The 114191-nt window shown below is 38.9% G+C and carries 121 protein-coding genes, 1 tRNA gene and 1 riboswitch (2 of these 123 only partly in view); of the genes, 56 read left to right on the plus strand and 66 right to left on the minus strand.

What is annotated here, in order from left to right; genetic code table 11:
- Positions 1–263: the start of an RsmB/NOP family class I SAM-dependent RNA methyltransferase gene (locus G529_RS0113415; RefSeq protein ID WP_026916014.1), read on the minus strand. It extends 952 nt beyond the left edge of the window; 263 of the gene's 1215 nt are visible here — the first part of the coding sequence; the start codon lies at positions 261–263; the stop codon falls past the left edge of the window.
- A 72-nt stretch (positions 264–335) separates the two neighbouring features.
- Between G529_RS0113415 and G529_RS0113420 the strand changes: the two genes are divergently transcribed.
- Positions 336–1403 carry a sialidase family protein gene (locus tag G529_RS0113420; protein ID WP_026916015.1) on the plus strand — a complete coding sequence of 356 codons (1068 nt, stop codon included), beginning with the start codon at positions 336–338 and terminating at the stop codon, positions 1401–1403.
- Between the two features lie 52 nt (positions 1404–1455).
- Here G529_RS0113420 and G529_RS0113425 read toward each other — a convergent pair whose 3' ends face one another.
- The 7 genes from G529_RS0113425 to G529_RS0113455 form a co-directional block, all read right to left on the minus strand.
- Positions 1456–1914: a hypothetical protein gene (locus tag G529_RS0113425; protein WP_026916016.1), complete on the minus strand. Its 459-nt coding sequence runs from the start codon at positions 1912–1914 to the stop codon at positions 1456–1458.
- A 2-nt stretch (positions 1915–1916) separates the two neighbouring features.
- Entirely contained in the window at positions 1917–2438 is a 522-nt protein-coding gene (locus G529_RS0113430) for a hypothetical protein (RefSeq protein ID WP_026916017.1), read from the minus strand.
- Positions 2439–2469: 31 nt separating this feature from the next.
- Positions 2470–3024, minus strand: a complete 555-nt coding sequence (locus tag G529_RS0113435) for an RNA polymerase sigma factor (protein WP_035696139.1) — start codon at positions 3022–3024, stop codon at positions 2470–2472.
- 318 nt (positions 3025–3342) lie between these two features.
- The gene (locus G529_RS0113440) at positions 3343–5166 is read right to left on the minus strand and encodes an ABC transporter ATP-binding protein (RefSeq protein ID WP_026916019.1); all 1824 of its coding nucleotides are present in this window, start codon (positions 5164–5166) and stop codon (positions 3343–3345) included.
- A gap of 10 nt (positions 5167–5176) precedes the next feature.
- Positions 5177–6907 carry a phospho-sugar mutase gene (locus G529_RS0113445; protein WP_026916020.1) on the minus strand — a complete coding sequence of 577 codons (1731 nt, stop codon included), beginning with the start codon at positions 6905–6907 and terminating at the stop codon, positions 5177–5179.
- A gap of 49 nt (positions 6908–6956) precedes the next feature.
- Complete coding sequence (locus G529_RS0113450) at positions 6957–7916, minus strand: glycosyltransferase family 2 protein (RefSeq protein WP_026916021.1); 960 nt, start codon at positions 7914–7916, stop codon at positions 6957–6959.
- Positions 7917–7919: 3 nt separating this feature from the next.
- The gene (locus G529_RS0113455) at positions 7920–8450 is read right to left on the minus strand and encodes a DUF4199 domain-containing protein (RefSeq protein WP_026916022.1); all 531 of its coding nucleotides are present in this window, start codon (positions 8448–8450) and stop codon (positions 7920–7922) included.
- 149 nt (positions 8451–8599) lie between these two features.
- Here G529_RS0113455 and G529_RS0113460 point away from each other — a divergent pair, with 149 nt between their 5' ends.
- From G529_RS0113460 to mtaB, 3 genes are all read left to right on the plus strand, one after another.
- A complete protein-coding gene (locus G529_RS0113460; protein ID WP_026916023.1) occupies positions 8600–8854 on the plus strand; it encodes a type B 50S ribosomal protein L31 in 255 nt (84 codons plus the stop codon).
- Positions 8855–8959: 105 nt separating this feature from the next.
- Entirely contained in the window at positions 8960–10132 is a 1173-nt protein-coding gene (locus G529_RS0113465) for a GlmU family protein (protein WP_026916024.1), read from the plus strand.
- A 111-nt stretch (positions 10133–10243) separates the two neighbouring features.
- Positions 10244–11572 (plus strand): tRNA (N(6)-L-threonylcarbamoyladenosine(37)-C(2))-methylthiotransferase MtaB, encoded by a 1329-nt coding sequence (mtaB, locus tag G529_RS0113470; protein WP_035696140.1) that lies wholly within the window; start codon positions 10244–10246, stop codon positions 11570–11572.
- Here mtaB and G529_RS0113475 read toward each other — a convergent pair.
- Both G529_RS0113475 and G529_RS0113480 read right to left on the minus strand, forming a co-directional pair.
- On the minus strand, positions 11569–11865 hold the full coding sequence (locus G529_RS0113475) for a GNAT family N-acetyltransferase (protein WP_026916026.1): 297 nt from the start codon (positions 11863–11865) through the stop codon (positions 11569–11571). The two genes, mtaB and G529_RS0113475, sit on opposite strands and share 4 nt — an antisense overlap.
- A gap of 10 nt (positions 11866–11875) precedes the next feature.
- On the minus strand, positions 11876–12589 hold the full coding sequence (locus G529_RS0113480; protein ID WP_026916027.1) for a pirin family protein: 714 nt from the start codon (positions 12587–12589) through the stop codon (positions 11876–11878).
- A gap of 110 nt (positions 12590–12699) precedes the next feature.
- Between G529_RS0113480 and G529_RS0113485 the strand changes: the two genes are divergently transcribed.
- Both G529_RS0113485 and G529_RS0113490 read left to right on the plus strand, forming a co-directional pair.
- Positions 12700–13380: an alpha/beta fold hydrolase gene (locus tag G529_RS0113485; RefSeq protein WP_026916028.1), complete on the plus strand. Its 681-nt coding sequence runs from the start codon at positions 12700–12702 to the stop codon at positions 13378–13380.
- A gap of 10 nt (positions 13381–13390) precedes the next feature.
- A complete protein-coding gene (locus G529_RS0113490) occupies positions 13391–14353 on the plus strand; it encodes a lytic transglycosylase domain-containing protein (protein ID WP_026916029.1) in 963 nt (320 codons plus the stop codon).
- On the opposite strand, the gene G529_RS0113495 is transcribed toward G529_RS0113490, so the two are convergent.
- Together G529_RS0113495 and G529_RS0113500 are read right to left on the minus strand one after the other, a co-directional pair.
- Positions 14350–15057, minus strand: a complete 708-nt coding sequence (locus tag G529_RS0113495; protein WP_035696143.1) for a TlpA family protein disulfide reductase — start codon at positions 15055–15057, stop codon at positions 14350–14352. The two genes, G529_RS0113490 and G529_RS0113495, sit on opposite strands and share 4 nt — an antisense overlap.
- 116 nt (positions 15058–15173) lie before the next feature.
- The gene (locus G529_RS0113500) at positions 15174–15689 is read right to left on the minus strand and encodes a hypothetical protein (protein ID WP_026916031.1); all 516 of its coding nucleotides are present in this window, start codon (positions 15687–15689) and stop codon (positions 15174–15176) included.
- 146 nt (positions 15690–15835) lie between these two features.
- Between G529_RS0113500 and rpmH the strand changes: the two genes are divergently transcribed.
- From rpmH to G529_RS0113515, 3 genes are all read left to right on the plus strand, one after another.
- Positions 15836–15994: a 50S ribosomal protein L34 gene (gene rpmH / locus G529_RS0113505; protein WP_011708966.1), complete on the plus strand. Its 159-nt coding sequence runs from the start codon at positions 15836–15838 to the stop codon at positions 15992–15994.
- A 115-nt stretch (positions 15995–16109) separates the two neighbouring features.
- Positions 16110–18962: a carbamoyl-phosphate synthase large subunit gene (gene carB / locus G529_RS0113510; RefSeq protein WP_026916032.1), complete on the plus strand. Its 2853-nt coding sequence runs from the start codon at positions 16110–16112 to the stop codon at positions 18960–18962.
- Between the two features lie 69 nt (positions 18963–19031).
- Positions 19032–19430 carry a DUF423 domain-containing protein gene (locus tag G529_RS0113515; RefSeq protein ID WP_026916033.1) on the plus strand — a complete coding sequence of 133 codons (399 nt, stop codon included), beginning with the start codon at positions 19032–19034 and terminating at the stop codon, positions 19428–19430.
- On the opposite strand, the gene G529_RS16295 is transcribed toward G529_RS0113515, so the two are convergent.
- Genes G529_RS16295 through G529_RS0113560 form a run of 9 tightly spaced genes read right to left on the minus strand, consistent with a single transcriptional unit; the run spans position 19431 to position 27370 of the window.
- On the minus strand, positions 19431–19910 hold the full coding sequence (locus tag G529_RS16295; RefSeq protein WP_051201461.1) for a hypothetical protein: 480 nt from the start codon (positions 19908–19910) through the stop codon (positions 19431–19433).
- Positions 19911–19933: 23 nt separating this feature from the next.
- Positions 19934–20890: a bile acid:sodium symporter family protein gene (locus tag G529_RS0113525; protein WP_026916034.1), complete on the minus strand. Its 957-nt coding sequence runs from the start codon at positions 20888–20890 to the stop codon at positions 19934–19936.
- Entirely contained in the window at positions 20887–21438 is a 552-nt protein-coding gene (locus G529_RS0113530) for an acyl-CoA thioesterase (RefSeq protein ID WP_026916035.1), read from the minus strand. Before G529_RS0113530 ends, G529_RS0113525 begins: the two co-directional genes overlap by 4 nt.
- A gap of 1 nt (position 21439) precedes the next feature.
- Positions 21440–21805, minus strand: a complete 366-nt coding sequence (locus G529_RS0113535) for a hypothetical protein (protein ID WP_026916036.1) — start codon at positions 21803–21805, stop codon at positions 21440–21442.
- Between the two features lie 5 nt (positions 21806–21810).
- The gene (locus tag G529_RS0113540; protein WP_026916037.1) at positions 21811–22941 is read right to left on the minus strand and encodes a serine hydrolase domain-containing protein; all 1131 of its coding nucleotides are present in this window, start codon (positions 22939–22941) and stop codon (positions 21811–21813) included.
- 13 nt (positions 22942–22954) lie between these two features.
- Complete coding sequence (locus G529_RS0113545) at positions 22955–24352, minus strand: DNA recombination protein RmuC (protein WP_026916038.1); 1398 nt, start codon at positions 24350–24352, stop codon at positions 22955–22957.
- Between the two features lie 59 nt (positions 24353–24411).
- Positions 24412–25206 (minus strand): ABC transporter ATP-binding protein, encoded by a 795-nt coding sequence (locus tag G529_RS0113550; protein WP_026916039.1) that lies wholly within the window; start codon positions 25204–25206, stop codon positions 24412–24414.
- Positions 25206–26237, minus strand: a complete 1032-nt coding sequence (locus G529_RS0113555; protein WP_026916040.1) for an iron ABC transporter permease — start codon at positions 26235–26237, stop codon at positions 25206–25208. The genes G529_RS0113550 and G529_RS0113555 overlap by 1 nt, the downstream gene beginning before the upstream one ends.
- The gene (locus G529_RS0113560) at positions 26237–27370 is read right to left on the minus strand and encodes an ABC transporter substrate-binding protein (protein WP_026916041.1); all 1134 of its coding nucleotides are present in this window, start codon (positions 27368–27370) and stop codon (positions 26237–26239) included. The genes G529_RS0113555 and G529_RS0113560 overlap by 1 nt, the downstream gene beginning before the upstream one ends.
- A gap of 69 nt (positions 27371–27439) precedes the next feature.
- A riboswitch (cobalamin riboswitch) is annotated at positions 27440–27684 on the plus strand.
- 32 nt (positions 27685–27716) lie between these two features.
- Between G529_RS0113560 and G529_RS0113565 the strand changes: the two genes are divergently transcribed.
- Together G529_RS0113565 and G529_RS0113570 are read left to right on the plus strand one after the other, a co-directional pair.
- Entirely contained in the window at positions 27717–29546 is a 1830-nt protein-coding gene (locus tag G529_RS0113565; protein ID WP_026916042.1) for a TonB-dependent receptor, read from the plus strand.
- 2 nt (positions 29547–29548) lie between these two features.
- On the plus strand, positions 29549–30625 hold the full coding sequence (locus G529_RS0113570; protein WP_026916043.1) for a YncE family protein: 1077 nt from the start codon (positions 29549–29551) through the stop codon (positions 30623–30625).
- Between the two features lie 69 nt (positions 30626–30694).
- Here G529_RS0113570 and G529_RS15975 read toward each other — a convergent pair whose 3' ends face one another.
- Positions 30695–32200, minus strand: coding sequence for a S41 family peptidase (locus G529_RS15975; RefSeq protein WP_051201462.1), 1506 nt, complete (start codon positions 32198–32200; stop codon positions 30695–30697).
- Between the two features lie 136 nt (positions 32201–32336).
- Here G529_RS15975 and G529_RS0113580 point away from each other — a divergent pair, with 136 nt between their 5' ends.
- From G529_RS0113580 to G529_RS15980, 4 genes are read left to right on the plus strand one after another with little or no spacing between them, the layout of a single operon-like run.
- Positions 32337–32846, plus strand: a complete 510-nt coding sequence (locus G529_RS0113580; protein ID WP_026916044.1) for an RNA polymerase sigma factor — start codon at positions 32337–32339, stop codon at positions 32844–32846.
- Positions 32833–33285 carry a hypothetical protein gene (locus G529_RS0113585; RefSeq protein ID WP_026916045.1) on the plus strand — a complete coding sequence of 151 codons (453 nt, stop codon included), beginning with the start codon at positions 32833–32835 and terminating at the stop codon, positions 33283–33285. Before G529_RS0113580 ends, G529_RS0113585 begins: the two co-directional genes overlap by 14 nt.
- A gap of 11 nt (positions 33286–33296) precedes the next feature.
- A complete protein-coding gene (locus G529_RS0113590) occupies positions 33297–33824 on the plus strand; it encodes a DUF4252 domain-containing protein (protein WP_026916046.1) in 528 nt (175 codons plus the stop codon).
- Positions 33825–33828: 4 nt separating this feature from the next.
- Positions 33829–34422, plus strand: coding sequence for a DUF4252 domain-containing protein (locus G529_RS15980; RefSeq protein WP_035696145.1), 594 nt, complete (start codon positions 33829–33831; stop codon positions 34420–34422).
- A gap of 84 nt (positions 34423–34506) precedes the next feature.
- On the opposite strand, the gene purB is transcribed toward G529_RS15980, so the two are convergent.
- The 3 genes from purB to G529_RS0113610 form a co-directional block, all read right to left on the minus strand.
- Positions 34507–35844, minus strand: a complete 1338-nt coding sequence (gene purB, locus G529_RS0113600; protein ID WP_026916047.1) for an adenylosuccinate lyase — start codon at positions 35842–35844, stop codon at positions 34507–34509.
- Positions 35845–35906: 62 nt separating this feature from the next.
- Complete coding sequence (locus G529_RS0113605; protein WP_026916048.1) at positions 35907–36443, minus strand: hypothetical protein; 537 nt, start codon at positions 36441–36443, stop codon at positions 35907–35909.
- Positions 36440–37120: an SIR2 family NAD-dependent protein deacylase gene (locus G529_RS0113610; RefSeq protein ID WP_026916049.1), complete on the minus strand. Its 681-nt coding sequence runs from the start codon at positions 37118–37120 to the stop codon at positions 36440–36442. Before G529_RS0113610 ends, G529_RS0113605 begins: the two co-directional genes overlap by 4 nt.
- 209 nt (positions 37121–37329) lie before the next feature.
- On the opposite strand from G529_RS0113610, the gene G529_RS0113615 reads away from it, so the two are divergent.
- Positions 37330–37983 carry a TrmH family RNA methyltransferase gene (locus tag G529_RS0113615; protein ID WP_026916050.1) on the plus strand — a complete coding sequence of 218 codons (654 nt, stop codon included), beginning with the start codon at positions 37330–37332 and terminating at the stop codon, positions 37981–37983.
- A gap of 114 nt (positions 37984–38097) precedes the next feature.
- On the plus strand, positions 38098–38547 hold the full coding sequence (locus G529_RS0113620; RefSeq protein ID WP_245566933.1) for an SRPBCC family protein: 450 nt from the start codon (positions 38098–38100) through the stop codon (positions 38545–38547).
- Here G529_RS0113620 and G529_RS0113625 read toward each other — a convergent pair.
- From G529_RS0113625 to rlmH, 4 genes are all read right to left on the minus strand, one after another.
- Entirely contained in the window at positions 38544–39302 is a 759-nt protein-coding gene (locus G529_RS0113625) for a carboxypeptidase-like regulatory domain-containing protein (RefSeq protein WP_026916052.1), read from the minus strand. The genes G529_RS0113620 and G529_RS0113625 overlap by 4 nt on opposite strands.
- Before the next feature lie 75 nt (positions 39303–39377).
- Positions 39378–41165 (minus strand): DEAD/DEAH box helicase, encoded by a 1788-nt coding sequence (locus G529_RS0113630; RefSeq protein WP_026916053.1) that lies wholly within the window; start codon positions 41163–41165, stop codon positions 39378–39380.
- A 173-nt stretch (positions 41166–41338) separates the two neighbouring features.
- Positions 41339–41911: a non-canonical purine NTP diphosphatase gene (locus tag G529_RS0113635; RefSeq protein ID WP_026916054.1), complete on the minus strand. Its 573-nt coding sequence runs from the start codon at positions 41909–41911 to the stop codon at positions 41339–41341.
- A gap of 8 nt (positions 41912–41919) precedes the next feature.
- Positions 41920–42393 (minus strand): 23S rRNA (pseudouridine(1915)-N(3))-methyltransferase RlmH, encoded by a 474-nt coding sequence (gene rlmH / locus G529_RS0113640; protein WP_026916055.1) that lies wholly within the window; start codon positions 42391–42393, stop codon positions 41920–41922.
- A 51-nt stretch (positions 42394–42444) separates the two neighbouring features.
- Here rlmH and nadC point away from each other — a divergent pair, with 51 nt between their 5' ends.
- The 5 genes from nadC to priA all read left to right on the plus strand — a co-directional run bounded on the left by nadC (position 42445) and on the right by priA (position 47825).
- Positions 42445–43302 (plus strand): carboxylating nicotinate-nucleotide diphosphorylase, encoded by an 858-nt coding sequence (nadC, locus tag G529_RS0113645; protein ID WP_026916056.1) that lies wholly within the window; start codon positions 42445–42447, stop codon positions 43300–43302.
- Positions 43303–43304: 2 nt separating this feature from the next.
- Positions 43305–44228: a YihY/virulence factor BrkB family protein gene (locus tag G529_RS0113650; RefSeq protein ID WP_051201463.1), complete on the plus strand. Its 924-nt coding sequence runs from the start codon at positions 43305–43307 to the stop codon at positions 44226–44228.
- 26 nt (positions 44229–44254) lie between these two features.
- On the plus strand, positions 44255–44815 hold the full coding sequence (locus G529_RS0113655; RefSeq protein WP_026916058.1) for a chalcone isomerase family protein: 561 nt from the start codon (positions 44255–44257) through the stop codon (positions 44813–44815).
- 1 nt (position 44816) lies between these two features.
- A complete protein-coding gene (locus tag G529_RS0113660; RefSeq protein ID WP_026916059.1) occupies positions 44817–45242 on the plus strand; it encodes a DUF2147 domain-containing protein in 426 nt (141 codons plus the stop codon).
- 129 nt (positions 45243–45371) lie between these two features.
- The gene (gene priA / locus G529_RS0113665; protein WP_026916060.1) at positions 45372–47825 is read left to right on the plus strand and encodes a replication restart helicase PriA; all 2454 of its coding nucleotides are present in this window, start codon (positions 45372–45374) and stop codon (positions 47823–47825) included.
- A gap of 51 nt (positions 47826–47876) precedes the next feature.
- Here the strand turns inward: priA and G529_RS0113670 are convergent, their stop codons facing one another.
- Positions 47877–48605: a LytR/AlgR family response regulator transcription factor gene (locus G529_RS0113670; protein ID WP_245566934.1), complete on the minus strand. Its 729-nt coding sequence runs from the start codon at positions 48603–48605 to the stop codon at positions 47877–47879.
- A 145-nt stretch (positions 48606–48750) separates the two neighbouring features.
- Here G529_RS0113670 and rpsF point away from each other — a divergent pair, with 145 nt between their 5' ends.
- From rpsF to G529_RS0113690, 4 genes are all read left to right on the plus strand, one after another.
- Positions 48751–49089, plus strand: coding sequence for a 30S ribosomal protein S6 (rpsF, locus tag G529_RS0113675; protein ID WP_026916062.1), 339 nt, complete (start codon positions 48751–48753; stop codon positions 49087–49089).
- A 2-nt stretch (positions 49090–49091) separates the two neighbouring features.
- Positions 49092–49391, plus strand: coding sequence for a 30S ribosomal protein S18 (gene rpsR / locus G529_RS0113680; RefSeq protein ID WP_026916063.1), 300 nt, complete (start codon positions 49092–49094; stop codon positions 49389–49391).
- A gap of 12 nt (positions 49392–49403) precedes the next feature.
- Complete coding sequence (gene rplI / locus G529_RS0113685; RefSeq protein ID WP_026916064.1) at positions 49404–49853, plus strand: 50S ribosomal protein L9; 450 nt, start codon at positions 49404–49406, stop codon at positions 49851–49853.
- 63 nt (positions 49854–49916) lie between these two features.
- Positions 49917–50396 carry a DUF6495 family protein gene (locus G529_RS0113690; protein WP_026916065.1) on the plus strand — a complete coding sequence of 160 codons (480 nt, stop codon included), beginning with the start codon at positions 49917–49919 and terminating at the stop codon, positions 50394–50396.
- Between the two features lie 2 nt (positions 50397–50398).
- Here G529_RS0113690 and G529_RS0113695 read toward each other — a convergent pair whose 3' ends face one another.
- The gene (locus G529_RS0113695) at positions 50399–51634 is read right to left on the minus strand and encodes an ABC transporter permease (RefSeq protein ID WP_026916066.1); all 1236 of its coding nucleotides are present in this window, start codon (positions 51632–51634) and stop codon (positions 50399–50401) included.
- A gap of 135 nt (positions 51635–51769) precedes the next feature.
- Here G529_RS0113695 and hisS point away from each other — a divergent pair, with 135 nt between their 5' ends.
- Complete coding sequence (hisS, locus tag G529_RS0113700; RefSeq protein WP_026916067.1) at positions 51770–53146, plus strand: histidine--tRNA ligase; 1377 nt, start codon at positions 51770–51772, stop codon at positions 53144–53146.
- Here hisS and G529_RS0113705 read toward each other — a convergent pair.
- Together G529_RS0113705 and G529_RS0113710 are read right to left on the minus strand one after the other, a co-directional pair.
- Complete coding sequence (locus tag G529_RS0113705) at positions 53143–54096, minus strand: aldo/keto reductase (protein WP_026916068.1); 954 nt, start codon at positions 54094–54096, stop codon at positions 53143–53145. The genes hisS and G529_RS0113705 overlap by 4 nt on opposite strands.
- A 3-nt stretch (positions 54097–54099) precedes the next feature.
- Positions 54100–55092 carry a TerC family protein gene (locus G529_RS0113710; protein WP_084509793.1) on the minus strand — a complete coding sequence of 331 codons (993 nt, stop codon included), beginning with the start codon at positions 55090–55092 and terminating at the stop codon, positions 54100–54102.
- 263 nt (positions 55093–55355) lie between these two features.
- Here G529_RS0113710 and G529_RS0113715 point away from each other — a divergent pair, with 263 nt between their 5' ends.
- Genes G529_RS0113715 through G529_RS0113725 form a run of 3 tightly spaced genes read left to right on the plus strand, consistent with a single transcriptional unit; the run spans position 55356 to position 59073 of the window.
- The gene (locus G529_RS0113715) at positions 55356–55868 is read left to right on the plus strand and encodes a (2Fe-2S)-binding protein (RefSeq protein WP_026916070.1); all 513 of its coding nucleotides are present in this window, start codon (positions 55356–55358) and stop codon (positions 55866–55868) included.
- A gap of 3 nt (positions 55869–55871) precedes the next feature.
- Complete coding sequence (locus G529_RS0113720) at positions 55872–56858, plus strand: FAD binding domain-containing protein (protein ID WP_026916071.1); 987 nt, start codon at positions 55872–55874, stop codon at positions 56856–56858.
- Between the two features lies 1 nt (position 56859).
- A complete protein-coding gene (locus tag G529_RS0113725) occupies positions 56860–59073 on the plus strand; it encodes a xanthine dehydrogenase family protein molybdopterin-binding subunit (RefSeq protein ID WP_157514683.1) in 2214 nt (737 codons plus the stop codon).
- 65 nt (positions 59074–59138) lie between these two features.
- Here the strand turns inward: G529_RS0113725 and G529_RS0113730 are convergent.
- A tRNA-Met gene (locus tag G529_RS0113730) sits at positions 59139–59212 on the minus strand.
- 190 nt (positions 59213–59402) lie between these two features.
- Here G529_RS0113730 and G529_RS0113735 point away from each other — a divergent pair.
- Both G529_RS0113735 and G529_RS0113740 read left to right on the plus strand, forming a co-directional pair.
- Complete coding sequence (locus G529_RS0113735; RefSeq protein WP_026916073.1) at positions 59403–59789, plus strand: START-like domain-containing protein; 387 nt, start codon at positions 59403–59405, stop codon at positions 59787–59789.
- A gap of 51 nt (positions 59790–59840) precedes the next feature.
- Positions 59841–60686, plus strand: a complete 846-nt coding sequence (locus G529_RS0113740; RefSeq protein WP_026916074.1) for an aminotransferase class IV — start codon at positions 59841–59843, stop codon at positions 60684–60686.
- Here the strand turns inward: G529_RS0113740 and G529_RS0113745 are convergent, their stop codons facing one another.
- From G529_RS0113745 to G529_RS0113765, 5 genes are all read right to left on the minus strand, one after another.
- Positions 60687–61247, minus strand: a complete 561-nt coding sequence (locus G529_RS0113745; RefSeq protein ID WP_026916075.1) for a YqgE/AlgH family protein — start codon at positions 61245–61247, stop codon at positions 60687–60689. It lies immediately after the preceding gene.
- Positions 61248–61367: 120 nt separating this feature from the next.
- On the minus strand, positions 61368–61640 hold the full coding sequence (locus tag G529_RS0113750; RefSeq protein WP_006990442.1) for an HU family DNA-binding protein: 273 nt from the start codon (positions 61638–61640) through the stop codon (positions 61368–61370).
- Between the two features lie 185 nt (positions 61641–61825).
- Positions 61826–62776, minus strand: a complete 951-nt coding sequence (gene fmt / locus G529_RS0113755; protein WP_026916076.1) for a methionyl-tRNA formyltransferase — start codon at positions 62774–62776, stop codon at positions 61826–61828.
- Positions 62769–64673: a RecQ family ATP-dependent DNA helicase gene (locus G529_RS0113760; RefSeq protein WP_026916077.1), complete on the minus strand. Its 1905-nt coding sequence runs from the start codon at positions 64671–64673 to the stop codon at positions 62769–62771. Before G529_RS0113760 ends, fmt begins: the two co-directional genes overlap by 8 nt.
- Before the next feature lie 4 nt (positions 64674–64677).
- Complete coding sequence (locus tag G529_RS0113765; RefSeq protein WP_026916078.1) at positions 64678–65211, minus strand: AAA family ATPase; 534 nt, start codon at positions 65209–65211, stop codon at positions 64678–64680.
- A gap of 79 nt (positions 65212–65290) precedes the next feature.
- On the opposite strand from G529_RS0113765, the gene G529_RS0113770 reads away from it, so the two are divergent.
- The 3 genes from G529_RS0113770 to murA all read left to right on the plus strand — a co-directional run bounded on the left by G529_RS0113770 (position 65291) and on the right by murA (position 67659).
- On the plus strand, positions 65291–65584 hold the full coding sequence (locus G529_RS0113770) for a DUF493 family protein (protein WP_026916079.1): 294 nt from the start codon (positions 65291–65293) through the stop codon (positions 65582–65584).
- Positions 65585–65685: 101 nt separating this feature from the next.
- Entirely contained in the window at positions 65686–66333 is a 648-nt protein-coding gene (locus G529_RS0113775) for a DUF4290 domain-containing protein (protein ID WP_026916080.1), read from the plus strand.
- A 12-nt stretch (positions 66334–66345) separates the two neighbouring features.
- Positions 66346–67659 (plus strand): UDP-N-acetylglucosamine 1-carboxyvinyltransferase, encoded by a 1314-nt coding sequence (murA, locus tag G529_RS0113780; RefSeq protein ID WP_026916081.1) that lies wholly within the window; start codon positions 66346–66348, stop codon positions 67657–67659.
- 74 nt (positions 67660–67733) lie between these two features.
- Here the strand turns inward: murA and G529_RS0113785 are convergent, their stop codons facing one another.
- Positions 67734–69194 (minus strand): hypothetical protein, encoded by a 1461-nt coding sequence (locus G529_RS0113785; protein WP_026916082.1) that lies wholly within the window; start codon positions 69192–69194, stop codon positions 67734–67736.
- 104 nt (positions 69195–69298) lie between these two features.
- Here G529_RS0113785 and G529_RS0113790 point away from each other — a divergent pair, with 104 nt between their 5' ends.
- Both G529_RS0113790 and G529_RS0113795 read left to right on the plus strand, forming a co-directional pair.
- Positions 69299–70060, plus strand: a complete 762-nt coding sequence (locus tag G529_RS0113790) for an MBL fold metallo-hydrolase (protein ID WP_026916083.1) — start codon at positions 69299–69301, stop codon at positions 70058–70060.
- A gap of 1 nt (position 70061) precedes the next feature.
- Positions 70062–70556: a hypothetical protein gene (locus tag G529_RS0113795; RefSeq protein ID WP_026916084.1), complete on the plus strand. Its 495-nt coding sequence runs from the start codon at positions 70062–70064 to the stop codon at positions 70554–70556.
- Here the strand turns inward: G529_RS0113795 and G529_RS0113800 are convergent.
- The 9 genes from G529_RS0113800 to G529_RS0113840 form a co-directional block, all read right to left on the minus strand.
- A complete protein-coding gene (locus G529_RS0113800) occupies positions 70553–71209 on the minus strand; it encodes an alpha/beta hydrolase (RefSeq protein ID WP_026916085.1) in 657 nt (218 codons plus the stop codon). The genes G529_RS0113795 and G529_RS0113800 overlap by 4 nt on opposite strands.
- Positions 71209–71532: a membrane protein gene (locus tag G529_RS0113805; RefSeq protein ID WP_026916086.1), complete on the minus strand. Its 324-nt coding sequence runs from the start codon at positions 71530–71532 to the stop codon at positions 71209–71211. Before G529_RS0113805 ends, G529_RS0113800 begins: the two co-directional genes overlap by 1 nt.
- Positions 71533–71534: 2 nt before the next feature.
- Positions 71535–72788 carry a dihydroorotase gene (locus tag G529_RS0113810; RefSeq protein ID WP_026916087.1) on the minus strand — a complete coding sequence of 418 codons (1254 nt, stop codon included), beginning with the start codon at positions 72786–72788 and terminating at the stop codon, positions 71535–71537.
- Positions 72785–74686: a BatA domain-containing protein gene (locus tag G529_RS0113815; protein WP_026916088.1), complete on the minus strand. Its 1902-nt coding sequence runs from the start codon at positions 74684–74686 to the stop codon at positions 72785–72787. Before G529_RS0113815 ends, G529_RS0113810 begins: the two co-directional genes overlap by 4 nt.
- A gap of 45 nt (positions 74687–74731) precedes the next feature.
- Positions 74732–75934 carry a GAF domain-containing sensor histidine kinase gene (locus tag G529_RS0113820; RefSeq protein WP_026916089.1) on the minus strand — a complete coding sequence of 401 codons (1203 nt, stop codon included), beginning with the start codon at positions 75932–75934 and terminating at the stop codon, positions 74732–74734.
- Positions 75935–75995: 61 nt separating this feature from the next.
- On the minus strand, positions 75996–77213 hold the full coding sequence (locus G529_RS0113825; RefSeq protein WP_026916090.1) for a GAF domain-containing sensor histidine kinase: 1218 nt from the start codon (positions 77211–77213) through the stop codon (positions 75996–75998).
- A gap of 55 nt (positions 77214–77268) precedes the next feature.
- The gene (locus tag G529_RS0113830) at positions 77269–78039 is read right to left on the minus strand and encodes a TIGR02757 family protein (protein WP_026916091.1); all 771 of its coding nucleotides are present in this window, start codon (positions 78037–78039) and stop codon (positions 77269–77271) included.
- Positions 78036–78716 (minus strand): ABC transporter ATP-binding protein, encoded by a 681-nt coding sequence (locus tag G529_RS0113835; RefSeq protein WP_026916092.1) that lies wholly within the window; start codon positions 78714–78716, stop codon positions 78036–78038. The genes G529_RS0113830 and G529_RS0113835 overlap by 4 nt, the downstream gene beginning before the upstream one ends.
- A 51-nt stretch (positions 78717–78767) precedes the next feature.
- A complete protein-coding gene (locus G529_RS0113840; protein ID WP_026916093.1) occupies positions 78768–81203 on the minus strand; it encodes a DUF5916 domain-containing protein in 2436 nt (811 codons plus the stop codon).
- 146 nt (positions 81204–81349) lie between these two features.
- Between G529_RS0113840 and msrA the strand changes: the two genes are divergently transcribed.
- Genes msrA through G529_RS0113855 form a run of 3 tightly spaced genes read left to right on the plus strand, consistent with a single transcriptional unit; the run spans position 81350 to position 82848 of the window.
- On the plus strand, positions 81350–81913 hold the full coding sequence (gene msrA / locus G529_RS0113845; RefSeq protein WP_026916094.1) for a peptide-methionine (S)-S-oxide reductase MsrA: 564 nt from the start codon (positions 81350–81352) through the stop codon (positions 81911–81913).
- Complete coding sequence (folE, locus tag G529_RS0113850; protein ID WP_026916095.1) at positions 81903–82499, plus strand: GTP cyclohydrolase I FolE; 597 nt, start codon at positions 81903–81905, stop codon at positions 82497–82499. The genes msrA and folE overlap by 11 nt, the downstream gene beginning before the upstream one ends.
- 43 nt (positions 82500–82542) lie before the next feature.
- A complete protein-coding gene (locus tag G529_RS0113855; RefSeq protein WP_026916096.1) occupies positions 82543–82848 on the plus strand; it encodes a hypothetical protein in 306 nt (101 codons plus the stop codon).
- 57 nt (positions 82849–82905) lie between these two features.
- On the opposite strand, the gene G529_RS0113860 is transcribed toward G529_RS0113855, so the two are convergent.
- The 8 genes from G529_RS0113860 to G529_RS0113890 all read right to left on the minus strand — a co-directional run bounded on the left by G529_RS0113860 (position 82906) and on the right by G529_RS0113890 (position 90103).
- Positions 82906–85230: a TonB-dependent receptor gene (locus G529_RS0113860; RefSeq protein ID WP_026916097.1), complete on the minus strand. Its 2325-nt coding sequence runs from the start codon at positions 85228–85230 to the stop codon at positions 82906–82908.
- Positions 85231–85257: 27 nt separating this feature from the next.
- The gene (locus tag G529_RS16565) at positions 85258–85584 is read right to left on the minus strand and encodes a hypothetical protein (RefSeq protein WP_157514685.1); all 327 of its coding nucleotides are present in this window, start codon (positions 85582–85584) and stop codon (positions 85258–85260) included.
- Between the two features lies 1 nt (position 85585).
- Positions 85586–85891: a DUF6787 family protein gene (locus G529_RS0113865; protein ID WP_026916098.1), complete on the minus strand. Its 306-nt coding sequence runs from the start codon at positions 85889–85891 to the stop codon at positions 85586–85588.
- A 29-nt stretch (positions 85892–85920) separates the two neighbouring features.
- Positions 85921–86340: a DUF6146 family protein gene (locus G529_RS0113870; protein WP_026916099.1), complete on the minus strand. Its 420-nt coding sequence runs from the start codon at positions 86338–86340 to the stop codon at positions 85921–85923.
- 30 nt (positions 86341–86370) lie between these two features.
- Entirely contained in the window at positions 86371–86919 is a 549-nt protein-coding gene (locus tag G529_RS0113875) for a hypothetical protein (RefSeq protein ID WP_026916100.1), read from the minus strand.
- A gap of 6 nt (positions 86920–86925) precedes the next feature.
- Positions 86926–87879 (minus strand): D-2-hydroxyacid dehydrogenase, encoded by a 954-nt coding sequence (locus G529_RS0113880; protein ID WP_026916101.1) that lies wholly within the window; start codon positions 87877–87879, stop codon positions 86926–86928.
- A 17-nt stretch (positions 87880–87896) separates the two neighbouring features.
- Positions 87897–88964 carry a 3-phosphoserine/phosphohydroxythreonine transaminase gene (gene serC, locus G529_RS0113885; RefSeq protein WP_026916102.1) on the minus strand — a complete coding sequence of 356 codons (1068 nt, stop codon included), beginning with the start codon at positions 88962–88964 and terminating at the stop codon, positions 87897–87899.
- Positions 88965–89038: 74 nt separating this feature from the next.
- Complete coding sequence (locus tag G529_RS0113890; RefSeq protein WP_422678730.1) at positions 89039–90103, minus strand: acyl-CoA reductase; 1065 nt, start codon at positions 90101–90103, stop codon at positions 89039–89041.
- 134 nt (positions 90104–90237) lie between these two features.
- Here G529_RS0113890 and G529_RS0113895 point away from each other — a divergent pair, with 134 nt between their 5' ends.
- Positions 90238–90588, plus strand: a complete 351-nt coding sequence (locus G529_RS0113895) for a 4Fe-4S dicluster domain-containing protein (protein ID WP_026916104.1) — start codon at positions 90238–90240, stop codon at positions 90586–90588.
- A gap of 43 nt (positions 90589–90631) precedes the next feature.
- On the opposite strand, the gene G529_RS0113900 is transcribed toward G529_RS0113895, so the two are convergent.
- The gene (locus G529_RS0113900) at positions 90632–91510 is read right to left on the minus strand and encodes an AraC family transcriptional regulator (protein WP_026916105.1); all 879 of its coding nucleotides are present in this window, start codon (positions 91508–91510) and stop codon (positions 90632–90634) included.
- 212 nt (positions 91511–91722) lie between these two features.
- Here G529_RS0113900 and G529_RS0113905 point away from each other — a divergent pair, with 212 nt between their 5' ends.
- Positions 91723–92304, plus strand: coding sequence for a T9SS type A sorting domain-containing protein (locus G529_RS0113905; protein ID WP_026916106.1), 582 nt, complete (start codon positions 91723–91725; stop codon positions 92302–92304).
- 70 nt (positions 92305–92374) lie between these two features.
- Here G529_RS0113905 and G529_RS0113910 read toward each other — a convergent pair whose 3' ends face one another.
- The gene (locus G529_RS0113910) at positions 92375–93655 is read right to left on the minus strand and encodes a carboxypeptidase-like regulatory domain-containing protein (protein ID WP_245566935.1); all 1281 of its coding nucleotides are present in this window, start codon (positions 93653–93655) and stop codon (positions 92375–92377) included.
- Between the two features lie 261 nt (positions 93656–93916).
- Between G529_RS0113910 and G529_RS0113920 the strand changes: the two genes are divergently transcribed.
- The 6 genes from G529_RS0113920 to mscL all read left to right on the plus strand — a co-directional run bounded on the left by G529_RS0113920 (position 93917) and on the right by mscL (position 101953).
- Complete coding sequence (locus G529_RS0113920) at positions 93917–95113, plus strand: coiled-coil domain-containing protein (protein WP_026916108.1); 1197 nt, start codon at positions 93917–93919, stop codon at positions 95111–95113.
- A 146-nt stretch (positions 95114–95259) separates the two neighbouring features.
- Positions 95260–96354, plus strand: a complete 1095-nt coding sequence (gene ychF, locus G529_RS0113925; RefSeq protein ID WP_026916109.1) for a redox-regulated ATPase YchF — start codon at positions 95260–95262, stop codon at positions 96352–96354.
- 157 nt (positions 96355–96511) lie between these two features.
- Complete coding sequence (locus G529_RS0113935; RefSeq protein WP_026916110.1) at positions 96512–98374, plus strand: DNA topoisomerase IV subunit B; 1863 nt, start codon at positions 96512–96514, stop codon at positions 98372–98374.
- The gene (locus G529_RS0113940; RefSeq protein WP_026916111.1) at positions 98371–98862 is read left to right on the plus strand and encodes a hypothetical protein; all 492 of its coding nucleotides are present in this window, start codon (positions 98371–98373) and stop codon (positions 98860–98862) included. The genes G529_RS0113935 and G529_RS0113940 overlap by 4 nt, the downstream gene beginning before the upstream one ends.
- Positions 98862–101507: a DNA gyrase/topoisomerase IV subunit A gene (locus tag G529_RS0113945; RefSeq protein ID WP_026916112.1), complete on the plus strand. Its 2646-nt coding sequence runs from the start codon at positions 98862–98864 to the stop codon at positions 101505–101507. Before G529_RS0113940 ends, G529_RS0113945 begins: the two co-directional genes overlap by 1 nt.
- Positions 101507–101953 (plus strand): large conductance mechanosensitive channel protein MscL, encoded by a 447-nt coding sequence (gene mscL, locus G529_RS0113950; protein ID WP_026916113.1) that lies wholly within the window; start codon positions 101507–101509, stop codon positions 101951–101953. The genes G529_RS0113945 and mscL overlap by 1 nt, the downstream gene beginning before the upstream one ends.
- 1 nt (position 101954) lies before the next feature.
- On the opposite strand, the gene G529_RS0113955 is transcribed toward mscL, so the two are convergent.
- Together G529_RS0113955 and G529_RS0113960 are read right to left on the minus strand one after the other, a co-directional pair.
- Positions 101955–102335 carry a hypothetical protein gene (locus G529_RS0113955; RefSeq protein WP_026916114.1) on the minus strand — a complete coding sequence of 127 codons (381 nt, stop codon included), beginning with the start codon at positions 102333–102335 and terminating at the stop codon, positions 101955–101957.
- Positions 102336–102365: 30 nt separating this feature from the next.
- On the minus strand, positions 102366–102785 hold the full coding sequence (locus G529_RS0113960) for a helix-turn-helix transcriptional regulator (protein WP_026916115.1): 420 nt from the start codon (positions 102783–102785) through the stop codon (positions 102366–102368).
- A 280-nt stretch (positions 102786–103065) separates the two neighbouring features.
- Here G529_RS0113960 and G529_RS0113965 point away from each other — a divergent pair, with 280 nt between their 5' ends.
- The 6 genes from G529_RS0113965 (at position 103066) to G529_RS0113990 (ending at position 109602) form a co-directional block, all read left to right on the plus strand.
- Positions 103066–104223 (plus strand): DUF2817 domain-containing protein, encoded by a 1158-nt coding sequence (locus G529_RS0113965; RefSeq protein ID WP_051201464.1) that lies wholly within the window; start codon positions 103066–103068, stop codon positions 104221–104223.
- 73 nt (positions 104224–104296) lie between these two features.
- Positions 104297–104776: an Lrp/AsnC family transcriptional regulator gene (locus G529_RS0113970; protein ID WP_026916117.1), complete on the plus strand. Its 480-nt coding sequence runs from the start codon at positions 104297–104299 to the stop codon at positions 104774–104776.
- Positions 104777–104867: 91 nt separating this feature from the next.
- A complete protein-coding gene (locus G529_RS0113975; RefSeq protein ID WP_026916118.1) occupies positions 104868–107441 on the plus strand; it encodes a phosphoenolpyruvate carboxylase in 2574 nt (857 codons plus the stop codon).
- On the plus strand, positions 107441–107959 hold the full coding sequence (locus G529_RS0113980; protein ID WP_026916119.1) for a DinB family protein: 519 nt from the start codon (positions 107441–107443) through the stop codon (positions 107957–107959). The genes G529_RS0113975 and G529_RS0113980 overlap by 1 nt, the downstream gene beginning before the upstream one ends.
- Positions 107959–108951, plus strand: a complete 993-nt coding sequence (locus G529_RS0113985; RefSeq protein ID WP_026916120.1) for a YihY/virulence factor BrkB family protein — start codon at positions 107959–107961, stop codon at positions 108949–108951. Before G529_RS0113980 ends, G529_RS0113985 begins: the two co-directional genes overlap by 1 nt.
- Positions 108952–109053: 102 nt before the next feature.
- Positions 109054–109602, plus strand: coding sequence for a type 1 glutamine amidotransferase domain-containing protein (locus tag G529_RS0113990; protein WP_026916121.1), 549 nt, complete (start codon positions 109054–109056; stop codon positions 109600–109602).
- 58 nt (positions 109603–109660) lie between these two features.
- Here the strand turns inward: G529_RS0113990 and G529_RS0113995 are convergent, their stop codons facing one another.
- A complete protein-coding gene (locus G529_RS0113995; RefSeq protein WP_026916122.1) occupies positions 109661–109960 on the minus strand; it encodes a hypothetical protein in 300 nt (99 codons plus the stop codon).
- A 74-nt stretch (positions 109961–110034) separates the two neighbouring features.
- Entirely contained in the window at positions 110035–111120 is a 1086-nt protein-coding gene (gene aroB / locus G529_RS0114000; RefSeq protein ID WP_026916123.1) for a 3-dehydroquinate synthase, read from the minus strand.
- An 89-nt stretch (positions 111121–111209) separates the two neighbouring features.
- On the opposite strand from aroB, the gene G529_RS0114005 reads away from it, so the two are divergent.
- Positions 111210–112409, plus strand: coding sequence for a proline dehydrogenase family protein (locus G529_RS0114005; RefSeq protein ID WP_026916124.1), 1200 nt, complete (start codon positions 111210–111212; stop codon positions 112407–112409).
- A gap of 3 nt (positions 112410–112412) precedes the next feature.
- Positions 112413–112952, plus strand: a complete 540-nt coding sequence (locus G529_RS0114010; RefSeq protein WP_026916125.1) for a 1-acyl-sn-glycerol-3-phosphate acyltransferase — start codon at positions 112413–112415, stop codon at positions 112950–112952.
- On the opposite strand, the gene G529_RS0114015 is transcribed toward G529_RS0114010, so the two are convergent.
- The 3 genes from G529_RS0114015 to G529_RS0114025 all read right to left on the minus strand — a co-directional run.
- On the minus strand, positions 112953–113675 hold the full coding sequence (locus G529_RS0114015; protein WP_026916126.1) for a YebC/PmpR family DNA-binding transcriptional regulator: 723 nt from the start codon (positions 113673–113675) through the stop codon (positions 112953–112955).
- 90 nt (positions 113676–113765) lie between these two features.
- Positions 113766–114056 (minus strand): 4a-hydroxytetrahydrobiopterin dehydratase, encoded by a 291-nt coding sequence (locus tag G529_RS0114020; protein WP_026916127.1) that lies wholly within the window; start codon positions 114054–114056, stop codon positions 113766–113768.
- An 84-nt stretch (positions 114057–114140) separates the two neighbouring features.
- Positions 114141–114191: the end of a sugar nucleotide-binding protein gene (locus G529_RS0114025; protein ID WP_026916128.1), read on the minus strand. It continues 765 nt past the right edge of the window; 51 of the gene's 816 nt are visible here — the last part of the coding sequence; the start codon falls outside the window, past its right edge; the stop codon is at positions 114141–114143.

A 114191-nucleotide genomic window follows, 5' to 3' on the forward strand; every position in this document is an offset into this window, starting at 1 on the left:
CCTCGCAGCACACACCAGACTGCAAAAATCCTGAATAGATCTTCTCTGGAAAATGGTTCTTTTACTTCAGCGATCTCAGCATATAATCTTTTCCAGCGAACAATATCATAAGTGGTTTCAGCAATAAAACTGCGATCTCTGGATCCCCATCTTTTATCACGTTTCAGCGTTTTCTCGATAACTTTATCAGCATATTTCCCATCGTTGAAAATTTCAGCAAGAGCATCGATAGTTGCAAAAACGAGATTTCTGTGTAAGCGCATAATTCTTCTTTAAGCCGGCAAAGTTACGTTTTTTTGATTCGGAAAAATCTATATTTGAATCAAATCTATTTTATGAAAAAACTGGTACTTCTTCTATTAGTCCTTTCTACAGGTTGCAAAAACAACGATTCGTCTGAAGCTGAAGATTCAGCTTCCAAAAGTAACAGGACAACTTTCAGTGAAGTTCATGTTGAAAACATACTGGAGGACGACTCTTTGAGTATTAGAGCAATCGAGGTGATTGGGGAAAACCTGGCTATTGCCGCTAATAAGGGAACGTATGGTCTGTACAATGCAACTACGAATTCCTGGAAAACCAATACCCAGGCTTACGACAGCATCTATCCAGAGTTTCGATCCATTGCCAGCACTTCCAACGATTTTTTCATGCTGAGTGTGGGAAGTCCGGCATTATTGTATAAAACCGGAAACAATGGCAAGTTGGAACTTGTTTATAAGGAAGATGATGCCAAAGCTTTCTATGATTCCATGACTTTCTGGAATGACACGGAAGGTATTGCCATGGGCGATCCTACCAAAACCTGTATTTCCATCATTGTTACAAGAGACGCAGGTAAAACCTGGAAGAAAATTGACTGTGAAAAGCTTCCGGCAGCTGCAGAGGGAGAAGCCGCTTATGCCGCCAGTAATTCAAACATAGCGACATATAAAGATGAAACCTGGATCATTACAGGAGGAATGAAATCCAGAATTTTATATTCTCCAGACAAGGGGAGTAGCTGGGAGGTATTCGATACGCCACTTATTCAGGGAACTGCTACCACTGGAGGTTACAGTATTGACTTTCTTGACTCCGAAACCGGTTTTGTAATAGGAGGTGATTATACCAAATCCAGGGATAATCAAGCAAATAAAGCAATTACTACAGATGGTGGCAGAACCTGGAAACTGGTAGCTCAAGGGCAGGAGCCTGGTTACAGGAGTTCAGTTCGATTTGTTCCCGGTAGTGCAGGGCAGGAACTCATTGCGGTGGGATTCGAAGGCATTGATTATAGTGAGAACAGGGGAGAAACCTGGTCAAAGTTGAGCGATGAAGGATTTTTTACGATTCGATTCATCAACGATTCGACTGCTTACGCGGCAGGAAGTGGAAGAGTGGCGAAACTTAGGTTTAAATAAAAAAGCCCGACTTCTACAGCCGGGCTTAATCAAACTAAATACTTAACCAATCTTAATCGTCACTTGAGTTGTTATTTCCCTTTTTCGCTCGGTATTCACGTATGAGCTTTTTATGAAATTCATCCTCCAGCTTATGTAATTTTATAATGTCTTTAGCAGTTATGATCTGTTTTAAATCCCTGAAAAGTTGCTTTTTGATTTTATACTCTTCATTTTCTACAGCAAGAAATTCATTTAAAAGTTCATCGGCCTGCTCCTCATTATAGCAGCTAACATCCTCCAGTTCTATATGTTCACGTTCGTGTAACTTGCGTTTTTTTATTTCATACTCATTGTAAATAGGCCAGAATTGCTGCGCAAGTTTATCTGTAAGCTCAAGCTCCTGGGTAATAAAAGCCACTTTCAATGCTTTTATTCGTTTGTGTTGCGCTTCCCGATCTTCGTTTTTTTCCTGTGCCAGGACAATATTGGCTGGCAGTAGAAACAATATTATTAGTAGGTATCTTTTCATAATTAGTCCATTATATAAGATGGATCTTCAACATTCTCATCGATATATTCAAAAGCCGCTTCAGTATCAATCTCGGTAAAGTCGGCTTCCAGATCACCATCTGTTATCAAATCTGAATATTCAACACTATTCAGGTCGATACTTCCCATTTCATAACTATCATAGAGGTAGTTTTCCAGGGCAGTAACCTCGATATCTTCCCATCCCAGTTCGTTCGTTTGAGTGGAAGGAAAAAAATTACCCAGCATAATAACCAAAATTGCAGCAATGGCTGAAGCGTACAACCAGTACTCTTTCTTAAACAATTGTACAACCTTAGTTTCAGGATTAGCGGTCTTTGCCAGGATGCTATCTTCCAGCTCGTCGAAGTATTTATCGGGCGTAGTAAATCCAGGCTTTCCCGAATCTGGCAATTCATTATGTATAAAAATTTTATCCATAAGACTATTTTCCAGATCCTGGAAATAGGTTTCCGGGACTTTGAATCCGGAGTTATTCTTATGTCTAAAATGTTCAGTTTTCATCGTGTTTATGACTTCCTATTTGGATAAAGGTTTAATGTGACTTTAAAAATTCTTCGATCTTTTTGGTCGCAATATGATACGAAGCTTTCAAAGCTCCTTCACTGGTACTCAAAATTTCTGCCATTTCTCTGTATTTGAGTTCCTCGAAATATTTCATATTGAAGACCTGTTGCTGTTTCTGCGGAAGTGTGGCGATCGCTTTTTGCAACTTCAACTGGATCTCACTTCCTTCGAAATAAACGTCACTCTCGAGATTGTCAATAATCTGGTCCTGCAATTCTTCCGAAGTAATTTTTAATCGGCGCGCTTTCTTATTGATAAAGGTGATCGCCTCATTTGTTGCGATACGGTACATCCAGCTGTATAGTTTACTATCACCTTTAAATTTGTCAATATTTCTAAAGATCTTTATAAAGGTGTTTTGCAAAATATCATCAGTATCATCATGACTTTTTGCAATATTCCTTATATGCCAGTATAATCGCTCCTTGTAAAGCGTGATCAATTCCCTGAAAGCCTCCTGGGAAGTTGATTGCTTCTGCAATCTTAGGATAAGATCTTGTTCAGCTTCTTGTATTTTGGACATAGTTGGACGTTCCATACAAAGATATTCAATTCAACGATCGGTCAAAACAGAGAATAAAATTATAGATGGTAAGTAATAACCTACAAAAAATAAAAAATCACGGTTGAAAGTTAAAAATATCAGATAAAATGCAATTTTAATTTGGACAAACGGTTTTTAAACGTATATTTACGACAGTTAAAAGATTTAATCCTTTTTTTGCCCCTTAAAAATTGAATTATTTCTAAATATTCTTACTGCCCCAAGTGAGAATATTCATTAAAAAAAGGATGATATCTATGTAGTCATCCTTTTTTTTATGCCTGAATTTTTTCAGGATCATTCGAATGACTGCATCGCTACCAGTTTCTTATAAGTCCCATTGGCATCAATCAATTCCTGGTGTTTGCCCTGCTCAACAATTTCGCCTTTTTGCATCACCACAATCTTATCGGCATTTTGAATTGTAGATAATCTGTGGGCGATCACTATGGAAGTACGGTTTTTCATCATGTTCTCCAGTGCCTTCTGAACCAGTTTTTCACTTTCAGTATCCAGGGCAGAGGTCGCTTCATCCAAGATCATCACCGGTGGATTTTTTAATACTGCTCTCGCAATGGATAAGCGTTGCTTCTGGCCACCACTCAGTTTATTACCACTATCCCCAATATTAGTGTCCAGTTGTTTGGGTAGATCCTGTACGAATTCCCAGGCATTAGCAATCTTCAGAGCATCAATAATTTCCTCATCTGTAGCACCCACTTTGCCCAGGGCTATGTTGTTACGAATGCTATCATTGAATAAAATGGAATCCTGAGTCACTAGTCCAAGAAGATCACGGAGATCAGATTTCTTTATTTTCCTGATATCGATGCCGTCAATTTTAATGGTTCCCGCGTTTACATCATAGAACCTGGTGATCAAATTGGCAATCGTGGATTTTCCTGAACCCGATTGACCTACCAGCGCAACCGTTTCACCTTTTTGCACATTGATGGAAAATTGCTTCAGAACCATTTCTTCTTCATAAGCGAAGTCTACCTTCGAAATCTCAATACCAGATTCAAAATTCTTTTTATTCACTGCTTCCGGATGATCGGTGATCGTTGATGGAGTTTCAAGTACCTGCAGGATTCTCTCTGCTGCCGCGTCACCTTTTTTAACGCTATAGGTGGCTTTTGAAATTTGTTTGGCTGGTGTCAGGATATTATAAGCTAAACCAAGAAATGCTATAAAAGTCGCGGCGTCCAGAGATTCTTCAACCAGGACCATATTTCCACCAAACCACAGAATGACCACAATCACAAAGATCCCCAGGAATTCACTGGTAGGCGAAGCCAGGTTCTGCCTGTTTATAAGGCTATTTAGAATTTCTTTGAGTCTGTTAGTACTCTGCTGGAACCTGTTGTAGAATTTACCTTCAGCATTAAAACCTTTGACGATTTTTAAACTGGAGAGTGTTTCTTCAACAATACTTAAAAAATGACCATTTTCTTCCTGTGCAAGATTGGATTTCCTTTTGAGCTGTTTTCCAATCAAACTAATAATAAAACCAGCGATTGGCAGAAATATAAATACAAAAAGTGTCAATTGCGCGCTCATCACCAACATGGCCATGATCGTAAATAATATTGTGAGCGGTTCCCGTACAATAAGTTCCAGAATAGAAAGGAACGAGGTTTGAACCTCGTTTACATCAGCCGTAATTCGTGATATAGTATCACCTTTTCTTTTTTCTGAAAAGTAGGCAACAGGTAAAGCAAGAATCTTTTTGTACATCGCATCACGAAGATCTCGAAGTACACCATTCCGAAGAAATGTTAGAAAGAAAGAACTTAGATAACCGAATAGGTTTTTCAGAAAGAAAAGAAGTACCACGATACCGCAGATGAAAACAAGAGCAGCGACTTCATCCTTATTCACTCTCTGCGTGACCTCGTAATTGAAATAATCTGTTACATAATCCTTTGCATTGGAAATCCCATTATAAACCGGTTTCTCTGTAACTCTTTTGGTTTTATCAAAGAGTACCTGTATTACTGGTATAAGCGCGATAAATGATAAAGTGCTGAATATCGCGTAAAAGACATTGCAAATAATATTGAGGATCGCAAACTTCCTGTACGGCATTGCGAACATCATGATCTTCTTAAAATAGGTCATCTAAAGAAATTTAGCCCAGTTTTAGTTCTTCTTTGATACGGGCAATCTTATCACTTAATTTCTGATCTTCAGCATCATAATTCTGAATGTCATTCAATTCAGAATTCACGCTGATGTAGAACTTGATCTTTGGTTCTGTACCGCTTGGCCTTGCCGCGATCTTCGTTCCGTTTTCAGTATAGTAAATGAGTACATTTGATTTAGGAATGTTAATGACAGATTCATTATGTTCCAAAGTGTTCTTAGCAGTAGAACTGTGGTAATCCTCGATAAGTACAACTTTTTCCCCGTCAATCTCCTGCCATGGGTTTTCTCTAAGATCAATTAGCATTCGTTTGATCTCCTGTTCACCCTGTATTCCTTTCTTGACCAGCGAAATAAGTTCCTCTCGAAAAAGACCATGCTCTACATAAAGCTCCAGTAGTTTTTCATAAAAAGACTTTCCGTCTGCCTTCATTTTTGCTGCGATTTCACAGGCGAGTAGGGTAGCGGTTACGGCATCTTTGTCTCTAACAAAATCACCAACCATATAACCGAAACTTTCTTCTCCACCTCCAATGAAATTCATCTCAGGATGGTCTTTGATCAATTTTGCGATCCATTTAAATCCTGTTAGAACTTCTTTGTATTCTACTCCGTACGATTCGGTTAAATTCTTCATCATTGGAGTAGATACAATGGTAGAAGCAACGAATTCTGATCCTTTGATCCTATCCTGCTTTTTCCATTCCTCGAGTAGAAACCAGGTCATCACCAGCATGGTTTGATTTCCATTTAGAAGTACCATCTTACCGCTTAAATCACGAACGGCAACTCCCAGCCTGTCGCAATCGGGATCTGTGCCAATTACAATATCGGCATTGATTTCTTCAGCCTTTTCCAAAGCCATTTTTAGCGCTTCTGGTTCTTCCGGGTTTGGCGATTTCACGGTTGGAAAATTGCCATCCGGCTGGCGCTGTTCCTCTACGATATGGACATTACTAAAGCCTGCCTTATCCAGAACTTCAGGAACCATGGTGATCGAAGTTCCGTGCAGGGAAGTAAATACAACTTTGAGATCACTCTTAGCGGTAGCTGAAGTATCAAAACTCCCATTTTCTACGGAAGCTTTTGCAAAGGATTCATCAACTTTTTTATCAATCTTTTCGATCAGCGATTCGTTCGCTTCGAATTTAACTTCTGTGTAGTCTAGATTATTAATGGTTTGAATTACTTCCTTATCCTGTGGCGGAACTAACTGGCCACCATCCTGCCAGTAAACCTTGTAGCCATTATATTCTGGTGGATTATGACTTGCCGTAAGCACGATCCCGCAATGACAATCCAATTCCTTAACTGCGAAGGATAATTCAGGAGTAGGTCTTAATTCAGAAAATAAATAAACTTTGATGTCATTTGCTGAAAATACATCTGCCACTACTTTAGCAAGGGTATCACTGTTATTTCTACAATCATAGGCAATGGCCACCTTGATCTGTTCTCCAGGAAAAGATTTCTTTAAATAATCTGAAAGTCCCTGGGTGTTTTTCCCTAAGGTGTATTTGTTGATGCGGTTTGTACCAACTCCCATGACACCCCGCATTCCACCGGTACCAAATTCAGCATTCTTATAAAAGCTTTCTTCCAGTTCGCCGGGATCATCGCTTATGAGTCGGTTGATCTCAGCTTTAGTGTCTGCATCAAATATATCAGTTAGCCACGCCTGTGCTTTCTGAAGAATTTCAGGTTTATTAGTTGCCATAATTAGTTGGTTTTGCTAAACAAAAATAATGATTAATAACAGAAAGGTACTAAATATTACTGGTGGTTTTTCGAATTAGGTAGCGCTCTTTCTCTCGCTTTGAACGAAGAATAAGTTCTCCCAGAAATCCTGCAAGAAAAAATTGAGTTCCTATGATCATTACCGCAAGTGAAATATAGAACCAGGGATTTTGAGTTACCAGCACATTTGGTAAGCCATGATAAAGTTTATAAAGCTTGGAGACACCAATAAGGAAGGCTGAAATAAAGCCAATGATAAACATTAGAACTCCCAAAGCACCAAAAAGATGCATGGGTCTTCGTCCAAATTTGGATAAAAACCAGATGCTGATAAGATCTAGAAACCCGTTGATAAACCTACTGGCACCAAATTTTGTCTTGCCGTACTTCCTGACCTGGTGCTTCACTTCTTTTTCGGTGATTTTGTTAAAGCCAGCATTTTTTGCAAGAACAGGGATGTAACGATGCATTTCTCCGTACACATCGATATTTTTAATCACCTCTTTTCTGTAAGCCTTGAGTCCGCAGTTAAAATCATTCAGTTTGACCCCTGAAGTTTTCCTTGCCGCGGCATTAAACAATTTGGAAGGAAGGTTTTTGGTGATCACATTATCGTAGCGTTTCTTCTTCCATCCTGAAACCAGGTCATATTTCTGCTCCTTGATAAGGGCATATAATTCAGGAATTTCATCTGGATTATCCTGAAGGTCGGCATCCATGGTAATGATCACGTCACCCTGAGCTTCTATAAAGCCTGCATGCAAGGCCTGGGATTTCCCGTAATTTCTATTAAAACGTATTCCTTTTACACGATCATCGGCTTCAGAAAGTGATTCGATGGTTTTCCATGAACCATCTGTGCTGCCATCATCAATAAAAATGATCTCGTAAGAAAAGGAATTGGATCGCAATACTTTTGCGATCCAATTATATAATTCAGCCAAAGATTGCTCTTCGTTGAGTAATGGTATAACTACCGATATCTGCATGTATTATGCGTTTGTCTTATCTTTTTCTCTAAAGATCAAAGCTACGATTAATCCTATAATTGAAAAGAAAATCAATTGTCCTCCAAAACTAATAGCAATATTTTTGAGCGAAAAGTTGTCCTGCTTTGCAGCTTCAGCCATTCCTGCATTGATCTGCTCTTCCGTCATTCCGAAGCCTTCCAGCATTTCAACTTGCTTTTCCAGAGATAATTCTTTTACTGTTTCTGCAGCTTCCGGGTCTATGACATTGAATAGAAGCAGAGTAAACACGGTAGCCAGGAGCATACCAATAAAAACAGTTAGAAAATAAGGAGTAAATGCCTCTTTAAAGGTGAATAGTGAGGTACTGGCCGCTTTGGATTTTTTGACAGCCATGGTCGCAAGAGTCACGATCAAAATTAAATTTACGAAAAACATATACCATTCGGTCATCAAAGAGACATCGAAGGCATAGATAAGTACAGTAATTAAGATTAAGGCGATCCCAAGATACATTCCGTAACTGGTTCCTAACTTTTTAGTTGATTGTTCCATTGTAAGTTGTAGATTGATTAATTTAGCAGTTAGTTAACAAATATAAGCAAACGTTACACTCGATAATAAATAAAAACTTTTTCCGATTTTATTTGTTGGTAAGTTGTAATTAGTTAAATTTGCACCTCGAAAATTAAAAGATCAAAGCGATGAAGCAGGGAATCCATCCGGAAAATTATAGATTAGTTGCATTTAAAGATATGTCTAACGAAGACGTATTTTTGACTAAATCTACAGCAAAAACAAAAGAAACTATTGAAGTTGACGGAACTGAATACCCGTTGGTAAAACTGGAAATCTCCAGAACTTCTCATCCATACTACACTGGACAAACCAAATTACTGGATACTGCAGGTAGAATTGATAAGTTCAAAAACAAATACTCTAAGTTCAAGAAGAAGTAATTCTCTTGAGTTTTCGATATACAAAGCCGCTTTTAGCGGCTTTTTTCATTTTACCACCAATCGTTTCCAGGGAAATTTTATTTTTGCTGAATCAATGCAAACGCCATGAACTATATTCTTTTTGACGGAGCTTTCCGTAATAACCTATTGCCATTTACATTCACCAGGCCAGTAGCCGATCTACGGATTGGAATACTCACTATTCGTGAAAAATGGGAGCAGCGATTAAATGCTACTACGTCAACTAAAACTGAAGACTATCTTTCCGAAAAATGGCCTTTAGAATTAGAGACGTCCAATATATTTATAAATGCTTCGGTACTGCCGAGTGATACACTGGTTGAGGAAATTTCAGCACTTCAGCATGGCGAAAAATTAGTTTTTAAAGACATCTTAATAGCTTATAAATTTGAAGGGAATGCTGAACCGTCTCCTGAAGATCTACAGCTTAAAGAATCGTCCAGAAAACCTTTTGTCGTTGCCCATACCTGGGATATATTTTCTAAAAATGCAGAGGCTATCCAGATAGACTTTGATCTTCTAACCAAGGAAAGAACTTCTCAAAAAATAGATTCTTCTAATTATGTCAAGGCTCAGGACAATATTTTTATTGAGGAAGGTGCAAGCGTAGAGAACTGCTCACTTAATGCCAGCGAGGGACCAATTTATATTGGGAAAAATGCAACAGTTATGGAAGGATCCCTGATCAAAGGCCCTTTCGCACTTGGAGATTCTGCCACGATAAAAATGGGAGCTAAGATATATGGTGCAACAACCATTGGACCTTCCTGCAAAGCCGGAGGTGAGATAAGCAACTCGGTGATGTTTCAGAATTCCAATAAAGGACATGACGGATTTTTAGGGAATTCTGTCCTTGGGGAATGGTGTAACATAGGGGCCGACTCCAATAACAGCAACTTAAAGAATAATTATGCTGCCGTTCGTTTATGGGATTATGAGCAGGAGCGTTTTGCCGATACCGGGTTACAATTTTGCGGCCTAATCATGGGCGATCACAGTAAATGTGGGATTAATACCATGTTCAATACCGGAACCGTAGTAGGAGTGAGTGCTAATATTTTTGGAAGTGGTTTCCCTAGGAATTTCATTCCATCATTTAGCTGGGGCGGCAGTGCAGGAACTACAACTTACAAGCTAACTAAGGTTTTTGAGACTGCCAGGCTGGTTATGCAGCGCAGGGGAGTAGAGCTGACTTCAGCCGATGAGAAAATCATGGAATATATTTATGATTATTCTGCGAAATGGAGGAGGGATTAAATTCCAGAAAGCAGGGTTGATCATTTGATTTTCAGCCTAATAATTGATTTTTTTACAAGACTTTAAGTTGGTATCTTTGCAGCCCGAATTACAGGATTAGACGAATTGATCATGAGCGCAAAAAAAGTAGCATTTTATACCCTTGGCTGTAAGCTGAATTTTTCTGAAACTTCCACGATCGCAAGATCTTTTGAAAATGAAGGATTCCAGAGGGTGGAGTTCGAGGAAGCGGCAGATATCTACGTGATCAATACCTGTTCTGTCACTGAAAATGCCGATAAGCGATTTAAAACGATCGTGAAACAGGCGCAGAGGGCAAATGAGGATGCGTTTCTTATAGCTGTAGGCTGTTACGCTCAATTAAAACCCGAGGAACTGGCTGCGGTAGAAGGTGTGGACCTGGTGCTGGGTGCCACTGAAAAATTTAAAATCACAGACTATTTGAACGATCTCACCAAGAACGATCATGGAGAAGTTCATAGTTGTGAGATCAACGAAGCAGATTTCTATGTGGGTTCTTATTCTATAGGCGATCGTACCCGGGCATTTTTAAAAGTCCAGGATGGTTGTGATTATAAATGTACCTACTGTACAATTCCCCTGGCCAGAGGGATTTCTAGAAGTGATCGCTTGGAAAATGTCCTTCAGAATGCTTCTGAAATTTCAGAACAGGGAATTAAAGAGATCGTTCTTACGGGAGTAAATATTGGTGATTACGGAAAAGGTGAGTTCGGCAATAAAAAACATGAGCATACTTTTCTTGAGCTTGTACAGGCACTAGACGAAGTTGAAGGTATTGAAAGACTCAGAATATCCTCAATAGAGCCAAATCTACTGAAAAATGAAACGATCGATTTTGTTGCATCCAGTAAAACTTTTGTGCCGCATTTCCATATTCCATTACAAAGTGGAAGCGATGATATGCTGAAGCGTATGCGCCGGCGATATCTTAGCGATCTTTATGTAGATCGTGTGAATAAGATTAAAGCTGTGATGCCCAATGCGTGTATTGGTGTGGATGTCATTGTTGGATTCCCGGGTGAAACTGATGAGCATTTTCTGGAAACTTATAATTTTCTTCAGGAGCTGGATATTTCCTACCTGCATGTATTCACTTATTCAGAAAGAGATAATACACCGGCAGCAGAGATGGACGGTGTGGTAGCTCTGAAAGTTAGAAAGAAAAGGAGTAAAATGCTAAGAGGTTTATCTGCCAAAAAACGCCGGGCATTTTATGAAAGTCAGATGGGAAATACCGCAACGGTTCTTTTTGAAGGGGAGAACAAATCAGGATATATTCATGGATTCACCGAAAACTATGTAAAGGTGAAGGCGCCATGGAATCCAAAATTGGTAAATACCCTGAAAAAAGTGAATCTTACCAAGATCGATGAAGATGGCCTGGTAAGATTCGAAATGCTTCAGGAAGAACTGGTTTAAATGTTCATGCCCACAGGGAGCAGATCTTTATATTTTCTTCTGTTTTTGCGCATAAAGCCAGCGATCGCCGGGTTTGTTGGAACCACTCTCATATTCGTTTCGCTTATTCTGGAAAGCACTGCCTCTATAAAATCGCTTTGTTTATCTGAAACAGCTTCCGGAACTTTGATTTTTGTTAGAAAAATCTTTCGATCCTGTTGAGAGTATTCTATAATCCAGAGTTCGCCGTCCATTTCAGTTTCAAACTGTCTTAAAAATTCATTGTCTGTGATCTTCATTTCTTCTACATTCATATTTTAAGTTTTAATTCATAGGCACTTCAATAAAAAGAACCGTGGATTTATTTTCAACTTCAAGATTCAACTTGGTGGTATTCCAGATACCTACCGCATCACGTCTGGATAACTTCGTGCCATCTATTTCTGCTTGACCGTCAATCAGAAATACATAAACACCATTAGCAGTATCATTTAGATTATACTCAATATTCCTGCCAGTTTCTAACTTTTGTATCGACAGGAAGGCATTCTGATGAATCTTCAATGCATTATCGTCCTCATGATTCATCGGTGCTACCACGGTTACCAGTTCACCAGTTTCTAACTGTTTGCTGTAATTCTTTTGATCATACCTGGGTTCGTGCCCATTTTTATCGGGGAAGATCCATATCTGTAGCATGTTCAGCTCCTCGGTAGAGGAATTGAACTCACTATGTTCTACACCTGTGCCTGCACTCATCACCTGCACTTCGCCTTTCTCAATGACGGCGGTGTGATCCATCGAGTCTTTATGTCTTATGGCTCCTTGCAGAGGAATGGATATGATTTCCATGTCTTTGTGTGGGTGCGTGCCAAACCCCATTCCAGATTTCACGTAATCATCATTGAGTACTCGAAGGAGTCCGAAATTAGTTTTATTGGGATCAAAATAGTTGGCAAAGCTAAAGGAGAAGTTGGCATTTAACCAACCATGATTTGCGGTACCACGAGATGCGGCCGGGTGAAAAATTTTATCCATTATTTATGAGTTATAAGATTTGAAAGTCTAAGATTAAAGGCTAATTTTGATTGTTCAATTTACGATTTTGTGAGGGTATTCCATGTTACTCACCTGTTAAATAGATTAGTTTGCAGAAGCTTACACACGTTTACTTCATGCCAGGTATGGCTGCAGCCCCAACGATTTTTGAAAACCTGATTTTACCTGCAGAAAAGTATGAAACGCATTTGCTCGAATGGGTAATTCCTGAAGTCAATGAATCGCTTGAAGATTATGCGAAAAGGATGCTTCAATTTATCGAGCATGAAAACATAGTTTTGATTGGAGTTTCTTTTGGAGGGGTTATTGTACAGGAAATGGCGAAGTTTCTGGATCTTCAAAGATTAATTATCATATCTAGTGTGAAGTGTACGAACGAGTTGCCGCCACGTATGAAATTTGCCGCCAAGACAGGATTGTTTAAAATTGTTCCTACCAGCCTGGCTAATTACGTGGATCAGTTTGAGAAGTATGCTATTGGACCTTTTTTAAAAAAGCGTGCGAAATTATATAAGCAGTACATCAGTATTACAGACAAGCAGTATCTGGATTGGGCTATCAAACAAATGGTGAACTGGAAGTGCGAAAAGCCAGATGAAAAGGTGATTCATATTCACGGAGATCAGGATGAAGTCTTTCCTGTAAAGAATATTGAGCATGCAATCATTGTAAAAGGTGGGACGCATATTATGATCGTAAACAGGTTCAGGTGGTTCAATGAAAATCTGCCTGGTATTATTGAAAATGGTAAAATGAAAAAAAGAACTTAAATTATAGATTATGAATTTATTGAAAAGCGCATTGGTATTTGTAGGAATTCTGACGGTTCTGGGAGTAAGCATCAATGCCTATGTACAGGATGGCGAATTAAATTCAAATAACTCCAGAAATTCCTCGAAGGATACCATCAGGGATCGTAGTGTAGCTAATAATTACCGAATCAAGGCCCTGCCTGTTCCTGAAAATCTTGACTTTGCGGGGGAGCCTGTGCCACTGGAAGATCCAGATGTTTATGAAAGAATGGACAGGGAACTGCTGGTGAATACTTACTGGCAGTCGAATGCTTTGCTGCTTATAAAACGTGCCAACAAGTTTTTCCCTATTATCGAGCCTGTTTTGAGGGAAGAAGGAATTCCTGAAGATTTTAAATACCTTGCCGTGATTGAAAGTGGTTTGACCCAGGCTGTATCACCTGCCAAGGCCGTAGGTTTCTGGCAAATTCTTGAAGGCACTGGGAAAGAGTATGGTTTGGAGATCAATTCTAATGTTGATGAACGTTACAATATTGAAAAGTCCACACGGGTAGCAGCAAATTACCTTAAAAAAGCGAAAGCACGTTTTGGATCCTGGACTCTTGCTGCAGCCTCCTACAACGCCGGGCAGTACGGAGTGGATAAGCAACTGGATAGACAGAAGGTCGATGAGTATTATGAGTTGTTGTTAGGAGAGGAAACCGGCAGATATGTATTTCGAATTCTGGCTCTAAAAGAGATTATGAATAATCCCGCGAAATATGGATTTGATTATGAAGAAGCAGATCTATATGCACCAATACAGCTGAAAAAAGTAAAGGTTGATACAGCCGTAGCAGATTTCCCAGATTTTGCCAGGAACTTCGGTATTAACTACAAAACCCTGAAGATTCACAATCCATGGTTAAGAGATGATCATCTTAACAATGCTTCCCGAAAAACCTATTTTATAGATATTCCTGAAGAAGGAGAGTATCCTAAATTGGATTAATCCAGACTTACATTATCTGCATAAACTTCATCGTACTCGGGAACCAGGTTTTTTGAAATCGAGGTTTCCAGTGCGATGTAATTTTTTTGATAGGCTGTTTCGAGGTCTGTCGCTGGTCCAGAGAATACACTTCTGCGAATGGAAGTGATCCGTTTGTCTTCGGAAAGTAAGAAGCATGTAGGAAGCCCTAATGAATGCTTTAGCTGTTTTACTACGAAACCAGCATTATTTTCAGATTCATCTACAAAAACGACGGAAATTTCAGAATTAAACTGATCTGAAAGCTCCTTGACAGTCTTTCGCTTATCCCAAAACAAAATAACGAAATCGACTTTATCAGAATATTCCTTCGCCAGTTTATTGATTGCCGGGATCTCCCCTTTAGCAGGAATACACCAGCTGGCGTAGGTAATTAAAAAAGTAGGTTTATTAAAATCGTACAGCTCTACTTCACGATTACGCAGATTTCTGAATTTAAAGTTATTCATGTAAGATCCTGCAAGTTTTTCCGAAGTGAAACTTTCGAAAAGCTGCTTAGCCTTCTCATATTCATTGGCTTTGAACGCAGCATCTGCTTTTTTATTATAGTCAGATAAATGTTCAAATAATGCCTCAGTAAAATAATATTTCTCGTCCAGATCTTGCTGGGAAAATAGGAGGGAAGTTGTAAAAAGAAGCGTTAACGATAGTAACAGTCTTTTCATAATCAAATTTTGGGGCTGGTTCCCTAAAAGTATTATGAATAAAGGCGGTTTAGAAAAATACTCGTTTAAATACCCATTTAATTGTTGAAAGAAATAATTAGTGAATAAAAACTTAATTAGATCTTTTTCATTTGCTCCTTCATCATTCGAATCTGGTCATTCATCATCCCGTGCTTGTCCAGTTTTTTAGCTTCACTAAGCAGGGTCGTTGCTTCTCTTTTTCTCCTTTTTGTCATCGCGATTCCAGCCAGGTTCAATTTGGCCATGGCCAGATCATGATCCATGGATAGTCCAAGTTTTATTGCGCGTCTAAAGAATTTTTCAGCCTGCGTCATGTTGGTTTGAGAAACCATTAGACCATGAAGATACCAGTAATATCCTTGCTGCTTTGGCACCAGGGCCTGCTCAGGATCCTTAATTTTGTCAAGCCATTTCTTAGCACCTGCAAAATCCTGCTTTCTTAGCTTCAGAAATGCCAGAAGAATCATCTCATTCTTAAAATATAGAAAAATGAATATTCCGGAAAGCAGAATCAAAGCAATTCCATTTCCAATTTCACCCTCAATAAATTGCCATATTGCAACGGCGATTAGCAATCCTGCGATAATTAACTTGATATTTTTATTGAACATAGATAAAATTGTTTTGCGGCGGCAAAGGTAGTAAAAACTATTAAAAATTTTTATGTTTAGTATTTGCAGTACATAAAAAGCTTTGTATATTTGCACGCAGTTTTTAAGACAGATAAACGAATTTTAGAAGATAAAAGATATTCACAATGAAAAGAACGTTTCAACCATCCAAAAGAAAAAGAAAAAACAAGCATGGCTTTAGGGAGCGTATGGCTAGCGCCAACGGTAGAAAAGTCCTTGCTAGAAGAAGAGCTAAAGGAAGAAAGAAACTATCTGTATCTTCTGAAAACAGACATAAGCATTAATGATTTTTATTCATTGAAATATTAAAGGTGTTACTTTTTGAGTAACGCCTTTTTTTATACCCTTACGCTTCTTAATTTTATAGAACACAACTATCAACACGATCAAATCTTAATCATGCCTAAAAACAACAACATCAAGTGCGTTTTAATCATTGGTTCTGGTCCAATTATCATTGGACAGGCCTGTGAGTTCGATTACTCAGGTACTCAATCTCTTAGATCTCTTCGAGAAGACGGTATCAAGACTATTTTAATCAATTCCAATCCTGCAACGATCATGACCGATCCTTCCATGGCCGATCATGTTTACTTAAAACCGCTTACCACTAAGTCCATCATAGAAATTCTTAAGGATCATCCTGAGATTGACGCTGTGCTGCCAACTATGGGAGGCCAGACGGCTTTGAACTTATGTATTGAAGCAGACGAAAAGGGAATTTGGAGTGATTTTAATGTAAAGCTTATTGGTGTTGATATAGATGCGATCAATATTTGTGAAGATCGTGAGCAGTTTAAACAATTAATGGGAAGACTTGGAGTGCCTGTGGCTCCGGCAAAAACTGTTACTTCCTACCTTCAGGGTAAGGAAGTTGCACAGGAATTTGGTTTTCCTCTGGTAATACGAGCCTCATTCACACTTGGTGGAGGTGGAGCCAGTTTTGTGCACAGAGCTGAGGATTTTGACGAAATGCTTTCCAGGGGTCTTGAAGCGTCTCCAATTCATGAGGTGTTGATCGATAAGGCTTTGTTGGGCTGGAAAGAATACGAGCTCGAGCTTTTGAGAGACAAAAATGATAACGTAGTAATCATCTGTGCTATTGAGAATATGGATCCAATGGGGATCCATACCGGTGATTCGATCACTGTTGCACCTGCCATGACCTTGAGCGATAAAACGTATCAGAGAATGCGTGATCTTGCTATAAAGATGATGCGAAGTATCGGTGATTTTGCTGGAGGTTGTAATGTTCAGTTTGCGGTGAGCCCTGATGAAAAGGAAGATATTGTAGCTATTGAAATTAATCCGAGGGTGTCGAGATCTTCGGCCCTGGCTTCTAAAGCTACGGGGTACCCGATCGCAAAAGTAGCTACCAAGCTAGCTTTGGGTTATAACCTTGATGAACTTGAAAATCAGATCACCAAATCAACGTCAGCCTTATTCGAACCTTCTCTGGACTATGTGATCGTTAAGATCCCACGCTGGAACTTCGATAAATTTGAAGGATCAGATCGCACCTTAGGTCTTCAGATGAAATCTGTAGGTGAGGTGATGGGAATAGGACGCTCATTTCAGGAGGCGTTGCACAAAGCGACTCAATCACTGGAAATTAAGCGTAACGGACTTGGAGCTGATGGGAAGGGTTATAAGGATTATGACCAGATCATCGATAAATTAACCAACCCTAGCTGGGATCGCGTATTCGTGATCTACGATGCCATACAGATGGGGATTCCGTTAAGCAGAATTCATGAAATCACCAAGATCGATATGTGGTTCCTGAAACAATATGAGGAGCTGCATGCGCTGGAAGTGGAGATCACTAAGTACGATAAGGATAACCTTCCAAAAGACCTTCTGCTTGAAGCTAAACAAAAGGGTTTTGCAGACAGGCAGATTGCCCATATGCTCGACTGCCTGGAAAGCGAAGTTTATAAAAAGAGGGAAGAATTACAGATCAATAGGGTTTATAAACTCGTAGACACCTGTGCCGCAGAATTCAAAGCCTTGACTCCATATTATTATTCAACATTCGAAGAAGGAATTCGTTCGAAAGAAGGAGAATACTATACAGATAATGAGAGCAAGGTTTCAGACAAAAAGAAAATTATTGTTCTTGGTTCTGGTCCTAACAGGATTGGACAGGGGATAGAATTTGATTACAGCTGTGTTCACGGGGTCCTTGCCGCTGCAGAATGTGGTTATGAAACCATCATGATTAACTGTAATCCTGAAACCGTTTCTACAGATTTCGATACGGCAGATAAACTTTATTTTGAACCTGTATTCTGGGAACATATATATGATATCATTCAGCATGAAAAACCTGAAGGAGTCATCGTGCAACTTGGTGGACAAACCGCTCTTAAACTTGCGGAAAAGCTGGATCGTTATGGCGTCAAAATCATGGGAACAAGTTTTGAAGCTTTAGACCTGGCTGAAGACAGAGGAAGTTTTTCAACGTTATTGCAAAAAAATGATATTCCTTATCCAGATTTTGGAACTGCAGAAAATGCAGACGAAGCCCTGAAACTTGCTGAAGAACTTGATTTTCCTATTCTGGTAAGACCATCCTATGTTCTTGGTGGACAGGGAATGAAGATCGTTATTAATAAGGATGAACTGGAGGCTCACGTAGTAGACCTGCTAAGAAAAATTCCGAATAACAAGTTATTGCTGGATCATTACCTGGATGGGGCGATAGAGGCAGAAGCAGATGCGATCTGTGATGGCGAAGATGTATATATAATCGGGATCATGGAGCATATTGAGCCGTGTGGTATTCATTCCGGTGATTCTCACGCTTTGTTACCGCCTTTCAACCTTGGAGATCTGGTGATGCAGCAAATAAAGGATCATACCCGTAAAATTGCCCTGGCACTCAATACTGTTGGTCTCATCAATATACAGTTCGCGATCAAGGACGATAAAGTCTTTATCATTGAAGCCAATCCAAGGGCCTCGAGAACGGTGCCTTTCATTGCAAAAGCTTACAAGGAACCTTATGTGAATTATGCGACCAAAGTAATGCTGGGAGAGAAAAAAGTGAAGGATTTTAATTTTGATCCACAGCTGGAAGGTTATGCTATCAAGCAGCCTGTGTTCTCTTTCAATAAATTTTACAATGTGAACAAGCAACTTGGGCCAGAAATGAAGAGTACCGGTGAAAGCATCCTGTTTATTGATAGTTTGAAGGATGATGAGTTCTACGATCTGTATTCCAGAAGAAAAATGTACTTAAGTAAGTAATTGTAAAATTATAGACGAAAGGTCATTCTGAATGCATTGTTCAGAATGGCCTTTTTTTAATTATTGAGAATGAAAGAACTGGTGTTGATTTTTGGAGGAGTAATGGGCACGCTTGCCGTAATTCTGGGTGCCTTTGGTGCACATGCCCTGAAAAAATGGTTTAGTGAAGACCAATTAAAAAGTTTTGAAACCGGTGTTAAATATCAAATGTACCATGCGATCATATTGATCATTTCCGGGACCGTGTTTCCATTCACACAAACCGGTCAGCAGCTTGCTGCCTGGTTCTTTATGATTGGTATTGTGCTGTTCTCCTTTAGTATTTATGGCCTATCCTATACCAGTTCGATTGGGAAGAAAATGAAATTTCTAGGTCCTGTGACGCCACTGGGCGGCTTGTTTTTAATCTTGGGATGGATATTTTTCACAGTTAATATTGCTGATATTGCTTTATGTTTAAATAACTGATTATCTGCAATCTGTACGTTTTAATATAAAGCGATCATTAAGCTTAAAATTTGTATTGCTGAAATTTGTTTTACCATTGGATTCTTCAGTGTCTGTAAAACCTTCAACAAAACCATCAGAGCTTTTTAAAAAGAAAACTTCTCTTTCTGAACTTTTCCCTTCTGAAGTAAATTGGTAGCTGGCAAACAAAGAATCATTAGATATTCTTCCTCTTATACTGCCTTTGTTCTGGTCTTTTTCGTAAAGTGAATATGCGAGATCACCTTCAACAATAGAATCATCTTTAATTCTTAAAGCCATGTAGATCGTATCCCTGTTTTCAAGATATGTATAGCATTCGATCTTCTGAATACTTTCGGTCTGTGGAGCCGCAACTTCCTGTTTTTCTACTGAAGCCTCCTCAACTTTTTCAGATACTTCAGATTTACAGCCGGATAAAAAGATGCTGATAAGCAGCAAAATGTGAATGTAGTTTTTCATAATTCAGCTTAAAAATAGAATAATTATTCAAGATCTGATTTTCTGGTTCTGTATTTTTCAGCAAACCATGCGATCAAAATGAGCTGGGTGGAATGGTAGAGCATGATAGGAAGTAGAATTAATCCGGAATTCGCAGTGCTTCCGAAGATCACCCGTACCATGACAGAGCCATGAACCAGGGATTTTTTTGTTCCGCAGAACTGGGCGGTAATAGTGTCGCGGGTATTTAATCTCAGTGCCTTACTGGCTAGCAGTGTACCGTAATATACCAGAAAAAAAAGATTGATCACGATCATGGCCATTTTTAAGATCTCTCCCCAGCTTATCGTTGCGAAAATGTTGGATGAAAAAGAATTGCTGAAACTTGTGTAAATGATGAGAATGATCGTAGCCTTATCAAAATTGCTTAGTTTTTTACTGTGTTTACTCGCCCAGGTTCCTAGAAATTTTTGAAGAAACAATCCAGTTAGTAAGGGAGCTACAATCTGGAGCATTAATTTTTGTAACACACTTAAAAAGTCAAAATCTGTTGAGCTTTCCAACACCATTCCGAGCCATAAAGGTGTTGCGAAGATCCCTAAAAGTCCGGATAAACTGGCATTGAAGATCGCTGCCGGCAAATTTCCCCTGGCCACCGCAACCATCACTACAGATGATGATACGGTTGAAGGTAAGGTTCCAAGGAAAAATAGTGCAATCCATGATTCAGATTGGAGACCTTGATCGAACAGCGGCAGGCAGGCGATACACAACATCGGGAATATTAGAAATGTGGTAAGATGGATGATGATATGAATTTTGTAATTCATCAAACCCTGTTTAAACTCTGCCGGTGATAATTTAAGTCCGTAGAAAAAAAAAATCAATCCTATACCTACATCAGTAATCAATTTTAATCGCAATAGTTCCGGACCCTGCGGTAAGAAATACGCAATGGCGATCGCGACGAATATGGCGATAATGAACCAGTTCGATCTCACGAATCCAACTCTATTTTAGCCTTGTGATCTTCCAGGATATGCAAATACTTCTCAGAAGCAAAATCGGTTTCATGAAATTCTTTTATCCTGTGATCTTTCATGTTCTTCCGTTTGATGCTTTTGGCAAAACGCCGAATTTCATCATTAGAATTCAAAATTAAGCCAGGAACTTCTATAGAGCTGCCATCTTTCTCCTTTGCAACCATGGTGAAATACGAACTATTGCAATGTTTGATATCGCCGGTTTGAATATTTTCAGACTCTACTCGAATACCAATCACCATGGAACTTCGTCCTACATAGTTCACAGAAGCCTTCATAGTCACGAGCTCACCAATTTCAATGGGTTTAAGGAAATCTACAGTGTCTACACTGGCAGTCACACAATAAGCTCCAGAATGTTTGGAGGCACAAGCGAATGCGATCTGATCCAGAAGGGACAATATATATCCTCCATGAATTTTTCCGTTGAAATTTGAATGAGAGGGCAGCATCAATTCTGAAATAACTACCTGACTAGCTTCAACGCGTTTGAAATTTTGTTGCATATTATCTTCGGAAATGTGGGCTTTGTGATTGTTCTACTCCAGTTATGAAATATTTACTATCTCCCCAGAAAAAGAAGGTGGAATAGCGTTCTACATAAGTAAGCTTTACATAATCTCCTTCGTATTCCTGAAGGTTTTTGATCACTTCATCATTTTTATCAAGAACAGAAAAACTGAAAATCTGTGCTCCGCTAATCCCCTGGCTAATTTCACCTTCCCAGGTTTTTGTGATCACTCCTTTGCGGCTGAATTTGATAAGTTCACCGCTTCTGGTTCCTTCGCTGTATGGTACAAAATATACAAAGGCATAATAAAGAAGCCAGAGTATGAATATACCGCCAAGTATAGAGAATAATGTTTTTTTCATATTATTTATTTTTTATAAATAAGATTGAGGAATTCTTCCAGTTTTGAAGGTTCCAGCCATCGGGTTACGATCATCAGTTTTTGCTTCTGGTCGATAATGATAAAATTACCACCAAATCCCGCGGCATAGAACAAATCTTTATCGATATTTTCCATGTGTCGGTCTCCCTTAGCGTTCAGCCACCACATATATCCGTAATTTGGATTTGTAAGAGAAGGTAGGACAGCTTCTGAAATTAGATCTTGTTCGATCAATCTCTGATCATTCCAGACGCCATTGTTCATAAATAGCAAACCAAATCTGGCCATATCTTCAGTATTGATGAACATCCCGCCACCTGAGTGACCGCCTCCACTAACAGATTGCATTTTGTATCCATCAATGTTTGTCCAGGAATTGTCGTACCCAAACCAGCGCCAGGAATTAGATGCGTTTATGGGATCCATGATCTTCTCTTTCAAGACAGACGGTAAGGGCTTCCTTAAAACCTGCAGTAAACTGTAAGCAAGTACGTTGACTCGTACATCATTATATTTAAAAAATGTACCCGGTTTGTTCAACTTGCGGTTTCTCCAGGTGTCCAGGTTTCCGTCATTTGCTGGTCTGTCTGCCCAGTCATAGCTATCCCATAATTCACCGCTCCAGTCAGAATTTTGCTGAAGCAGTTGTTTCCAGGTGATTTGTGAATTATGCGGCCCTCTAAAAGTATCATCCCAGATATAGGAGGAAACAGAGTGGTTGACATTTTGAATTGCATTTTCCTGCAGGGCGATGAGTGCGGTTGTGGAAAGAAAACTCTTGGTCACGCTAAAGGTCATATCAACTCTTTTTACGTCTCCCCATTCGGCGATCTTATATCCATTTTTCAGGATCAGGCCTGCGGGTCCACCGCGATGCTTTACAGGTCCCATGATCTTATGGAAAGGTTCTCGTTCAAAACCTTTTAGAATGGCCTGTTCGAGGTCTCGGGATCCGGAATATTCATTATTTTTTGCAAAGTCTATTGCTGCATCCAGGTTAAGCTCAAAAGTTTCAGGAAGCCTTTCCTCCCACAAGGTATCAGATGGGAAATAAACCTCCTGTGCCTGGCTGGCGTAGAAGAAGAGAGATAAAATTGATGTTATCCAGAATTTCATGCCTGCAAGATATTTAATTATCGTTCAAAGTTTCTGAATTTGATTTCTGAATTAGTTTTGGGTCGATCTGTTTCGAAGCTTTGGCTCCTAGTTTTTTCAAACGCTCCACTTTTCTAATGAGATTCCCTTTACCGGTTAGTTTTTTCATGGCTCCATCATACGAATTTTGCACTGTCCCGATCTGCCTACCTATTTTTTCCAGTTCAATGGTGAGATTTGTGAACGAGTCGTACAACGCACCGGCCTGATTAGCGATCTCTATAGCATTTTGCTTTTGCTTTTCATTCTGCCACATACTTTCGATGGTTCTCAAAACCGCAAGCAGGGTGGTGGGAGTTACTAAAATGATATTCTGTTCAAAGGCTTCGTTATATAGATTAGGGTTTTCATTGCTGGCCACCGCGAATGCCGCTTCAATGGGAATGAATAATAATACAAAGTCCGGACTGGCTTCTTGGTGAAGCTTCTGGTAATTCTTCCTGCTTAATTCCTGTACTCTTTGCTTTAATGCTAATAAATGATCTTTAAGCTGAACAGATTGCTCGGTAAGATCTTCCGCATTTACATATCTTTCATAAGCATTCAGGGAAACTTTTGAATCCACGATCATCTTTTTATTTCCGGGCAGGTTGATCACCACATCGGGGATCACACGCTTGCCTTCAGCGGTCGTATAACTTTGCTGTACATCGTATTCACTGCCTTTGGTGAGTCCGCTTTTCTCAAGGACACGCTCCAGGATCATCTCACCCCAGTTTCCCTGCATTTTGGTGTTCCCTTTAAGAGCTTTGGTGAGATTGTTAGCTTCTTCACTTATTTTAATGTTCTGCTCATTCAGGAATCGCAATTTTTCTCCGAGTTCTGCGTGTCTTTTGACTGAAGCGAGATTGGTGTCATTAATTTTATCTTCGAATTCTTTTAATTTTTTATCTAACGGACTCAAAATTGCAGAAATATTCTTCTGATTTAGATCGGTGAATTTTTCAGATTTTTGCTCAAAAATTCGATTAGCGAGATTCTCGAATTGCTCATTGAACTTTTCATGCAGCCTCTCAATTTCCAGTTTCAGGGTCTTACTTTTCTCTAATAAATATTCATTTTCAGCTTCTTTTTGAGTCAGTCGAATTTGAATCTCAGAACGCTCCAGTCTCAGATTCTCTAATTGCACTTCTTTCTTCTGAAGGCTTTCCGTACTTTCGATTTTGAGCTGTGAAAAATGTGAATTGTATTCTTCTAACTGTCTGTTATAATACTGTTTGTCATTATCTATCTGAAGTTTTAATTGATTGATTTGCTGAGTAGCATTCTTTAAATTTTCATTCGATTTGAAGGCTTTGAGAAAATAAGCAAACGCCAAAAGAATAATTAAAATGGACAGAGAAAGAATAATCAGATAGACCGGTTCAGGCATAAAACGATATTTTGCTAAATATAATTAAATCGGAAATTTTTAAGGACCATCAACTGGTTTTAGCTGCTAATTCTGAAGCTGGCCGATTGCCTGTCGAAGGTAATAAGTTCAGAAGGAAATAACGAATCGAATACACCTGAAGCCATCAATTCCTTCGGAGTACCAGTAAAGGCTTTCCCGTCCTTTAAGATGATTAGCTTATCACACAACTGAATGGCGAGATTGATTTCATGAGTAGCGAAAATGATCCCTTTGCCCGTAGTTTCTGTGAGTTGTTTCAGTAATTTCAGCATAAATGCTTTATGGTAAATATCAAGATGGGTGGTGGGTTCATCTAAGATGATTAAAGAAGTGTCCTGGGCAATCGCTCTGGCTATTAAGACCTTCTGAAATTGTCCGTCACTAAGCTCGTAACATTTTCTATTTGCGAGTCCTTCAATATGAACGAGCTCTATCGCATTGTGTACAGCTTCTTTATCCTTCTGGTGAAGTTTCCCGATCCAGTTCGTGTAAGGTTGCCGCCCCAAAGCGATCAATTCCCTGACGCTCAAATTTCTTGAAACATGCTGTTCAGTAAGCACCAGGCTAAGTTGTTTTGAAAGTTCTTCTGAGCTGATGTTCTGAACATTTTTTGAATTTATAATAATCTCACCCTGAAGAGGTTCTAAAGATCTACTTAAAGTTTTTAGTAAGGTTGATTTCCCGGCACCATTTACACCAATGACTGCCGTTAGTTCGTGTTCATTGACTTCAAAATCGACCTTTTCAACAATGATCTTATTCGTAGACTTTTCAGAATAACCTATGGAGAGTCCGCTTGTTTTTAAAATGCTATTTGAACTTTTGTTCTTCATTAGAAGTTAAATCTACGTTTTCTTACCAGGAGCCAGATGACCACAGGTGCTCCAATAATAGAAGTTATGGCATTTATTGGCAAACTAAACTCACTGCCTGGTAACTGAGAAACAATATCACATAATAACATTAAGATCGCCCCACCAAAGATAATCGCTGGAAACAATATGATATGATTGGCGGAAGGTATGATCTGCCTAACCAGGTGTGGGACGGCCAGGCCAATAAAGGCTATGGGACCGGCAAATGCGGTGATACTACCCGCGAGTAGGCTGGTGGCCAGAATGACCAAAAATCGATTTCTTTTAATATTTGTACCCATACTTCTGGCATATTGCTCGCCAAGCAGTAAAGAGTTGAGATTCTTTATGGATGCAAGTGTGATGAGAACACCAGTAGTCCAGAAAACAGCTAGAATTCCTACTTCTTCCCAACTCAGGTTGCCCAGGCTGCCGTAGGACCAGAATATATACTGCTGAAGATCTGCAGCGGGACTAAAGTAGGCCAGGACACTTACGATCGCAGCGGTAAAACTTGCGAACATAAGACCTATGATCAATATCGCCATAGTGTCTTTTAATTTGAGTGAGGCAACTATTACAGCTAACAGAACCAGCAAGCTTCCCAGACTCGATGCTATGACCAGACTCCATTTTGATAATAATATTGCGGCAAAACCAGCACCGAATAGTGCAGATCCCATAAATGCGATAGCAACTCCAAGGCTGGCACCACTGCTCAATCCCAGTACATACGGTCCTGCCAGCGGATTCCTGAATAAAGTCTGCATGAGCAAACCACTAACCGCCAGGCCAGATCCTGTGATCATCGCCGTTATCGCCTTGGGTAATCGGAACTCCAGAATGATATATCTCCAGGTATCCTTCTCTACCGGGAAACCTGAGAGAGAAGCAAAGACTTCAGAAAAAGGAATATTAACCGATCCCAGGCTGATATTGAGCAACAGGCAGAATAGAAGCGCCGCTCCCAGGAAAATGATGGTTAAACTATACTTTTTCCGGCTCCACATTAGTTGAGGGGTTTGAAAAACACGTTTTTATGCTCCGGAAGCAGATCAGGATGAAAGATGCTGATGAGGTCTTTCAGGATAAGGTCTGGGCGTTGTGGTCCCAGTTCATAAAAAAGAACTCCTCCGGTCGCACCTTTGGACAAGCTCACAGTATATGCCTCTTTTTGCTGTACCGCCCTGAATTTTTCATAATGTCCCGAACTCTCAGCTAACTGCGCGTAGCTTTCGAATTGTCCTGAACTAATCCAGAAATCGGCATTACCGGCTTTATCCAGAACACTTTCAAATGAAAGTGCCAGGCTGCCTTCTCCTTCAGTATCTGCATACAGGTAATTTGCATTCGCATCTTCAATAAATTGCGCCTGCCAGCTGTTTCCAAAAGGAACGTACCATTTATCATTGTACATGGAACCGGCTATGACCACTGGTTTTTCTTTAGATTCTGCTGCTAATTTTTTAGCCTGTAGATACGAAGTTTCAATACCTTCGAAAATTTCTTCAGCATCTTCATTTTTGTCAAACAGCACGCCAAAAAACCTGATCCATTCCGCTTTGCCCAACGGGGTTTTTTCAGTCCAGTCTCCGTTATAAAGTACGGGAATGCCAGTTTTCTTAATAGTTTCAAGGCTTTTATTGGATGCATCTATCGCAAATCCAACAACTACATCGGGCGATAGGTCGATCAGGATCTCTGTATTAATATTCTCGTTTTGACCAAGTTCCTGTACTCTCCCTGAGTCGATCAGTTTTCTTGTCTTTTCTGAAGAGATATAACGCGTGCCGGGGAAGCCAGTCAATTTATTTTCCAGACCCAAAGCTTCGAGCGCCGGAATATGGGTTGTGGAGGTGACTACGATATTTCTTACGGGAATTTCCAGTTTTTCATCAAAGTCGATGCTGTCTGGGATAGTAGCACCGGACTGGTGAAGTACATACCTGAAAGCTTCATTCGCTCCTGGCCACGGGGTGGCAACTTCCAGGATCTTATAATTATCATAGGATTTTATGCTAAAGCCCTCTGCATATTTAATGGAGGTGGTTTCAGGTGACTGATTTATAGTCTCCTGCCGGGATGAATTGTCCTTGCAGGAAATTAAAACGATACAAAGAATTATAAAAATAAACTGCTTCACGAACGTAATTTGGTCACCAAAAGTAAGATTATTTAAATTTTTGAAAGACTTACCAAACTTAATTGTTTATTTTCGCCTCGAAATTTTGGTTTGACGTCGATGTATTTCTGCGTTAATTAAAAGGGAATCAGGAGAAATTTGAACTTTTAAATTTCTATAGAAATAGTAATATTTCGTTTATGCCTGAGCTGTTCCCGCAACTGTAAGCTTAGCCCGTTAGGGTGGCTGCAATTATTCTTCAAACCACTGCCAGCAGGCGGGAAGGTAAATTGTAGTACGCGAGCCAGGAGACCTGCCCGAATTTCAACGAGTATCGAGTGACTTTCGGGATAAAGGTCGGCAGATTATGAACAGAACGAACTACATTTTTTTAATCTTTATTGGCATTTGCTGTATATCAGCTCGTGCTCAAAGTGATTCCATTCGCTGGTTACAGGAGGTTGAACTCAGCGACAGTAAACTTAAGAGTAACTCTTCAGGGCAGCATTTGCAATCTGTTTCAGATTCCATCGTACAATACAGTGATCCAGCACTAACGAACGTGCTTAAGTTTAATTCCCCGTTTTTCTTTAGAGAAAATGGTTTTGGAATGGTTTCTTCAGCATCTGTGCGAGGTACCGGTGCTTCTCAAACTGCTGTAGTTTGGAATGGGATTAATATAAATTCTCAATTCACCGGGCAAACCGATTTCAATACCATCAATTCCAAAACATTTGATGATATAAGTCTACGGCCTGGCGGTGGCAGTGTTCTCTACGGAAGTGGCGCCATAGGAGGAACTATTCATCTCAATAATTCTTTGAGATTCAACAATGCGAATTCAGTTTTTGTTTATGCCGGCGCAGGTAGCTTTGATACATACCAGGCAAGCGGAAACTTCCAGGCCTCGAATGAAACAACAGCACTAAATATTTCTCTTTCCGGAATACGATCAGCTAATGACTATGCTTATCCAGTGGATGGTTTTAAAAACGAAAACGCAGACTTTGATAATATAGCTCTGAATACTTCCATAGGTCACTGGCTGGCAGAAGACCACCTATTAAAATTTTATTCCAGTCTATATCAGGGCAATCGCGGCTTTTCAGGAACTGTTTTTATAGATTCCAATAGTAAATATGAAGACAGAAATTCTCGGAATTTACTGGAGTACAAGGCTTTCTTCGGAAAATTTACGAGTAGCCTAAAGTTTGCGTTGCTAAGTGAGGAGTTCAAATATTATGAGAATAGAAATTCCATGGATCATTCTTTTGGTTCGGCTGAAACAGGAATTATAAAGTATGACCTGAAATATGGGATATTTGATGACGCTTATCTCAATTTGATTGCCGATTATATTAAAATTGATGCTGAAGGCTCAGGCATTGAAAATCAGCAACGAGAGTCTTCAGGAGTGGCGCTTCTATATAATCAATCCTTAAAAGATTTTCAGTATGATCTGAGTCTTCGTATCGAAGAAACTTCAGATTTTAAATCACCGCTACTATTCTCTGTAGGATCCAAATATCAACTGACAAATAATTACCTGCTAAGATTTAACATTTCGAAAAATTATCGTATTCCAACTTTTAATGATTTGTTCTGGTTACAGGGAGGAAACCAGGATCTGCAACCAGAAAATTCGCTGCAATCTGAAATTGGAGTGGATTTCAGAAATAAAAAGTTGGAAATCAATGCGACCGTTTTCTATATAGATCTCGAAAACCTTATACGCTGGATCCCTGATGAAAACGGAGTATGGCAACCTGTAAATACGAAATCTGCTTATAATTATGGTCTGGAGCTCTTTGCCAGTTGGAAGCAGGATTTTGATCATTCTACCTTAAAAATTGATGGTACTTATGCCTTTACCAGATCTATAGATAGATCCAATGGAAATCAAATGATCTATACTCCTTTTCACAAGGCCACTACGCAAGCTTCGTACACAATCTCCAATTGGAATCTTTTTACTAGAAGTCTTTATAACGGGAAGATCTTTACTTCAGCGGATAACAATTACGAGCTTGATTCTTATGCGATAGCTGACTTCGGAATTTCCCATCAATTATCAGCGAAACCTGAACTTCGCATTGGTGCCGAGGTCAATAACCTTTTTAATAAAGACTACCAGAGTCTCCCGGGCAGATATATGCCAGGTAGATCATTTAAAACTTTTCTAACTATTAAATTTTAACCATGAATTTTAAACATTATTTCGGCCTATTGGCGTTAATTTTTTTATTGAACTCCTGTAGCGACGATGAGGATTGCTGTGTAATTCCGCCAGATGAGGAGAAGGAAGCGTTTGAAGATGGCATTTTTGTGTTGAATGAAGGCAACTTTGGTTCTGGAAATTCTTCGGTATCTTTTATTGATGAAGAAACCGGAGAAGTTCAATCCCAAATATTCAATTCAGTAAACGGCACTTCACTGGGGGACACTGCGCAAAGTATATATCTTTCCGAAGAACTGGCATTTATCATCTTGAATGTTTCGAATACGATCGAGATTGTAGATCGAAATACTTTCGAGACTATTGGTCGGATTTCAGGTAATTTACAGAATCCACGATTTGCGACGGTTTCAGGAAATTCTTTATACGTGAGTAACTGGGGAGACGCGACCAATCCCGATGATGATTATATTGCTGTCTTTGATCTAAATGACTATTCGTTGACTTCTTCCATTGCCGTTGCAGAAGGGCCTGAGAAAATAGTAGCTAATAATGGTTCGGTGTATACTGCTCATAAAGGCGGTTATAATTTTAACGATATCATTTCTGTAATCAATACTTCTACAAATGAGGTATCTACTGAAATTGAAGTAGGGGATGTGCCGACTTCCATGATCGTAGATGGTTCAAATCTAATTGTACTTTCTGCAGGGAAACCATCTTATGCAGATGTAGAGACCGCGGGAAGTTTAAGCGTAGTAGATTTGAACATGAATACCGTATTGAGTACTGCGGAATTTCCAACCTCCAGTATACATCCCGGGGACCTTATTAAAAGTGATGAAAGCTATTACTTTACAGTGGGTAAGGCTGTTTACGAATACCAAAGTGGCGGAGATCTTCCTTCCGGACCAAAATTCAGAATGGAGGAGGTAGCGTCTCTTTATGGCTTCAATGCAAAGGATGGGATGTTATATGCTGCATCTGCAAATGCAAGTTTTACCGGGAACGGTCAGGTTTTTGTTTATGACGCTTCTAATGGAAGTCTTTTAAATACTTATGAAGCCGGAATTAACCCCAACGGCGTTTATTTTAATTAATGCTGAAAAGTATTTTAATAAAAAAACCCAGCTCAATGAGCTGGGTTTTTTTATTATATAAATTCTCAATTATTTAGAGAATTCTAATCTTTTATTCTGCCCTGGAATTTCAGGTAATTCGTCAATATACATTTTCTGATACGTCGCTTTTTGAACTCCAGATTCGCTGAATTCGTTATACCAGTACTCTTTCTGAGTGGAAATCATACCTCTGTTTCCAGCGATAACATTTAGAGCAGCATTAAGCAAAGGGTCTGAAGCTTCTCCAAGAACTCCAAGATCTGATATGCTCTCTACAATTTCAGTATCTGGTGTAATTCCGTCAAACGGCACTCCTACGTTATTAGAGTTTACAGATTCATACACTAATGGTTGAATAGCGTACGTATGATCTGGATTCACACCATTTCTACCATAATTGCTGGAATCGTATAAAGTCACAGATGCCTGGGACTTACCAACAGTTTGATCTCCTACAGTAACCACATCGATATATGGAGCAAGTCCATTAACTACAAGCTCACTGGCAGAAGCTGTAGAACTTGATACAATCGCATATAACCTGGTAAGATTAAGACTGTTGATCGCTTCTCCACCTTCCAGAGTTGTAGTAAATCTATTGAATAACCTGTCTGGATCATTATTCAGGAAGTAGTTTTGATAATCTGCGTTCCATTGTTGTTTAGCAAAAACTTCGCCTGTAAACTGTCCTGTGATCATACTGGCCAATCTGGTAGCAGAACTTACGCGACCTCCGCCATTATATCTTAGATCCAGGATCAACTCTGTAATTCCTTCCGCCTGGAAGTCTGCAAAAGCTGCATTTAACTCATCGTCAAAGTCGGCAACAAAACTGTTGTATAGCAAATAACCAACCTTCGTTCCATTCACGTCGAGAACATTTGTCACCAGAATCGGGTTTTCTGTCAATACCTGAGTATCGATGGTTACCTCTTCTCCAGTAGATGTTACGGTATTATCTTCAATAGTGGCGAGACCAAAAGTAAGGGTAGATTCTTCCAGTAGTCCGCGGTAATTGGCCACGGTCAGGGTCTGACCATTTAAAGTAGTGAACAAATCCCCTCTTTCAATATCAGCATTCTCAGCGTTTGAACCTGGAATGATATAACGTACAACACCAAAGAGATCATCACTACCAGAAAATCTGTAAAGTCTAAAGTCTACACCGGTTGTTTCAGAAATACCAGCGAAACTATTTTCAAGAGCTATATAATCATCTGTTATAAAACTGAATCGATCCTGATCTATCACCAAACCATCGTAAAAAAGATTTTCAGGAGAATCAAAGCCCATTAAATATTCATTTAGATCATCCTGAGTAGCGAAGAAATTATCTCCAAGTTCAGGAACCTGACTCTTATAAACATAGATCTCATTCATTCCTTTCCATACGAAATCCTTGATTTCCAGTTCAAGATTTTCTTCCGGAGTTTCACCAGTCACTGGCGGCTCTACGGGTTTCTCAGTTACTCCAGATCCATCATCATCACTGGAACAACCGGTAAGTAAACTTCCTGCAACGGCAAAAAGCATTAAGTATTTACTTATTTTCATAATATAATTAGGGTTTAATTTTTCTAAATTTTTTTCTAAAAATACTTACATATCGACAAATAAAAAATTTATTGTAACAAATCTATTGTCTATTCGTCGTAAGTATAACAAGGCAGTACAAACTAACCATCTATCAATGCAAGAGCGCATCTTTTTGAGCCATATAAATCCTGTAAAGGATAAAATATATCGACTGGCGTTGAGGCTACTCACATCAAGAGATGCGGCCGAAGATGCTACTCAGGAAGTGATTCTAAAACTATGGAGCCGGAAGGATAAGTTCAAGTATTATGCCAATATAGAAGCTTTTGCAATGACGATCACTAAAAATTACTGTTTAGATCAGTTAAAACTTAAGCAGAACAATAACCTGAGAATTATACACCAAAGTTATGAGAGCAAACAAACGCCATTACAAACAGAAATCGAAGTAAATGATGAAATGCAGTGGTTAGGCAGGATTGTTGACAGACTGCCAGAACAACAAAAAATGATCTTTCAGCTTAGAGATATAGAGCAGTACGATTATGATGAGATTGCTGAGATCATGAACATGAATCAAACGGCTATACGCGTTGCACTTTCGAGAGCAAGGAAAGCGATACGGGAAAAGCTGGTAAAAAAACACAATTATGGAATCAAATAGAATTGAATATTTGCTGGGTCGTTATGAGGAAGGAGAAACGACTCTTGCTGAGGAAAAAGAGTTAAGAGAATATTTTAGTCAGAAGGAAATTCCGGAACACCTGGAAGCTTATGCATTGCTTTTTAAGTTTCAGGCCCACGAAAGCAAAGCAGTTTATACTGAAGACAAGGTTCTCAAACTTGAAAGCAAAAATTACCGGTTTGCATGGACTTCTATAGCGGCAGTTATCATTGTTGCACTAGGGATCTTTTATTTCAACCAGTCACAGCCTTCATTAACCACTTCAGAAATGAGTGCTGTAAACGACCAGGAGCAAGCTCTCGAAAAAACGAAACAAACCTTAAAAATGGTTTCTGCAATGATGAATGAGGGAACTGCAGATCTCGTTTACCTACAGGAATTTAATAAAACCAAGAATCAAATAATTGAATTAAACTAAATCTATAAATCATGAATAAATTTGTAATTGCCCTGCTGTTAGCCGCAGCTCCAATGTTTACTCAGGCTCAGAACTTCGAGAAATATGAGAATATGAAAGAAGTCGATGCGATGGTGATGACCAGTAAAATGTTCAAAATGCTCGCCAAAGTGGATCTGAGTGAAAATGATCCGGAATCGCAACAATATATGAAGCTCATTGAGAATCTGGAAAGAATTCAGATCTATAAATCTTCCAACCCAAAGGTAATGTCACAGATGTCAAGCGATGTTAAATCATACCTGGCCAAAGGAAGTCTTGAAGAGTTAATGCGAGTGAATGAGAATGGTAAGAACATAAAATTCTATTCTCTGCCGGGTAAGAATGATAATTATGTAAGCGAACTGTTTATGTTTCTGGAAGGAACTGATGGATCGGAACCTATGAATATCATTCTTAGCATTACTGGACAGATCGACCTTTCACAACTGTCGAAGTTAACTGCAGACCTGAAAGTTCCTGGAGCCGAAGAATTAAAGAAAGCCAACAAAAAATCTTAATTATATGAAATCAATCAAATTAGTAGTCTTAAGCATCTTTACCTTAATTGCGGTATCCTGTAGTAACGAAAAATCTTTACAGAAGTATTATGTAGAGAATCAGCAGGACAGTGATTTCCTGGCGGTAGACGTTCCTACCAGCTTATTTACCAATGCAGAAGCACTTGATGAAGAGCAAAAATCTACGATGGAAACTATCAAGAAAATCAATGTACTTGCTCTGGAGAAGAATGAGAATCCTGAGAAATATGAGCAGGAGAAACTTAAACTTGACGAGATCTTCCAGGATGAGAAATACCAGCTTTTAATGCGTTACGGCGGTAGTGACCGTAAAGCGGCTCTTTATTTTACTGGTGAAGAAGATGCAATCGATGAGTTGATCGTTTATGGATATGATAACGAAAAAGGTCTTGGGGTAGCTCGCGTGTTGGGTGAGAACATGGATCCTGAAAAGATCATGGAAATGATGCAGTCTTTAAAGTCTGAAGATATTAATACTGGAGGCATCAAAGGAGTGATCGATATCTTTGGCAATTCCAATGAGAAGAAGACAGATTCCACTGAAGTTGATATGGAAAAAACGGCAGATACCTTATAAATTACTAAATGTAATTTTTTAATTAGTTGAAAGAAAAAGCCTCCGGACATTTCGGAGGCTTTTTTATCATTAGTGAATCAGTAATTAAATTCCAGTATAATTCTGAGGCGTTATCCTGTGAAGCTCATTTCGAACTTCTTCAGTCACATCCAGCTCATCAATAAACCTGGAAATACTTTCTTTAGTAATTCTCTCATTGGTTCTGGTAAGACCTTTTAAAGCTTCATACGGATTTTTAAAACCTTCTCTTCTAAGGATCGTTTGAATAGCTTCCGCAGCAACAGCCCAATTATTTTCGAGATCTGCATGCAATTTGTCCTCGTTTAAAAGTAATTTGTCAAGCCCTTTCAACGTAGATTTAAATGCTATGAGGGTATGCCCCATGGGTACGCCAATATTTCTAAGCACTGTACTATCGGTAAGGTCACGCTGTAATCTGCTTACTGGTAATTTAGCTGAAAGATGCTCGAATATCGCGTTGGCAATTCCAAGATTTCCTTCTGAATTTTCAAAATCAATAGGATTTACTTTATGTGGCATAGCTGAAGACCCTATTTCCCCTTTCTTGATCTTCTGTTTAAAGTAATCCATGGAAATATAAGTCCAGATGTCGCGATCCAAATCAAGCAGAATATTATTGATTCTTTTGAAAGCATCAAATAATGACGCTACATGGTCGTAATGCTCTATTTGTGTAGTAGGGAAGGAGTGATGGAGTTTTAAAGTTCCTTCGACAAAATTCTTTCCAAAAGCTTTCCAGTCGGTTTCAGGATAAGCCACTTTGTGAGCGTTGAAATTACCGGTCGCGCCTCCAAATTTCGCTGCGTGTGGAATATCCTTTAAAAATGTCAACTGCTCTTTTATTCGAACGATAAATACCTGAATTTCCTTTCCAAGTCTGGTAGGTGAGGCAGGTTGACCATGCGTTCGGGCCAGTAGTGGAATATCTTTCCATTCTTCAGCAAGTGTTTCCAGCTTATTGATTATTTGCTCTAGTTCTGGAAGATAAACTGCTTCCGTAGCTTCTTTTAAACTAAGGGGAATAGCGGTGTTGTTTATATCCTGTGAGGTAAGACCAAAATGGATGAATTCTTTAGAATCCTGCATTCCAAGCTTTTCAAATTCTTCTTTTAAAAAGTATTCTACTGCTTTTACATCATGATTCGTGACTTTTTCGATCTTTTTAATGGCTTTCGCATCAATAGAAGTGAAATTTTCATATAATTCTCTAAGCTTGGTAAAATTTGAGGAATCTACATCCTGAAGTTGTGGCAAACCCTGTTCATATAGCGCTATGAAATATTCTACTTCGACCAGGATTCGATAGCGTATCAATGCTTCTTCACTAAAATATGCTGAAAGTTGCTTTGTTTTGGATCTATACCTTCCATCTATTGGAGATACTGCAGAGAGGGATGTCATTTCTTTATTTTAAAAAATTAAAGCATAAAGATACTTCTTCCTGATCGACTATAAAACAGAAGTTATAATTTCCTAAGGATCCTGGAGGCACGAGATCTGTATCCGGCAGATGAGGTTTCAATATCTTTTGCGAGCAGCGCTTTAAGCTCAGGTCTAATCCAGGTTTCGTGATCGCTAAGCTCATATATGTTCTGCATCGCGAAAACCTTTACTGCAGTTTTCTCATTGTTTAGTAGAAAATGAAATGAAAGCTGAATTATTTCCTCGATATCTGATTGATCCATGCAAACAGTAGCTTTAGCACTTCCAAAATCCTCAACCAGGAAGTTGAATATTTTCATGATAAACCTCTTGGATGAACCGCATTCATGTAATTTACCACTACTTATGATCATAGATGCAAACGGTGCTATTAACTCGCAATGCTCGCGCCCAATGATTTCGAGGACCATCCACGCTTTTCCAGATAATTCCTGGGGTTGGCTAATAAATTGAATGATGTGTGATATAAGTTTCTCTGATACGATCAGGTCTGCAGCCTGTTTTCGGGATGCAAGCGCCATCCCGGTCATTTCCAGAACTTTCTCCACCTGAATCATTGTGACAATAATCGTTCTACCACTTGTGGAACACCTTCTGCAGCCTTCTTGCTTATAATGTGCAAAGACGAATGTTCTCGAATATTTGGTTTTGGATCAATAAAGTACATGGGACATCCTTGCGGAACGAAATCTACCAGTCCGGCGGCAGGGTATACCTGCATGGAAGTGCCAACAATTATAAGAACATCTGCCATTGCACAATGTTCAGCTGCAGGCTGAAACATAGGGACCGCCTCACCAAACCAGACGATATGCGGTCTTAACTGCATATGATGTTCACAGAAATCACCACTTTTAATGTCATTTCTCCAGTCCATCACCAGGTTTTCATCAAAGGTACTTCGAGCTTTCAGTAATTCACCATGAAGATGTAAAACATTTGAACTGCCGGCGCGTTCATGAAGATCATCTACATTTTGAGTGATGATCTGTACTTCATATTTTTCTTCAAGGGCTACCAGTGCACGGTGAGCAGCATTGGGTTCTACCTCCAGTAATTGTCTTCTTCTTTGGTTATAAAATTCCAGTACTAATTCGCGGTTATTTTCCCAGGCTATGGGTGAAGCCACTTCCATTACATTATGACCTTCCCATAAACCGTTGTCATCTCTAAAAGTTTTCAGACCGCTTTCAGCGCTAATTCCAGCTCCGCTTAGTACAACTATTTTTTTCATTCGAATAAGATTTCTGATTGATGTTGACAGTTTGAAAGCTTAAAATACGAACTAATTTTGAGCCTGACCTTGTTATAATTGCTCCGTGAACAGTATTAGAGGCACAATTCTTTTTATTAGTTATTGAATATCAGGTTATATGAGAAATATCAACAAGTCTTCAAAGAAATAGCTAAAAAAGAAGACAGAATTTATAAATTAGTCCGGCCATGACCGACCAAATTTTATTAGAACATTTACAAGGTTTTCTCACTGACCGAAGAATTCATCTTTTCGAAAAGGTGCTTGCTCAAAGAACAGATCATTTTACCGTGGTCGCACAGGATGTTTACCAATTGCACAATACCAGTGCGGTGGTGCGTAGTTGTGATGTTTTTGGAATCCAGAACCTGCATATCATCGAAGAAAATCTACCCAGGAGAATAGATAAGGAAATTGCAATGGGCGCCCAGAAATGGGTAGACGTACATCGATACAATACTTCCAGGGAATGCCTTCATGAATTGCGGCAAAAGGGATATCAAATTGTGGCAACAACACCTCATGATGAATCTACCATGCTGGCAGATTTTGATATTACAAAACCTTCTGCCATATTTTTTGGAACTGAGCAGAATGGTTTGTCTGAAGAAATTCTGAGAGAAGCAGATTCCAGTATTAAAATTCCTATGTATGGCTTTACTGAAAGTCTGAATATTTCTGTTTCAGCAGCCATCATACTTCAGTCTTTAAGGGAAAAGCTCGAAAGATCTCAAGTGAACTGGCAGTTTTCTGAAGAAAGAAGACAGGAAGTTCGTCTGGCATGGACCAGGAAAACTATTAAAAATTCCGAAGAGATTATACAACGCTTTCTTAATCAGTAAATATTCGTAACTTTTAAAATCTAAAGCTGAGCAATGACCCTGTTTTTCTACTTAATTATTGCCTTAATAACTTTTTTTGCTTTTCTGCACGCATGGGCTAAAAAAGACTTTGATGTGAGCAGGACGGTAGTGATCAACAAATCCAGGGAAGAAGTCTATGGGTTTGTTCGCCAATTAAAAAATCAGCCTTTATGGAATCCTTTGTTTCAGCGTGATCCTAACGCAGTTTTAAAATATAAAGGTCCCGATGGCATGGTGGGTGCCTCTTTTTACTGGAAAGGCAACAGTAAAGTAGGTGAGGGCATCCAGAAAATCGTAAAAACCAAGCAGGGACGGGTTTTTGAAACTAAAATATTATTCGTTAAACCAGTTAAGGTTAATGCGCTTACGTATATAGGTGTTAAAGATCTGGATAGCGAAAAAACCAAGATGGTTTGGGGAACCAGAGGAAACCTGGCGTTTCCACTCACCATTATTAGCATTTTTTATTCTCCTGAAAAAGCTATGGGATACAATCTGGATGAAGGCTTAAAAGAATTGAAACAAATTCTGGAAAATCGCTAATTCTTCTGAAGTACTTTATACTCCTCATAACAGCCATTAATGGCGTTTAATATCTGTAGATCATTGGCAGTACGCATAAAATCTTCAGAGTAGTTACAATTATTCAGGATCTCATCAATTTCAGCGCGATTAACCTGTAATAAGGCCATAAGGGTTTCACGGTCGAACTTATTCCGAAGGAGGTCTTTAATATCTTCATCCTTCTTCATCTCTCTGAGTTTCCGCATCTGCCTGGGTCTTGCTCCAAAAATGTTATTTACAAGATCTGCGGGATTTGAAAGAGAGCGTAATGCCTTGGTAACGGCATTTGGAGATTTGTCACCACCTTCGTATCCAGAGTTTAATCCTGAAATACTATAGCGATAATTGTCATAGATCGGAATGTTCTTAGCGTCTATTTCAAGATATCCGGTAAGATTATTGGAAGTAACCGTTACTTCCTCAAGATCGAAACCAAGCTCGGTCATCTTCACTTTGACATTACCATATTTTAACCAGTCATTTGTTACGCGGACTCTAATGGATCTAAAGCCCAGATAGGAGAAATACAACGTATCATTTACTGTAGCCTGAAGTTTAAAATCACCCTCTTCTCCGGTAGTGGATCCTTTTACCTGGTTGAGATTGACGATATGAACGTTTTCAATAGGTTTGTCATTAGCCGCATTCATCACCGTACCGGCAACGATATCTACTTCCTGAGCAGATAAGATACCTGTGAGTAGAAACAATAAAAGGGGGAAATAAGTCTTCATAGCAATTGAACCTAAAAATAGAAAATCTTCATAAAAAACAGTGCCAAACTTAAACTAAGTTTGGCACCTTTTATTTTATGCTTTCGATCTTCTTCTTTTTATGGAACTCTCAACATTCTTGTTTCGACTTCCTTTGCGGTGACCTTTTTTGTCTCCTCGATCTGAACCGCTTCTTCGTTTGCCAAAGCTTCCTTTGTCGTTAAAACTTTTTCCACCGCCTTTACGACCGCCTCCGCTTCTTTCTCTGCGTTTTCTACCGCCTCCTTCAGATTTCTGATCTTTTGTAATTTCTACATTAACGTATCTACCGTTCTGCTGATAGTCTGTAAAAGTTTTCAAAATTAGGTCTGCATGCTTCTCATCTGTATTGAAGAATGAAAAACTCGCTTTACAGTCTACTTTAAAAATATCATCTCTGTCCAGGTTTAGTTCGCCTGTAAGAAAGTCTTTAAGACTTTTCCAGTCATATCCATCTTTAGAACCAACATTGATGAAATATCTTGTATTTCCTTCTGAAACTTCTGGTCTGCCTCCTGCAGATTCTGCAGTAAGATCTGGAGCTTTCTGGTAATAATTAAAAAAACGAGTGAATTCAACTGAAAAGAATTTTTTGATCAACTCTTCTTTAGTGAAATCCTCCAGAGCTTCATTGATATTTGGAAGATAAGGATCAATATCATGATTGATCTCAGTTTTCTTGATATCATTTGCTAGATGGAAAAGCTGGATCTTGCAGATCTCTTTTCCATCAGGGATTTGTTTCTCTTCAAATTTTTGCTGAATGATCTTTTCTATCGTACGAATCTTGCGAACCTCACTTTTGGAAATGATCACCATGGATACACCGCTCTTGCCAGCTCTACCTGTTCTACCACTACGGTGAGTATAAGTTTCAATCTCATCTGGCAACTGGTAGTTGATCACGTGAGTAATATCATCCACATCGATACCACGAGCAGCAACATCTGTAGCAACCAGCATCTGGATCTGCCTGCTTCTGAAGCTTTTCATCACCAGATCACGTTGATTCTGGCTAAGATCGCCGTGCAATGCAGCGGCGTTATAACCATCTTCAATCAGTTTTTCAGCGACCTTCTGCGTATCTCTTTTTGTTCTACAAAAAATTACAGAGAAGATATCAGGATTAGCATCTGCTAGTCTCTTTAAAGCATCATATCTATTCCTGTGATTTACCAGGTAGTATTCATGAGTCACGTTAGAAGTACCCATATTCTTTGATCCTACCGTGATCTCAACCGGATCCTTCATGAATTTCTTGGCGATCTTGGCAACTTCCTTAGGCATGGTTGCTGAAAATAACCATGTCTTCTTATGCTTTGGAGTATGCGAAAGTATGCTTTTGATATCTTCATAGAATCCCATGTTCAGCATTTCATCTGCCTCATCAAGAACACAATAGTTAATAGTTGAGATATCTGCAAGATTTCTTCGAATCATATCCTGCATTCTCCCGGGAGTTGCAACGATGATCTGCGCCCCTCTCTCAATTGCTCTTGCCTGATCTGTTATGCTGGCACCACCGTATACAGCAACTACATTCAAAGATTTTTTGTATTTACTGTAGTTCTTTAACTCATTGGTGATCTGTAAACATAATTCACGAGTTGGCGATAAAATTAAGGCCTGAGTTTTTTTTGAGTTGGAATCTATTTTCTGAATAAGTGGAAAACCAAATGCTGCGGTTTTTCCTGTTCCAGTTTGTGCCAGAGAAACCAGGTCGGTTTCCTGAGATAGTAGAATAGGAATTGATTTTTCCTGTACTTCACTAGGGGTTTCAAAGCCCATGTCGTTAATGGCCTGTAGCAAATCTGCGTCCAGTCCAAGTGCTTGGAATGCGTTCATTCTTTTTTGTAAGTATTCGATTATCGTATGTAAGTGTTACATAAGAAGCGAATCGACATACTTAAACCTAAACTTCCAGTAACACATCCTCACCCTGAGGAATTTCAAGCCGCAAAGATACGTTTAAATCTGACGCAAACTAATTTAAATTAAAATAATTAGTTAGCTGTGAATTAAGTAGATAGGTAATCGATGAGTTCCTTAAATGCTTTAGCCCGATGACTTATCTTCGATTTCTCCTGCAAATCCATCTCGGCAAAGGTTTTATCAAACCCTTTAGGTTGAAAGACCGGATCATATCCAAAACCATTTTGACCGCGCTCTTCCTTGGTGATTGATCCTTCGCAAATGCCGGTAAAAAGATTTTCATTCTCTTTTAAACTAAGTGCGATCACGGTCTTAAATCGTGCGTTACGATCATCACGCTCTTCCAGTTGATTTAAAAGTTTTGCCCGGTTTGCAGCATCGTCTTTTATATCGCCAGCATACCTGGCCGAGTAAACTCCCGGAGCTCCGGCAAGTGATTCCACTTCCAGTCCTGTGTCGTCAGCAAAACAATCGTAACCGTACCTGCTACGCACATATTCTGCTTTTATGATTGCATTGGCATCGATCGTATCTCCTGTTTCCTCGATATCTTCATCACAACCAATATCCTGCAGACTTAGTAATTCTATATGATCTGGCACCAGCGCCTGGATCTCCTTGAATTTATTCTCATTATGAGTAGCAAAAACTAATTTGATCGTATTCATTATCTATGATGGTAAGGTTCGTTTTTAAGAATGGTAAAGGCGCGGTACAATTGCTCAGTTGCAAATAAACGTACCATTTGATGTGAGAAAGTCATTTTAGACAGCGATATCCTGCCATTAGTCCTTGCATAGAGAGTTTCTGAAAAGCCATATGGTCCACCAATAATAAAGATCAAGCGTTTTAATCCAGCGTTCATTCTCTTCTGTATGTATTCTGAAAAGGCTACGGAATCATATTGTTTACCGTTTTCGTCAAGCAGTACAATGAAATCTGAATTCTGAATGCCATTTAATATGAGATCGCCTTCCCTGGACTTCTGCTGATTCTCATCAAGATTCTTCGTTTTCTTAAGATCAGGGATCACTTCAAGCTCAAATTTTATATAGTGCTGAAGTCTTTCAGAATAAATGTTTATTAGAGCTTCCAGTTCTCGTTTATCGGTTTTCCCGACGCAGACTAATTTTATGGTCATCCCGTGATTTTAGTACAGACTTTACTACATTTACAAAAATAAGCAGAGAAAATGATCTCAAAGGAACAATTCGAAAAAGAAATAGAATTTATCATAGAAAACTCCATTCGTGAAGATGTAGGAGATGGAGATCACAGCTCCCTGGCCTGTATTCCCAAAGCTGCAACCGGTAAGGCCAAACTGCTTGTGAAGGATCAGGGGCTTATCGCCGGAGTCGCTTTTGCTGAAAAAGTATTTCAATATGTGGATCCAGATCTGTCTATTGATGTAAGGATCCAGGATGGAAAAAAAATTCAGAAAGGTGATGTAGCATTTTACGTAGAAGGTTCCTCTCAGTCTATATTGAAAGCTGAAAGACTTGTGCTGAATGCCATGCAGCGAATGAGCGCGATCGCTACCAAAACTGCAACTTTCGTAGAAAAGCTGGAAGGAACTCGTACAAAGATCCTGGATACTCGAAAAACCACTCCGGGGATAAGAGCTCTTGAAAAATGGGCCGTTAAAATTGGAGGTGGAGAGAATCACAGGTTTGCTTTGTATGATATGATCATGCTGAAGGATAATCATATAGATTTTGCCGGCGGTATTACCAGGGCAATAGACAAAACTAAAGAGTATCTTGCCAGTAAAGATCTTGACCTGATGATCATTGTAGAGGCGAGAGATTTGAACGAGATAAAAGAGATCTTGCAATCTGATGGAATTTATCGCATTCTAATAGATAATTTCAACTACGAAGATACCAGGAAAGCGGTAGACCTTATCAATGGAAAATGTCTGACAGAAAGTAGCGGGGGAATCACTTTGGAGACTGCACGCGCTTATGCTGAATGTGGAGTCGATTATATAAGTAGTGGTGCGCTAACTCACTCTGTTCACAATTTAGATCTGAGTTTAAAAGCCGTTTAAAAATGGCACCAAAGAAAGCGCTCAATTCCAAATTGCAGGAACTATCAGCCTGGTGGAAAAGCTGGTCAAAAGGGGTGAAGCTTCCTGGTCTTGATGGCTTGACGCTTTATAATTTATGGATCATTTACTGGGGTGGAATTGTTAAGGGAACTTTTTCTACCCGGGCAAGTAGCATTGCGTTCAGCTTTTTTATGGCCATTTTCCCATTCTTGCTGTTTGTACTGAATTTGATTCCGTATATCACATTTATCGATGATTTCCAGATTGAATTCCTGGTATTTATGGACTCTTTGCTGCCTCCGGAAACTTCAGATTTTTTTGGGACTATTTTTGAAGATATTGCAAGTACTCCCAGAGGTGGACTATTATCTGTTGCCTTTATCCTTTCAGTATTTCTAATGACCAACGGTGTAAATGCAATCTTTACAGGTTTTGAATTCAGCTACCACACTAAAAAGAACAGATCGATCCCCCGGCAGTATGCTGTTGCACTGGGTGTTGCGCTCATATTGGCACTGTTGTTGCTAATATCTGTAATAGGTGCTGTATATACCACCTACGCCATAGCAGACCTAACAGATCTGGGGTTGGTTAGCGAAGAAGGTACTGGAGCACATCTATTAAAGTATATTGGATTTGTTATTTTAATATATACATCTGTGGCGATACTTTATTATTTTGGAACCAAGGAAGCAAGACAGGCAAGATTCTTTTCTGTAGGCGCAACCTTTACAACCATACTTATAATAATTGCCACCTTTTTATTTAGTTTATACATAACAAATTTTTCAAATTACAATGAATTGTATGGTTCGATTGGGGCTTTGTTGATACTTATGTTCTATATATGGCTCAATTCCAATCTTTTATTACTCGGTTTCGAACTAAATGCGTCTTTAATCAAATTAAAAAAGAATTTTAAATAACTTTAAACCAAACTAAACTTACAAACATGAAAAAACTAGCAGTTTTATTTATTGCAATGATGAGCTTCGGCCTGACTTCAGCTCAAACAGAAGTAGGCGGTGTTAAACTACCAAAGTCTGAAACCTATCAGGGGAAAACACTTCAGCTAAATGGGGCAGGAGTGAGAGAAAAATTATGGATAGATCTTTACGCAGGTGGATTATATCTTGCCGAAAAATCTTCCAGTGCTGAGGCAATTATGTCTTCAGATAAACCAATGAGCATCAAACTACATATTGTTAGTAAATTGATTAGTAGTGATAAGATGGTTGATGCTGTGAACGATGGTTTTGAAAGTTCCATGAATGGTAACACAAAACCATTGGCCTCTGAAATTAAAAAGTTCAAAAGTTTCTTTATGGATGAGATCACTAAAAATGATGTTTTTGACATCGTTTATCTTCCGGGCTCTGGCGTGACCGCATATAAGAATGACAAGGAACTGGGTTCTATCCAGGGAATGGAATTTAAAAAGGCACTTTTTGGAATCTGGTTATCTAAAAACTCGGTTGATGATGATCTTAAAGAAGCGATGCTAGGAAAATAAGATGAAAAAATTATTGATAGCTCTTTTAATTCTTTCTCTAGGTTCAAATGAGTTGCTCGCACAGGGTGTTTTTGGAAAATGGGAAAATAGAAATGAACAAGGCGTGGTGAACAGCATCATCAGCGTTTATGAAAAAGATGGCAAAGTCTATGGAAAAGTAGATCGAATCATGCGGGAAAAGGACAGAGATAGGCTCTGTACTGCATGTGAAGGTGATCTTAAAAATAAACCAGTTGAAGGTATGGAAATCATGCAGGGCCTGGTAAAAGATGGTGAGGAATATAGTGATGGGACGATTGTTGACCCTAAAACAGGTAAAGAATATCGTTGCAAGATTTGGATTGATGAGGAAGAGCCAGACGTATTGAACATTCGTGGATATATCGCCCTGTTCTATCAAACCCGTACCTGGCAAAGAGCAGAATAATTTATTGTAAGCATAAAGCTGCCTGGAAAGTCAGACTTATTTCATAGAACTAAAGTTTCTTAATACTTTTGAGTTCTTGAAAAAGGTCACTGTTCAGGCAGCTTCTTATTTGTTATAATCCATATTTTTATGTCCCACTTTGTAGATCTTATTTTACCCTTGCCACTGGACAACAGGTTTACGTATACTGTCACAAATGAAGAGGCAGAATTTATCCAGGAAGGAATGAGGCTCGCTGTTCCTTTTGGCAAGAACAGGATTTACACTGGGATTGTGGCAAAGATGCATGGAACTCCCCCATTGAACTATGAGGCAAAACCCATTCATCAGATTCTCGATGAAACTCCGCTGCTAACCAGAAACCAGTTAAAATTCTGGAACTGGATAGCTTCCTATTATTTATGTACGGAAGGCGATGTGATGAGGGCAGCCTTACCCGGGGCATTTTTACTGGAAAGCGAAAGTATTCTTAAGCTTGCTTCTGAAGTCAAAATTGAAGATGAAACGCTTACTGATGATGAATATCTTGTGACTGAAGCCTTGCAGAGACAATCTTCCATGAAGATCCAGGAGATCGAGCAGCTGCTTGAGAGGAAAAAAGTATTGCCTATCATTAACAGGCTTGTTTCAAAAAATCTTGTAGAACTTCATCAGGAAATTTACGAGCAATTCAAGCCAAAGGAAGTTCGATATGTCATTCTGAATCCTATGTATGAAGCAGAAGCAGAAATGCATGCCTTGCTGGATGAACTCTCCAAGGCACCGAAACAGCGGGAAGCTTTGTTCAGCTATTTCAGTTTGACGGCGAAATCTCGAAAAGCCTTAAAATTGAAGGAGCTCTCAAATAAATCTGGTGTTTCTGCAGCGGTCATCAAAGGCCTTATTCAGAAGAAAATATTGATAGAAGAATATCGATCTACAGACAGGATTGAGTTCAATTCAGAAATTAGTCATCACGAAATAAATTTTAGCAGCGAACAGGAAAGAGCTTTTACAGAAATTTCCAATCATTTTGCAGAAGAAAGTGTTTGTTTATTACATGGGGTCACATCTTCCGGGAAAACAGAGATCTACATTAAACTTATTGAAGCGGCACTTGATGAAGGAAAACAATGTTTGTATCTATTGCCGGAGATTGCGCTTACAACGCAATTGATCAAAAGACTACAGAATTATTTTGGTGATAAAGTGCTGGTATATCACAGTAAATATTCTGTTAACGAACGCGTGGAGATTTACAAGCATGTAAAAGAGAATAAAGATAAAGGTAAGATTGTGATTGGAGCAAGATCTTGTATTTTCCTTCCTTTTCAGGACCTTGGTCTTATCGTAGTAGACGAGGAGCATGAAGCTACTTTTAAGCAATATGATCCTGCGCCCAGGTATCACGCGCGCGATGCTGCGGTAGTACTGGCCAATCTTTTCAATGCAAATATTATTCTTGGTTCTGCCACACCTTCAATAGAATCTTATTTCAACGCTGTTCATAGTAAGTATGCGCTGGTGGAACTTCATAGCAGATTTGGGAATGTCATGATGCCTGAAGTCGAGGTGATTGATATTAAAACGGCGCATAAAAAGAAAAAAATGACCGGCCATTTTTCAGAAAGATTAATCGAAGAGATCAAATCAAGTCTGAATGAAAATGAGCAGGTGATTCTCTTCCAGAACAGAAGAGGTTTTTCACCTATATTGGAATGTAATACTTGCGGGCATTCACCGCAATGTCCAAATTGTGATGTTAGTTTAACCTATCACTCACATAATAACCAGTTGCGTTGTCATTATTGCGGTTATCATATTGCGATGCAACATCAATGTATGGCCTGTGGCAGCAACGAAATTACTACCAAAGGTTTTGGAACAGAGCAGGTGGAAACTGAATTAAAAGCACTTTTTCCCAAGCATAAGATTGGTAGAATGGACCAGGACACTACCCGAGGTAAATATGCTTATGAAAAAATCATTGAAGCTTTTGAAAATCATGAAACTGATATTCTCATCGGAACTCAAATGTTAAGCAAGGGACTGGATTTCAGGAAGGTGAGCCTTGTGGGAATCATGAATGCAGACAATCTCCTGAATTTCCCAGATTTCAGGGCACATGAGCGTAGTTTCCAGTTGATGCTGCAGGTAGCAGGAAGATCTGGCAGAACAAAGAAAAGAGGCAAGGTCTTGATACAGAGCTATAATCCATACCATCAGATTATTCAGCAGGTGTCTACAGGTGCTTACAAAGAGATGTATGCTGAACAATTGGAGGATAGATATCAATATCAATATCCGCCTTATTTTCGTCTCGTACGGTTGACACTAAAAAGCAGGGATTTTTCCAGAACGAATGAAGCAGCAGAATGGCTCGCCAGAGCATTGCAGAATGTTTTCGACAGGTATGTTCTCGGTCCGGAATTTCCACCGGTTGCGAGAATACGTAATGAATATTATAAGAATATACTCATCAAGATACCGCAAAAACAAAACCTTGGTAAAACGAAATCCATGATTAGCAGGATTCTAAAGTCTTATCATGCTATAGGTGCATTCAGATCAGTTAGAGTGATTACTAATGTGGATCCACAATAAAAAAACCACCTGTATTTGGTGGCTTTATTAATATATCAATTATGGAATTTGTTACTGTATGGCACTTAGCGCTTCCACAAGGTTCGCTTTTTTATGTCTGCTTAATGGCAGTAACTCTTTATCGATCTCAATATTCTTGCTATTGTATCGCTCAATCTTGTCCAGATTTACAATATAAGATTTGTGAGTACGTAGAAATCGTTCACTCGGTAATTCTTTTTCGAAGGATTTCATGGTAGCCAGCACGACAAAATTGTCTTTCTCGGTGACAAATTTTACGTAATCTCCTAATGCCTGTATATACTTCAACTTACTTAAAAATACTTTACGATTTTTAAGGTTGCTCTTTACAAATATAAAATCATCGTCTTCCTGTATTGGAGCCTGATGTTTCAGTTTATATAAATTTACCGCTTTATTTACAGCGTTGTTGAATCGATCTTTGGTGACCGGTTTATGAATATAATCGACAGCATCATAATCAAAAGCTTTGAAAGCATACTTGGTCTTACCGGTTACGAAGATGATCTGGGGTTTGTTTGGAAGATTATCCAACAGTTCAAAACCTGAAAGTATAGGCATTTCAATATCTAAAAAAATAAGATCGGTTTCGGTGTCCAGCAATCCATTCTTAGTCTCAATCGCATTATTATATTCAGCGACAAGTTTAAGATTGGGGTGGTCTTTAATCAATTTAACGATTGATAGCCTTTGCAGGCTAGAATCGTCAACAACAGCACATTTAAGTAAAACTTCTTCCACAATAATCAGGTTAGACATTAACAATATTACTCAATATATATAACAAATGCAAGGTACAGATAGATTCGGAGGCTAAAAATAGTATTTTTACCTGTGTTATATGCTTTGAAATATGAATAATTAATTCTATTTTTGCAGCCGATTAAATTTAAAGTAGAATTTTATGAACAATTATGAAACTGTTTTCATCTTGAATCCCGTTTTATCTGATGAGCAGATAAAGGAGACAGTTAAGAAATACGAAGATTTTCTTGTTTCTAAAGGGGCTAAGATGGTAGCTAAAGAAGATTGGGGCCTAAGAAAACTGGCTTATGCAATCCAACACAAGAAGAGTGGTTTTTATCACTTATTCGAATACGAAGCTCCAGGTGAGGTGATCGAGCCTTTAGAGTTGGAATTCAGAAGAGACGAGCGTATGATGCGTTATTTAACTGTTAAGTTAGATAAACATGCTGTCGCTTGGGCTGAGAAGAGAAGAAAACGTAACAAGGAAAAAGCGTAATCATGGCAACATCTATTGAACAACAAGCAAAAGGAAAAAAAGACGGAGAGATCAGGTATCTAACTCCGCTTAATATAGAAACTACAAAGGCAAAGAAATACTGTAGATTTAAAAGATCTGGTATTAAGTATGTGGATTATAAAGATCCAGATTTCTTGATGGGATTTGTAAACGAACAGGGTAAATTATTACCACGTCGTTTGACAGGTACTTCTTTGAAGTTTCAGAGAAAGGTGGCTACTGCTGTGAAGCGTGCTCGTCACTTAGCACTAATGCCTTACGTAGGTGATTTATTAAAATAAAAAGAGGCAGTTATGGATGTAATACTTAAAAAAGACGTAGATAATCTAGGTTTTAAAGATGATGTTGTGGCTGTAAAGAACGGTTACGGTAGAAATTATCTTATACCTCATGGTTACGCTGAACTGGCAACTCCTTCTGCAAGAAAAGTTTTATCTGAAACTTTAAAGCAGCGTGCCTATAAAGAACAAAAACACATTGACGAAGCTAAGAAACAGGCTGAGAAACTTAACAATATTGAGATCAAGATGACTGCTAAGGCAGGAGCTGGTGATAAATTGTTTGGTTCTATCACCAATGGTGATCTTGCTGATGCTCTTGCTAAGGAAGGTGTAGAAATTGAAAAGAAATATATTAGCATCGCCGGTGGAAACATCAAGCGTTTGGGACAGTATGATGCAACATTGCGTTTTCATCGTGAAGTAGTTTCAAACCTTAGTTTCGACGTTGTAGGGGAAGCTTAATAATATTGTTTTATAACGAAGAGCCCGCTCATTTATGAGTGGGCTTTTCTTATTCTTTAAAAAATGAAGTACGCTCGTTTAACCAAAGAACAATTTGAAGAGATGCATCAGGAATTTATCAATTTCCTTGCAACTCAATCCATTACGGCAGATGAATGGAAGGAAATCAAGAAAGAACAGCCAAATGTCGCAGAAGATGAAATGGATCTATTCAGCGATCTCGTTTGGGAAGGTGTTTTGAATAAAGTGGAATATCTTGAACATTTTTCTCAACAACAGGTTTTTCTTTTCTATATATCCCAGGTATCTATCAATCTAATCGCTATAAAGGTAGAGAATGACGCTGTAGATATTACCACAAGAGAAGGTTATCAATGGTTGCAAACCAATCTCATGAACGAAATGGTCAATATTTATACTTCATCCAAAGTTCTCAGCGACGATCGAAATAAAGATATTTTCGCGTTGATCAAACAAGGAGCGAACATCACTAAAGGAGAGCTTTATGCTTACTTTAAAGAGATTGTGGATAAGGACGCTTAGCGCTATTCATATCTAAGTGACTCTATAGGGTCTTGTTTTGCAGCCTTGGCAGCAGGATAGCTTCCGGCGAGTATGGCTACTAATATTGTGATTCCCGTTGCCCAAAGCATAGCTTTCCATGGCGTTGTAAAGTCAAAATCCAGGGAAGAGGCTACAGCCCAGCCAATAAGGATACCGAGTAAGATTCCCAACAGTCCGCCAAGCTGACCAATTACCAGTGTTTCGAGAAAGAATTGGGTGGCAATGGTATTTTTCTTTGCACCAAGCGCTTTTCGAACTCCGATCTCACGCGTTCTTTCAGTAACGCTTACCAGCATGATGTTCATTAAGGCGATGGATGATCCGAAAATGGTGATAATCGAAATGATCCAGGCAGCAATATTTAAAGCTCCGGTAATTTGAAGAATACGATTAATAAGGTCATCACTTCTTTCGATTCCAAAATTGTTATCCTCTCTTGGATTTAAACCACGAATATTTCTGAAAGTTATGATCGCTTCATCCATGGCCGATTCCAGAAATTCCTTATCCTCAACTTTCACACTTAAACTATAGTTGATATTAGGCTGGGAAAAAATAGAACGAGCATGTTGGATAGGAATGAAAACTCTTAGATCCTGGTTGTTTCCAAAGGTACTTCCCTTACTTTCCAGAATTCCAATTACCCTGAATTTTGCTCCTCTGATGCTTATTGTTTTATTGACAGGATCCATTCCATTGAAGATACCATCTTTATAGTCGGCACCTATCACAGCGACATTATTGTTGTTATTGATGTCGAAAACATTGAATTCTCGACCTTCTTCCACTTTAAGTCCGGAGTTTTCCAGATAATATTCATTCACGCCTAATACTGAAATGTCTGGGTCTGTCTTTTCATTTTGATATTTGATCTCTGCAGAACCCGTTCCTGTAAAGGAGATCGCAGTCTCGGTAAATGGAAACTGAAACTTATCCTTGAACTCTGTCACTTCCCGGTAGCTAATAGTTGGGTTTACCTTTCGGTCCTCATTGCTTATTCTCTCTCTAAATTCGTAGCGTTGCAGATTAAAGGTATTGGCGCCCATGGAAGCAAAATCCTGACTAATGGTGTTCTCCAGAGCCGCTACTGCGCTCAGAATTCCTACCAGTGCTGTGATTCCAATAGCAATGATTAGTACGGTTAATACAGTTCTTAGTGATTGATTTCTTATGGAACTTAGAGCAATTCTAATATTTTCCCGCAGGAGTGAAAACATGGGCTAACTTTTCGATCTTATCGATTAGACTATAAAATTATAGGTTTGTTACTTAAAATATCAATTTTGTTTGGGTTCGCTTAAAAATTAAGATATTTGCACTCCTTTAAAAATCATATTTCAGCTTAGAACTTTATGGCACAAAAACCATCAATTCCAAAAGGTACCAGAGATTTTTCTCCGGAAGAAGTAGCAAAGAGAAACTATATCTTCGATATCATCAAGACTCAGTTCAAAAGTTTTGGTTTTCAGCCTATCGAGACTCCCAGTTTTGAAAATTCTTCCACTTTGATGGGGAAATATGGTGAAGAGGGTGATCGTCTTATCTTTAAGATTCTCAATTCCGGAGACTATTTAAAAAAAGCCGATGCTACAGCCCTGGAATCAAAGGACAGTATCGCATTAACCTCTTACATAAGTGAAAAAGCTTTGCGTTATGATCTTACCGTTCCTTTTGCCAGGTACGTGGTTCAGCATCAAAATGAGATAGAATTTCCTTTCAAGCGTTATCAGATTCAACCGGTCTGGAGGGCAGATCGTCCGCAGAAAGGCAGATTCAGAGAGTTTTTTCAGTGTGATGCTGATGTAGTAGGGAGCGATAGTCTCTGGCAGGAAATAGAATTTATACAACTTTATGACTCGGTTTTCACAAATTTAAAATTGGAAGGTGTGAAGATCAAGATCAATAATCGCAAGATCCTTTCTGGATTTGCTGAAGTTATTGGAGAACAGGATAGACTAATCGATTTTACGGTAGCTCTGGATAAGCTGGATAAGATTGGTGAAGCTGGAGTTCGAAAGGAAATGATGGAAAAAGGTATTTCTGAAAGTGCCATCGAAAAAATATCTCCAATTTTTGACCTTCAAGGGTCTTTTGCTGAAAAGATCTCTGGTTTACAGTTGATTCTGAAAAATTCAGAAACTGGTATGAAAGGCATTGAAGAACTACAGTTTATTGAAAATGCCATAGCCGAAATGCCATTGAAAACCGCCAGCCTTGACCTTGATGTGACTCTGGCCCGCGGACTCAACTATTACACCGGAGCTATTTTTGAAGTTGCGGCACCCGATAGTGTGAAGATGGGAAGCATTGGAGGAGGAGGAAGGTATGATGATCTTACCGGAATTTTTGGTCTAAGGAATATGAGCGGGATGGGAATTTCATTCGGTTTGGATCGTATTTACCTGGTGCTTGAAGAATTGAATCTTTTTCCTAAAACTGTTCTTGAAAATACCAAAGTTCTTTTTATCAATTTTGGAGACAAGGAATCCTTGTATGCGATGAAATCCATCAGATCCTTAAGAGAAGCCGGAATCAATGCTGAACTTTATCCAGATAGTTCCAAAATGGGTAAACAAATGAAATATGCCGATAAGCGAGATATTCCATTTGTTATTCTTGCTGGAGAAGAAGAAATTGAGCAGCAGATTTTTACAGTGAAACACATGAAAACCGGCGAGCAGGATAGACTCAGTCTGGAAGAGCTTACTGCAAAACTTTCTTCATTCTAATGTTTACTTACGGCAGTGAGTTTTTCCATCTCATCTTCAGTAAGTTCGATGCTAACAGCCTCTTCGAAGCTTTTTAGATGCTCAGGCTTTGTTGCGCTGGCGATAGGTGCCGTTATACCAGGTCGCTGCATTATCCATCTCAGAGCAATTCCTGCCTGCGAAATATTATGATGGTCTGATATATCTTTGAGTGCATTTAATACATTTTTGCCACGATTATCAAAATAATCTCCAAGGAACTGTTCCCGGTCACTACCTTCAATATCTTCAATACTTTGATATTTTCCTGAAAGAAAGCCGCTGGCCAGGCTAAAATAGGAGATCACTCCAAGACCATGTTCCTGGCAGATATTCTGTATATCACCTTCAAACTTATTTCGCTGCATTAAACTGTATTCTGGCTGAAATACTTGGTATTTTGGTAGTCCTTCGTTTTTGGCAGCATTTAAGGACTCACGCAAACGCTGAGGACTCAGATTAGAAGCTCCAATCGATCTCACTTTTCCCTGTTCTATTAATTTTTGATACGCTCCAAGAGTTTCTTCTACCGGAGTTTTATGATCATCCCAATGTGTAAAATAAAGATCTATATGATCGGTTTGCAATCGTCTCAGGCTATCTTCAACTGCCTTAAGGATATGAGTTTTGGAAATATCCTTATCTCCTCCTTGTTGCATGCTGGAACCTACTTTAGTGGTGATGGTTAGTTTATGCCGGTTCCCTCTCGATTTCATGTATTTCCCAATAATACTTTCAGATTCTCCACCAGAGTTACCTTTGGCCCATCTGCTGTATACATCTGCGGAATCGATTAGATCGAAACCCATGTCCAGTAATTGATCCATCATCCTAAAGGATTCTTTTTCAGTGATCGTCCATCCAAACACATTACCTCCAAAAACAATTGGAGGTGTTTTTAATGCTGTATCTCCTAACTTCTTCTTTACCATATTTTAATTATTATCTAATTCAGTTCCTGCAGTTTGCTTTAATGATAATAGTATCGAACCTATTAAAATAAATAGGATAAAACAAAGAGAAATCCAGATTGGTATCTCATAAAGATCACTAATTAAAAATTTGAGTCCAACAAAAGCCAGTATGATTCCGAGCCCTTCGTTTAAGTACACAAAGCGATCTTTCATGTCTGCAAGTAAAAAATATAAAGCTCTCAGACCGAGAATCGCGAATGCATTGGAGCTCACGATGATGAACTCATTTCTGCTTACCGCTAATATTGCCGGAATGGAATCTACGGCGAAGACCACATCAGTCAATTCAATAATGATCAAAACGGTTAACAGGGGAGTGGCAATCTTTTTACCATTTTCAATTACAAAAAAATTGTCCTCACGATAACCTTCAGTCTGAGGAATTACTTTGCGTACCCAATTAAAAATTCTATTGTTAGCAGGATTCGCTTCAGTATGGTCATTTTTAAAAATCTTATACGCGGTGAACAGCAAAAAAGCTCCGAATATATAAATGATCCAGTGAACATTATTGATCAGGGCAATTCCGCCGAAAATAAAAATAACTCTTAGAACAAGCGCGCCAAAAATTCCCCAGAAGAGTACCTTATGCTGAAACTCCTTCGGAACCTTAAAATAGCTAAACAGGACAGCCCAGAGAAATACGTTATCCATAGAGAGCGATTTTTCGATCAGGTATCCAGCAAGGTATTCACCTGCCGCCATAGATCCCTGCCACCAGTATATCACAGCGGTAAATAGAAGGCCCAGGCTTATCCAACCTGCACTGTACCATACAGCTTCTTTAGTGTTGATCTTATGGGGTTTACTCATCACCAGTTTTAAGTCTACAATAAGAAGTATGCAAATAAAGACAGCAAAAGCTATCCATACCCATGCATCCACCATGATATCTTCGGAAGTTGGAGCCATAGGCTCTATAGAAACAGACAAAACTGTTGACAGAATACTCATTTTTTTAAAAGCAAATGAACATCAATTTCAGTTTCAGCAATATGTTTTTACAACAACTATAACAGTTAAAACCTCAGGAACAGGTAACTAATAAAAGCTTAAGTTATGATCCAGAAAATAAACCAGTTACATCAAGAAGTATTCAGTAATAATCATAAAAAAATACTAAGGTTTATCTAATTGATTGATCTATGCAATTTATTCTCTAGCTTTAAAAGGTGTTCTGTTTCCAGAATACATTTACCAACCAAAAGCATTAAATAATGGATTTAAAACAACACCCTGATACTGAAGAACTGGTATTGAATATTAATGGGGAAGATGTGAGTATTAGAATTTCGGCATGGACGACACTGGTGGATGTCCTGCGGGAGCACCTAAAGCTTACAGGAACCAAAAAAGGCTGCGATCATGGCCAGTGTGGTGCCTGTACGGTACTCGTGGATGGAAAGCATATAAATTCATGTTTGACCCTTGCCGCGATGCAAACAGGTAAAGAAATAGTTACCGTGGAAGGTTTAACCAATGGAGAGGAACTACATCCAGTACAGGAAGCATTTATTAAACATGACGCATTTCAGTGTGGATATTGTACTCCTGGACAGATTTGTTCTACCATTGGTTTACTGAATATGGAGAAGGGTAGCAATCCGGCAGAAATAAGAGATCTAATGAGTGGCAATATTTGCCGCTGTGGAGCCTACGCTAATATTTATAAAGTAGTGGAGGAGTTGAAAGAAAGGAATGTAAAAGGCTTGTCCCAAAACAACGTTTAGACTATGAATAATATATCATACAATAGGGCAGAAAGTGTCAAAAATGCCAGCGAGCAATTTGGGACTGATAAAGAGATGAGCAGATTTATTGGCGGTGGTACCAATTTGCTGGATCTTATGAAATACCGCGTGGAAAATCCAGAACATCTAATTGATATTAATCACCTGGATCTTTCAGAAGTTGAAAATACAGATTCCGGAGGTTTGATTTTAGGAGCGACCAGGACCAACGCAGATACTGCCTACCATGAAGAAGTAGAAAAGCGATATCCATTACTTTCTGAAGCCATGCTTTCTGCTGCCTCGGCACAATTACGAAATATGGCGACCAACGGGGGTAATTTATTGCAACGTACCAGGTGCTTCTATTTTTACGACACTGCTACACCTTGCAACAAAAGAGAACCGGGAAGCGGGTGTTCTGCATTGGAGGGTTTTAACCGTTTACATGCCATCCTTGGTGAAAGCGAGCATTGTATCGCAACTCATCCTTCAGATATGGCCGTAGCGCTTGCGGCTCTGAATGCGACAGTTCACGTTGATGGAACATCTGGCAAAAGATCTATTCCTATACTGGAGTTTCATAGACTGCCTGGTGACACTCCTCATATCGAGACCAGTTTAGAACCAGGTGAAATTATTACCGGAATCGAACTTCCGGAAAAAGGCTTCGCAAAAAACTATCATTACTTAAAAGTTAGGGACAGGCCCTCTTATGCTTTCGCATTGGTTTCTGTGGCAGCTGCACTTGAACTGGACAATAATACCATCAAGGACATTAGAGTTGCTTTGGGTGCGGTTGCGCACAAACCCTGGCGAGAGCCTTCCGTAGAAAAAGAATTTATAGGAGAAGATGCTACGATAGGGAATTTTGAGAAGTTGGCAGCTAAGCTTACGGAAGGAGCTACCGGATACGGAGATAATGATTTTAAAATTCCGCTGATTAAAAAATCTATAGTAAGGGCATTAACAGAGGCAATGAATAAATAGTATGATAGCAGAGACAAAATATATAGGGAAACCCACAAGAAGGGTAGATGGTATAAAAAAAGTGACCGGTAATGCAGAATATAGCGCAGAATTTAACCCGGAACATTTAGTGCATGGATATATCATAAACAGTACGATTTCTAAAGGTAAAATCGTGGCTGTTCACGATGAGGAAGCTTTGAAAGTTCCAGGGGTAAGACAGGTTTTTACTCATAAAAACATTCCAATTGAAGTCAAAATTGATTCTGATTATACCGATCCCCTGGCGCCTCCAGGAAACCCTTTCCGACCTTTCTATGATGAAAACATTCTTTATAATGGTCAACCGGTAGCCTTGATCATCGCAGATACTTTTGAGACTGCGGCCTATGCTTCTGGACTGGTTGAAATAGAATATGAGAAAGATGAGGGCTGTGAAGTTGACCTCAAAGCCAATCTTCAAAATGCAACCAGAGAGGATGTTCCTGATCCTCCAGAGCCTCGGGGTGATGCAGCAAAAGCTTATGATTCTTCCAAATACAAGGTTGATGTTGAATACTATTTGCCTCGACACTATCAAAATCCCATGGAAACTTTTGCGACAGTAGCTATCTGGAGTGAAGAAGAGCAGGGATTTACCATTTACGACAAGATTCAGGGAGTGGGAAGCAGTCAGCAATATATCTCTGGAATCTTTAATCTCGAAAAAGAAAAGGTAAGGGTACTATCCCCATTCGTTGGTGGAGGTTTCGGGTCTGGCTTAAGGCCACAATACCAGCTTTTCTGTGCGGCGATGGCCTCAAAAGTGCTTAAATTGCCGGTAAAAGTCGTGATGACCAGGGCTCAGATGTTTAGTTTTGGGCATAGACCTGCCTGCTTACAAAGATTAAAGCTTTCCTCAGATAAATCGGGTAAACTGGAATCAATAACGCATGAGGCATTTGGAGAAACTTCCAGATTCGAAAAATTTAATGAGACTGTTGTCGACTGGTCTGGAATGATGTACCAGTGTGATAATGTGCAGTTCGACTATCAGTTAGTGCCATTAGATGTATATACGCCCATGGATATGCGTGCACCTGGCGGAGCTACCGGAATGTATGCACTGGAGTGTGCTATAGACGAACTGGCTATTGAAGCTGGAGTAGATCCGCTTGAATTCCGATTAATAAATTATGCTGATAGAGACCAGAATGAAGACAAACCTTATTCTAGCAAAGAACTAAGAGCTGCTTTTCTAAAAGCATCTGAAAGTTTTGGCTGGGATAAACGAAATGCCAAACCCGGTAGTATGGAGGCTGGAAACAGTCTTGTAGGCTATGGCATGGCTACTGGAGTTTGGGAAGCTTTACAGCAGGAATCTGCAGCAAAGGCAATTTTAACTGCGGAAGGAAAACTTACGGTTAGTAGCGGAACTGCAGATATTGGAACGGGAACGTATACGATCATGTCCCAGATAGCAGCAGAAATTGTAGGCGTTCCACTAGAAAATGTGGAATTCCAGCTTGGAGATTCCAGTTTGCCAAAGGCTCCAATTGAAGGTGGTTCCTGGACCGCTTCTTCAGTAGGTTCTGCGGTAAAATTGGTTTGTCATGAACTTCAGAAGAAGATATTTGGATATGCTCAACAGAGTTTTCCAGAAGAGTTGAAGTATGCAATGTTCGAAGATGCACAATTCAGTGATAGGCATTTGAGTGTAAAATCAAATAGACTAAGTTATTCTGAAATTTTAGCGGCTTCCGGAAATAATTCTGTAGAAGTGAGTGTGAACTCTCAACCAGCTGATGATAGAAGTAAGTATTCCTGCTATTCGCATTCCTGTGTGATGGTAGAAGTGCATGTAGACAAGGATACCAAAATGATCACGGTCCCCAGAGTGGTAAGTGCCATCGCAGGAGGTAAGATTCTTAATCCCAAGACCGCTGAAAGTCAGATTCTTGGGGGAATAACCTGGGGAATAAGTATGGCTTTAGAAGAGGAAGGAATGATGGATAGTCGAAACGGGAGAATTATGAACGCGAACCTGGCAGAATATCATGTTGCTGTACAAGCTGATGTTCAGGATCTTGAAGTGATATTTGTGCCGGAACATGATGAAATTGTGAATCCGTTGGGAGCAAAAGGTCTTGGGGAGATTGGTATTGTTGGAGTGGCTTCCGCAATTTGTAATGCCATTTACAATGCCACTGGCAAGAGAGTAAGAGAATTACCTATTACGCTGGATAAGTTGGTGTGAAGTGTAACATAAAACCATTAAAAAGCAAAAAGGGATTTCGAACATACGAAATCCCTTTTTTCTTGTAGCGAGACCGAGATTTGAACTCGGGACCTCCGGGTTATGAATCCGACGCTCTAACCAACTGAGCTACCTCGCCATAACAATTCTGCATTTGAAGAAACCTTTCAAAAGCCTTGCTAATTCAGGCCTCACGTGTTTTCCTTATTGCGGGTGCAAATATAGAAACAATTTGTATTGACGCAAACTTTATTTTCTAAAATATTTATTTTGATTTCTTTTAATCCTTCCAATTAATATCTATATTGCCCGAAACTAACTAATTTAGAATGGAAGAAAAGACAAAATACGAAATGGAGTTTCCAATTCAGGCTTCACCTTCGCTATTGTATCAATATATTTCAACTCCTTCAGGATTAAGCGAATGGTATGCTGATAATGTGAACTCCCGTGGTGAATTTTTTACTTTTATCTGGGAAGGTAGTGAGGAGAAGGCCAAGTTAATGAGTAAGAAAAGTGATGAACGTATTAAATTCAAGTGGATCGATGATGAAGATTCTCCATATTTCTTTGAATTAAGAATTCAGGTTGATGATATTACGAAGGATGTCTCCCTAATGATCACAGATTTTGCAGAAGAAGATGAGATCGATGAAGGGAAAATGTTGTGGGAAAATATGGTTTCAGATCTTAAACAGATATTAGGATCTGCCTAGAAAAGTCTTAAGATAATAGTACCTTTGCCCCGTTTTAAACGGGGTTTTTTTATGATCAATTTAAATGGAAATTTAGTTCAGGATTCAGAAGCAACTATTTCGGTTCTCAACAGAGGTTTTGCTTATGGAGATTCAGTTTTTGAAACTATCAGGGTTATCAATGGTAAAATAATGTTCTGGGAGGATCATTATTTTAGAATGATGGCTTCCATGAGAATTATGAGAATGGAAATTCCAGCCAGTTTTTCACCCGAATTCCTGGAGAAAGAAATACTTGAGATCGTTGAGAAAAATGATTTAAAAGAAAAAGCTGCGAGAGTTAGGTTTGCCGTATTTCGTAATGAAGGAGGTTTTTATACTCCGGCGACCAGAGAGATTGGTTATGTGATGACTGTGTTGGAAATGGAGAATTCATTTTATCTGCTTAATTCCGGAGACTACGAGATAGAATTATTCAAAGATCATTATGTGGGTAGCGGTTTACTTTCGACGATCAAGTCCAATAACCGTGCGGTAAACGTGCTAGGGAGTATTTATGCTAAGGAAAATGACTATCATAATTGTTTATTGCTGAATGAGAAGAAAAGTGTAGTGGAGGCGCTCAACGGGAATTTATTTCTGGTTTCTGGCACGAAAATTAAAACACCACCTCTTACAGATGGAGTGTTGAATGGGATCATACGGAAGCAGTTACTGGAAATCCTCAAAAAAACAGATGACTACGAATTGGAAGAAGCTTCGATCTCTCCTTTTGAATTGCAGAAAGCTGATGAACTTTTTATCACGAATGTTGCGGTTGGCATTCAGCCGGTTTCGAAATACCGTAAAAAGCAGTATAATTCAGAAGTTGCCAAGAACCTTCTTAGCAAGCTGAATGTAAAAGCAAGATTAGGCTAATTAATTGTATGACGGATTTTCCGGAGAGTTCGACCAAAGCATATATTCACCACCTAATTCTATCATTTTATCTTTCCAGAATGAAGAATAAGGCTTTTCAAGAAGGTCCTTATTATCGTCGTTCGCAGTGACCACCCAGGAATGAGAATTTAACTCTTCATCCAGTTGCTGTGCATCCCAGCCAGAATAACCCAGAAAGAATTTGATCTGTTTATCTGTGATAAGATCCTTGGATATGAGTTCCATAACGGCTTCAAAATTCCCGCCCCAGTAAATACCATGAGCAATTTCAATACTGTCTGGAATTAGATCTGGAATTTTATGAATAAAATAGAGATTATCCTGCTCCACCGGACCTCCATTGTATACATCAAAATTGCCCTTGATTTCAGGAATAAGATCCTTCAATGTGAAGTCAAGAATTTTATTCAGGATAAATCCTACCGATCCGTTCTCAGAATGGTCGGCTAGTAGAACCACCGAGCGATTAAAAGAGACATCTCCAATGATGGATGGTTCTGCAACGAGAAGATGGCCCTTGGTTGGTTTCAACGCAATCATTTGTAGCAGTCTTTAGAACTAAACTATATTTTTTCTGTTAAAAAAGCAATACATATCTAAAAATTTTAGATAAAAAAAGCCTTCCTAAGGGAAGGCTTAAGATATTTACAATGTAAATTATTAGTTCACAGCTTTTTGTAAATCAGCTCCGGCTTTAAATTTCACTACGTTTTTAGCAGCGATCTTAATAGTTTTTCCGGTTTGTGGGTTTCTTCCTTCACGAGCAGCTCTTTTAGATACAGACCAAGATCCGAATCCTACTAATGATACTCTATCTCCTTTTTTAAGAGATTTTTCAACGTTTTCTAGAAAAGACTCTAATGCTTTTTTAGCTGCTGCTTTAGAAATTCCAGCATTCTCAGCCATTGCGTCGATTAAATCTGTTTTGTTCATAATTTGAATTTTAAATTAATTGTTGGTTAAACATTCTGTTAAACTGGTTTACAAATTTATACGGATTTCCCGTCCACGCAAGTAATGACAAGGGAAAAGCCCGTATTTGTTGATAACTCGGTTGATTTGTTAATAAAGATAATTGTTTTTTATTAAAATCCAACTAAATCAGTATTAATAAGGGTTCAGCGCAATTTTGCATTTGCCGAAAATTTAAAGCCATTTAGAAGCGAGCGAGTTTCCATTTTTCGTTTTCCCGGAAGTTGCATTTGCTTAATTTCTATAAATCCACCTTTCGCGGCAATCATCAATTGTTTGTCTTCGACCAGAACCTTTCCAGAAGCGTGATCGTGATCTCTGGAATGACTAATTGCGTCATAAATCTTTACGGTCTGCTCCTCTGCGTCTGCATTGTCTAAATAACACCAGGCAGCAGGGTAGGGGTTGAGTCCGCGTATGTGGTTGTAGATCTCATGTAAAGGCTTCTCCCAATCGATCTTTGTATTCTCACGATTTAGTTTCGGTGCCTCTTTGAGAGATCCTGAATCTTCCTGAGCAATTGGCATGGTTGTTCCTTTAGAGATTGCCTCAAGGGTTTTTACTACAAGGCCTGATCCTTTATTCATCAATCTGTCATGAATGGTTTCCAGGTTTTCGTGTTCCCCAATGAGAATCGATTCCTGCATGATCATAGCACCAGTATCAATTTTCTCGTCCAGAAAGAAAGTGGATATTCCAGTCTCTTTCTCTCCATTCATGATCGCCCAGTTTATTGGAGCAGCTCCGCGATACTGAGGAAGTAAACTTGCATGTAAATTAAAAGTGCCAAGCTCAGGATAGTTCCAAACAGATTTAGGAAGCATTCTAAAAGCGACCACCACCTGAACATTTGGATTAATTTCCTGCAGTTCCTGCTGAAATTCTTCAGATTTTAGATTAGTGGGTTGGAGAACTTTAAGATTTCTGGAAACAGCAAAGGTCTTTACGGCACTTTCTTTTAATTTTCTTCCTCTACCGGCCGGTCTATCGGGAGCGGTAACCACGCCTGCAACATTATAGCCAGCTTCCAGTATTGCTTCAAGGCTTTTCACGGCAAATTCCGGAGTACCCATAAATACTATCCTAAGATCAGTCATTTGTTGAAATTTTATACTTATTTGTTATTGTTTTTTGTAAAATTCCCCGTTCCAGAAGTAAACCTATTACCTTCAGAATTGAGGCTTCTTTATAATTTAGTAGTGCGATAATTTCCTTGCTGTCCAGGGCTCGAGATTTCAACAATTTCTGCAAGGCTAGAAATATCTCATTCATTTCATCCCTGCTCAAATCATTGGTTTCAGCATTGCAAACCGAGCACCTGCCACATTTTTCAGGATTCGTTTCACCAAAATATTTTAGTAACTGTATCTGCTTGCAAAGCTGATCATTCTGAACGAAATCCAGCACGGCAGTAATCTTTTCTCGTTTGGTCTTATTATACTTTGAAATAAATCCAGAAACTGGATTGATAGTAGATTCGTCTTCCCTGGGAACAAGAAAGGTGATAGAAGCGTCATGCTTAGCCATGGTAAACTCGATAACCTCTTGTTGCTGAAGTTCTTCAAATAGATTTATGCACTCCTGTTCCTGCAGATCTGCTTTCTCGGCAACAGATGACATATTGAAGTTCACCAGATTATCGAAAACACCACCATAATTCCTTAATAAAGTTCGTAACAGATGGGCATATTTAGGATTGTCATCGAGATATAATTCCAGTTGCTCCCCGCTTAGTTTGATCATAATTTCAGTCTTCTTCTGAAACTGCTGCGAAAGTCGAAGCACACTGCATCGATCCAGTAGTTGCAGCGCATTATAGGTTTTGCCAGAAATGAGGTGGTATTGATGACAGAATGCTGAAAAATTAAAATCACAGACCTGGTTTTCGCCTTCCCCATAAGCAATACTGAAATAAGCATTCAATTTCCTGTAAATGAACTTTACATCATCCACCGATGCCAGGTTATTGATAAACTGATTCTTAAGAACAGGGATATCGCCGGCATTGGTTAGTATAACGGCTTTAGAGGTCTTTCCATCCCTTCCCGCTCTTCCTGCTTCCTGAAAATAACTTTCCAGACTTTCCGGCAGATCAATATGAACAACTGTTCGAACATCGGGTTTGTCGATACCCATTCCAAATGCAGTCGTAGCGACCATGACACTAATATCGTTATTCATCCATGTTCTGAACCTGGCGGTTTTTTCCTCTTTTTTCATTCCGCCGTGGTAGGCAGCAGCAGTAATGCCATTCTTATTTAGAAAATCTGTGATCTCACGAGTGGCATTTCGGCTTCTAACATACACGATAGCCGATTCATGACCCAGCAATCTGGTTAATCGAAAATATTTGTCCTCCGTTTTAACCACTTCATAATACAGGTTGGTTCTTTCGAATGATTTTGTGAATACCTGCCGGTTCTTAAGCTGAAGCTGCTCACAGATATCCTTCACCACCAATTTAGTTGCAGTTGCTGTAAATGCAGCCACAGGAGGCTCAGGGATTATTTCTCTTATTTCTGAAATGCTACGATATGCAGGTCTGAAATCGTGTCCCCATTGTGAAATACAATGCGCTTCATCCACTGCGATTAAATTCACATTCATTTGCTTCAGTCGTTCTTTAACGATTTCCTGCTGAAGTCTTTCCGGACTGAGGTATAGGAATTTGAAATTTCCGAAGATGCAATTATCGAGCGTTCTATCCAGATCGGCATAAGACATGCCGCCAGTAATGGCCATTGCTTTGATATTTCTTTTCTGAAGCGCCTGTACCTGGTCTTCCATTAAAGAAATTAGAGGAGATACCACCACGCAAATACCATCCATTAACATTGCGGGAACCTGGAAGCAGATGGATTTGCCGCCACCGGTAGGGAATAAGGTTAAAGTATCCTGTCCACTTAAAATAGCTTCTATGACTTCCAGTTGTGATGGCCTGAATTCCTGGAAGCCCCAATATTTTTGTAGAATTTTTAAAGCTTCCGTTTGCAATGGATTAAAGTTGGTTCAGTATAAATTTAGTTCTTTCCGCTACACTAGCTTTAGGGATTTTAATTGGGTTATATCCAAAGCGCTTATAAGTGTCGTAAAGATATCCAGAGATTTTGACCGCTTCCTCGTAGGTCTCGTATCGTTCATTATCGCTTTTATAAATCTCCTTCCAGGGAGGCAGAATAAACACATGGTCATAAGCATGATCCTGGCATGTGTTGTTGAATATTTCTGGATAGACGGTATCAAAGTAGTCCATGTAAGCTACTACATCGGGCAATCCGCGATCTAAAAAGATACGATTCGCTGTCGAACTGGAAGCTTCCCTGAACTGGTTCAATCTTCCTTCCAGTAATTTTTCACTGAAGAGTAATGGCTGCTCCAAAAATAGCTGATCGATACCATCCCTTTGTGCTTCAAGGGTTACCTGCCTGGAGATCTCATGAATACAATTTTCTCCTTTTGCTTCCAGATCGTGTATGATGGAAGATTTCCCGGTACCGGGTCCACCGGTAATGACGATTTTCATAGTTTTCACGCGGCAAATTTCGGTAAATGAATTTGATTATAAAAATGAAGTCTTTCCTTGTATCTTTGCCATAAAAGAAGGAGAAATTATGAGTGATTCGACAAATCCGGATGAATTTTACGCAAAACTTAAGAAACAGCTTCAGGATACCGCCATGTGGCCTGCGGAATATCTCTATAAATTTATTGTTCCAACCAAAGGTGATAAAATAACCCAGGTAGAAGATATTTTTGATAATATGGGAGCTGTGATCAACACGAAACAATCAAAAAAGGGAACCTACACCAGTGTTTCCATTAACGTGAGAATGAAAAATCCAGATCACGTGATTGAAAAGTACAAAGAAGTTGCAGAGAAAGTGGAAGGAGTCATTTCTCTTTAACGATCATACAATTGCGCTATTTTCTTGTCATTCTTACTGAATATTTAGTATTTTGCAGGCAGGAGAAAACTTCTATTAAATTACCTAATTAAATCTCAATTTTGACAAACGCTTTAGAATATAACTCTGAAAGGAGTAAATTGATCATTCCTGAATATGGCAGACATTTGCAAAAAATGGTGGAACATGCTGTAGCAATCGAAGATGATAAAGAACGGAACAAAGTTGCCAATTCAATTATCGCTGTAATGGGTAATATGAATCCGCATCTTCGTGATGTGCCAGATTTTCAGCATAAACTATGGGATCAGCTATTTATGATCAGTGATTTTAAACTGGATGTTGAATCTCCCTTTCCAAAACCAACCAGGGAAATGCTTACAGAGCGTCCCGAAATGCTTGATTATCCTGAAAACAATCCTAAGTACAGGTTCTACGGAAACAATATCAAGCGTATGATCGATGCGGCAAAGGACAAGGAGGAAGGTGATTTTAAAGATGCCCTGGTGATGACGATCGCTAATCATATGAAAAAATCTTATCTGAACTGGAATCGCGATTCTGTGGATGATGAGGTCATAATCAATCATCTAAAAGAGTTGAGCGGTGGAAAGATCAATCTCAAAAATGCCGATGAAGATCTAACCCAGGCCTCAGAACTTATTCGTGGAAGCGGATCAAATAAGAAGAAATATACAAAGAACAAAAAACATTCTGGCGGCCGCAAACCAGGTCGTAAACGCCACTAATATCTTGCTTTAATGGGAACATTTCAAATAGAAGGCGGTCATCGTTTGAGCGGGGATATACAACCCCAGGGAGCAAAAAACGAGGCACTGCAAATTTTATGTGCAGTATTGTTAACCAATGAAAAAGTGGTTATCAACAACATTCCAGACATTCTGGACGTGAACAAATTGATAAACCTGCTGAAAAATCTCGGTGTCAAGATCGAAAAACTGGGAAAAGGAAGTTATTCTTTCCAGAGTGATGATCTTGATATGGGTTACCTGAATAGCGAGCAGTTTAAGATCGATGGAGGCGGACTTCGCGGTTCTATCATGATCGTTGGGCCTATGCTGGGAAGATTTGGGAAAGGTTTTATTCCCAAACCTGGTGGAGACAAAATTGGTAGACGTAGACTGGATACTCATTTTGAAGGCTTTAGGAAGCTGGGGGCAGATTTCAGGTACAATAAGGAAGAACGATTTTACGGAGTTGAAGCTCCTGAAGGTTTGACCGGAAGCTATATGTTGCTGGAAGAAGCTTCTGTGACCGGAACTGCGAATATTGTAATGGCTGCAGTTCTTGCAAAAGGTAAAACGACTATTTATAACGCTGCCTGTGAACCATATTTACAGCAGTTGTGTCTTATGATGAATCGCATGGGCGCCAATATTAGCGGAATTGGTTCTAATATGCTGATCATAGAAGGTGTGGATAAATTAGGAGGTTGTGAACATACAATTCTTCCAGATATGATCGAAATTGGTTCATGGATTGGCCTTGCTGCCATGACAAAAAGTGAGATTACCATTAAGAATGTAAACTGGGATATGCTGGGTGTCATCCCAACAACCTTCCGGAAACTGGGCATTACTGTGGAAAGAAAGGGGGATGACATTTATATACCTGCACATACTGAAGGTTATGAAGTACAGAGCTTTATAGATGGTTCTATTATGAACATTAGTGATGCTCCATGGCCAGGCTTTACTCCAGACCTATTAAGTATAATTCTTGTAATCGCGACTCAGGCCAGAGGAAGTGTGCTAATCCACCAGAAGATGTTTGAAAGCAGACTTTTCTTTGTGGATAAACTTATAGATATGGGAGCCAAGATCATTCTTTGTGATCCACATAGAGCGACAGTGATAGGCCATGATTTCCAGTCTCAACTAAAAGCCACGACCATGACTTCTCCAGATATCAGAGCGGGAATTTCCTTATTAATCGCTGCACTTTCAGCAAAAGGAACCTCTACGATACATAATATCGAGCAAATTGACAGAGGTTATGAAAACATCGAGCAAAGATTAAAAGCGATAGGAGCGAAGATCACCAGAATCGCTTAACGCTGTTTTCTTCGGATTTCAATGCATAAAAAAAGCTGTTCGTTTGAACAGCTTTTTTAGTTATATAAGAGAACTTAGACTTCTGACTTTGCCTGTTCCTTATGTTCTTTATAATGAAAGAGATTTTGCTCTTTGATCATTTTTGTAGTTTTCTCCGGAAGCATGTCTTCCCATCCACTCTTACCTTCACTGATCATTTTTAAGACTTCTCTCGAATAAATGTTCAACGTATCAGGGTTGTAGTTCTTAATGTCTTCCACACGGCCATTGTATTTGAAGAACTTAAATAATTCCTTCATTCTTGGGTGTACTTTCAGGTTCTCACTGGTGGTCAATTCTCCGGTTTCTTCATCCTTCAGTGGATATAAATACACTTTCAGATCCTTAAAGAATAGTTTTCCGAAGGCTTCAAGAATACCGCCGCTTAGATGTCGATAGTACTTTTCATCAAAAACATCCACAAGATTCTGAACACCCATGGTGAGACCCATACGTTGTTTGGAGTACCTGGAGAAGTATTCCACTACCTTAAAGTACTCCTGGAAATTAGAGATCATAACTGTTTGTCCTAGAGAACATAGTAGCTCAGCCCTGTCCATAAAATCACGTTCGTCGATCTCGCCTTCTGCTCTTAAGTTAGACAAAGTGATTTCAAAAATGATTTCTGTATTTTCTTCAGAAACCTTGCTCTCGCTAAAGAACAGTTCCTTGGATCTTTCATACATATCCATGTTCACCTTGGTAACCGGTCTAAAGCTACCACGAAGAGCCAGAATATTCTTTTTATATAGGATCTTTGCCGGGAGTACGTTGTTCCCATCAGGACCAAACATTACGGCATCGGTCATACCATTTTTGACCAGTTGTAAGCTCATTAGCCTGTTATCCACGTTTTCGAAACGCGGTCCGGAAAAATTGATCGTATCGATCTCGATTTGATCTTTATCAATATGATCATAGAGATATCGAAGCAACTTTTTAGGATTGTCATACTTATAATAAGCGCCGTATATAAGATTAACACCCAGGATTCCTAAAGTATTTTGTTGATGACGGGCGTCATTTTCATGAAACCGTACGTGTAGCAGGATTTCGTTGTATTCTTCTTCAGGATCTACCTGATACCGGATACCTACCCATCCATGACCTTTATATTTCTTAGCGAAATCTATAGTAGCCACAGTATTGGCGTAGGTAAAGAATAGTTTATTTGGATGTTTCTCCCTTGAAATTCGTTCTTCAATTAAATTCGTTTCGTGGGATAACATTTTTTTAAGCCTGGCTTCAGTAACATAGCGGCGATCATCTTCAACACCATAGATCGCGTCACTAAAGTCTTTATCGTAGGCACTCATAGCCTTTGCGATAGTTCCAGATGCTCCTCCAGCCCGAAAGAAATTTCGTACTGTTTCCTGTCCGGCACCAATTTCAGAAAAAGTTCCGTAGATATTTTCGTTAAGATTGATACGCAGGGCCTTACTATTAATAGAAGGAACGTTCTCGAATTCCTTATCGCCCATTATGGTAATTGGCATATTTTATCGTTTAGGTAAGCATTGTTAATTGCGTACTTCAAAAGTACTAAAAGCGGTAGGCATACAAAAAAATATATTTACTTTTGTGCTAAAAATAACAGCTTTTGGAGGTTACATTTTTAGGGACTGGAACATCACAAGGTATACCAATTATTGGGGTAGATCACCCGGTATGTTATAGTGATGATCCCCGTGATAAAAGACTTCGGGTCTCTGTCCTGGTTCACTGGAATGGTAAAAATATCCTGATTGACTGTGGCCCAGATTTTAGGCAGCAGATGCTGGCCAATAATGTTAGAAAGCTGGACGCTATTTTTTACACTCATGAGCATAACGATCATACTGCAGGTCTTGACGATATAAGACCATTCTTTTTCAGGCAGGGTGATATTCCTATTTATGCTCACCAAAGAGTTTTAAATTCACTCAGAAAAAAATTTGACTATATCTTCACTTCGGAAGATCGCTATCCCGGAGCTCCCGCCGTTATTGAAAATGTGGTACATAACAAGGAATTTCAATTTGAAGGTTTAAAAGTAATGCCTGTAGATTTTAAGCACAACAAGCTGCAGGTTTTTGGATACAGGTTGGGAGATTTTGCTTACTTGACAGATATTAAAACTATTACCGATGAAGAGATTTCCAAACTAAAAGGTTTGAAAGTGCTGGTGGTAAGTGCGCTTAGAAGAGAGCCGCATCATTCCCATTTTAATCTTGAAGAAGCTTTGGAATTTGTGGAGATGGTAAAGCCGGAAAGAACATATTTTACACACATTAGCCATATGCTGGGATTTCATGCAGAAGTAGAGGAAGAACTTCCTGACAACATTCACCTGGCTTATGATAATTTAAAAATTGAAATTTAGTATGCGTAGCAAGATCTTAATGTACCTTTTCATTTTCGCTTTATTATTCTGCATTTTCATCTACGTCAACGATAAACGAATTTTGGATGCAAAAGAGCAGAAGATCGAACAACTTGAAGATAAACTTTCAGAACTGGAACTTGATCAGGTTCAGACATCAGAATCAACTCAGGAAGATTATTTTAATTTGTTGGATAATGAAGATGCGATCACTTATTTTCAGAATAACGGGGTGGAAACTGAAGGCCTTGTTGCTAAGCTCGAGGATGCGATCATCTCCAAGAACAGCGCTTCAAATGATAATCCTCTGGTGCCACATGCGGGTATGGAAGGCTCCATGCGAATCAATAAGATAAAAGTGCTCAATCACAAATGGATCATTGCCGACTTTACCGATGGAGCCTACTGGGGTGAAGTGTTTCTAACCTACAGCATTCAGGAAGACGGAACTCCGGTTTTTAATACTGAAAAATCATTTCTTTATCCTAAATATTAAAGTCGCTTTTTAAGCCATTCCTTCAGTTCAAAGAAATTCTGCGGAGCGACTCCGTGACCAACTGGAAATTCTGAATAGGTGAATGCTACACCGAGATTTTCCAGGAAAGGTTTGGTTCTGCGAGCCCATTCTACCGGAATCACCTGGTCTGCTGAGCCATGAGAGCAGTAGAAGGATAACTTGCTAAGATCATTTTTAAGATAATCCTGACCAAATATCTCTTTATTGATATAACCACTCAGAGCGATTACATTCGCTACCTTTTCGGGGTAGGTCAAGGCAACGGCATAACTCAGGATGCTACCCTGGCTGAAGCCTAACAGGTTGACTTTCGCAGCGTCTACGGGGTAATTTTCGACTACCTGATCAATGAAAGTAGCGATCAAATCACGCGACTTTATAGCCTGTAGGTCATCACTAAATTTACCATTCTCATTATCAAAATGTATGGCATACCAGGCATTTCCATATGGTTGCATGGGATACGGTGCCTTTGCAGATATGATAAAAAGTTCTTCCGGCATTTCCTCAGCGAACGAAAATAGATCGTTTTCATCGCTTCCGTAGCCATGTAACAGGATGAGAGCGGGAGCCTTTTCAACGTTTACCTTTGGTTTTCTAATGATATGATCTAAAACAAAATTGTTATGCATTACTTCACGGTACTTAAAAATTTCTGAAATAAAGCACCTAAAATAGGTACTTCTTTGGTTAGCCCCTGTATAGCTGTAATAATTCCATAACCCCAGAGAACAATAAAAAACAGGTAGAACGCCCCTATAATAAATACCTGGTCGAATAATCCCATTAAGGCACCTATTAGATAAAAGGTGATATTGATCCCAAAAGCCTGTCTTATATGAAAACTGGCAAATTCGTTTTTCTCCTCCATATTCATGAAGTAAGCGATGATAGTTCCTACAATAGTGATGTAGGCGATGATTGCACTGGTTCTGGCATTACCTTCGGTATTCATTTCTATGATCTTAAGATTAATCCTGCGTTGTTCACTATGCCTATTGCTTTTCCTTTTAATTTCCTGCCCAGAAAAATGCTGTTCTTAGACGTAGAGAGAATGTCATCTTTAGTAAAAGTATGCTTAAAGTCTGGTAAAAAGAGGCTAAGCTCGGCTGGATTTCCTTGCTCTATCTTTGATGCATGCAAATTAAATCGCTCTAATCCTGAAGTTAAGAGTCTAATGGTTTCCTTAGTGGAGAAAATGGTTTGCAGCATACCAAAAGCCGATTCCAGGCCAATACTTCCATACAGCGCATTATCAAATTCTACTTTCTTGTTTTCCACATCTATTGGATTATGGTCTGTAGTTACCATATCTATGGTTCCGTCCTTCAAGCCATCAATGAGCGCATCATTATCAAACTGAGTTCGTAATGGAGGTAAAACTTTCGCGTTTGCGTCAAAACTGGAAAGTACTTCGTCTGTAAGAACAAGGTTATGAATGGCTACACTACAGGAGATATCAAGACCTTTCTTCTTGGCATCTCTAATCAGGTCAACAGATTTCGCGGTTGAGATCGTAGGAATGTGCAGTTTCCCGCCAGTGTATTCCAATATATAGAGGTCACGAATAATCTGTAGTTCTTCAGCTAAGTTAGGGATGCCTTTAAGGCCCAGCGCAGTACTGTTCTCATGCTCATTTACCATACCGTTGGTTGCAATCCGATTTTCCTGAGGATAACTCTGTATAAGCGCGTCAAAATTCTGCGCATATTGTAGAGCGATTTTAAGCAGGTTTGGATTTTTTTGAGGCAATTTATAATCTCCAAAACTAATCGCTCCAGCCTCTTTCATGTCCAGTAACTCGGCCAGATCTTTTCCTTCACTTTTTATAGTCAAGGCACCAATTGGGTATAGATCTACAGCGTGACCTGCACTTTTTGCTTTTACGGCAGCAATGGCGCTGCTATGGTCAAGTACCGGGTGAGTGTAGGGATTTAGAGCAACAGCCGTAAAACCTGAGCTTCCCGCAACTTCCAACCCGTTTGCTATAGTTTCTCTTTCCTCATAACCTGGTTCGCCAAAACAAACACTACTATCAAACCATCCTCTGGAAACATGTAAACCTTCAATCTCTACGTGTTTGACGTCCTCTTTTAAAATATCCTTCCCAATTTCTGCGATTACTCCATTTTCAATATATAGATCCATCGTATGACCGTTTAAAGGCGAAGACTCATCAACAATTGTAACCGCTTTTAGAAGTAATTTCATTTCAGAAGTTTTAATAATAGCATTTCTATAGCCAGAAATATGATCGCAAAAATAATAAACCATTTCCAAAGCAAGCTGTTTTCGCTTCCTGCTTTTACTTCGGAAAAGTATTCTCCTATAGAAGCATGATTTGGAAATGTCAGATCTTCTGGTGCCAGGTAGGTAAGCTCACTTTCCTTTCTGGAATCGTTCAAACTTAGATTAAAGAGTGTTTCCTTATTGCTTCGAATCTCGTAGTTGCCAGCCCTCAGTTCGTTAGAACCAAGACGTATAACCACCCGATTATCAAATCGTTGTTGCTGCGGAATATAATCCAGATCTTCCCTGGATAAATGAAGCACCCGATCCTTTTCAATTTCAACTGGTATGCTAATTTCCTGTACTTCTGAAGTCTGGTAATAAAGCTGAGCAGGAGGGAGGCTTTGCATCCCAATCTGGTATAATACAGGAACGATTAAAGGAGAATTTTGAAAATTAGACATTTCCTGATTCAAGGCTGTCGTAAAAACATAGGTATTTGACCTGGATATTAAAAAAGGATCATTGTTTTGATAGGTAAGAATGCTGTTGCCAGAAATATTGCTATAGTAACCATCAACTCGCGGATATTCAAAATTCTGAACCTTCTTCTGAAATACATTTTCCAATAAAGGATGGCTAAAGCTAATACCTGTAATTAGTTGTTCGCTATTTGTCCATTCCGCTTTAAATCCCAGATCAAACTTCCGGGCAAAGTGGTTTAAATTAGTGGCATCTTGTGCAGATGGAATAAAAAGTACAGTAGAACCCTGTTCAGATCGTTGCTTAATATTATTTAGATTGGCTTCACTCAAATTGCTTACCTCGTTTATAACGATCAAACTTGCCTGCTGAAGCTGAGAATAGTCCACTTCATTTGGCTTACTGATGTTCAGATCAAATTCCGGTTTGGTATACAGTCTTCTTAAAAAATCTGGATCCCTTTCAGAAATAGCCAAAACCTTAATGGGCCTTTTTTCAGAAATACTGAAATAAAGAATATTGTCATATTTTAATCCGTTATCCTGAATTACAATGCTGCCATTGGCAATTTTCTGAACTGGTATGGTGAAATCTGTCTTAAACTGTCCGTTTTCATCATTGAAGGTCTTGCGGCTTAAGAGTTGTGTATCATCGTACATGGATACAACAAGATCATCATTCTTGTAATTCCCTGAAAACAGTATTTCGAAATCGTACATTCCTGTTGTTGAATTCATCAGGTGAACTGAGTCAATTTTAATGTTACTGGTAATTTCAGGTGTTAATCGAATGCTATTAATTCCACCATCAGGAAAAGCAATTTTTCTGTTCTTCATTAAATTCTCCTGGAAATCTGAAATTAATAGGATTCGTGAGGAATCTGCTTCAGGGAACTGGCAGGCTTGCAGTAAAAGGCTTTGCATGTCCAGTTGGTTTGAAGTATACTTTAAATTCTGAACAATATTCTTTAATTCTGGCAAAGATTTCTGAACATGTACAGCATCGTTCGTGATCAGGCTGTAATTTGAAGAAGGGTCCAGATGTTGAAGGAGTTCATTTTTTGCCAGTTCCAGAAGTTCATCACTTTGATTCTTAAGCTGCATGCTGTAGGAGTTGTCCAGGTAAATGACTTCGTTTATTGAGGTAGTTCTAGCTTCGGCAGGAAAGTAGGGTTTCGCAAAAGCCAGGATCAAACAACTGAGCATTAAAAGCCTGCAGGCAAGAACCAGGAATTTTTTTAATTGAGAACTCTTACGGGTTCGCTGTACAACCCGTTTTAAAAATTTTACGTTGGTAAATTCTTCTTTCTGAAATTTACGTAGTTTGAAAAGGTGAACCAGAATAGGAATTAATAGCAGAAATAATGCATACAATAATTCCGGATGTTCAAATTGCATAGAAACTAAGCTGTTTCTCAAATATAAATAAACACTGATTAGTTTTTAGTGCCTGGGAATACTAAATTTAAAATTACTTCCCTGACCTTCAATGGAAGAAATGTTGACGTTTCCATGCATGGACTTAACTAGTTTTTTAACGGTTGCAAGCCCAATTCCACTGCCTACATTCCCATCACGATCGGCAGTGTCCAGCGTGGCGAACAGCTCAAAAATATCTTCGAATTTTTCAGATGGAATACCATTTCCATTATCTATGACTGCAAAGTGATAAAATTCATCTTCCGGGGTGAATTCTATTCTCACTTTTCGAATATCCTTGTCATTGTATTTCAGGGCGTTACTTATCAGATTCATGAAAACCTGGGTGAGCGCTGCTTTATTTACTGCAGTGAGTTCCACATCTTCCGGATACACTATTTCAATATGGTCAGAAACTGTATACAGGTCGACGATTGGTTTAAGGAGCTTACTTAAGTTCACATCTGAAGCTTCTTTTTTTATTACGTGATCGCTACGATAGAAACTCAAAATACCGTCTATATAGTTACGTAAGGAATAAGAGGCTTCTACCAGGAACTGCAAATATTGATTCGTTTCTTCATCAAACTTTTCTTTATTCTCGTCTTTAAGCAATTCACTAAGCGAGATGATATTTGCCAGGGGAGATTTAAGGTCATGGGAAACAAGACTGGCAAATTTTTCAAGCTCCTTATACTTTTCCTCCAGTTTGTTCTGGACTGTAAAGAGCTTCTGTTTCTGCTTTCTGGACTCGAATAGTTTCAAAGCCTGGCTGGATAGCGCCAGCAATGCTTTTTCCTGTAGTGCACTCAGCTCTTTTTCGAAAGTATCGAAAATACAGAACACTGCTATGGCATGACCCTCTGGGTTATATAGTGGCACACCGGCATAAAAGCTGTATTCTGTAGCGTACTTCCCGGAAGCCGATTCAAAAATTTCCGGATCTTCAGACCTTTTAAGACAAAGGATTGGAGTCTTACTTTTAATCGTTAGATCACAAAAAGAATTCTCTCTATCGATTTCAGCAACTTCAGCCCCATGAACAGATTTATTCCAGATTCGATCCCTGTCAACAATGTTTATTTTTGCGACCGAAACCTCGCAAGCGACCGTGGCCAGGAAGGTGAGATTGTCATAATCCTCGTCTGGTCCCGAGTTTACAATTTGATATTCCTTTAAAGCGGCCCGCCGTAATTTCTCATTAAAAGTGCCTGAATTTTTCTGCATTTCCCCTTAGCTTCTTGATTTAAAGTTATTTAAATTTAAATAACTTTTTCAGAATAAAAGCTTAAACAGGGATATTATGTCGTAACACACTGAATTCGAACGTAGTACCTTTGTTTTCTTCAGAATTTAAAGTAATTGTGCCTCCTAAACTGTTGACAAGTTTCTTTACAGTGGAAAGTCCTATACCATGACCTTTTTTACCTCTTCGATCCTGTTTTGCGACCGTAGTGAAAAGATTAAATATTTTAGTTTGCTGATCTTCAGGTATTCCTATTCCATTATCGCTAATCTTAAAATTGAAATAATGCTCGTTCTCAGTACAATCTATATTGATAATGATTTTTTCGCGATCGTTGTACTTGAGACTGTTATTGATCAAATTCATAAAGATTTGGCCAATGGCGGAAGCATTTCCGTCAATTAAAAGATTGTTATCCGGGAGATTGATCTCGCAATTGTCAGCAATTTGAAGAAGATCTATAATATCTTCCAGCATATCGTTTAAAAAGAATTGCTTTACACTGTTTTCACTTTCGTGTTCATTAGAATAATGATCCAGTAATCCGTTAATATAATCGCTAAGGGTAAGTCCACTATCCTTTAGGTACGAAATATATCTACCTCCTTCTTCACCCAATTTTACAGCATACTTGGCTTTTAGCACATCGGCTGTAATAATCATATTAGCAAGAGGCATTTTCAAGTCATGAGACACGGTGCTCGCAAATTGCTGTAAAACCTTGTAACTTTCATCGAGCTCTTCTTTCATTTTTTCAAGAACGCTGTTGGCTCTTCGCGTTTCCAGCAAAAGTTCGACCTGCTTTCCCAGGGATTTCAGCGCCATTTTTTGTTCCTCATCCAAATGATGTTCCTTAGAGTCGTATACACAGAGTGTTCCCATTGGATAGCCTTTGGGATCCAGTAACGAAATGCCAGCATAGTAATTGATGGGAGTTTCTGCAGTGACAAATGGATTGTCAAAGAAGCGATTATCTTTCGAAGCGTTTGGCACTTCCAGTAAATTCTCTGGATCTATGATGGTATGGCCACAAAAAGAAACATCACGCGGGGAACCTTTTAAATCTGTTCCATAACTTGATTTAAAAAAATTACGATCTGCATCGATCATATTCACAACCGCAATGGGAGTCTTACATATGTAGCTAGCTAACCTGGTAATGTTATCGTAAGCTTCTTCCGGAAGAGTATCTATAATATTGAGTTCTCGCAGTGATTCAAGTCTCTGAAGTTCATTGGTTGGTTTTCCCGGAGTAATCATAAAAGCTTACTGTTATTTAAATTCAAATAAAGATAAAAATAATGAAGTTAAAATATTAAAACTGATCTTTTTCATACACTCCCAATCCAAAGAGTGCGAAATCATATTTAACTGGATCTAATGGATCCATTTTTCTCAGTTTTGCATCAAGTTCTGTTACGGCTTTAGCATCATTCGCTTTCCTGTGTAAAATTCCCAGTTTTCTGGCAATATTACCAGAGTGCACGTCTAAAGGACAACTCAATTTTGCTGCCGAAATACGATTCCAGATTCCAAAATCTACTCCCTGATCATCTTTTCTAACCATCCAGCGAAGAAACATATTAATCCTTTTGGCTGCTGAATTCTTTAATGGATCACTTACATGCTTTTCGGTTCTTGGCTGATGTGGTAGTGCAAAGAAGATGTTCTTCAATTCATGAATTGCTTGCTGTAGATGGGATTCTGTTTGATATTTAGTAAAGATACTTTCCAGACCTTCGTGATGAAGATAAATATTCTGGAGCGCTTTCAAAAAATATCGAAGATCATCCGCATTGAAAGTTCGATGAACAAACCCTTCAAATTTATCCAAATCCTTTTCAGAATGATTCAGAATAAAATCGTGCGGAGAATGATCCATTAGAGCCATCATCTGGTTGGCATTTTTGAGAATACTTTTTCGGTTTCCCCAGGCGATGGTCGCTGCAAGAAAACCCGAAATTTCAATATCTTCTTTTTTCTGAAATAAATGCGGAATACTTACCGGATCATCTGCAATAAAGGCAGAGGTATTATACTGTGCCGTTTTAAAATCAAGAAATTCTTTTAGTTGAGCTTTATTCAAATAGTTGAATTTAATTCAGTAACAATTTTTCCATCTACCATGGTAAGCTTTCTATCGGCCATGTTTGCGAGTTCTTCATTATGGGTTACGATCACGAAGGTTTGATCAAATTCATCTCTGAGTTTGAAAAACAACTGGTGCAGATTTTCCGCAGATTCTGAATCCAGGTTACCCGATGGTTCATCTGCAAAAATTACTGCTGGATTATTAATAAGACTACGCGCCACTGCAATTCTCTGCTGTTCCCCGCCACTTAATTCTCCCGGTTTGTGGGATGCCCTGTTTTTAAGACCAAGAAAATCAAGCAATTCAAAAGCACGGTCCTCTGCTTCCTTTTTTGGTGTTTTATGTATGAAAGCAGGGATACAGATGTTTTCCAATGCTGTAAATTCCGGTAGCAGCTGGTGAAACTGAAAAATAAACCCAATGTGTTTATTCCTGAATTTTGAAAGTTCTCTGGATTTTAGTCCGTAGATGTTAGTGCCATTGATGAGCAGCTCTGAGTCCTTACTTTTTCCCGGTTTATCGAGGGTTCCCAGAATCTGTAGTAAGGTAGTTTTTCCAGCACCGGAAGCCCCAACTATAGATACAATTTCTTTCTTTTTGATATGCAGGTCTACCGACTTTAATACGTGCAGATCTCCGTAATATTTATGTATGTTCTTTGCGATTATCATGAATACGAAATAGTCAATCCGAAATTAGCCAAAAAGCGAGCATTCCCCAAGTTAACTGCGGAATATGTTTCTAAGGTTATTGTAATCTATAAAATAAACGACTCTAAGACTTAGATTGTGCCGGGCAGGATTGGTAAAAAGATTGTTCAGGCTGTCTGTATAATTAAGTTCACTCAGTTTATCCTCATTAAAGATCGAATTACGGTATAAGAGTACAGCTTCGCTTCCAGGCGCGAACTGCCAGCGATAGCTTAGATCCAGATTCCAGATATTGAAATTCGCATCCGGATCGCGAAAAATGCTGGTGTTATAACTGGTAGGTTCAAGTTCACCATCTGCCACCAGCTTCTGGAAGGAGTTATCACCAAAACTTGCTGTGGACCAGAATTGTCTCGCACTTAAACTTAAGCCTTGTTTTGTATTAAAATTGTAATTCGCTCGAATAGAGTTTTCCACAGTCTTTTGATCTCTTATTCCGAAGATGATATTGCTATCCAGTTTGTTTACAAAGCTGGGTCTTTCTTTCTGCAGGCCATAATCAAATTCATACACCATATTGAACCGGTCACTAAATCGAAATCTGGGTTCAACGCTTAAACCATAATAGGCATAATCTGTATCGAAATATTCTTCGACATAGATCCTTGAATCGATTGCAAATTTCTTTCGGTAATCTGAGGATATAAAGAATCTGGAACTTGCAAAGGGTTTGTAGGTTACAAACGTATTTTCAGCCCTGGTTTCAAAATAGTCTCTAAACTTTGAATTGAAATCAAGAGAACCTCCAAAAGCAAAGCGCTCTCGAGTCATAGCAAAAAAATCTCCGCCCATCCCGGTATTGATTGTCTTGTCTGGTTTGTACCTTCTACGGTGCTGGCCATAGAGGCTTATTTGAAAATTATTGAAGTTACCTCGAGGTTCAAATATCTGGTAGGATGTTCCCCAGAATATGTTATTATAATTATTCGTAAAATTTATCCCAAGGTCATTGATGTCAAAAGTTTCATTCGCGAATTCATGTGCCACTCTGTACCTGAAATTTCCTTTCGTACGGCGCGCTGCAAAAAAGGAGGCAAAACCAGTAAGGTTCTGCCCGGGAAGATTGACGTTGCTCATTTTCGCCTGTCCCTCAACATTAAAACTGTTGGACTTATTATATACATCAAAGATAAATCCGGTGACATTCCCATCTCTGAAATTTCCATCCCGAGTTACATTCGTATTGATTAGTGTGATCGAGGAGTTTTTATTGAATCGCTGGTCCAGAACCATGATATTATAATTGGCAAGTGGCTCGGTAACCTGTGATCTCGTTTTTCCAGTGATCGTATCCCTGAAGATTGCCTTCGTTTCGCTGGTAACCGCGTTAAAAACCCCAATCCCCAAACCACGGTCTGTTCTTCCTGATACTTTTAAGGCGTTGATAAGGTCTGTTCTATTTGGATTTTCCAGTATTTGCTCACTGTCCAGCGCATTGGTTTGAGCAGCATTAAAACCCAGAGGAGTGCTTCCAACCCTTCTTGAATAGAATAAATTTCCTTTATTAAAAAGTTCAGTTCCTTCTGTAAAGAAAGCACGATTCTCTCCGAAAATCTGTTCAAAAGGCCCAAGGTTTAGTTCAACCTCGTCGTAGGCCGTTTGTCCAAAATCTGGAACTAACGTCATGTCCAAAGTAAAAGAGTCGTTAATACCATATTTGAGATCCATTCCGGCATTAAAGCTAAAATCATTGCTGCCATCAAAGGAATCGTAAGCAGATTGTATATAGGGATACAGGCTTAGTCGAACAGGAGGATCTATATTATTGATTCCGGTAAGCAATCCAGTGTATTGAGCCATCTGTCCTACAGACTTATCTATATAGTTCCAGACATATGTCTCATTTCTATGTGTTATTTCCCTGGAAAATTGGAGTCCCCAGCGCTGTCTTTCGGTCTCCGGAAATCTCAGTGCAGAGTATGGAATCTTCATCTCAAGATACCAGCCATTTTCATCCTGGGAAACTGCCGACTCCCATACCACATTATATCCATAATCTTCCTGCGACCCGGTGATGCGGGCATCGGCCTGGGTCCCGGCAGAGGTAACGATAAACCTGGTCTGGTTTTCACCGTCGTCATAGGTATTGATATCCATCAGAAAATATTCAGATTGCTGCAAATTATCCCGCTGGGTAAATTGCCTGATGGTTTTTTCTGGCTGACTTTCCTTCATGGTAGCGGCGATATAAATCGCGAGGTCATCGTAAAGAATTTTGACTTCAGTTGCGTGAGAATCGGGGATAGGAGTACCATCTCCGGGTTCCACCATTACAAAGTTTCCGGCTACTGGTATATTTTTCCAGGCATCTTCCGTAGCTATTCCATCGATTTTTGGAACTTCCTGTATGCGGGTTGCCTGGTAATTTTTCCTGGTTTCTGAATTTTGTGAGGATAGAATGCTGCTATTGATGATAATAATTAAAAGCAGCCAGTAATTTTTTGACATTTATTGATGAATCTTCAATATTGATATTACCGTAAAAGTAGATGCTAAATTTTTACCTGCAAAGTTTTTCATTAAATTCCCGTTAAAGCAAGGCTTCCTTGTTTAATTAGACCTTAAATTTGATAAACAAAATTTAGATGATGGCAATGAATGAAGAGAATTTGAAGAAAGCTACCCTCGCCGGCGGATGTTTCTGGTGTACCGAGGCCGTTTTCCAGAGATTGAATGGTGTCGAAAAAGTAATCTCCGGTTTTACTGGTGGAAATATTAAAAATCCCGCTTACAGAGAAATTATCACAGGAAGAACCGGTCATGCAGAAGCTATACAAATTACCTTTAATCCCAATAAGATCACGTTTGGAGAACTTTTACTGGTATTTTTTGCGACGCATGATCCAACGACTTTAAACCGCCAGCAGAATGATGTAGGTACGCAGTATCGAAGCGCCATATTTTTTCATGATGAAGAGCAGGAGAAAATAGCAAAACAAACCATAGAAGCGATCGAAGAGGAAAATGCTTTTGATAACCCGATAGTGACCGAAGTTACAGAGGCTTCTGCTTTCTATACTGCGGAACAGGAACATCAGGACTTTTACAATCAACACAGGCAACAACCATATTGCCAGTATATAATAGACCCTAAAATTACTAAACTGAAGCAAAATTTTTCAGATAAACTGAAGCAATCAGAAAACCATGGCATATAAATTTTTTGAAGAATACAACCAGGAGGTAACTGGTGAAATGAAACAGAATTTTCACGATATCATCGTGGGAGTGGGAGAGAACCCTGAACGTGAAGGGGTCGTGAAGACCCCGGAAAGGGCTGCTAAAGCAATGCAATTTCTTACTCAGGGATATGAAATGGATGCTGAAAAGATCTTGAAGAAAGCCATGTTCTCAGAAGATTATGATGAAATGGTAGTCGTGAAGGACATTGAGTTATATTCTTTATGTGAACATCATATGCTTCCTTTCTTCGGAAAAGCCCATATCGCCTATATTCCGAATGGTAAAATTGTTGGGCTCAGCAAACTGCCACGGGTTGTAGATGTATTCGCTCGCAGACTACAGGTACAGGAAAGATTAACGCATGATATTCTGGAGTGTTTGAATAATACCTTGCAACCTCAGGGAGTTGCCGTGGTGATCGAAGCAGTACATATGTGTATGATGATGCGAGGGGTGCAGAAGCAGAACAGTGCGACCACCACCTCTGGATTCCGTGGGCAGTTTAAAGAAATCGAGACCAGGAATGAGTTCCTCAAACTTATAAGTTCAGACCTTAAATAGATTTGGCACCTTATTTGCTTTTAAATAGTCAAAACCAAAAAACATGAAGCTATTTAAAAATAAAATATTTGCTAAAGGTCTGGTATATGACCTTGTGGGGATGGCCACTGTAGCTATTCCTTTTATAGGACCATTTCTTGATCTTTTATGGGCGCCTTACGCAGCAAAGAAGATGAGAGATATGTATCCGGGTAGAAAAGGTAAACTGGCCTCGGCACTGGTCTTCATTGAGGAGATCCTTCCGGGAACTGATATTATTCCAACCTTCACGCTAATGTATCTTTATACTTATGTCTGGAAAAAGGAACCTATGATGCAGCCACAGGTGATCGAAGTGGAAAGCTACTAGATTTCTAGTAAGATGCAAAACAAAAAAGGGCTACTGAATTCAGTAGCCCTTTTCATTTTAAATATGAATATTGGCAGAGAGCATTAGGTTTCTTCCAATATTGGATAATCCATCATTTTTCAGACGGGATAGATGTGAGAAATAATCCTTATCGAAAAGATTATTTACACTAAGTCGTAATTCAAAGAGAGCAGTATTGGTTTTAATTTCAGTTCCGGCTCCCAGATTCACCAGGCTGTATCCACCCGTTCTGGTTTCGAAACTTCCGGGGTTTTCCTGATCAAAAACATTTTTCAAACTTATAAAACTATAAGATCCTGTCAATAATCTCCATTCATTAAATTCAACTCTAAACGTATTCGTTAAGGTATTGGCAGGAATTAAAGGCAGATAAGTATCATCATCAAGTTTTCCTATTACCGTTTCAAAACTGCTTTCCAGGTGAAGCCAGTCTAATGGATGTGGGTGAAGATGAACACCAATTTCACCACCATATAGTCTCGCATCGTCCTGCAAATAACGAAATACTTCTTCATTGTCCAGGATCTCTCCAGACGGACTTATATAAATATAATTATTTACAGAATTGGTAAAACCGTTGGCAAAAGCTTCAAAGTGCTGATTTCGCCACTCAACGGCAAGATCGATCTGAAAATTCTGCTCATTATCCAGATTAGGATTTCCAATTTCATATCGATTTGCACCATTGTGGGAACCATTGGAAGTTAACTCAGACAAATTAGGTGCTCTAAATCCACTGGCAAGATTTAACCTGGTAGTCAAATTCTCTGTAATGTCCATTTTTGCGCCTATTGCACCATTGAAACTATTGAATTCTCTATCTACTTCATCCAGAATATCGCCATCTTCAGCAATGTACGATTCTGTTTCAATAGACCTGTTATCATATCGAATCCCTCCCTGAAAATCAATCTTCGGTAAATGATAGTGTGCTGTGGCAAATACACCAAAATCTGTAGTGGTAGCATCGGGAATGAGAATTTCTTCACCAAAATTCTCATTGCTCTGCCACATTCCCTGTACCCCGGCGATCACATCAAGGTTTTCAAACTTGGGAAAGTTGTATTTTAAATTATAGTTTAAAGTCTCCAAATGCATTTCCAGTGCTGGATCTTCATCTTCTTCACCTTCATGCTTTTCATGTTCCTCATGATCGCCATCATGTTCTTCATGTTCACCTTCATGCTCTTCATGCTCCTCGCCATCATGTTCTTCACCTTCATGATCTTCGTGATGATGGTGATCTTCAAATTCCTGGCGATCGTTGAACTGATAACCAACTTTCAGGTCTATGCTGGAATTATTAAGATAAAACTTATTATCCAGGCTTAGGATGTGGTTATCAATATTCTGGTAGGGTAGAAGTGGTTCTTTACTGGTAGACTGCACGCCCATTTCTTCGGGAATACCAATTTCCGAATTATTGAAATTGTAACGCAAATCGCCTTTGTAAGCGCTATTCTGGAATCCAATTCCGGCTTTGATATCCTTATCGTTAAAGCGAGTATTAGTTATTCTTTCTCCTTCACCTGTTTCATAATCACTGTGTGCGGCATAACTACCTCTGGCGATAAATTTTAATTGCTTACCCGAAGTAGAAGCCATTAAACTGGTTTGATGTCCTAGCGTATTTGAAAAGTAATCAGCTTCAACGCTTGCTTTCAAACTGTTTTCAGTCGCATATCTTTCTGGATTCAGATATAATACTCCGCCAATTGCATCACTTCCGTAGAGCAAAGAGGCAGGGCCTTTGATAACTTCTACGCTGGCAATACCTTTGGAACTAATACCAAGACCGTGCTCATCTCCATATTGCTGATTCTCTAAACGAACTCCCTGTGTATATACAAGTACTCTATTGGAACTAAGCCCACGAATAACTGGTTTACCAATACCCAGTCCAGTAGTAAGATTATCAACTCCAGCTATTTGTGTGATTCCTTCAGAAAGATTCACAGCACCATTTTTGGAAAGTTCTGAAACACTTTCGCGTTCCACCTTCATTACATTGTCGCTTTGTAACTGGTGAAAAGGAGTAGATACGATCACTTCTTCCATTTCTATGGCTGAAGGTTTTAAGGCAATGCTAAGATTCTGGGAAGGTAGAACCACCTCCTGGGTATAACTGGCATATCCTATCGAGGATATCACCATTTTAAAATTACCGTTTGGCAGATCTGATATGGTAAAATTACCATCGAGATCTGTCATCGTTCCCCTCTCAAGAGCTGGAAAATAAACATTAGCACTAAAAACTGGTTCCTTAGTATCCTGATCGGATATTTTCCCGCTTAGAGAATTTTGTCCATACAATATGGACTGCACCGCTAATAGCAGTGCCAATAACTTTATATTACGCATTGAAATATTTTAAATGATTTTACTTATTTATCCTGAAATGGAAAAAACAGGTGGACCACGTAGCTCGTAGCATAATGGTTTATAATCATTTAAAAATTGGTAGTAGTCGTAGTTAAGAGTGGAGGTGTATACTGCCTCTTCAAATCGAAAGCTCTGAAAGTCAAGAGAGATTATTGGATTCTTTTGAAATTTATGAAGTTCACAATCTAAGGACTTGTCATGATAATGCTCATCTGCATAATTATTACACAAGCTATGTCCATGACCTGAGAAAAGATGTGAAAAACTCACTCCAGAGGGTAGCAGTATAAGTACTGCGGTAAAAATTAGAAGTATGTTCTTCAATACATTCATTTCATCTATCAAACATTTTCGCGAATCCTAGCCTGCTCAACATTTTCTTTTCAAAAGCCCAGAAGAATTGAAATTGTCCAAATAGCCAGCCGAAACTTACAAGTAATACCTGGTAAATAGGAAAGATCAACAAAATGCGAAGTGTCCAGTAGATACTCCAGTGCGTTGTTTCAGAAGTAATTCCCAAGAATTCACAAAGGGGACCGGCAATTTTTGCAGAAGAAGAACCTGTGATGGCAAAAACCAGCAATATGATAAATAGCTGCCAGTTATCTTCGATTCCCCATCTAGCCTTCAATTTTTTCATACGGCAAATATACGATTTTGCTTAGAAAATCAAATTCGTGTAGGAATACCGAAGCGTTGATTATAATGCCTGCTAAAGAATACAAAATAATTATAGAGCAAATAGTTTACCTCGTATCCATAATCAATGCTCGAATCATAATTGATCTGATTGATATATAAATTAGGATCGTAAGTTTGAGGTTGCATCACCCTCGTGTTATATTCAGTAACAAGAAACTGATTTTTGTTTTCCAGGTAAGACTGAGAATGATAACCTCTCGGGCGTGCGTATGAATTGATGAAAAGATTAAAACCTGGTTCGATAATAATAATTTCATATTCCAGACTGTCATTGGCAATTCGAACAGTGTCATTGGTTGCATCCCTGTTCTTAAAGTCCCGGGAGTTTCCAGGTCCACAGCTATAAATCGCCAGGGCCAGTAAACAGATGTAAATTATATTCTTCATTCTAATTTATTTAACAACAATAAGCATACCTTATTTTCCTCCGGTATAACCTCCAAGAATACTATCTTCAGAAGAGTCCTGATTTTCCAAAGCAATTCTTCCAGCAGGCCTGATAAGGTTTCCGGAGTCATCCCCTTCAGAAGAGATTACCTTTACAAATTCATCTGAAGCTGTTTCAAAATAACCAAGTAAGGTTTTCCTGATTTCAGTCATCTCCAGTCCCGGTGTTCTGGATTGAATTTTAGAAATGATGATTACCGCTACATTTTCCGCAATGCAGATCAATTTTGCTGAAGAATCGGAAGGTACTTCATACGTTTGCTCCAAAAGGGTATGCATTACTTCTTTATTTTCCGAAGAGATGGAAGAACGGTCATAAAGCAAATCTTTATATTCTATTTCATTGAATTTCTTTACTAACTTTTCTGAACTATTAGTCTCTGCTATAGAAACTGCCCAGGGCAGAAGGCTGGCAAAAATCTGTAATAATAAATCCTCCTCAAGATTCAATTCTTTCCGGGTATTCTGAATAAGATCCTTTCCCGCTGAAATTTTAAATAAGTCCAAAATAGTTGCCATCGTCCTTTATTTTTTGAAGATTTGAATGATCTGCAATGCCAGTTCTTCCCCGATTCTTTCCTGAGCTTCGGTAGTCGCTGCACCAATGTGCGGACTCAAAGAAATACTTTCGTTCATCAACAATTTAATGGCGGGTGAGGGTTCATTCTCAAAGGTATCGAGTGCGGCAAAAGAAACTTTTTCTTCGTCGATCGCTGCAAGTAATGCTTCTTCATCCAGAATGCCACCACGAGCAGTGTTGATGATTCCAACGCCTTTTTTCATTAAATCAAATTCAGCTTTTCCAATAATTGGCTCAGCTTGCGCAGGAACATGAAGGCTAATGAAGTCGGCGTGTTTGATGAGCTGCTCTACAGGCTCTGTTTTAATTGGGATAGTCACTTTCTGGTCATTATAAAAATCCAGTGTGATTTCTGTTTCACCAACTTCCTTGTCACTGGCAACAACACGCATTCCAACTCCCAAAGCTATTTTAGCTACTTCACGACCAATTCTTCCTAGTCCTATGATTCCCAGCGTTTTACCTCGTAATTCAGATCCGCCAGCATATGATTTTTTAAGATCTTTAAATCTTGAGTCACCTTCCAAAGGCATATTCCTGTTTGAATCATGAAGCTTTCTGGCTCCTCCAAATAAGTGAGCGAATACCAGCTCTGCCACAGAAGAAGAAGAAGCTTCCGGAGTATTGATTACGGCGATACCCTTGCTTCGCGCATACTCTACATCAATATTGTCCATACCAACACCACCTCGGCCAATTACCTTTAAATGTATGCAATTATCTATAATGTTTTTTCGAACCTGGGTCGCACTGCGCACAAGGAGCACACTAATTCCATTGCTTTTTAAGTAATCTTCCAGTTGATCCTGGGCAACCTTCTTTATAATGACTTCAAAGCCGGCATCCTTCAAAAGTTGAACACCACTATGCGATAAACCATCATTTGCTAATACTTTCATTTTAATTGATGTCTGGATTAGTTTACTTCTTTTTCTAGTTGTTGCATAAGATCTACTACCACCTGTACGCTTTCAATCGATAAAGCATTATACATGGAAGCTCTGTAACCACCTACACTTCGGTGTCCGCCAAGACCATTAACGCCAGCTGCCTTCCACAATTTATCGAACTGTTCTTTATGATCTTCGTTTTTGAGGTTGAAAGTCGGGTTCATAGGTGATCTGTCCTCTTTTTCAGCAAAGCCTTCAAACAAAGGGTTTCGATCAATTTCATCATATAATAGCACAGCTTTTTCGGCATTTCTCTTTTCCATGGCGGCGATACCACCATTCTTTTTGATCCATCGCATAGTTAGCATGGAAACATAAACCGCATAAACGGGAGGGGTGTTAAACATGCTGTCTTTTGAAATATGTACCTGGTAATCCATCATACTTGGGATTTGTCGGTCCACTTTTCCCAGGATATTTTCTTTGACCACGACTAGAACTGTTCCTGCCGGACCCATATTTTTCTGTGCACCGGCATAAATAAGATCAAATTTTTCAAAGTCGAGCTGTCTTGAAAATATATCACTACTCATATCGCAAACCATTGGCGTATCTGTTTTCGGAAATTCCTTGATCTGGGTTCCAAAGATGGTATTGTTGCTGGTGCAGTGAAAATAATCTGCATCTTTCGGGATCGTGTAATTTTTTGGGATATAATTGAAATTCTGCTCCTTAGAGGAGGCAACTTCGATCACTTCTCCAAATAATTTTGCTTCTTTTATGGCTTTAGACGACCATGTACCGGTGTTCAAATAGGCCGCTTTTTTGTTCAAAAGATTGTATGCGGTCATAAGAAACTGTAAGCTAGCACCACCCTGAAGAAATAGCGCCCTATAGCCTTTATCCTTTAATCCCAACAATTCAAGTGCCAGGGTCTGTGCTTCTTCCATAACAGCAACAAAATCTGCACTACGGTGAGAAATTTCCAGTATCGAAAGACCAGAGTTGTTAAAATCAAGAATTGCCTGTGATGCTTCCTGAAATACTTCCTGCGGTAATATACAGGGTCCTGCGCTGAAGTTATGCTTTTTCATTGATGTATTCTTTTTGGGTGTATTCACAAAGATGCCAAAATTAGTAGGTCTTTGCTGTTAGCGAAATGATAAGATTAGAGTTGACGAAGAAATTCCACGGTATCGACGTTATCTGCATAATCCCAGAGCTGTGGGTGTTGAGTCTTACCAAATGCGACTTCATTCTCCTCTGGATCTTTCTTTACGATACATTGCAGCTTTTCAGCATTAGATTCCAGAACTTGCTTTAGACTTTCTGAATTCGCGTAAGTTTCATAAAACACGGTGGCAATAGGAGAGCCGAAGCTTTTATCTTCCTTCAGCATTAAAAATCCATTATCAAGAATTTTATATTCACTCATTAAATAAACTGCTTTATTGTAATCATAATTATTGGCGTATTTATTTTCATTGATGATAGGATTCCAGGAATACATTGCCTTGAAGAACTCGTCGAAATCATAACCTTCGGGAACATATAACTTGGAAACATTACGACAGCCTAATCCATAATAAAGAAAAATATCCTGACTCAATGCTTCGAGTTCATCTCTGGACTCTTCCCCGGTAAGAATGGCGATGGAATTTCTATTTTTACGAATTATACTGGGCTTGCCTTTGAAATAATATTCAAAATATCGCGCCGTATTATCACTGCCGGTGGCGATCACCGCATCAAAATTTTCCAGGTTTCCCTGTTTAAATTCTATGCGATTCCTGTATTCTGAATTGTGGTCTATTAGAAATCTTGCGATTAAAGGCAATAAAAGTTCATCGCTAGAGGATTGTTTGATCTGTATTTTGTGACCACAAATTATGGTACAAATAAAATCGTGGAAACCAACCAACGGAATATTACCTGCCATGACGATCCCTACGTTTTTCCCTCCTGTGTCAGAAAGGTCATAGCGATTTATCCACTCTTTAAGATTCTCAAACTGCAATGCTTCGCTCCATTGCTGAAGTGAAAATATGATGTTTTCCCGGGTAAACCAGCCGTTGCGATGAATGGAGGCATCGATCTTGTTGTTCATTTCCTTTGTAAGATCTTCTAATTCTGAAAATTCTGGATGTTTTTCTATACCATCGATCTTAAACTGACCTAAAAATTTTCCTAAGGCAACAAGGTTTGAAGTATGCTCTTCGATTGTCATGTTCATATTTGGTTATGAGGGTGGCCTATCTTAAATTTGTAAAGCGAAATTAAAGTTTCCAAAGCTATTAACCATAATTTTCTCTAAAAGCTCAGGTCTTTTTTCGCTTACTACTTAAATTTACCAATAAAAACAGCGCTATGGCAATTGTAATAACCGATGAATGTATAAACTGCGGTGCATGTGAACCAGAGTGTCCTAACACGGCAATTTATGAAGGTGCAGATGACTGGAGATATGCAGATGGAACCGACCTTGAAGGTGATGTGGTACTTCCCGGAGGGAAAGAAGCAAACGCTAACGAAGCCCAGGAACCGCTAAGTGATGAAATTTACTATATAGTACCAGATAAATGTACCGAGTGTAAAGGTTTTCATGAAGAACCTCAATGTGCGGCAGTATGTCCCGTGGATTGTTGTGTTCCCGATGATGAGCATGTGGAGTCTGAAGAAAAGCTCCTGGAGAAACAAAGCTTTATGCACCACGATTAAAAATTTTTGAAACGTTTAAAACCTGCCAGCTGGCGGGTTTTTTTTATGTAATACTGAATTTCAATTCCCTTCTGTATAAAGAGGGTGACCTACCGGTAAATGATTTAAATTGTTTGTTGAAATGACTGAAATTATTAAAGCCGCTTTCAAAGCAAACATCGGTTATACTCATCTGCCTTTCGTGTAATAGCTTTGCCGCATGCGCAAGCCGATACTCATTTACGAACTGAGTGAATGTTTTTCCGGTAATTCTTTTAAAATACCTGCAAAAGGCTGGGTTGGTCATACTTACCATATTGCTGATCTCCTCTAAACTAATAGGTCTTTGGAAATGCACCTTCACATAATTGAAAATGGTATTAAGGCGGTCATTATCCTGCAAATTGGTTTCCAGGAGAAAACCTTCAGCATTTAAAATAGTATAATCTTTAGTGTTTTCGAGGGCATTTAGAACCTGAAGCAAGCCGAGTAATTTCTGGAAAGGATCGAGTCCCTGTAAAGATTCAACATCAGCTCCGATGCTTCGTTTACTATCCCCATGAAAGACAATTCCTTTTTTCGCCCTTTCCAGCAGATTCTGTATTCTGCCCATTTCTGGAGTTTTCAAAAATTCCTGCCCTAGAAAATCATCTTTAAACTGGATAACCGTTTCGCAGTTGTGATTGGTAAGTCCATCGGTAAAAGCACAATGTGGTAACAGGGAGCCTATTAGTAATAGGTCTCCATTCCTATAATAGGAAATATGACTACCTATTTGCCTTTTTCCGCAGCCACCATTTACATATACAAGTTCTATCTCCGGGTGATAGTGCCAGAAAGTTTGCTTGCTGCCTACATTCTTTTTATCATGAGTTCGGTAGGAAAATGAACTGCCAAATCCTGGTTCAATTCTTTCCAGCCTTGGTTTTGAGCTTGCGTTCATAGCATATCATTTAGATATAAAATTACATTTATAGGACAGTTGCAGGTATTACAAAATTAGCATTTATATGTACTGGATTAACCGAAAACGTTTGAAATAGATTTTGAAAGGTTAATAGAGTATATAAATTGGATTATTCTGCGCTACTTTCTGAAGCCTTTTCGGGATAGGTTTACAACAGTTAATCCAAGTACAACCTAAAACTGTAGATTATGAAAAACGCGATCAACAATTTCGTAGTAGCAATGATGTTACTGGTATCATTAAGTAGTTCAGCCACAGACGGCGTAAAGCTTAAAGTTGAGAAACAGAATCTTATCGTAAGCATACAAAAAACTGAAAATGCCTCTGAGCTCAGTCTCTTAAATCAGCGAGGCGAAGTGATTTTCAGAGACCAACTGGATGCGAATGGCGAATTTTCCAAGAAATTTAAATTCGAGTCATTATATGATGGAACTTATTCGCTGGTGCTCAACAAGAAATACAGCAAGTCCACCACGCTTATTACCAAGTCGAATGATCAAATTATGATAGACCCCGCCAATTCCAGATTTGCATTCAAGCCTTGTTTTAAAATAGTGGATGACCAGGTAGTGGTTTACATGCCAAACCTCAACGAATCAAATCTCAGTGTTGAAGTATATGACAGCACGGGAGTTAGAGTAGGGAATTACCAGACCAGGGCTCTAGAACTTAGAAAGGCTTTCGATTTTTCGGGAGTGGAATCTGGGAAATATACCTTCAGAATTAAAACTGCTGAAGATAGTTTTGAAGAAATCATCGAAGTAGGGTAGCGAGTTTAATTCGATTCAAAAATAAAAAACCCGCCGGCTGGCGGGTTTTTTATTTTTAAACTTAATTTATCTAATCCATTTTACGTTTGATCTTATCAATCGCATTCTGAATGGATTTCTCGGGTTCGATAATATTATTATTTCCCCAGAACTGGGCATCGTAGAATCCTGAAACATCATCTACCATTACAATATTTGGCCTTATCAACTCTTGGTTGGTTTTAAACTCTTCTTCAGAATACGGCTGCCAGTCGGTTACCACCATTTCGCTGTTGATCTTATATTTAGAATTGAAAATTTTCTTTTTCCAGTTTACCACATAATCCATCTGCGCTTTGCCATAAGCAAAATGCCACTTTCCATTGTTCTGGGCATAATCAACCTGGTAATTCAATTCGGTTGGATATACTTTTGCACCATTCGGTTTTTTCTTAACGAACATTTCCTGGGCGGCATTCCTGTTATCTACATTAAGATTGTAATCTGCCTTTACAAGAGTAGAAGTTTCAGCGTCAATAAAGAGTTTTCCATAATACCATGGGTCTGACTCATCACGTTCCCTGAAATTTACTACATAGGTGAAACGGTCGTTGATTTTGGCTGGTTCATCGAAACTAAAATCATAACTATCCATCATCCTTGGTCTTAGCACATACTCTGTGTACTTCATCATATCAAGATATAAAGTATTGAAAGGACCGCCTCGTAATTTCAAAGCTAGTGTATCAAGCTTATCATAATCTGTGCTTTTCCTGGCTTTATAGAGTGAAACAAGATCCTTCTTACTGTCATTGTAAGAAGTCTTGTGAATCTTCACGACAGCTTCAGAAAGACTTACGTTGCTCCAGCCTTTTTTGATCGTTTCGCGGTAAAAAGAAGTCATGATACTCTGGTCTGAAAGATAATTTTCATCCTTCCTGTCCAGCATTTCCTGTACAAGCAATCGCGGATTGGTAGCCTGGTAAAGACTCACTTCCGTAAGTTCTTCCATGGTTTCTGAAAGTTCTATTCTGGTGTCTTCAGGTTTAAAATAGTCCAGGGGTAATGTCTTACTTTGAAATCCAAGTACAGAAATGGTCACCGTAGCTTCTGTCATATCTTCTGGAACCTTCAATGAAAATACACCATCGGCGTTTGTAATGGTGGATATGTTGCTATTATTCAGGGAAAGGTATGCTGAAGAAATTGGTCTTCCGGTTCTTTCGTTCACCACTTCACCTTTATATTCATTAAACGCTTTCGTTGAAGGCTGAAAAGCATAAATTTGTAATGATCCTAGAATAAAACTAAGGAAGAATATTAATCGACTTCTTCCTGAAATAGGGTCTAAAAGTTTTGCATTCATCATCATAATATTAAAGTTTACATAAACTTATACAATATAACTATTTAAATACTTATAAAGATGTGAATCCCTCAATAATTGATTTGAACGATTGTTAATCTTTCAAACTGTATATTTTTAAAATTTTGAAAGGCTGCGGTTAAACTCATATTGTAGCAGGAATCCACACATTTTAAGATACTGGGTTCATTAACACCTAAATTTTCAAATGGCATGAAATATGACCATCAGTTCTTCGTTATCAAACGATTTCAAAACCAATTAACTATGTATAGATTATATTTTACCGTTCTATTCGTTTTCTTCGGAAGTATTTCAGCTTCAGCACAACTATATGGTGAAGATCAAAGCGCTTCAGTTACCGAGCAGGTACTAAAAGAATTAAACCGGGAACGTTCCTTATTGAGTCAGAATCTGGAATTCAGAATTAAAGAGATCGATTCAAAGATCAACAATCTGGATGAGAGTATTCGAACATCCAATTCGGCTTCAGAAAAAGTAGAAAAACTGCTGGAGCGGGTTAAGTTTTTAGAGCAAAGACAGGAGGAGATCGATAAAAATACGGTAAGTGTTTATAAATACAATTATAGCTCAGCAGTTTTAAACCTGGCTTCCATGGAGCGTGAAATTAAGCCTCTAAGTCTTTTTAATAGCTCACGCGAATTTTACTCTACACTGGATAAGGTGAGTAATCCTATGAATTATGAAGGTTACCAGCAATGGTTTGGAAAATTTAAGGGTTATATCGAAGAGGAGAAAAAGGAGGATGCCAAACTGGAAGCTTTAAATCATATGTTACAGGTGACAGGAGACCTGGCTAAAGGAACGCCTTTTACAGGAATGTTTGCAGGCAGTCTTATCGATGGAATTAGTCAGTTTGTTGGTTCATTAAACCGAAGGGACAAGGATTTAAGAGAAAAAAGCATAAAAATGCTTAAGCTTACTACCAGTATTTCTCAGTTCACTCATGACAAAGATCTTATCGAAACTGAGTGGGAAGGAATTAATAAAAACCTTAGTGAACTCAAAGAATTGCAACAGGAAGCTATAGACGACAACCTTGTGGAGATTCTCGGAATTTCCCGTAATAGTTTTACTGAAAGGTTTACTAATGAAACTGATGCCAAGAAGAGAACTCAATACATTCTTGATATTTCCAAAATCGCCGAAAACAAGATCGTGGAAGAGCGAAAAATCAATCCGGAAAACTGGAAGCAGGAGTATCATGACCAGATGCTAACGGTGCAGAATTTGAAAATACGATTTGGTATGCTCACCTTCAGAATCCTGGAAAACCTGGAGAAATATGAAAAGTTGATCGCTAAGTATGAAAATGATCCATTTCTAAAAGATGAAATGAAAAACCTGAGATTAAAACTGGATCTTGTAAGAAATAGTTTTGAGAGCACTTTTAATCCGCAGGAATATATAAGGGCTTCCAATGAAATGTATATTGTAGAGTAATTTACGTTAACGTCAATGAAATTAAAAAGCCTGTAAACTACTTACAGGCTTTTTAATCTTTTAGACTGCCAGATAGGATATATGTTATATTCAAATCTAATACCTATCTTTGCAGCCGCAAAAACATAGCATCTAAAATATAGTATATGAAAGCCGGAATTGTAGGACTGCCAAACGTAGGAAAATCAACCCTTTTCAACTGCCTGAGTAACGCTAAAGCTCAAAGCGCTAATTTTCCATTTTGCACTATAGAGCCTAACGTAGGAGTTGTAAATGTTCCGGACCGCAGACTGCTAAAACTGGAAGAGCTGGTAGACCCGGAAAAAGTAATTCCAGCCACTGTTGAGATCGTTGATATAGCCGGTTTGGTAAAAGGCGCCAGCAAAGGTGAAGGACTGGGGAATCAATTTTTGGGTAATATCAGGGAAACCGATGCAATTCTTCATGTTTTAAGATGTTTTGAGGACGATAATATCGTGCACGTAGATGGTTCCATAGATCCTATTAGGGATAAGGAAACCATAGATATGGAATTACAACTGAAAGATCTCGAAACAGCAGAAAAGAAACTTGAAAAAGTTAAGCGTGCTGCCAGAACTGGAAACAAAGAAGCTCAAAAAGAAGAAGCCGCTTTGCTAAAGGTTAAAACTGGACTTGAGGCTGGGAAATCTGTTCGTGCGATAGACCTTACAGAAGATGAGCGTAAAGAGTTCATCGCACCGTTACAATTTATCACAGATAAGCCGGTAATGTATGTTTGTAATGTAGATGAAAGCGCAGCGGTGGATGGAAATGAGCACGTGGAGAAAGTTCGAAAAGCCGTAGCAGAAGAGAACGCGGAAGTTCTAGTGCTTGCAGTTGGAACTGAAGCTGATATTACTGAGCTTGATGATTTTGAAGAAAGACAGATGTTCCTGCAGGATATTGGACTGGAAGAACCAGGTTCTGCTAAACTAATTCGAGGAGCTTACAAATTGCTGGATCTACAAACCTATTTCACAGCTGGAGTAAAAGAAGTACGGGCCTGGACTATCCCGGTTGGATCTTCAGCGCCACAGGCAGCAGGTGTGATCCATACAGATTTTGAAAAAGGATTTATTCGTGCTGAAGTTATAGGTTATGATGAGTATGTTAGCTACGGAAGTGAGGCTAAGGTTAAGGAAGCTGGTAAAATGCGTGTGGAAGGAAAGGATTATATTGTCAAGGATGGTGATGTAATGCACTTTAGATTCAACGTTTAGGACATTATACTGGTTTTCCAACTATCTCGAAAGCTTAATTCTACATTGCTGTTTTAATTAACAGCGTATCCAAAATCTTTGTTAATTACTTTCCTCTGGAACTGTTTCAGTTTTTTGGCTATTACCTTATATTTAGACCGAAACTCCATAAATCCATATGAGCGAAAATACTAAGTACACCGAAGATAATATTCGGTCTCTAGACTGGAAGGAACATATCCGAATGCGACCTGGTATGTATATCGGGAAACTGGGAGATGGCTCCAGCCAGGATGATGGTATTTATATATTGTTAAAAGAAGTCATCGATAACAGTATCGATGAGTTCGTGATGGGTGCAGGAAAGACCATCGAAATCTCTGTACAGAATCAGCGAGTCATCGTTCGTGATTTTGGTAGGGGGATTCCACTGGGTAAGGTAGTGGATGTGGTATCCAAAATGAATACCGGTGGTAAGTATGATAGCAGGGCCTTTAAAAAGTCTGTTGGGTTAAATGGAGTAGGTACAAAAGCAGTAAATGCTTTGTCATCTTATTTTAGGGTGGAGTCCTCGCGAGATGGCAAGAGCCACGCAGCTGAGTTTGCCAAGGGGGAACTTCAGGATGAAGAGCATCTTGAGGAAACATCGCGACGACGAGGAACCAAGATTACTTTTATTCCAGACGAGTTAATTTTCAAGAACTATAAATTCAGGAATGAATATATAGAGAAGATGTTGAAGAACTATGTTTACCTCAATCCGGGTTTAACCATCGTTTTCAACGGAGAGAAATTTTATTCTGAAAATGGTCTGAAAGATCTGCTGGGAGATAGTATCCATGACGATGACATGCTATATCCTATTATTCACCTGCGGGGCGATGACATTGAGGCAGCGATCACCCACAGCAAGACTCAATATAGTGAGGAGTATCACAGTTTTGTAAATGGTCAAAATACATCCCAGGGTGGAACTCACCTGGCAGCCTTTAGGGAAGCGATCGTGAAAACAGTTCGTGAATTTTACGGCAAGAATTATGAAGCCAGTGATATTCGAAAATCTATTGTTAGCGCTATCAGTATCAAAGTGATGGAGCCGGTATTTGAGAGTCAGACGAAAACAAAACTGGGTTCTACAGATATGGGTGGTGAACTGCCTACAGTAAGAACTTATATCAATGATTTCATTAAGAGAAATCTGGATAATTATCTTCACAAGAACCCTGAGACTGCAGAAAACCTGCAGCGAAAGATTTTACAGGCCGAACGTGAACGCAAGGATCTTTCAGGTATTAGAAAGCTGGCAAAGGATAGAGCCAAAAAAGCCAGTCTTCATAATAAAAAATTAAGAGACTGTAGAATTCACCTTGGCGATAGTAAACATGAACGTTGCCTTGAAACAACCCTTTTTATAACCGAGGGCGATTCGGCAAGCGGATCGATTACAAAAAGCAGGGATGTGGTCACTCAGGCAGTTTTCAGTTTAAAGGGAAAACCGCTTAATAGTTACGGACTCACCAAAAAGATCGTCTATGAAAATGAGGAGTTTAATTTGCTACAAGCTGCATTGAACATTGAAGATTCGCTGGAAGATCTACGTTATAATAATATAGTTATTGCAACAGATGCCGATGTTGATGGAATGCATATAAGATTGCTTTTGATTACGTTTTTCCTTCAGTTTTTCCCGGAACTTATAAAAGAAAATCATCTCTACATTCTACAAACCCCATTATTCAGGGTTAGAAATAAAAAAGAGACTATTTACTGTTACAGCGAGATGGAGCGAAAGCAGGCTATGGAAAAGTTGAAAGGCAAGCCTGAAATAACTCGTTTTAAGGGTCTGGGAGAGATTTCGCCAGATGAGTTTGTGCATTTTATTGGAGAAGATATACGCTTGGATCCTGTGATGCTGGATAAGGATAAATCCATAGAAGAAATGCTTAGCTTCTATATGGGTAAGAACACACCAGACAGGCAGGAATTCATTATCGATAATCTTAAAGTTGAACTTGATCTCGTGGACGAACTTGGCATATGAGATTTACCAATAAAAGCGAAGTCAAGATAATCCCATCGATCTATATCGTGCTAGTCGCGGTATTTGTAACCAATCTTTTTGTGAATATCGAGATCATGGCCTCAGATTCTGAACAGGAAATAACCTTTGGTCATTTTCTGCCAAATATGATCACTTTGCTTTTAGGTTTATATGTTCATCGCATTGGACAGGCTTTCGATTTTGATAGTGATGGAGAAACTTTAAACTTCAAAAATAATGGGGTCTTCTTATCGAAATTCATGGAATATCGTGTGAAAAAGGCTGAATTTCCGAAGAGAAAATTAGGGAAGTTTAAATTCTATGATGTCGGGATCTATTCGGCTCTTACGATCTATATCAACTCAAGAAGAAAAAAAGGATACCGGAAGTATACTTTTAATACCACATTTTTAAACCGAAAAAAGAAAAGGGGTTTAGTGGATTCACTGAATAAAGTTCTCGAAAACATCCCCAAAGTGACTGCCTAATGGAAGAAAACCTTGATGGAGCTCAGGATGAGCAATTTGAAAATAAGGAAGAATTAATAAAGGTAACCGGAATGTACAAAGACTGGTTCCTGGATTATGCATCTTATGTAATCCTGGAACGAGCTGTACCGGCGATAGAGGATGGGTTTAAGCCTGTTCAACGCCGTATTATGCATTCCATGAAGGATCTGGACGATGGTCGTTATAACAAAGTAGCGAATATTGTTGGTCATACCATGCAGTATCACCCTCATGGTGATGCCAGTATTGGAGACGCGATGGTGCAAATTGGCCAGAAAGATATTTTAATTGACACGCAGGGTAACTGGGGAAATATTTTAACAGGTGATCGCGCAGCCGCACCGAGGTATATTGAAGCAAGGCTTTCAAAATTTGCATTGGAAGTTTTATTTAGTCCGAAGCTTACAGAATGGCAGTTATCGTACGATGGCAGAAAACAGGAACCGGTCAATCTTCCGGTAAAATTTCCAATGCTTCTGGCTCAGGGAGCTGAAGGAATTGCTGTTGGACTAAGTACAAGATTTCTACCACACAATTTCAATGAACTTATTGATGCCTCGATCAAACATCTTCGAGGGAAAAGCTTCAAATTATTTCCCGATTTTCCAACCGGAGGCATAGCAGATGTCTCAAATTATAATGATGGAAAAAGAGGAGGTCGAGTACGTATACGTGCACGTATCAATCAGCTGGACAAAAATACCCTGGTAATCAACGAAATTCCTTATGGAACCAATACCGGGAGCTTAATAGACTCGATACTCAAAGCGAATGAAAAAGGTAAGATTAAGATAAAAAAGATTGAGGACAATACTGCAGCTGAAGTAGAGATCCTCATTCATCTGCCAAATAATATTTCGCCAGACAGAACTATAGATGCGCTTTATGCATTTACTCAGTGTGAAAATTCATTATCACCGCTAGGATGTGTAATTATTGATCACAAGCCTGTATTTTTAGGAGTTTCGGAAGTATTGAGAAGATCTACAGATCATACGTTGCATCTTCTTAAACGCGAACTTGAAATCAAACTGGATGAACTTCAGGAACAATGGCACTTTGCATCACTGGAGAGAATATTTATAGAAAACCGGATCTATCGTGATATCGAGGAAGAGGAGACCTGGGAAGGAGTAATAAAAGCTATTGATAGCGGACTTCGTCCATTCACTACACATTTGAAACGGGAAGTTACGGAAGAGGATATCGTTAGACTTACCGAAATCAGAATTAAAAGAATTTCCAAGTTTGATATAGATAAAGCACAGCAGAAAATCGATGCGCTTGAAGGTGAGATCGCCGAGGTCAAGCATCATCTTGATAATCTGGTAGACTTTGCCGTAGATTACTTTCAGAAATTAAAGAAAGATTATGGAACAGGCAAAGAACGAAAAACCGAACTCAGGCTATTCGAAGATATAGAGGCTACCAAAGTTGTCATACGCAATACCAAGCTTTATGTGAACAGAGCAGAGGGTTTTGTAGGAACCAGTCTTAAAAAGGATGAATACGTAACCGATTGTTCAGACATTGATGATGTCATTTGCTTCACAGCCGATGGAAAGATGATGGTAACAAAAGTAGATACTAAAACTTTTATCGGAAAGGATATCATACACGTAGCCATATTTAAGAAAAAAGATAAACGTACGATCTATAATATGATCTATCGCGATGGAAAAGGTGGTAATACTTACGTGAAAAGATTCGCAGTTACCTCAGTGACCAGGGATCGGGAGTATGATCTAACACAGGGTAAAAAGGATAGTAAAGTCTTGTATTTCACCGCCAATCCTAATGGAGAAGCTGAAGTAATCACCGTGCTACTTAGACAGGTGGGCAGCATCAGAAAAGTGAAATTCGATGTAGACTTTGCAGATATTTCAATTAAAGGTCGAAACGTAAAAGGAAATATTGTCACCAAATATTCTGTAAAACGTATTGAGCTGAAGGAAGAAGGTGTATCTACCTTAAAGCCTAGAAGAATCTGGTTTGATGAAACGGTCAAACGACTGAATGTAGATGAGCGAGGTGAACTTCTTGGGGAGTTTAAGGGAGAAGACAGGCTGCTAATAGTAACTCAGGACGGCGTGGCAAAAACTATAAAACCTGAATTAACCACGAGATTTGACGAAGAAATGGTCATCCTAGAAAAATGGGTGGTAAACAAACCAATTTCGGCAATCTACTGGGAACCTGAAAAGGAGCGCTATTATGTGAAACGTTTTGTTATTGAGCATCCGGATAAGGAAGAGAAATTTATTAGTGAGCATGAAGATTCTTACCTTGAAATGGTATCAACAGATTATTTCCCGATGGCGGAAATTGTTTATACGAAACCTAAGGGTAAAGAGAGGCGTGAGAATGAACAAATAAATATAGAAGAGTTTATTTCAGTAAAAGGAATTAAGGCTTTAGGGAATCAACTGACTTCGGAAAAGGTTAACCAGATCAATCTTCTGGATCCCATACCTTATGAAGGACAAAAGGAGAATGAAGTAACAGAAGAAACTTCAGAAGATTCCGAAGATAATATTACTGCGGAAGCTATTAAAAATGGGACGATCAAAGCTCCGGAAAAAAAATCTGGAAGCGATGGTCAACCTTCACTATTTGATGAATAATGGGATTATTTAAGGAGTTCAAAGAATTTGCCGTAAAAGGCAACATGATCGATATGGCCGTGGGTATCATTATAGGTACGGCTTTTAATAAGGTTGTGGATGTACTGGTCAAACAGATTATCATGCCACCACTAAGCATGATTACCGATGGCGTAAATTATGCCGACAGAAAGATCATTCTAAAGGAAGGAGTAGGAACCGAGGGTGCTGCAGATTACGTCAATGAAGTTTCTATTGGATATGGACTTCTTATAGAAACACTGGTGGATTTTTTCGTAATTGGCTTTGTTGTCTTTATTGTGGTGAAATTTATGAATCGTTTTCGTAATAAAGCTCAGGATCCTAAAAACAGTAAAGTTGTTACTCCGAAGGATATCGAATTGCTATCCAGCCTTAACGATCTTATGGAAGAACAGAATAAATTATTGCGTGAAAAGCAGTCTTAACTTATTCTGAAACTTTTATAACTTCTCCACGTGCCTTTTGCGTTTCACCAACCTGCCCGTACTCGAACGTGTACCTATCTTCAGAAGTAGTAAGTATTTTCATGTGAATAGGCTTCTGCTCAGCCATATTCTTAGGATTCGTATTTTTAAGAATGTACTCGCAAGGATTAATCCATCTTACAGAACTGGTATCTGTTCTACCCTGAAAAAATTCGATCTCCAGAGAGTCGTTCCTTACAAAGGTGGATTTCTGTAATTCTCCATTGATATAAGTCTCAAATTCAAAAGTTCCTGTTCTAAAATCCGCGCAATTTCTTTTGGCTTCAAAACAAGAGCTTAACATCAGTGATAATACAGCGCTGATTGCAATTATTCTTTTCATACTGCAAGTTACTTCATACCTAAAAGAAAATCAATTTTCGAAAGCTTCAAAGCTGCCGTCTTCATAAAACAATACGATTCTTTTGATTTTTCTTTGAAGAGATTCCAAGTTTTCAACCGGTATTTTTTTCTTTTCAGAAGGACTTGTATTCACGGTTGGATATTTTTGTGGAACATCTTCTTTGATGTCCTTCAATATATTTTCCTTCTCTGCCGAGGTTGGTCTGGGAGGGAAGGTTCCTTTGCCATTCAATAGCCAGTATAGTTCTACTTCAGGAAAATTCTTAACGACTTTCATGACAAAATCCAGACTGGGTTTGTTTCTACCTGATAGAATATGCGAAATGGAAGAGCGTCCTACTTCTATTTTATCTGCAAAGGAAGCAGCTGAAAGGTCATAGTATTCCAGCATTTTTTGTAGTCTGTTTCCAAATTGCTCTGTGTTTACCATTGTAAATTTTCTTTGCTTTAGCGACTGATTACAAATGTAAATATAGGCTTATTTTATATAAATACACATCTGTAAACTCGTCATTTAAAATTAAACAAAAGCTTGAAGTTTGACTATATAAAACGTTGAAATGCAATGTTTAAACCTTCAAACAAGATCATTTAGGATATTTTCCAAGCTGCAAAGAAGTGATCGAACGAAGCCTATTTACAACTGTAAACTAGGAACTCAATTTTTGCGGTTTACAAATGTAAATACTTGATTGTTTAATTTTGTAAACATGAGAAAGGAAAGAAAAATTTGGCTCAGTAATCAGGAGTATGACAGAATAAAGTATAGAAGAGTGTCAGGTCGATATCTTCATAATGATCAGCTTGAAGATTTCATTAGTAAGCATTCCAGTCAATTGAATTTTCAAACCATTGGAACTTCAGTAGAACAAAAGAACATTTATGGACTTCAGATTGGCAACGGTAAAAAACGCGTGCTAATATGGTCGCAGATGCATGGAAACGAATCTACGACGACCAAGGCTGTACTGGATTTCCTGCATTCCGTAGCAATGGAGGGAAATAGCTCTGATGACAGCTCAGTTCTGGATCATCTCACGCTATACATTATTCCAATATTAAATCCAGATGGAGCGGCATACTATACCAGGGTAAACGCAAATGGTATTGACTTAAACAGGGACATGCAGGATCTCTCTCAACCAGAAAGTAGAGTATTGATGGATATTTACAGGGAATTCAAGCCTGATTATTGTTTAAATCTTCATGATCAAAGAACAATCTTTAGTGCAGGACAATCAAGTCGACCTGCAATCCTTTCCTTTCTCACGCCATCCAGTGATAGCAACCGCACTATTACAGATGCTCGTAAAAAGAGTATGGCGTTAATTGCCGGTATGGTTCAGGATCTCGAAGATGAACTAGGCGATGGAATAGGCCGGTATGATGACGGTTTCAATATTAATTGCGCAGGAGATACTTTTCAGGCTCTGCAAACACCAACCATACTTTTTGAAGCGGGACACTACCCCGGGGACTACCGGAGAGATGTGACCAGAAAATATGTATATAAAGCTTTACGCAGTTGTTTATTTCATATCGCTGCCGAGTCCAGTCATTATCATCAGGATTATTTTAAGATCCCTGAGAATGCGAAGCTATTGCGCGATATCATTTTAAAAAATGTAGATATCGGTGGAGTTCAAAAGAATGTTTTAATACAGTTCAAAGAAATTTTAGATATCATGGAAATCCGTTTTGTTCCGGTAATCGAAAAAATCACTCAGAACGCGAACTTTTATGGACATCATGAAATTGATGCAGAAGGTAGAAAAATTGAATTGCTTAATGGAGCTCCGATTTCCGAAAACGTTATAGTTAATAAAATCATCTTAAATGATGAAATTATTGAGCTAAATCCCCAATAAATGTCATTTTAATTAGCAATAATTCAACGATTTTGTATTAATTTTGAATTTCATTAAAAAAAGAAAATTCAAGATGGCTAAGTTTAAATTAGACGACACCGACCACCAGATTCTTGATATGTTGATCGAGAACACCAGAACACCCTTTACTGATATCGCAAAAAAACTGTTGATATCTGCCGGAACTGTTCATGTTCGTGTAAAGAAAATGGAAGAAGCTGGAATTATCATAGGTTCATCTTTAACGCTGGATTACAAAAAACTTGGATATGCTTTTATCGCCTATGTTGGAGTTTTTCTAAAGAACACATCACAAACAAAATTTGTATTGGAAAGAATTAATGAAATTCCATTCGTTACTGTTGCTCATGTAACTACAGGTAAATTCAATGTCTTTTGTAAAATTCGAGCCAAAAATACTCAACACGCCAAGGAGATCATTTTCCAGCTTGATGACATCGAAGGCGTTTACAGAACCGAAACGATGATCTCTCTGGAAGAAAGCATCAATGATAAAAAACGTTTAATGCATTCCATTTTCAAAGAGATGTAATTAATATTAAACTTTTAATAAAGACCCTCTAAGCCTAGCTGTTTAGAGGGTTTTTTTATACTTTTAAATCAGTTGAAAAATAAATTTAATTATGAATAGAGAACCTCGTTTAGATAGATTTAATGACAATGTGCTGGCAAAATACCAGGTCTACAATAGTATCTTCCTTACCTTACCATATGATGAGATAGAAAAGACCGGAGCGCTGTTACCACTTTTTCAGGAACTCTGCGAACGCGGTTTTTCCGAAAATAAGAATCCGTCTGAAATTGTATCACAATTTTTTCAACGTTATGGCGAAACACCAACGGAAGATGAACGTAACGATTTGCTTTTTCGTTTCATTCAGTATATAGAACGGCAGGTTGTATTATTCGATGCCATCGAAGATGCTTCCTTTCCGGTAGTGAACAACATGGACGGCCGTGGTACTTTAAGAAGTGTAAAGGAAGAAGCAGAGGCGAAGCAGAAAACAGAGCAGTTAAAGGAATACTTGAAGAGATTCAATGTAAGACCTACATTAACAGCGCATCCAACACAATTTTATCCTGGTGCGGTCTTAGGGATTATAACAGATTTGGACAAGGCAATTCAAAAAAATGACCTTGTTCGCATCAAGCAATTGTTAGCTCAACTTGGTAAGACTCCATTCTTTAATAAAGAAAAACCAACGCCATATGATGAGGCCGTAAGCCTGATTTGGTATTTTGAAAATGTATTTTATCAAAGTGCGAGTAAAATTCACAATTATATCCAGCAGAATATTTTCGATGGAGAAAATGTGGAAAACCAGGTAATAAGTCTTGGATTCTGGCCTGGAGGTGACAGAGATGGAAATCCATTTGTGACTACTGAAATTACATTGCGGGTTGCACGTAGATTACGCCGTACCATTCTTTTAAACTATTACCGTGATATACGTAAATTGAAAAGAAGACTTACCTTCAGAGAGATCAATGAGATCATGGCAGAAATTGAAAAGGCGCTGTATGATTCTGCGGTGACAAATTCAGATACCCTTCATATATCTTTAGAGCAATTACTGAATAAGCTCGAAACTGCAAGAAGTATCCTGGTGGACAAGCACCAGTCATTGTATCTGGAAGAACTGGATGACATGATCAACAAAGTAAAGCTTTTCGGCTTTCATTTTGCCACACTGGATATCAGGCAGGACAGTTCAAAACACGAAGAAGTATTTGCAGATCTAATGAAGTTTAAACCAGACCTGGTTCCGGCCAATTTTGAGAGTCTTTCGGAAGAAGAGAAGATTGCTCTAATGACTACGACAAATGCCCAGCTAAATCCTGATGAATTTGAAGAGGGAATGACCAGATCAACATTGTCTTCAATTTATGCGATGAAGGAAATTCAGGAAAAGAACGGAGAGCAGGGAGCGAATCGCTATATTATTAGTAACTGCGGAAGTGTGGAAGGGGTATTGCAGCCCTATTTATACATGAATTTGTGTGGCTGGAATAACCCCAGCGTAGACGTAATTCCATTATTTGAAACAGTGCCAGATCTAAGGGAGGCACATCACGTTATGGGGACATTATACAGGAATCCGGTGTATAAGGAACATCTTGAAAGACGTGGGAATAAACAAACGATCATGTTAGGTTTTAGCGATGGAACCAAAGACGGTGGCTATTTAATGGCGAACTGGAGTATTTATAAAGCCAAAGAAGAACTTACCAGAATATCCAGAGAATATGGAATCAAAGTGGTCTTTTTTGATGGACGTGGTGGACCACCAGCGAGAGGAGGCGGTAAAACTCACCAATTCTATGCTTCCTTAGGACCAACGATTGAAAATGAAGAAATACATCTAACAGTCCAGGGGCAAACGATTAGCTCTAATTTTGGAACAAAAGACAGTTGTACATATAACCTCGAACAACTGCTAAGTTCAGGTGTTTCAAATGAAATATTTAGCGAAGGTAAAAATAAACTGAATGATCAGGATCGCAATACAATGACCGAGCTGGCTGAAATTAGCTACAAAACGTATACAGATTTCAAACAACATCCTCGATTTATTCCATACCTGGAAAAAATGAGTACGCTCAAATACTATGCGAAAACCAATATCGGGAGCCGACCAAGCAAGCGTAATAAATCTGCAGAACTTAATTTATCAGATTTGAGAGCAATTCCATTTGTGGGAAGCTGGAGCCAGCTTAAGCAAAACGTACCTGGATTTTTTGGAGTAGGAACTGCCATGGAAGAATTAGACAAACAGGGTAGGTTTAACGAAGTACAGGAACTTTATAACAATTCTGAGTTCTTTAAGACCTTGCTCGAAAATAGTATGATGAGTTTAACGAAATCATTTTTTCCGTTAACGGCTTACATGAAAGAAGATGAAGAGTTTGGAGAATTCTGGACACTAATTCATGATGAGTTTGAACGTTCCAAAAGAATGCTGTTGAAAGTTACTGGTTATAACAGCTTGATGCAAAATCAGCCAGCAGGTAAGGCGTCTATACAGGCGCGTGAACGAATTGTACTGCCATTGCTTACTATTCAGCAGCATGCCTTAAGAATGGTGCAAGAGCTGAGCAAAAACCCGGAAGCTAATCAGGAGGCGCTTGAAGTTTATGAAAAAATGGTAACACGCTCGTTATATGGCAATATTAACGCTAGCAGAAATTCAGCTTAATGCAAAAATCTGAGCTTACTAAGGGTGAAATTGGTGAATTTTATAGAGGTTATATCGATAGATTGAAACCTGAAGCGGAATTAGTTCCAAGTTTGGAACAAAATTCAACGGAATTCTTACAATTTCTGGAAACAATTCCGGAGGAGAAATGGGAGTTTCGATATGCTGAAGGGAAGTGGACTTTAAAAGAAATGATACAGCATATCATAGATACTGAAAGAATTTTCCAATTCCGAGCACTTGCTATTGCGCGTAACGAACCACAACCATTACCTGGTTTTGATCATGATATTTATGTTTTGAATAGCCGTGCCGAACACAGAGCGAAAGCCGAACTAATCAAGGAATATCAGATTGTAAGAGAAGCCGGAGTTATTCTCTTCAAGTCCATGACCCCAGATATGCTCAGGGTTAGCGGGGTTATGAATGACCTGAATGCAACACCAAGAGCCTTAGGATTTATGATGGTAGGTCACGTAATGCATCATATGGAGGTGATCAAAGAGAAATATCTTTAATGTTTAACAAGATTAAAGTCTTCGGTAAGCTTCTTAAGAAGACTTATATAAGCTGGGATAAGAATGAACCATACGCCAAGAGTGCTACCATTGCTTATTATGCGTTATTCTCATTACCTTCTTTATTAATCATTGTAGTAAGTATTGCGGGATATTTCTTCGGAAGGGAGGCGGTGCAGGGCAGGCTGACAGGTGAAATTGGAGAGTTTATTGGAACCGAAGCTTCCAAGGCCATTGAGGGCATGATAGAAAATGCTGCTCTATCCCAGGATTCCACACTGGCTATTATTTTTGGTTTGGCAATGCTGATCTTTGGTGCGACCGGAGTTTTTTTTCAGCTTAAAATTGCTATGAATAATATATGGAACGTGGCAGCCAGGAATACCAATTTTCTACGCATGGTTCTGGATCGTGTAATATCCCTGGGTATGGTCGTCGTTATCGGGTTGTTACTACTTATAGCCCTGGTAGTTTCGACAATCTTGAAACTGATTACTGAAACTATGCAGCAGCTTATACCTGATATTACGCAGGTAGCAATGTACATACTTAATTATGCGCTTACGTTCTTTTTTATTACCACACTGTTTGCGATGATCTTTAAGCTTTTACCTGATATCAAGATCAGACTCAAAACCACTTACACAGGCGCCGCTTTAACTACCGCACTCTTTATAATCGGCGAAACATTGATTAGCATTTATTTTGGTCAGAGTGATCCAGCGTCGGTTTACGGAGGTGCTTCATCTGTAGTGCTAATCCTGCTTTGGGTATACTATACCTGTTTGATCCTCTTCTTCGGTGCTGAATTTACCGTACAATATGCGCTTCTGAAGAAAGAAAAGGTGGAGCCCAATCGTTTTGGTGAACCAGCCATCTACCAGGAAATGAAAAAGCTTGAACAGAGGAAGGTTCAGCTGAAGGAAGAAAAATATATCGTGGACCGTTTGAAGTCTTACCTGGATACCGATAAGGATACAGGGAATCCTTAGTTTTTAAATATTCTTAACTGTTGACCCCTTAGTTTTAATAGCCTCTTAATACAGAAGCAACTATCCTAATAGTATCTTTGAATAACTAAAAAAAGAAAAATTATGGATAAGAGAATTGCAATTTTAGCAACAGATGGATTTGAGGAAGTAGAACTTACATCACCAAAAGAGGCGATGGAAAAAGAAGGTTTTAAAGTAGAGGTTGTAAGCTTAAAATCTGGAAAAATTAAATCTTGGGATGGAGATAACTGGGGAAAAGATTTTGAAGTAGATAAAACCCTGGATGAGGTCTCAGCAAAAGACTATCACGCATTAGTGCTACCAGGAGGAGTTATCAATCCTGATAACCTAAGAAGAGATGAGAATGCTTTAATCTTTGTGAGAGACTTTTTTAAGCAAAGCAAACCTGTATGCGCAATATGCCATGCTCCCTGGACATTAATTAGCGCAGATGTGGTAGAAGGCAGAACAATGACTTCTTTCAGCAGTGTGCGTAAAGATCTTGAGAACGCAGGAGCACTTTGGGTAGACCAGGAAGTCGTGGTAGATGAGGCATTAGTAACTAGTAGAAATCCTGATGATTTACCAGCATTCAACGCGAAAGTCATTGAAGAAATCAAAGAAGGTAAGCACGATTTGCAACACGCATAATCTACATTATATAGTATACAAAGTAAAAGGGACGCAATTGCGTCCCTTTTATATTTAATTATTTGTCTTCGTCCTCTTCGATATCATCCTTCTCAGGAATATCTACGATTGGATCATTATATTCTGAGTCATCATAATCATCTTCGTCGAAGTTAGCCATGGTGCTTTCTAGTCTTGTACTTACCTTAACAAGGTAAATCGTATCTTCCGTTTTCACTTCAACGGCTTCAACAGTCTCGTTTTTAGCATTCTTGAAAGCGATAACCTGGTCATCATCATATCCATCAGGATATTTCTCCACAAGAAGTCCAAGAATTTCAGGAGTAAGCTTTTTATAGTCTACAATTATCCTTTTCATAGTGTGATTGGTTTATGCAAGTATAAATAAAATATCAAACGCTACACAAGGAGGTAGGAAGATATTCAATTAAATTAATGATTAGTTAAATTCAGCGAACTGTAAAACTCAAAAGATTTGATAATCAGGTCTTCAGGTACTTCTATATCTCGTTTTGGACAGGATATATCCTCCAGTAATACGAATTTCACTTTTCCGTTCGAGTTCTTTTTATCATGTTTAAGCAGGGAATTGATCTCATTAATATCCTTCATGTCAATAGCAACACCACCAAAAAGTTTGATAATGGTAGTGGTAATTTCCTGTAATTTGTTTGAAGGGAACTTCAGTAATTCTGTAGATATAAATGATTCCAGGATCATTCCAATGGCAATTGCCTCTCCATGTAGTAATTTGTCCTTTTCAGGATGGGTTAAATAGAATGATTCGATGGCATGTCCCAGCGTATGTCCAAAATTGAGATTTTTTCTAATGGTACGCTCGTACGGATCTTGTTTTACGATTTTGCTTTTCAGATTGACAGAATGTTCAATGATCACATCGAGATCTGATAAATCAAGTGAGCTCAAGTCTTTTAATCGATTCCAGTAAGTCTCGTCTGCTATCAGACCATGTTTCAGGATTTCAGCAAGGCCACTTCGCATCTCACGGGGAGATAGTGTTTGCAGATAATTACTATCAATCAGGACCATTTCTGCCTGTACAATGACTCCTACCTGGTTTTTTAAATTTCCAAGGTCGACACCTGTTTTACCTCCAACCGATGCGTCTACCATTGAAAGTAGGGTGGTGGGAACATTGATAAAGGGGATTCCTCGTTTAAAAGTTGAAGCTACAAAACCACCCAGATCGGTAACAACGCCACCTCCAAGATTGATCATTAGGCTTTTACGGTCTGCACCCAGTTCCGATAATGCATTCCAGACTCCCGTGCAGGTTTCGATATGTTTATTTTCTTCTCCCGCTTCAATTTCTATAACTTCAATTGGAAGATCGGTGGAAATATACTTTAGAAACGAGGCAAGGCAATGATCCTGCGTGTTCGTATCTACCAGAACGAATATAGAAGAAGGCTTTTTCTCCTGAATGTATTGATTGATCTTTTGGTAGGATTCAATACCGTAGAAAACGGGATTTACCGGATGTTGAGCTTCATTCATGGTCTTGGCAATTAGAGCTTCCGAAATTAAAGAGAATTTATGAAAATAGTCATCTTCAATAATTATATTTGCCCGATTAACAGCATGAAATGATAAGAAAGAAGATATTCAATAATACAAAATCTGCATTCAAACTTAAATCAAATTCAGAACTGGATCGTGCGATCTTTTTGTTCGGCATGATGAATTATTCTGCTTTGGTAAAAGCCGGGAGCGCATTAACCAAAATGGCGCTTAAGTTACATCTACCAGTGGAAACTCTCATTAAGAAGACGATCTTCGAACAATTTTGTGGAGGGGTTACAGAGGAAGATTGTAAGCCGGTAACCAAGGAAATGTATGGGGAGAACCTTCATAGTATTCTTGATTATTCAGTTGAAGGTAAAGAAAGTGAGGAGGAGTTTGATGCCGCAATGAGCAAGAAGCTCAGTCTTATTGAATATGCTAAGGAAAGTGATGAGGTCACATTTGCCATGTTCAAACCTACGGGAATTGGAAGGTTTGCGATTTGGGAAAAAGTTAGTGAGAAACTCAGTTTAACCGATGACGAGAAGGAAGAGTGGGATCGTGTTAGAAGCAGGGTCGAAACTTTATGTAAGCGAGCGCATGAATTGAAAGTGCGATTATATGCAGATGGTGAAGAAACCTGGATGCAAACTGCCGCCGATGATCTTATGGTGGAAATGATGAAAAAGTACAATCGCGATGAGGTGCTTATCTTCAATACCTTGCAATGTTATCGATGGGATCGGCTGGACTACCTTAAAGAGCTCCATGAGCAGGCTAAGAAAGAAGGTTTCAAAATTGGAGCTAAGATCGTGAGAGGTGCCTATATGGAGAAAGAGAATTCCAGAGCAAAGAAGCTTGGTTATCCATCTCCAATTTGTGAGAGCAAAGAGGCAACCGATGTTAATTTTAACTCGGTAATGTCTTATTGTTTAAATCATTTGGAAGACATTTCTGTGTTCATTGGAACCCACAACGAAGTTAGTAGTTACCTGGCGCTTCAGATCATGGAAGACAAGGGGATCGCCATAGACGATAAGAGAATCTGGTTTAGTCAGTTATACGGTATGAGTGATCATATTAGTTATAACATGGCCAAAAAAGGTTATAATGCTGTAAAGCTGGTACCATTTGGACCTGTGAGGGATGTTGTGCCATATTTGCTAAGACGTGCTCAGGAAAATACTTCTGTAAAAGGTCAAACTGGTAGAGAGCTTTCTCTGCTAAGGGAAGAGAAAAAGCGCCGGCGTGGAGATGAGTCCACCAAACATCACCGGGAATAAGGTATGCGATGGCTGGCAGGTTTTCTATTTTATAAAGTTCTGGGCTGGCACCTGGAGGATAATTTTACATCCAGATCTAAAAAATGCGTGGTGATCGTTGCTCCACATACAAGCTCTTTTGATTTTATTCTGGGAATTCTGGTTCGGAAAATCATGAACATAGAATTCAATTTTGTGGGGAAGCAGGAATTATTCAGGCCTCCTTTTGGATGGTATTTTAAATGGGTAGGTGGAGCGCCTCTGGATAGGTCTGGAAAAAAAAATAAGGTAGAATCCATCGCAAAAGTTTTTGAGGACAAAACTGTATTTCGATTAGCTTTATCTCCGGAAGGAACCAGAGAAAAAACCGATAAATGGAGAACTGGTTTTTATTACATCGCCTTGAAGGCAGAAGTCCCCATTGTAATGGTTTCGTTCGATTATAAGCTTAAAAAAGTAAAAATCTCCGATGCTTTTCAACCTAGCGGAGATTTTGATTCAGATTTTAAAACGATCACCAATTTTTATAAAGGTGTGGAAGGAAAAATTAAAGAAAATTTCTAGTTATTCTTCATCTGGAGTTTCCATTGTATGATATACATTCTGGACATCATCGTCTTCTTCCAGTTTTTCCAGCAATTTCTCAACATCAGCAGCCTGTTCAGCATTTAGAGGTTTGGTAACCTGAGGAATTCTTTCGAATCCTGAAGACAAAATCTCCATATTTCTGTTTTCCAATTCCTTCTGAATGGCTCCAAAAAACTCGAATGGTGCATAAATGTGAATACCGTCTTCATCTTCAAAAACTTCTTCAGCACCAAAATCTATTAATTCCAGCTCAAGTTCTTCCGGGTCCTGATTTTCAGCATTAATTCTGAAATTACAGGTGTGATCGAACATGAATTCCACAGACCCTGAAGTACCCAGGTTTCCATCAGATTTATTGAAGTGAGAGCGTATGTTCGCAACAGTCCTGTTATTATTGTCGGTAGCAGTTTCCACAAGTACAGCTATCCCATGAGGAGCATAGCCTTCAAAAAGAACCACTTTGTAATCACCCTGGTTTTTATCTGATGCACGTTTAATCGCACGCTCGATATTATCCTTAGGCATATTAACACTCTTCGCATTCTGTATTACAGCACGAAGTTTAGCGTTCGTGTCTGGATCTGGTCCACCTTCTTTAACGGCCATAACAATATCTTTACCAATTCTGGTAAATGCTTTAGCCATTGCAGACCAGCGTTTCATCTTACGTGCTTTGCGAAATTCAAAGGCTCTTCCCATCGTAAAAAATAATTAGGTTCGCGCAAAAATATAAAAAAGCTCCTAAATACAATATGTAGAAGGAGCTGGTTTTACAGGAATCGCGTTATTTCAATTTGTGGATTCTATAATGTCTTCAATAGTGAGGGCAAGTTTAAAATCCTTTTCAGTAACGCCATTGGCATCATGAGTTGAGAGTGAAATCTTTAATTGATTATAAACGTTTCCCCAATTTGGATGATGATCCTGTGCTTCAGCCTCGAAAGCAATTCTTGTCATAACAGTGAATGCTTCTTTAAAATTTTCAAATTCAAATGAGGTGTGAATGGCACCTTTTGCGTAAGTCCAACCATCAAGATTTTTCAACCTGTCGTCTATCTCTGTATCGCTTAATTTTTTCATGATCTTTTAATTTGTAAACATTCAAGTTACTAAGATAGAGTTGTATCCTTTCAGAAAATGAGAAGTTTAATATCAAATTAACAGCTATAATTTAGCAGAAGCTTTCACCACTTCCTGTATACTAATCTGTAAATT

The sequence above is a fragment of the Christiangramia portivictoriae DSM 23547 genome (assembly GCF_000423045.1).
Taxonomy (GTDB): domain Bacteria; phylum Bacteroidota; class Bacteroidia; order Flavobacteriales; family Flavobacteriaceae; genus Christiangramia; species Christiangramia portivictoriae.

Excerpts from the sequence above, each read along its gene's own strand:
- G529_RS0113420 (WP_026916015.1), top strand. The coding sequence starts at position 336 with ATGAAAAAACTGGTACTTCTTCTATTAGTCCTTTCTACAGGTTGCAAA.
- G529_RS0113425 (WP_026916016.1), bottom strand. The coding sequence starts at position 1,914 with ATGAAAAGATACCTACTAATAATATTGTTTCTACTGCCAGCCAATATT.
- G529_RS0113430 (WP_026916017.1), bottom strand. The coding sequence starts at position 2,438 with ATGAAAACTGAACATTTTAGACATAAGAATAACTCCGGATTCAAAGTC.
- G529_RS0113435 (WP_035696139.1), bottom strand. The coding sequence starts at position 3,024 with ATGTCCAAAATACAAGAAGCTGAACAAGATCTTATCCTAAGATTGCAG.
- G529_RS0113440 (WP_026916019.1), bottom strand. The coding sequence starts at position 5,166 with ATGACCTATTTTAAGAAGATCATGATGTTCGCAATGCCGTACAGGAAG.
- G529_RS0113445 (WP_026916020.1), bottom strand. The coding sequence starts at position 6,907 with ATGGCAACTAATAAACCTGAAATTCTTCAGAAAGCACAGGCGTGGCTA.
- G529_RS0113450 (WP_026916021.1), bottom strand. The coding sequence starts at position 7,916 with ATGCAGATATCGGTAGTTATACCATTACTCAACGAAGAGCAATCTTTG.
- G529_RS0113455 (WP_026916022.1), bottom strand. The coding sequence starts at position 8,450 with ATGGAACAATCAACTAAAAAGTTAGGAACCAGTTACGGAATGTATCTT.
- G529_RS0113460 (WP_026916023.1), top strand. The coding sequence starts at position 8,600 with ATGAAGCAGGGAATCCATCCGGAAAATTATAGATTAGTTGCATTTAAA.
- G529_RS0113465 (WP_026916024.1), top strand. The coding sequence starts at position 8,960 with ATGAACTATATTCTTTTTGACGGAGCTTTCCGTAATAACCTATTGCCA.
- mtaB (WP_035696140.1), top strand. The coding sequence starts at position 10,244 with ATGAGCGCAAAAAAAGTAGCATTTTATACCCTTGGCTGTAAGCTGAAT.
- G529_RS0113475 (WP_026916026.1), bottom strand. The coding sequence starts at position 11,865 with ATGAATGTAGAAGAAATGAAGATCACAGACAATGAATTTTTAAGACAG.
- G529_RS0113480 (WP_026916027.1), bottom strand. The coding sequence starts at position 12,589 with ATGGATAAAATTTTTCACCCGGCCGCATCTCGTGGTACCGCAAATCAT.
- G529_RS0113490 (WP_026916029.1), top strand. The coding sequence starts at position 13,391 with ATGAATTTATTGAAAAGCGCATTGGTATTTGTAGGAATTCTGACGGTT.
- G529_RS0113495 (WP_035696143.1), bottom strand. The coding sequence starts at position 15,057 with ATGAAAAGACTGTTACTATCGTTAACGCTTCTTTTTACAACTTCCCTC.
- G529_RS0113500 (WP_026916031.1), bottom strand. The coding sequence starts at position 15,689 with ATGTTCAATAAAAATATCAAGTTAATTATCGCAGGATTGCTAATCGCC.
- rpmH (WP_011708966.1), top strand. The coding sequence starts at position 15,836 with ATGAAAAGAACGTTTCAACCATCCAAAAGAAAAAGAAAAAACAAGCAT.
- carB (WP_026916032.1), top strand. The coding sequence starts at position 16,110 with ATGCCTAAAAACAACAACATCAAGTGCGTTTTAATCATTGGTTCTGGT.
- G529_RS0113515 (WP_026916033.1), top strand. The coding sequence starts at position 19,032 with ATGAAAGAACTGGTGTTGATTTTTGGAGGAGTAATGGGCACGCTTGCC.
- G529_RS16295 (WP_051201461.1), bottom strand. The coding sequence starts at position 19,910 with ATGAAAAACTACATTCACATTTTGCTGCTTATCAGCATCTTTTTATCC.
- G529_RS0113530 (WP_026916035.1), bottom strand. The coding sequence starts at position 21,438 with ATGCAACAAAATTTCAAACGCGTTGAAGCTAGTCAGGTAGTTATTTCA.
- G529_RS0113535 (WP_026916036.1), bottom strand. The coding sequence starts at position 21,805 with ATGAAAAAAACATTATTCTCTATACTTGGCGGTATATTCATACTCTGG.
- G529_RS0113540 (WP_026916037.1), bottom strand. The coding sequence starts at position 22,941 with ATGAAATTCTGGATAACATCAATTTTATCTCTCTTCTTCTACGCCAGC.
- G529_RS0113545 (WP_026916038.1), bottom strand. The coding sequence starts at position 24,352 with ATGCCTGAACCGGTCTATCTGATTATTCTTTCTCTGTCCATTTTAATT.
- G529_RS0113550 (WP_026916039.1), bottom strand. The coding sequence starts at position 25,206 with ATGAAGAACAAAAGTTCAAATAGCATTTTAAAAACAAGCGGACTCTCC.
- G529_RS0113555 (WP_026916040.1), bottom strand. The coding sequence starts at position 26,237 with ATGTGGAGCCGGAAAAAGTATAGTTTAACCATCATTTTCCTGGGAGCG.
- G529_RS0113565 (WP_026916042.1), top strand. The coding sequence starts at position 27,717 with ATGAACAGAACGAACTACATTTTTTTAATCTTTATTGGCATTTGCTGT.
- G529_RS0113570 (WP_026916043.1), top strand. The coding sequence starts at position 29,549 with ATGAATTTTAAACATTATTTCGGCCTATTGGCGTTAATTTTTTTATTG.
- G529_RS15975 (WP_051201462.1), bottom strand. The coding sequence starts at position 32,200 with ATGAAAATAAGTAAATACTTAATGCTTTTTGCCGTTGCAGGAAGTTTA.
- G529_RS0113580 (WP_026916044.1), top strand. The coding sequence starts at position 32,337 with ATGCAAGAGCGCATCTTTTTGAGCCATATAAATCCTGTAAAGGATAAA.
- G529_RS0113585 (WP_026916045.1), top strand. The coding sequence starts at position 32,833 with ATGGAATCAAATAGAATTGAATATTTGCTGGGTCGTTATGAGGAAGGA.
- G529_RS0113590 (WP_026916046.1), top strand. The coding sequence starts at position 33,297 with ATGAATAAATTTGTAATTGCCCTGCTGTTAGCCGCAGCTCCAATGTTT.
- G529_RS15980 (WP_035696145.1), top strand. The coding sequence starts at position 33,829 with ATGAAATCAATCAAATTAGTAGTCTTAAGCATCTTTACCTTAATTGCG.
- purB (WP_026916047.1), bottom strand. The coding sequence starts at position 35,844 with ATGACATCCCTCTCTGCAGTATCTCCAATAGATGGAAGGTATAGATCC.
- G529_RS0113605 (WP_026916048.1), bottom strand. The coding sequence starts at position 36,443 with ATGATTCAGGTGGAGAAAGTTCTGGAAATGACCGGGATGGCGCTTGCA.
- G529_RS0113610 (WP_026916049.1), bottom strand. The coding sequence starts at position 37,120 with ATGAAAAAAATAGTTGTACTAAGCGGAGCTGGAATTAGCGCTGAAAGC.
- G529_RS0113615 (WP_026916050.1), top strand. The coding sequence starts at position 37,330 with ATGACCGACCAAATTTTATTAGAACATTTACAAGGTTTTCTCACTGAC.
- G529_RS0113625 (WP_026916052.1), bottom strand. The coding sequence starts at position 39,302 with ATGAAGACTTATTTCCCCCTTTTATTGTTTCTACTCACAGGTATCTTA.
- G529_RS0113630 (WP_026916053.1), bottom strand. The coding sequence starts at position 41,165 with ATGAACGCATTCCAAGCACTTGGACTGGACGCAGATTTGCTACAGGCC.
- rlmH (WP_026916055.1), bottom strand. The coding sequence starts at position 42,393 with ATGACCATAAAATTAGTCTGCGTCGGGAAAACCGATAAACGAGAACTG.
- nadC (WP_026916056.1), top strand. The coding sequence starts at position 42,445 with ATGATCTCAAAGGAACAATTCGAAAAAGAAATAGAATTTATCATAGAA.
- G529_RS0113650 (WP_051201463.1), top strand. The coding sequence starts at position 43,305 with ATGGCACCAAAGAAAGCGCTCAATTCCAAATTGCAGGAACTATCAGCC.
- G529_RS0113655 (WP_026916058.1), top strand. The coding sequence starts at position 44,255 with ATGAAAAAACTAGCAGTTTTATTTATTGCAATGATGAGCTTCGGCCTG.
- G529_RS0113660 (WP_026916059.1), top strand. The coding sequence starts at position 44,817 with ATGAAAAAATTATTGATAGCTCTTTTAATTCTTTCTCTAGGTTCAAAT.
- priA (WP_026916060.1), top strand. The coding sequence starts at position 45,372 with ATGTCCCACTTTGTAGATCTTATTTTACCCTTGCCACTGGACAACAGG.
- G529_RS0113670 (WP_245566934.1), bottom strand. The coding sequence starts at position 48,605 with ATGTCTAACCTGATTATTGTGGAAGAAGTTTTACTTAAATGTGCTGTT.
- rpsF (WP_026916062.1), top strand. The coding sequence starts at position 48,751 with ATGAACAATTATGAAACTGTTTTCATCTTGAATCCCGTTTTATCTGAT.
- rpsR (WP_026916063.1), top strand. The coding sequence starts at position 49,092 with ATGGCAACATCTATTGAACAACAAGCAAAAGGAAAAAAAGACGGAGAG.
- rplI (WP_026916064.1), top strand. The coding sequence starts at position 49,404 with ATGGATGTAATACTTAAAAAAGACGTAGATAATCTAGGTTTTAAAGAT.
- G529_RS0113690 (WP_026916065.1), top strand. The coding sequence starts at position 49,917 with ATGAAGTACGCTCGTTTAACCAAAGAACAATTTGAAGAGATGCATCAG.
- G529_RS0113695 (WP_026916066.1), bottom strand. The coding sequence starts at position 51,634 with ATGTTTTCACTCCTGCGGGAAAATATTAGAATTGCTCTAAGTTCCATA.
- hisS (WP_026916067.1), top strand. The coding sequence starts at position 51,770 with ATGGCACAAAAACCATCAATTCCAAAAGGTACCAGAGATTTTTCTCCG.
- G529_RS0113705 (WP_026916068.1), bottom strand. The coding sequence starts at position 54,096 with ATGGTAAAGAAGAAGTTAGGAGATACAGCATTAAAAACACCTCCAATT.
- G529_RS0113710 (WP_084509793.1), bottom strand. The coding sequence starts at position 55,092 with ATGAGTATTCTGTCAACAGTTTTGTCTGTTTCTATAGAGCCTATGGCT.
- G529_RS0113715 (WP_026916070.1), top strand. The coding sequence starts at position 55,356 with ATGGATTTAAAACAACACCCTGATACTGAAGAACTGGTATTGAATATT.
- G529_RS0113720 (WP_026916071.1), top strand. The coding sequence starts at position 55,872 with ATGAATAATATATCATACAATAGGGCAGAAAGTGTCAAAAATGCCAGC.
- G529_RS0113725 (WP_157514683.1), top strand. The coding sequence starts at position 56,860 with ATGATAGCAGAGACAAAATATATAGGGAAACCCACAAGAAGGGTAGAT.
- G529_RS0113735 (WP_026916073.1), top strand. The coding sequence starts at position 59,403 with ATGGAAGAAAAGACAAAATACGAAATGGAGTTTCCAATTCAGGCTTCA.
- G529_RS0113740 (WP_026916074.1), top strand. The coding sequence starts at position 59,841 with ATGATCAATTTAAATGGAAATTTAGTTCAGGATTCAGAAGCAACTATT.
- G529_RS0113745 (WP_026916075.1), bottom strand. The coding sequence starts at position 61,247 with ATGATTGCGTTGAAACCAACCAAGGGCCATCTTCTCGTTGCAGAACCA.
- G529_RS0113750 (WP_006990442.1), bottom strand. The coding sequence starts at position 61,640 with ATGAACAAAACAGATTTAATCGACGCAATGGCTGAGAATGCTGGAATT.
- fmt (WP_026916076.1), bottom strand. The coding sequence starts at position 62,776 with ATGACTGATCTTAGGATAGTATTTATGGGTACTCCGGAATTTGCCGTG.
- G529_RS0113770 (WP_026916079.1), top strand. The coding sequence starts at position 65,291 with ATGAGTGATTCGACAAATCCGGATGAATTTTACGCAAAACTTAAGAAA.
- murA (WP_026916081.1), top strand. The coding sequence starts at position 66,346 with ATGGGAACATTTCAAATAGAAGGCGGTCATCGTTTGAGCGGGGATATA.
- G529_RS0113785 (WP_026916082.1), bottom strand. The coding sequence starts at position 69,194 with ATGCCAATTACCATAATGGGCGATAAGGAATTCGAGAACGTTCCTTCT.
- G529_RS0113795 (WP_026916084.1), top strand. The coding sequence starts at position 70,062 with ATGCGTAGCAAGATCTTAATGTACCTTTTCATTTTCGCTTTATTATTC.
- G529_RS0113800 (WP_026916085.1), bottom strand. The coding sequence starts at position 71,209 with ATGCATAACAATTTTGTTTTAGATCATATCATTAGAAAACCAAAGGTA.
- G529_RS0113805 (WP_026916086.1), bottom strand. The coding sequence starts at position 71,532 with ATGAATACCGAAGGTAATGCCAGAACCAGTGCAATCATCGCCTACATC.
- G529_RS0113810 (WP_026916087.1), bottom strand. The coding sequence starts at position 72,788 with ATGAAATTACTTCTAAAAGCGGTTACAATTGTTGATGAGTCTTCGCCT.
- G529_RS0113815 (WP_026916088.1), bottom strand. The coding sequence starts at position 74,686 with ATGCAATTTGAACATCCGGAATTATTGTATGCATTATTTCTGCTATTA.
- G529_RS0113820 (WP_026916089.1), bottom strand. The coding sequence starts at position 75,934 with ATGCAGAAAAATTCAGGCACTTTTAATGAGAAATTACGGCGGGCCGCT.
- G529_RS0113825 (WP_026916090.1), bottom strand. The coding sequence starts at position 77,213 with ATGATTACTCCGGGAAAACCAACCAATGAACTTCAGAGACTTGAATCA.
- G529_RS0113835 (WP_026916092.1), bottom strand. The coding sequence starts at position 78,716 with ATGATAATCGCAAAGAACATACATAAATATTACGGAGATCTGCACGTA.
- G529_RS0113840 (WP_026916093.1), bottom strand. The coding sequence starts at position 81,203 with ATGTCAAAAAATTACTGGCTGCTTTTAATTATTATCATCAATAGCAGC.
- msrA (WP_026916094.1), top strand. The coding sequence starts at position 81,350 with ATGAATGAAGAGAATTTGAAGAAAGCTACCCTCGCCGGCGGATGTTTC.
- folE (WP_026916095.1), top strand. The coding sequence starts at position 81,903 with ATGGCATATAAATTTTTTGAAGAATACAACCAGGAGGTAACTGGTGAA.
- G529_RS0113855 (WP_026916096.1), top strand. The coding sequence starts at position 82,543 with ATGAAGCTATTTAAAAATAAAATATTTGCTAAAGGTCTGGTATATGAC.
- G529_RS0113860 (WP_026916097.1), bottom strand. The coding sequence starts at position 85,230 with ATGCGTAATATAAAGTTATTGGCACTGCTATTAGCGGTGCAGTCCATA.
- G529_RS16565 (WP_157514685.1), bottom strand. The coding sequence starts at position 85,584 with ATGAATGTATTGAAGAACATACTTCTAATTTTTACCGCAGTACTTATA.
- G529_RS0113865 (WP_026916098.1), bottom strand. The coding sequence starts at position 85,891 with ATGAAAAAATTGAAGGCTAGATGGGGAATCGAAGATAACTGGCAGCTA.
- G529_RS0113870 (WP_026916099.1), bottom strand. The coding sequence starts at position 86,340 with ATGAAGAATATAATTTACATCTGTTTACTGGCCCTGGCGATTTATAGC.
- G529_RS0113875 (WP_026916100.1), bottom strand. The coding sequence starts at position 86,919 with ATGGCAACTATTTTGGACTTATTTAAAATTTCAGCGGGAAAGGATCTT.
- G529_RS0113880 (WP_026916101.1), bottom strand. The coding sequence starts at position 87,879 with ATGAAAGTATTAGCAAATGATGGTTTATCGCATAGTGGTGTTCAACTT.
- serC (WP_026916102.1), bottom strand. The coding sequence starts at position 88,964 with ATGAAAAAGCATAACTTCAGCGCAGGACCCTGTATATTACCGCAGGAA.
- G529_RS0113890 (WP_422678730.1), bottom strand. The coding sequence starts at position 90,103 with ATGAACATGACAATCGAAGAGCATACTTCAAACCTTGTTGCCTTAGGA.
- G529_RS0113895 (WP_026916104.1), top strand. The coding sequence starts at position 90,238 with ATGGCAATTGTAATAACCGATGAATGTATAAACTGCGGTGCATGTGAA.
- G529_RS0113900 (WP_026916105.1), bottom strand. The coding sequence starts at position 91,510 with ATGAACGCAAGCTCAAAACCAAGGCTGGAAAGAATTGAACCAGGATTT.
- G529_RS0113905 (WP_026916106.1), top strand. The coding sequence starts at position 91,723 with ATGAAAAACGCGATCAACAATTTCGTAGTAGCAATGATGTTACTGGTA.
- G529_RS0113910 (WP_245566935.1), bottom strand. The coding sequence starts at position 93,655 with ATGATGATGAATGCAAAACTTTTAGACCCTATTTCAGGAAGAAGTCGA.
- G529_RS0113920 (WP_026916108.1), top strand. The coding sequence starts at position 93,917 with ATGTATAGATTATATTTTACCGTTCTATTCGTTTTCTTCGGAAGTATT.
- ychF (WP_026916109.1), top strand. The coding sequence starts at position 95,260 with ATGAAAGCCGGAATTGTAGGACTGCCAAACGTAGGAAAATCAACCCTT.
- G529_RS0113935 (WP_026916110.1), top strand. The coding sequence starts at position 96,512 with ATGAGCGAAAATACTAAGTACACCGAAGATAATATTCGGTCTCTAGAC.
- G529_RS0113940 (WP_026916111.1), top strand. The coding sequence starts at position 98,371 with ATGAGATTTACCAATAAAAGCGAAGTCAAGATAATCCCATCGATCTAT.
- G529_RS0113945 (WP_026916112.1), top strand. The coding sequence starts at position 98,862 with ATGGAAGAAAACCTTGATGGAGCTCAGGATGAGCAATTTGAAAATAAG.
- mscL (WP_026916113.1), top strand. The coding sequence starts at position 101,507 with ATGGGATTATTTAAGGAGTTCAAAGAATTTGCCGTAAAAGGCAACATG.
- G529_RS0113955 (WP_026916114.1), bottom strand. The coding sequence starts at position 102,335 with ATGAAAAGAATAATTGCAATCAGCGCTGTATTATCACTGATGTTAAGC.
- G529_RS0113960 (WP_026916115.1), bottom strand. The coding sequence starts at position 102,785 with ATGGTAAACACAGAGCAATTTGGAAACAGACTACAAAAAATGCTGGAA.
- G529_RS0113965 (WP_051201464.1), top strand. The coding sequence starts at position 103,066 with ATGAGAAAGGAAAGAAAAATTTGGCTCAGTAATCAGGAGTATGACAGA.
- G529_RS0113970 (WP_026916117.1), top strand. The coding sequence starts at position 104,297 with ATGGCTAAGTTTAAATTAGACGACACCGACCACCAGATTCTTGATATG.
- G529_RS0113975 (WP_026916118.1), top strand. The coding sequence starts at position 104,868 with ATGAATAGAGAACCTCGTTTAGATAGATTTAATGACAATGTGCTGGCA.
- G529_RS0113980 (WP_026916119.1), top strand. The coding sequence starts at position 107,441 with ATGCAAAAATCTGAGCTTACTAAGGGTGAAATTGGTGAATTTTATAGA.
- G529_RS0113985 (WP_026916120.1), top strand. The coding sequence starts at position 107,959 with ATGTTTAACAAGATTAAAGTCTTCGGTAAGCTTCTTAAGAAGACTTAT.
- G529_RS0113990 (WP_026916121.1), top strand. The coding sequence starts at position 109,054 with ATGGATAAGAGAATTGCAATTTTAGCAACAGATGGATTTGAGGAAGTA.
- G529_RS0113995 (WP_026916122.1), bottom strand. The coding sequence starts at position 109,960 with ATGAAAAGGATAATTGTAGACTATAAAAAGCTTACTCCTGAAATTCTT.
- aroB (WP_026916123.1), bottom strand. The coding sequence starts at position 111,120 with ATGAATGAAGCTCAACATCCGGTAAATCCCGTTTTCTACGGTATTGAA.
- G529_RS0114005 (WP_026916124.1), top strand. The coding sequence starts at position 111,210 with ATGATAAGAAAGAAGATATTCAATAATACAAAATCTGCATTCAAACTT.
- G529_RS0114010 (WP_026916125.1), top strand. The coding sequence starts at position 112,413 with ATGCGATGGCTGGCAGGTTTTCTATTTTATAAAGTTCTGGGCTGGCAC.
- G529_RS0114015 (WP_026916126.1), bottom strand. The coding sequence starts at position 113,675 with ATGGGAAGAGCCTTTGAATTTCGCAAAGCACGTAAGATGAAACGCTGG.
- G529_RS0114020 (WP_026916127.1), bottom strand. The coding sequence starts at position 114,056 with ATGAAAAAATTAAGCGATACAGAGATAGACGACAGGTTGAAAAATCTT.